Origin of the sequence: uncultured Salinibacterium sp., assembly GCF_963974405.1 — a bacterium.
GTDB lineage: Bacteria > Actinomycetota > Actinomycetes > Actinomycetales > Microbacteriaceae > Rhodoglobus.
The window spans coordinates 965,132-1,078,187 of sequence record NZ_CAXBBH010000001.1; the positions used below are offsets into that span (position 1 = coordinate 965,132).

General features: G+C 59.7%; 108 protein-coding genes and 1 tRNA gene (2 of these 109 cut by a window edge). 68 read left to right on the forward strand and 41 right to left on the reverse strand.

Going from position 1 to position 113,056, the window contains the following annotated elements; genetic code table 11:
• From AACZ26_RS04755 to AACZ26_RS04790, 8 genes are all read right to left on the reverse strand, one after another.
• Positions 1-746, reverse strand: partial view of a replication-relaxation family protein gene (locus AACZ26_RS04755; protein WP_339619531.1) — the 5' portion only. It extends 76 nt beyond the left edge of the window; the window shows 746 of its 822 coding nt (coding positions 1-746); its start codon is at positions 744-746; its stop codon lies off the left edge, out of view.
• A gap of 169 nt (positions 747-915) precedes the next feature.
• Complete coding sequence (locus AACZ26_RS04760) at positions 916-3,039, reverse strand: type IV secretory system conjugative DNA transfer family protein (protein ID WP_339619534.1); 2,124 nt, start codon at positions 3,037-3,039, stop codon at positions 916-918.
• Positions 3,032-3,238: a hypothetical protein gene (locus AACZ26_RS04765; RefSeq protein ID WP_339619536.1), complete on the reverse strand. Its 207-nt coding sequence runs from the start codon at positions 3,236-3,238 to the stop codon at positions 3,032-3,034. The genes AACZ26_RS04760 and AACZ26_RS04765 overlap by 8 nt, the downstream gene beginning before the upstream one ends.
• Before the next feature lie 159 nt (positions 3,239-3,397).
• Entirely contained in the window at positions 3,398-3,598 is a 201-nt protein-coding gene (locus AACZ26_RS04770) for a hypothetical protein (protein ID WP_339619537.1), read from the reverse strand.
• Complete coding sequence (locus AACZ26_RS04775) at positions 3,598-4,227, reverse strand: MT-A70 family methyltransferase (protein ID WP_339619539.1); 630 nt, start codon at positions 4,225-4,227, stop codon at positions 3,598-3,600. Before AACZ26_RS04775 ends, AACZ26_RS04770 begins: the two co-directional genes overlap by 1 nt.
• Positions 4,228-4,411: 184 nt before the next feature.
• Complete coding sequence (locus tag AACZ26_RS04780) at positions 4,412-4,777, reverse strand: hypothetical protein (RefSeq protein WP_339619541.1); 366 nt, start codon at positions 4,775-4,777, stop codon at positions 4,412-4,414.
• 236 nt (positions 4,778-5,013) lie between these two features.
• Positions 5,014-5,295: a hypothetical protein gene (locus tag AACZ26_RS04785; RefSeq protein ID WP_339619544.1), complete on the reverse strand. Its 282-nt coding sequence runs from the start codon at positions 5,293-5,295 to the stop codon at positions 5,014-5,016.
• A gap of 3 nt (positions 5,296-5,298) precedes the next feature.
• Positions 5,299-5,607 carry a hypothetical protein gene (locus AACZ26_RS04790; protein ID WP_339619546.1) on the reverse strand — a complete coding sequence of 103 codons (309 nt, stop codon included), beginning with the start codon at positions 5,605-5,607 and terminating at the stop codon, positions 5,299-5,301.
• A 148-nt stretch (positions 5,608-5,755) separates the two neighbouring features.
• Here AACZ26_RS04790 and AACZ26_RS04795 point away from each other — a divergent pair, with 148 nt between their 5' ends.
• Positions 5,756-6,895: a hypothetical protein gene (locus tag AACZ26_RS04795; RefSeq protein WP_339619547.1), complete on the forward strand. Its 1,140-nt coding sequence runs from the start codon at positions 5,756-5,758 to the stop codon at positions 6,893-6,895.
• A 302-nt stretch (positions 6,896-7,197) separates the two neighbouring features.
• On the forward strand, positions 7,198-7,638 hold the full coding sequence (locus tag AACZ26_RS04800) for a hypothetical protein (protein WP_339619548.1): 441 nt from the start codon (positions 7,198-7,200) through the stop codon (positions 7,636-7,638).
• 107 nt (positions 7,639-7,745) lie between these two features.
• Here the strand turns inward: AACZ26_RS04800 and AACZ26_RS04805 are convergent, their stop codons facing one another.
• Positions 7,746-7,952, reverse strand: coding sequence for a hypothetical protein (locus AACZ26_RS04805; RefSeq protein ID WP_339619550.1), 207 nt, complete (start codon positions 7,950-7,952; stop codon positions 7,746-7,748).
• 155 nt (positions 7,953-8,107) lie between these two features.
• Between AACZ26_RS04805 and AACZ26_RS04810 the strand changes: the two genes are divergently transcribed.
• The 10 genes from AACZ26_RS04810 to AACZ26_RS04855 all read left to right on the forward strand — a co-directional run bounded on the left by AACZ26_RS04810 (position 8,108) and on the right by AACZ26_RS04855 (position 21,499).
• Positions 8,108-8,425 (forward strand): hypothetical protein, encoded by a 318-nt coding sequence (locus tag AACZ26_RS04810; RefSeq protein WP_339619552.1) that lies wholly within the window; start codon positions 8,108-8,110, stop codon positions 8,423-8,425.
• Between the two features lie 169 nt (positions 8,426-8,594).
• Positions 8,595-9,125, forward strand: coding sequence for a hypothetical protein (locus tag AACZ26_RS04815; protein WP_339619554.1), 531 nt, complete (start codon positions 8,595-8,597; stop codon positions 9,123-9,125).
• Positions 9,094-9,651, forward strand: coding sequence for a DUF3846 domain-containing protein (locus tag AACZ26_RS04820; RefSeq protein WP_339619556.1), 558 nt, complete (start codon positions 9,094-9,096; stop codon positions 9,649-9,651). The genes AACZ26_RS04815 and AACZ26_RS04820 overlap by 32 nt, the downstream gene beginning before the upstream one ends.
• A 371-nt stretch (positions 9,652-10,022) precedes the next feature.
• Positions 10,023-11,591 (forward strand): type I restriction-modification system subunit M, encoded by a 1,569-nt coding sequence (locus AACZ26_RS04825; protein ID WP_339619558.1) that lies wholly within the window; start codon positions 10,023-10,025, stop codon positions 11,589-11,591.
• Complete coding sequence (locus tag AACZ26_RS04830; RefSeq protein WP_339619559.1) at positions 11,588-12,076, forward strand: hypothetical protein; 489 nt, start codon at positions 11,588-11,590, stop codon at positions 12,074-12,076. Before AACZ26_RS04825 ends, AACZ26_RS04830 begins: the two co-directional genes overlap by 4 nt.
• The gene (locus AACZ26_RS04835) at positions 12,073-13,293 is read left to right on the forward strand and encodes a restriction endonuclease subunit S (RefSeq protein WP_339619560.1); all 1,221 of its coding nucleotides are present in this window, start codon (positions 12,073-12,075) and stop codon (positions 13,291-13,293) included. Before AACZ26_RS04830 ends, AACZ26_RS04835 begins: the two co-directional genes overlap by 4 nt.
• Complete coding sequence (locus AACZ26_RS04840) at positions 13,290-16,328, forward strand: type I restriction endonuclease subunit R (protein ID WP_339619561.1); 3,039 nt, start codon at positions 13,290-13,292, stop codon at positions 16,326-16,328. Before AACZ26_RS04835 ends, AACZ26_RS04840 begins: the two co-directional genes overlap by 4 nt.
• Positions 16,325-18,280: an AAA family ATPase gene (locus AACZ26_RS04845; protein WP_339619562.1), complete on the forward strand. Its 1,956-nt coding sequence runs from the start codon at positions 16,325-16,327 to the stop codon at positions 18,278-18,280. Before AACZ26_RS04840 ends, AACZ26_RS04845 begins: the two co-directional genes overlap by 4 nt.
• Complete coding sequence (locus AACZ26_RS04850; protein WP_339619563.1) at positions 18,277-20,046, forward strand: AAA family ATPase; 1,770 nt, start codon at positions 18,277-18,279, stop codon at positions 20,044-20,046. The genes AACZ26_RS04845 and AACZ26_RS04850 overlap by 4 nt, the downstream gene beginning before the upstream one ends.
• The gene (locus tag AACZ26_RS04855) at positions 20,039-21,499 is read left to right on the forward strand and encodes a UvrD-helicase domain-containing protein (protein ID WP_339619564.1); all 1,461 of its coding nucleotides are present in this window, start codon (positions 20,039-20,041) and stop codon (positions 21,497-21,499) included. The genes AACZ26_RS04850 and AACZ26_RS04855 overlap by 8 nt, the downstream gene beginning before the upstream one ends.
• Positions 21,500-22,447: 948 nt before the next feature.
• Here the strand turns inward: AACZ26_RS04855 and AACZ26_RS04860 are convergent.
• The gene (locus AACZ26_RS04860) at positions 22,448-24,202 is read right to left on the reverse strand and encodes a biotin carboxylase N-terminal domain-containing protein (RefSeq protein WP_339619565.1); all 1,755 of its coding nucleotides are present in this window, start codon (positions 24,200-24,202) and stop codon (positions 22,448-22,450) included.
• A 78-nt stretch (positions 24,203-24,280) separates the two neighbouring features.
• Positions 24,281-24,925 (reverse strand): Maf family protein, encoded by a 645-nt coding sequence (locus tag AACZ26_RS04865; RefSeq protein WP_339619566.1) that lies wholly within the window; start codon positions 24,923-24,925, stop codon positions 24,281-24,283.
• A gap of 20 nt (positions 24,926-24,945) precedes the next feature.
• On the opposite strand from AACZ26_RS04865, the gene AACZ26_RS04870 reads away from it, so the two are divergent.
• From AACZ26_RS04870 to AACZ26_RS04885, 4 genes are all read left to right on the forward strand, one after another.
• Positions 24,946-26,178 (forward strand): TRAM domain-containing protein, encoded by a 1,233-nt coding sequence (locus AACZ26_RS04870; RefSeq protein WP_339619567.1) that lies wholly within the window; start codon positions 24,946-24,948, stop codon positions 26,176-26,178.
• An 82-nt stretch (positions 26,179-26,260) separates the two neighbouring features.
• The gene (locus AACZ26_RS04875) at positions 26,261-26,971 is read left to right on the forward strand and encodes a response regulator (RefSeq protein ID WP_339619568.1); all 711 of its coding nucleotides are present in this window, start codon (positions 26,261-26,263) and stop codon (positions 26,969-26,971) included.
• Positions 26,961-28,250 carry an ATP-binding protein gene (locus tag AACZ26_RS04880; protein WP_339619569.1) on the forward strand — a complete coding sequence of 430 codons (1,290 nt, stop codon included), beginning with the start codon at positions 26,961-26,963 and terminating at the stop codon, positions 28,248-28,250. The genes AACZ26_RS04875 and AACZ26_RS04880 overlap by 11 nt, the downstream gene beginning before the upstream one ends.
• Positions 28,247-29,296 carry a hypothetical protein gene (locus tag AACZ26_RS04885; protein ID WP_339619570.1) on the forward strand — a complete coding sequence of 350 codons (1,050 nt, stop codon included), beginning with the start codon at positions 28,247-28,249 and terminating at the stop codon, positions 29,294-29,296. Before AACZ26_RS04880 ends, AACZ26_RS04885 begins: the two co-directional genes overlap by 4 nt.
• Before the next feature lie 451 nt (positions 29,297-29,747).
• On the opposite strand, the gene AACZ26_RS04890 is transcribed toward AACZ26_RS04885, so the two are convergent.
• A complete protein-coding gene (locus AACZ26_RS04890; RefSeq protein ID WP_339619571.1) occupies positions 29,748-29,984 on the reverse strand; it encodes an acyl-CoA carboxylase epsilon subunit in 237 nt (78 codons plus the stop codon).
• Positions 29,981-31,552 (reverse strand): acyl-CoA carboxylase subunit beta, encoded by a 1,572-nt coding sequence (locus AACZ26_RS04895; protein ID WP_100389268.1) that lies wholly within the window; start codon positions 31,550-31,552, stop codon positions 29,981-29,983. The genes AACZ26_RS04890 and AACZ26_RS04895 overlap by 4 nt, the downstream gene beginning before the upstream one ends.
• Positions 31,553-31,669: 117 nt before the next feature.
• Here AACZ26_RS04895 and AACZ26_RS04900 point away from each other — a divergent pair, with 117 nt between their 5' ends.
• From AACZ26_RS04900 to AACZ26_RS04910, 3 genes are all read left to right on the forward strand, one after another.
• Positions 31,670-32,482, forward strand: a complete 813-nt coding sequence (locus AACZ26_RS04900; protein WP_339619573.1) for a biotin--[acetyl-CoA-carboxylase] ligase — start codon at positions 31,670-31,672, stop codon at positions 32,480-32,482.
• Positions 32,483-32,485: 3 nt separating this feature from the next.
• Complete coding sequence (locus AACZ26_RS04905) at positions 32,486-33,025, forward strand: PH domain-containing protein (protein WP_339619574.1); 540 nt, start codon at positions 32,486-32,488, stop codon at positions 33,023-33,025.
• An 84-nt stretch (positions 33,026-33,109) separates the two neighbouring features.
• The gene (locus AACZ26_RS04910; protein ID WP_339619576.1) at positions 33,110-34,411 is read left to right on the forward strand and encodes a UDP-glucose/GDP-mannose dehydrogenase family protein; all 1,302 of its coding nucleotides are present in this window, start codon (positions 33,110-33,112) and stop codon (positions 34,409-34,411) included.
• Here AACZ26_RS04910 and AACZ26_RS04915 read toward each other — a convergent pair.
• On the reverse strand, positions 34,310-34,927 hold the full coding sequence (locus tag AACZ26_RS04915; RefSeq protein WP_339619577.1) for a GtrA family protein: 618 nt from the start codon (positions 34,925-34,927) through the stop codon (positions 34,310-34,312). The genes AACZ26_RS04910 and AACZ26_RS04915 overlap by 102 nt on opposite strands.
• A gap of 103 nt (positions 34,928-35,030) precedes the next feature.
• Between AACZ26_RS04915 and AACZ26_RS04920 the strand changes: the two genes are divergently transcribed.
• From AACZ26_RS04920 to AACZ26_RS04930, 3 genes are read left to right on the forward strand one after another with little or no spacing between them, the layout of a single operon-like run.
• On the forward strand, positions 35,031-36,149 hold the full coding sequence (locus AACZ26_RS04920) for a 5-(carboxyamino)imidazole ribonucleotide synthase (protein ID WP_339619578.1): 1,119 nt from the start codon (positions 35,031-35,033) through the stop codon (positions 36,147-36,149).
• 8 nt (positions 36,150-36,157) lie between these two features.
• Positions 36,158-36,661 (forward strand): 5-(carboxyamino)imidazole ribonucleotide mutase, encoded by a 504-nt coding sequence (gene purE / locus AACZ26_RS04925; RefSeq protein WP_339619580.1) that lies wholly within the window; start codon positions 36,158-36,160, stop codon positions 36,659-36,661.
• Complete coding sequence (locus AACZ26_RS04930) at positions 36,658-38,016, forward strand: LCP family protein (protein WP_339619581.1); 1,359 nt, start codon at positions 36,658-36,660, stop codon at positions 38,014-38,016. Before purE ends, AACZ26_RS04930 begins: the two co-directional genes overlap by 4 nt.
• 15 nt (positions 38,017-38,031) lie before the next feature.
• On the opposite strand, the gene AACZ26_RS04935 is transcribed toward AACZ26_RS04930, so the two are convergent.
• From AACZ26_RS04935 to AACZ26_RS04955, 5 genes are read right to left on the reverse strand one after another with little or no spacing between them, the layout of a single operon-like run.
• On the reverse strand, positions 38,032-39,162 hold the full coding sequence (locus AACZ26_RS04935; RefSeq protein ID WP_339619583.1) for a glycosyltransferase family 1 protein: 1,131 nt from the start codon (positions 39,160-39,162) through the stop codon (positions 38,032-38,034).
• On the reverse strand, positions 39,159-40,013 hold the full coding sequence (gene rfbD, locus AACZ26_RS04940) for a dTDP-4-dehydrorhamnose reductase (RefSeq protein WP_339619584.1): 855 nt from the start codon (positions 40,011-40,013) through the stop codon (positions 39,159-39,161). Before rfbD ends, AACZ26_RS04935 begins: the two co-directional genes overlap by 4 nt.
• Positions 40,010-40,993, reverse strand: a complete 984-nt coding sequence (gene rfbB / locus AACZ26_RS04945) for a dTDP-glucose 4,6-dehydratase (protein WP_339619585.1) — start codon at positions 40,991-40,993, stop codon at positions 40,010-40,012. The genes rfbD and rfbB overlap by 4 nt, the downstream gene beginning before the upstream one ends.
• Complete coding sequence (locus AACZ26_RS04950) at positions 40,990-42,003, reverse strand: NAD-dependent epimerase/dehydratase family protein (RefSeq protein WP_339619586.1); 1,014 nt, start codon at positions 42,001-42,003, stop codon at positions 40,990-40,992. The genes rfbB and AACZ26_RS04950 overlap by 4 nt, the downstream gene beginning before the upstream one ends.
• A gap of 35 nt (positions 42,004-42,038) precedes the next feature.
• Positions 42,039-42,977: a glycosyltransferase family 2 protein gene (locus AACZ26_RS04955; RefSeq protein ID WP_339619587.1), complete on the reverse strand. Its 939-nt coding sequence runs from the start codon at positions 42,975-42,977 to the stop codon at positions 42,039-42,041.
• A gap of 66 nt (positions 42,978-43,043) precedes the next feature.
• Between AACZ26_RS04955 and AACZ26_RS04960 the strand changes: the two genes are divergently transcribed.
• The 8 genes from AACZ26_RS04960 to AACZ26_RS04995 all read left to right on the forward strand — a co-directional run bounded on the left by AACZ26_RS04960 (position 43,044) and on the right by AACZ26_RS04995 (position 51,232).
• Positions 43,044-44,036, forward strand: a complete 993-nt coding sequence (locus AACZ26_RS04960; protein ID WP_339619588.1) for a glycosyltransferase family 2 protein — start codon at positions 43,044-43,046, stop codon at positions 44,034-44,036.
• 52 nt (positions 44,037-44,088) lie between these two features.
• Positions 44,089-44,700: a dTDP-4-dehydrorhamnose 3,5-epimerase gene (rfbC, locus tag AACZ26_RS04965; RefSeq protein ID WP_339619590.1), complete on the forward strand. Its 612-nt coding sequence runs from the start codon at positions 44,089-44,091 to the stop codon at positions 44,698-44,700.
• On the forward strand, positions 44,700-45,569 hold the full coding sequence (gene rfbA, locus AACZ26_RS04970) for a glucose-1-phosphate thymidylyltransferase RfbA (protein ID WP_339619591.1): 870 nt from the start codon (positions 44,700-44,702) through the stop codon (positions 45,567-45,569). The genes rfbC and rfbA overlap by 1 nt, the downstream gene beginning before the upstream one ends.
• Complete coding sequence (locus tag AACZ26_RS04975; RefSeq protein ID WP_339619592.1) at positions 45,566-46,921, forward strand: glycosyltransferase; 1,356 nt, start codon at positions 45,566-45,568, stop codon at positions 46,919-46,921. Before rfbA ends, AACZ26_RS04975 begins: the two co-directional genes overlap by 4 nt.
• A gap of 98 nt (positions 46,922-47,019) precedes the next feature.
• Positions 47,020-48,489, forward strand: a complete 1,470-nt coding sequence (locus AACZ26_RS04980) for a DUF2142 domain-containing protein (protein ID WP_339619593.1) — start codon at positions 47,020-47,022, stop codon at positions 48,487-48,489.
• Positions 48,490-48,503: 14 nt separating this feature from the next.
• A complete protein-coding gene (locus tag AACZ26_RS04985; protein WP_339619594.1) occupies positions 48,504-50,090 on the forward strand; it encodes a DUF2142 domain-containing protein in 1,587 nt (528 codons plus the stop codon).
• A 109-nt stretch (positions 50,091-50,199) separates the two neighbouring features.
• Positions 50,200-50,865, forward strand: coding sequence for a glycosyltransferase family 2 protein (locus tag AACZ26_RS04990; RefSeq protein WP_339619596.1), 666 nt, complete (start codon positions 50,200-50,202; stop codon positions 50,863-50,865).
• 4 nt (positions 50,866-50,869) lie between these two features.
• The gene (locus AACZ26_RS04995; RefSeq protein ID WP_339619597.1) at positions 50,870-51,232 is read left to right on the forward strand and encodes a DUF2304 domain-containing protein; all 363 of its coding nucleotides are present in this window, start codon (positions 50,870-50,872) and stop codon (positions 51,230-51,232) included.
• Between the two features lie 113 nt (positions 51,233-51,345).
• Here the strand turns inward: AACZ26_RS04995 and AACZ26_RS05000 are convergent, their stop codons facing one another.
• On the reverse strand, positions 51,346-51,954 hold the full coding sequence (locus AACZ26_RS05000; RefSeq protein WP_339619598.1) for an acyltransferase: 609 nt from the start codon (positions 51,952-51,954) through the stop codon (positions 51,346-51,348).
• A gap of 100 nt (positions 51,955-52,054) precedes the next feature.
• On the opposite strand from AACZ26_RS05000, the gene galE reads away from it, so the two are divergent.
• Positions 52,055-53,020, forward strand: a complete 966-nt coding sequence (galE, locus tag AACZ26_RS05005; protein WP_339619599.1) for a UDP-glucose 4-epimerase GalE — start codon at positions 52,055-52,057, stop codon at positions 53,018-53,020.
• Positions 53,021-53,026: 6 nt separating this feature from the next.
• Here galE and AACZ26_RS05010 read toward each other — a convergent pair whose 3' ends face one another.
• From AACZ26_RS05010 to AACZ26_RS05020, 3 genes are read right to left on the reverse strand one after another with little or no spacing between them, the layout of a single operon-like run.
• Complete coding sequence (locus tag AACZ26_RS05010; protein WP_339619601.1) at positions 53,027-54,328, reverse strand: O-antigen ligase family protein; 1,302 nt, start codon at positions 54,326-54,328, stop codon at positions 53,027-53,029.
• Positions 54,325-55,653, reverse strand: a complete 1,329-nt coding sequence (locus tag AACZ26_RS05015; RefSeq protein WP_339619603.1) for an O-antigen ligase family protein — start codon at positions 55,651-55,653, stop codon at positions 54,325-54,327. The genes AACZ26_RS05010 and AACZ26_RS05015 overlap by 4 nt, the downstream gene beginning before the upstream one ends.
• 9 nt (positions 55,654-55,662) lie before the next feature.
• Positions 55,663-56,847 (reverse strand): acyl-CoA dehydrogenase family protein, encoded by a 1,185-nt coding sequence (locus tag AACZ26_RS05020; protein ID WP_339619604.1) that lies wholly within the window; start codon positions 56,845-56,847, stop codon positions 55,663-55,665.
• 108 nt (positions 56,848-56,955) lie between these two features.
• Between AACZ26_RS05020 and manA the strand changes: the two genes are divergently transcribed.
• From manA to AACZ26_RS05055, 7 genes are all read left to right on the forward strand, one after another.
• Positions 56,956-58,140 (forward strand): mannose-6-phosphate isomerase, class I, encoded by a 1,185-nt coding sequence (gene manA, locus AACZ26_RS05025; protein ID WP_339619606.1) that lies wholly within the window; start codon positions 56,956-56,958, stop codon positions 58,138-58,140.
• A 10-nt stretch (positions 58,141-58,150) separates the two neighbouring features.
• The gene (locus AACZ26_RS05030; protein ID WP_339619608.1) at positions 58,151-59,419 is read left to right on the forward strand and encodes an oligosaccharide flippase family protein; all 1,269 of its coding nucleotides are present in this window, start codon (positions 58,151-58,153) and stop codon (positions 59,417-59,419) included.
• Between the two features lie 118 nt (positions 59,420-59,537).
• Positions 59,538-60,524: a GDP-mannose 4,6-dehydratase gene (locus tag AACZ26_RS05035; protein WP_339619610.1), complete on the forward strand. Its 987-nt coding sequence runs from the start codon at positions 59,538-59,540 to the stop codon at positions 60,522-60,524.
• Positions 60,524-61,471, forward strand: coding sequence for a GDP-mannose 4,6-dehydratase (locus tag AACZ26_RS05040; RefSeq protein WP_339619612.1), 948 nt, complete (start codon positions 60,524-60,526; stop codon positions 61,469-61,471). The genes AACZ26_RS05035 and AACZ26_RS05040 overlap by 1 nt, the downstream gene beginning before the upstream one ends.
• Positions 61,472-61,611: 140 nt before the next feature.
• Complete coding sequence (locus AACZ26_RS05045; protein ID WP_100388469.1) at positions 61,612-61,938, forward strand: WhiB family transcriptional regulator; 327 nt, start codon at positions 61,612-61,614, stop codon at positions 61,936-61,938.
• A gap of 137 nt (positions 61,939-62,075) precedes the next feature.
• Positions 62,076-64,886 carry a glycosyltransferase family 2 protein gene (locus AACZ26_RS05050; RefSeq protein ID WP_339619614.1) on the forward strand — a complete coding sequence of 937 codons (2,811 nt, stop codon included), beginning with the start codon at positions 62,076-62,078 and terminating at the stop codon, positions 64,884-64,886.
• Positions 64,883-66,466 (forward strand): DUF5719 family protein, encoded by a 1,584-nt coding sequence (locus AACZ26_RS05055; protein ID WP_339619616.1) that lies wholly within the window; start codon positions 64,883-64,885, stop codon positions 66,464-66,466. Before AACZ26_RS05050 ends, AACZ26_RS05055 begins: the two co-directional genes overlap by 4 nt.
• Before the next feature lie 56 nt (positions 66,467-66,522).
• On the opposite strand, the gene AACZ26_RS05060 is transcribed toward AACZ26_RS05055, so the two are convergent.
• Positions 66,523-66,966, reverse strand: a complete 444-nt coding sequence (locus AACZ26_RS05060) for a metallopeptidase family protein (protein WP_339619618.1) — start codon at positions 66,964-66,966, stop codon at positions 66,523-66,525.
• Positions 66,967-67,028: 62 nt separating this feature from the next.
• On the opposite strand from AACZ26_RS05060, the gene AACZ26_RS05065 reads away from it, so the two are divergent.
• Positions 67,029-67,244: a DUF3499 family protein gene (locus AACZ26_RS05065; RefSeq protein WP_339619619.1), complete on the forward strand. Its 216-nt coding sequence runs from the start codon at positions 67,029-67,031 to the stop codon at positions 67,242-67,244.
• A complete protein-coding gene (locus tag AACZ26_RS05070; protein ID WP_339619620.1) occupies positions 67,231-68,655 on the forward strand; it encodes a phosphomannomutase/phosphoglucomutase in 1,425 nt (474 codons plus the stop codon). Before AACZ26_RS05065 ends, AACZ26_RS05070 begins: the two co-directional genes overlap by 14 nt.
• Here AACZ26_RS05070 and AACZ26_RS05075 read toward each other — a convergent pair.
• Positions 68,642-69,520 carry an RDD family protein gene (locus tag AACZ26_RS05075; protein ID WP_339619621.1) on the reverse strand — a complete coding sequence of 293 codons (879 nt, stop codon included), beginning with the start codon at positions 69,518-69,520 and terminating at the stop codon, positions 68,642-68,644. The two genes, AACZ26_RS05070 and AACZ26_RS05075, sit on opposite strands and share 14 nt — an antisense overlap.
• A gap of 16 nt (positions 69,521-69,536) precedes the next feature.
• On the opposite strand from AACZ26_RS05075, the gene AACZ26_RS05080 reads away from it, so the two are divergent.
• Positions 69,537-70,532, forward strand: a complete 996-nt coding sequence (locus AACZ26_RS05080) for a stage II sporulation protein M (protein ID WP_339620631.1) — start codon at positions 69,537-69,539, stop codon at positions 70,530-70,532.
• Between the two features lie 9 nt (positions 70,533-70,541).
• Here the strand turns inward: AACZ26_RS05080 and AACZ26_RS05085 are convergent, their stop codons facing one another.
• Genes AACZ26_RS05085 through AACZ26_RS05105 form a run of 5 tightly spaced genes read right to left on the reverse strand, consistent with a single transcriptional unit; the run spans position 70,542 to position 75,929 of the window.
• Positions 70,542-71,834, reverse strand: coding sequence for a DUF58 domain-containing protein (locus AACZ26_RS05085; protein WP_339619623.1), 1,293 nt, complete (start codon positions 71,832-71,834; stop codon positions 70,542-70,544).
• Positions 71,835-71,836: 2 nt separating this feature from the next.
• Entirely contained in the window at positions 71,837-72,793 is a 957-nt protein-coding gene (locus tag AACZ26_RS05090) for a MoxR family ATPase (RefSeq protein ID WP_339619624.1), read from the reverse strand.
• Between the two features lie 42 nt (positions 72,794-72,835).
• Positions 72,836-74,026: a DUF4350 domain-containing protein gene (locus tag AACZ26_RS05095; RefSeq protein WP_339619625.1), complete on the reverse strand. Its 1,191-nt coding sequence runs from the start codon at positions 74,024-74,026 to the stop codon at positions 72,836-72,838.
• Entirely contained in the window at positions 74,023-74,721 is a 699-nt protein-coding gene (locus tag AACZ26_RS05100) for a DUF4129 domain-containing protein (RefSeq protein ID WP_339619627.1), read from the reverse strand. The genes AACZ26_RS05095 and AACZ26_RS05100 overlap by 4 nt, the downstream gene beginning before the upstream one ends.
• Complete coding sequence (locus AACZ26_RS05105; protein WP_339619629.1) at positions 74,718-75,929, reverse strand: hypothetical protein; 1,212 nt, start codon at positions 75,927-75,929, stop codon at positions 74,718-74,720. Before AACZ26_RS05105 ends, AACZ26_RS05100 begins: the two co-directional genes overlap by 4 nt.
• A gap of 121 nt (positions 75,930-76,050) precedes the next feature.
• Here AACZ26_RS05105 and mtrA point away from each other — a divergent pair, with 121 nt between their 5' ends.
• The 6 genes from mtrA to secA all read left to right on the forward strand — a co-directional run bounded on the left by mtrA (position 76,051) and on the right by secA (position 84,571).
• On the forward strand, positions 76,051-76,731 hold the full coding sequence (mtrA, locus tag AACZ26_RS05110) for an MtrAB system response regulator MtrA (protein WP_339619630.1): 681 nt from the start codon (positions 76,051-76,053) through the stop codon (positions 76,729-76,731).
• A 5-nt stretch (positions 76,732-76,736) separates the two neighbouring features.
• Entirely contained in the window at positions 76,737-78,350 is a 1,614-nt protein-coding gene (mtrB, locus tag AACZ26_RS05115; protein ID WP_339619632.1) for an MtrAB system histidine kinase MtrB, read from the forward strand.
• Entirely contained in the window at positions 78,343-80,022 is a 1,680-nt protein-coding gene (locus tag AACZ26_RS05120; protein ID WP_339619633.1) for an LpqB family beta-propeller domain-containing protein, read from the forward strand. Before mtrB ends, AACZ26_RS05120 begins: the two co-directional genes overlap by 8 nt.
• 62 nt (positions 80,023-80,084) lie before the next feature.
• Positions 80,085-80,879 carry a phosphoribosyltransferase family protein gene (locus AACZ26_RS05125; RefSeq protein ID WP_339619634.1) on the forward strand — a complete coding sequence of 265 codons (795 nt, stop codon included), beginning with the start codon at positions 80,085-80,087 and terminating at the stop codon, positions 80,877-80,879.
• Between the two features lie 9 nt (positions 80,880-80,888).
• Positions 80,889-81,587, forward strand: coding sequence for a ribosome hibernation-promoting factor, HPF/YfiA family (gene raiA, locus AACZ26_RS05130; protein WP_339619635.1), 699 nt, complete (start codon positions 80,889-80,891; stop codon positions 81,585-81,587).
• Positions 81,588-81,748: 161 nt separating this feature from the next.
• A complete protein-coding gene (secA, locus tag AACZ26_RS05135; RefSeq protein WP_339619636.1) occupies positions 81,749-84,571 on the forward strand; it encodes a preprotein translocase subunit SecA in 2,823 nt (940 codons plus the stop codon).
• A gap of 101 nt (positions 84,572-84,672) precedes the next feature.
• On the opposite strand, the gene AACZ26_RS05140 is transcribed toward secA, so the two are convergent.
• The gene (locus tag AACZ26_RS05140; protein WP_339619638.1) at positions 84,673-85,161 is read right to left on the reverse strand and encodes an Rv3235 family protein; all 489 of its coding nucleotides are present in this window, start codon (positions 85,159-85,161) and stop codon (positions 84,673-84,675) included.
• Positions 85,162-85,311: 150 nt separating this feature from the next.
• Between AACZ26_RS05140 and AACZ26_RS05145 the strand changes: the two genes are divergently transcribed.
• Complete coding sequence (locus tag AACZ26_RS05145) at positions 85,312-85,911, forward strand: hypothetical protein (protein WP_339619640.1); 600 nt, start codon at positions 85,312-85,314, stop codon at positions 85,909-85,911.
• Positions 85,912-85,986: 75 nt separating this feature from the next.
• Here the strand turns inward: AACZ26_RS05145 and AACZ26_RS05150 are convergent, their stop codons facing one another.
• Entirely contained in the window at positions 85,987-86,268 is a 282-nt protein-coding gene (locus AACZ26_RS05150; RefSeq protein ID WP_339619642.1) for a helix-turn-helix domain-containing protein, read from the reverse strand.
• Positions 86,269-86,387: 119 nt separating this feature from the next.
• Between AACZ26_RS05150 and AACZ26_RS05155 the strand changes: the two genes are divergently transcribed.
• The 3 genes from AACZ26_RS05155 to AACZ26_RS05165 are packed head-to-tail and all read left to right on the forward strand — an operon-like array spanning position 86,388 to position 89,778.
• The gene (locus AACZ26_RS05155; RefSeq protein ID WP_339619644.1) at positions 86,388-87,035 is read left to right on the forward strand and encodes an SAF domain-containing protein; all 648 of its coding nucleotides are present in this window, start codon (positions 86,388-86,390) and stop codon (positions 87,033-87,035) included.
• A gap of 1 nt (position 87,036) precedes the next feature.
• A complete protein-coding gene (locus AACZ26_RS05160; RefSeq protein ID WP_339619646.1) occupies positions 87,037-88,269 on the forward strand; it encodes a regulator in 1,233 nt (410 codons plus the stop codon).
• A gap of 9 nt (positions 88,270-88,278) precedes the next feature.
• Positions 88,279-89,778 carry a histidine kinase N-terminal domain-containing protein gene (locus AACZ26_RS05165; protein WP_339619648.1) on the forward strand — a complete coding sequence of 500 codons (1,500 nt, stop codon included), beginning with the start codon at positions 88,279-88,281 and terminating at the stop codon, positions 89,776-89,778.
• Positions 89,779-89,855: 77 nt separating this feature from the next.
• Here AACZ26_RS05165 and AACZ26_RS05170 read toward each other — a convergent pair whose 3' ends face one another.
• Positions 89,856-90,104, reverse strand: coding sequence for a WhiB family transcriptional regulator (locus AACZ26_RS05170; protein ID WP_009772809.1), 249 nt, complete (start codon positions 90,102-90,104; stop codon positions 89,856-89,858).
• Positions 90,105-90,287: 183 nt separating this feature from the next.
• On the opposite strand from AACZ26_RS05170, the gene AACZ26_RS05175 reads away from it, so the two are divergent.
• Positions 90,288-90,707 carry a hypothetical protein gene (locus AACZ26_RS05175; protein ID WP_339619658.1) on the forward strand — a complete coding sequence of 140 codons (420 nt, stop codon included), beginning with the start codon at positions 90,288-90,290 and terminating at the stop codon, positions 90,705-90,707.
• Here the strand turns inward: AACZ26_RS05175 and bcp are convergent.
• Entirely contained in the window at positions 90,704-91,183 is a 480-nt protein-coding gene (gene bcp, locus AACZ26_RS05180) for a thioredoxin-dependent thiol peroxidase (RefSeq protein ID WP_339619660.1), read from the reverse strand. The genes AACZ26_RS05175 and bcp overlap by 4 nt on opposite strands.
• A 70-nt stretch (positions 91,184-91,253) precedes the next feature.
• Here bcp and AACZ26_RS05185 point away from each other — a divergent pair.
• Positions 91,254-91,326, forward strand: a tRNA-Lys gene (locus AACZ26_RS05185).
• 338 nt (positions 91,327-91,664) lie between these two features.
• Positions 91,665-93,044, forward strand: a complete 1,380-nt coding sequence (locus AACZ26_RS05190) for a hypothetical protein (protein ID WP_339619662.1) — start codon at positions 91,665-91,667, stop codon at positions 93,042-93,044.
• Positions 93,045-93,065: 21 nt separating this feature from the next.
• Here AACZ26_RS05190 and AACZ26_RS05195 read toward each other — a convergent pair whose 3' ends face one another.
• Complete coding sequence (locus AACZ26_RS05195; RefSeq protein WP_339619664.1) at positions 93,066-93,704, reverse strand: M23 family metallopeptidase; 639 nt, start codon at positions 93,702-93,704, stop codon at positions 93,066-93,068.
• Positions 93,705-93,996: 292 nt separating this feature from the next.
• On the opposite strand from AACZ26_RS05195, the gene AACZ26_RS05200 reads away from it, so the two are divergent.
• Positions 93,997-94,737, forward strand: a complete 741-nt coding sequence (locus tag AACZ26_RS05200) for a gamma-glutamyl-gamma-aminobutyrate hydrolase family protein (RefSeq protein ID WP_339619667.1) — start codon at positions 93,997-93,999, stop codon at positions 94,735-94,737.
• A 65-nt stretch (positions 94,738-94,802) separates the two neighbouring features.
• Here AACZ26_RS05200 and AACZ26_RS05205 read toward each other — a convergent pair whose 3' ends face one another.
• Entirely contained in the window at positions 94,803-94,994 is a 192-nt protein-coding gene (locus AACZ26_RS05205; protein ID WP_339619669.1) for a hypothetical protein, read from the reverse strand.
• A gap of 126 nt (positions 94,995-95,120) precedes the next feature.
• Between AACZ26_RS05205 and otsA the strand changes: the two genes are divergently transcribed.
• The 6 genes from otsA to ilvC are packed head-to-tail and all read left to right on the forward strand — an operon-like array spanning position 95,121 to position 102,544.
• Positions 95,121-96,629 carry an alpha,alpha-trehalose-phosphate synthase (UDP-forming) gene (gene otsA, locus AACZ26_RS05210; RefSeq protein ID WP_339619670.1) on the forward strand — a complete coding sequence of 503 codons (1,509 nt, stop codon included), beginning with the start codon at positions 95,121-95,123 and terminating at the stop codon, positions 96,627-96,629.
• 2 nt (positions 96,630-96,631) lie between these two features.
• Positions 96,632-97,438, forward strand: a complete 807-nt coding sequence (gene otsB / locus AACZ26_RS05215) for a trehalose-phosphatase (RefSeq protein ID WP_339619672.1) — start codon at positions 96,632-96,634, stop codon at positions 97,436-97,438.
• 17 nt (positions 97,439-97,455) lie between these two features.
• Complete coding sequence (gene ilvD / locus AACZ26_RS05220) at positions 97,456-99,159, forward strand: dihydroxy-acid dehydratase (protein WP_339619674.1); 1,704 nt, start codon at positions 97,456-97,458, stop codon at positions 99,157-99,159.
• Between the two features lie 34 nt (positions 99,160-99,193).
• Positions 99,194-100,978 (forward strand): acetolactate synthase large subunit, encoded by a 1,785-nt coding sequence (locus tag AACZ26_RS05225; RefSeq protein ID WP_339619676.1) that lies wholly within the window; start codon positions 99,194-99,196, stop codon positions 100,976-100,978.
• Between the two features lie 4 nt (positions 100,979-100,982).
• Positions 100,983-101,489: an acetolactate synthase small subunit gene (gene ilvN, locus AACZ26_RS05230; protein WP_339619678.1), complete on the forward strand. Its 507-nt coding sequence runs from the start codon at positions 100,983-100,985 to the stop codon at positions 101,487-101,489.
• A 29-nt stretch (positions 101,490-101,518) separates the two neighbouring features.
• Positions 101,519-102,544 (forward strand): ketol-acid reductoisomerase, encoded by a 1,026-nt coding sequence (gene ilvC, locus AACZ26_RS05235; protein ID WP_339619679.1) that lies wholly within the window; start codon positions 101,519-101,521, stop codon positions 102,542-102,544.
• 71 nt (positions 102,545-102,615) lie between these two features.
• On the opposite strand, the gene AACZ26_RS05240 is transcribed toward ilvC, so the two are convergent.
• On the reverse strand, positions 102,616-103,380 hold the full coding sequence (locus tag AACZ26_RS05240; RefSeq protein WP_339619680.1) for a DUF1353 domain-containing protein: 765 nt from the start codon (positions 103,378-103,380) through the stop codon (positions 102,616-102,618).
• A 46-nt stretch (positions 103,381-103,426) separates the two neighbouring features.
• Between AACZ26_RS05240 and AACZ26_RS05245 the strand changes: the two genes are divergently transcribed.
• Positions 103,427-104,149 carry a Pr6Pr family membrane protein gene (locus AACZ26_RS05245; RefSeq protein ID WP_339619681.1) on the forward strand — a complete coding sequence of 241 codons (723 nt, stop codon included), beginning with the start codon at positions 103,427-103,429 and terminating at the stop codon, positions 104,147-104,149.
• Positions 104,150-104,164: 15 nt separating this feature from the next.
• Here AACZ26_RS05245 and AACZ26_RS05250 read toward each other — a convergent pair whose 3' ends face one another.
• From AACZ26_RS05250 to AACZ26_RS05260, 3 genes are all read right to left on the reverse strand, one after another.
• A complete protein-coding gene (locus tag AACZ26_RS05250; RefSeq protein WP_339619683.1) occupies positions 104,165-104,953 on the reverse strand; it encodes a HesA/MoeB/ThiF family protein in 789 nt (262 codons plus the stop codon).
• 127 nt (positions 104,954-105,080) lie between these two features.
• The gene (locus tag AACZ26_RS05255) at positions 105,081-105,599 is read right to left on the reverse strand and encodes an META domain-containing protein (protein ID WP_339619684.1); all 519 of its coding nucleotides are present in this window, start codon (positions 105,597-105,599) and stop codon (positions 105,081-105,083) included.
• Positions 105,600-105,661: 62 nt separating this feature from the next.
• On the reverse strand, positions 105,662-106,081 hold the full coding sequence (locus AACZ26_RS05260; protein ID WP_339619685.1) for a DoxX family membrane protein: 420 nt from the start codon (positions 106,079-106,081) through the stop codon (positions 105,662-105,664).
• Between the two features lie 105 nt (positions 106,082-106,186).
• Here AACZ26_RS05260 and serA point away from each other — a divergent pair, with 105 nt between their 5' ends.
• Positions 106,187-107,779 carry a phosphoglycerate dehydrogenase gene (gene serA / locus AACZ26_RS05265; protein ID WP_339619687.1) on the forward strand — a complete coding sequence of 531 codons (1,593 nt, stop codon included), beginning with the start codon at positions 106,187-106,189 and terminating at the stop codon, positions 107,777-107,779.
• Positions 107,780-107,870: 91 nt separating this feature from the next.
• Here serA and AACZ26_RS05270 read toward each other — a convergent pair whose 3' ends face one another.
• The gene (locus tag AACZ26_RS05270; RefSeq protein WP_339619689.1) at positions 107,871-108,128 is read right to left on the reverse strand and encodes a DUF6458 family protein; all 258 of its coding nucleotides are present in this window, start codon (positions 108,126-108,128) and stop codon (positions 107,871-107,873) included.
• A gap of 133 nt (positions 108,129-108,261) precedes the next feature.
• Here AACZ26_RS05270 and AACZ26_RS05275 point away from each other — a divergent pair, with 133 nt between their 5' ends.
• The 5 genes in view from AACZ26_RS05275 to AACZ26_RS05295 are tightly spaced (at most 45 nt apart) and all read left to right on the forward strand, a layout consistent with a single transcriptional unit that may run on beyond the window.
• Entirely contained in the window at positions 108,262-109,308 is a 1,047-nt protein-coding gene (locus tag AACZ26_RS05275; RefSeq protein WP_339619690.1) for a 3-isopropylmalate dehydrogenase, read from the forward strand.
• Positions 109,309-109,347: 39 nt separating this feature from the next.
• Entirely contained in the window at positions 109,348-110,454 is a 1,107-nt protein-coding gene (locus tag AACZ26_RS05280; RefSeq protein WP_339619691.1) for a branched-chain amino acid aminotransferase, read from the forward strand.
• Positions 110,451-111,221, forward strand: a complete 771-nt coding sequence (locus tag AACZ26_RS05285; protein ID WP_339619693.1) for a fumarylacetoacetate hydrolase family protein — start codon at positions 110,451-110,453, stop codon at positions 111,219-111,221. Before AACZ26_RS05280 ends, AACZ26_RS05285 begins: the two co-directional genes overlap by 4 nt.
• A 45-nt stretch (positions 111,222-111,266) precedes the next feature.
• Entirely contained in the window at positions 111,267-112,766 is a 1,500-nt protein-coding gene (gene gltX, locus AACZ26_RS05290; protein WP_339619695.1) for a glutamate--tRNA ligase, read from the forward strand.
• Positions 112,763-113,056 carry the 5' portion of an NAD(P)/FAD-dependent oxidoreductase gene (locus AACZ26_RS05295; protein WP_339619696.1) on the forward strand. Its footprint extends 648 nt past the window's final position, so only the first 294 of its 942 coding nucleotides appear in the window; it begins with the start codon at positions 112,763-112,765; the stop codon falls past the right edge of the window. The genes gltX and AACZ26_RS05295 overlap by 4 nt, the downstream gene beginning before the upstream one ends.

Consider the following 113,056-nt stretch of genomic DNA (forward strand, 5'->3'; position numbering starts at 1 on the left):
GTATCGAGTTGCTTCTCGGCGGTGATCGCCTCGCGGATGCGTTTGGCGCGAATGGCATCAGGCACGATCCAGACCACCGCCGGGAACAGGCCGCGGCCACTTTGTTCATTCCCGGTGGCCCTGTAGCGCTGGTACGTGTGGCACTTGCGAAGCACGGCTGGCAGGTGTTCGGTGTCCCGGTCAACTTCGACGAACGAGTGCGTTTCGGTTTCTGCATCGGCGCTGACGACTAGCAGGTCTGGTTTGAGGATCATGGTTGCGGTGCTGCCGCTGGTGAATTGTCGCCAACAGGCGGGTTCAAGCTCGAGCTCCAACAGCTCGAAGCGTCCGGCGTTTGCTTGTTCGATCAGGGCAACAGCGGTGTCGGCAATTTCGAGCATGTGGGTCATAAAGGTGCGGCCCGGTTCGATATAGCGGCGGCGTTTGGGTTCGCCGCGTCGGGCACGCAGGAACCTGTCGCCGGCCGCACCGAGCTGCCAGACCGTGAGCGCCGAGCCGTGCGTGATTCCACCGATGCGCCTGGCCAGCCGGGCGATGACACCCAGGTTTTCCAGCCGACCGAGGACGCGGGTCGTGCCACGAGTCGCGCTGCTGCTGGTGGTGTGAGGGCCAAGTGGTACTGCGGGGAAGTGGAGTCGTTGGAGTTGTCGGGTGGTCAGCAGACGGAAGCGCTCGAGGTCTTCCAGGATGCGGATGTCGCGTTCGGTGAGGTGCTGCTCGAGCTGCACGATGCTTCGGCTGGTCATGGTTGCCTCCTGCCGGTGGTGTGGGTGAAGTCCCTTGCAATGCAGGGAGAGTCCCAGCCGCGAAGCGAGCAGAACAGGCGGAACAGGGGCGGCACCGGCGGTGGCTGTGGGTGGTGAGACGAATAGCGACGGGACGCGCGACCGGACACTTGTCGCCTGAGTCGAAGGCTCATGTTCGCCTCGCCTTCTGATGCGTCGACGCAGACGCCGCGATTTTCTTCTCTGCCACGGGTGCCGCCTCGGGTGGGTCGGCCCCGTATCGACGTCGGCTCGCTTCACGTATCTCGCGGCCGTGACTGGTCTCGATTAGCGGTGGTAGTGCGAGGGCTGAACACCAGGGCATGGGGGTGCCGCCTGCGACCAGGCGGGTGTAGATGTGGTGTTGGTCGAGGGCTTGAAAGTCGTCGGCGGTCAGCAGCGGAGCTTGCCTAGCCATGTCGCGGGCGTCATCGGGGTCGAGGCCGAAACAGATCTTTGTGCGGGCGTTGACGTCAAGCGCGGTGCGCATCTTGCTCGGTAGTTGGTCGCGGTACTGGTGTGCCAGATGCCAGGCAACTCCGTAAGAACGAGAGGTGGCTAAGACGTCATCGATCGGCGTGGGCAGGTGCAGATAGTTCTGTACCTCGTCGATGAAGACCATGCCGGGTCGTTTCATCGGACTCTTTTCCTGTGCCCGCTCTAGCGTGGCCATCCACAGTTCGGCGACTACCAGACTGCCCAGCAACCTGGAGGCGCCGGTGCCGAGGAGGGCGTCGTTGAGTGGGACGAGGACGACCATGCGATCCCGGAAGATGTCCCGGAGTCGGAAGCGTGGCTTGGACTGACCGAGCACAGCGACGAGGGGTTTTCGCATCACGATTTTGCGGAGCTTGTTTAGTGGTGAGGCGATGACGGCGGCTCGCTGGGCTGGGCGCATCGCTTCGAACTCTTCCCAAAAGGCTGCCAGGGTGATGTCGTCTTGCACGGCGGCGACGATGGGTCTGCGGAAGGCGTCGTCGGTGAATAGCCGAGGTAGATCGATCAGGGTGTACGGCTCGGCTCGTTTCTGGCCGGCACGAGCCAGCGAGAGGAGTGCGCCCTGGATCAGGTACTCGGTGCGCGGCCCCCAACTGTCGTTGAACACAGCGGCCAGGGCGGCGAGTATTCCATCGACGACGATGTCGGGGTCACGGTCGCCAACATCGAGTGGGTTGAAGCCGACCGGTGCTTCGGTATCGGTCGCGTCGAGCACCACGATGCGCTCAGCAGTCTCTTTAGGCGCGGTGGCCAGGATGCGTTCGATGAGCTGGGACTTCGGCTCGATCACGCAGCAGGCTCTGCCCGCTTTGATATCGGAAAGAATCAGGTGCTCCAGCAGCGTCGATTTACCTGACCCTGTCGGACCAAGCACGACAGCGTGCTGCAGGCGACTAATGGGGTCGATGCCGACCGGACGTTTGGGCCCTGGCGCGGTGCCGGTGGCGAACACCGACTCGGTGCGCGAGACGACTTCTGGCACTTGCAGCAAGCGGGGATGAGCACCTGGGATGCCCGGGTAGTCCCGGTCGCCGAGCGGCCAGCCCAGCAGCGGGAGCAGTTCGCTGGCCGAGAGCCGCAAGCCCCGCCCCACGGATGCTGTCGCCCAGCGGAAGGGTGTGTCGCGGTTGAGCGTGAAGTGCACGCCGGGACTTTCCAGTAACTGCAATGCCCCGAACACTTCCCAGGTCAGCGCAGAGTGGCGTTTCTTTGTTTTCGCAGTGACGGCGATACGCAGCGTCGTGGCCAGCGTCGGGACGGACATCCGCTGGGACAGCTGGGTCTTCGTCGTTCCCGATGCGGGGCGGACACCATCGAGTAGTCGTGAACCGAACGGCTGAAGAGGATCTGGAGCGTTCGGCGGAAGTGAGCGCGGTGCATGACTGCGACCGACGATTATCTGCAACGCCACCTGCTCGTCTCCTCGCCGGGCAGCGAGAGCTTGGTAGATAGCTGCGGATATCTCTTCGGCTTCAACGTTGGCTAAAGGCAGGCTGGTGGGGTGGGCGACGACCCGGCTGACAGCGGCCACGTCCGGCCGGGTCGTGGCCTCAAAACCCACCCCGGGGAGACTGCCCGAAAGTAGCCGTTTCAACCGCTGGACGGCGGTTGGTGCGCACCCAAGTAAATGGGTGACACCGGCGCTCGTGGCATGCACTTCCAGAATGAGTGGGCGCGGCACGTCACCGCTCATCATGCGTTCCAGCAGTTGCCGGAGGGTGTTCGGGGTAAGTGGGCGCGGCAAATGCAAACGGGTGAAGACGAGGGACTCAGACATGGTCACCTCCCGCACCACCGGGCCTTGCCTCTGGGGCTTGTTGCTGGGCTTCGGCTTCCAACCGGGCCTGCTCGAGGCCAGCAGTGGTGATGATCTTGGCGATCTGCTCAGGGCGCAGATCATGGTTGAGTTCCGAGAACACCCAAACGTGTCGATCTTGCTTCTTTCGATAGCGGCGACGACTTCGTCGGTTAGTCATGGTTGACCTCCTTTCTGATTACTCCTTTCGCATTGCGGACGCAGACAGATTCAGGGTGCTTCCCATTAGGGGGACGAATGTTTATGGACGAGTCGATTCGTTTTGTCAATACCCGTTGTGTATTCCGCAACGACTTGCCAGAGGCGAATGTGCTCATGCTCACCACTGCCGATCTCGACGCCAGCGGATGAACCAGACGACCGCCCAGATGAACGCGGCGACACCAGCTGTTAGCAGCAGCCAACCCCAAAGCTGGGCGAGCAGCTCCAGCGCTAGCCACAGCGCGAGGATGCCGCCCAGGATGAATAGGCAGGTGCGGAAGAAGCGCTGCGCGAGAGTCCTCGGGGTGTCGTCGGCCATTAGGCATGGTCCTGTCCTTCGCCACCGGCCAGAGTGTGAGCACAGTAGTCCGATGGAACCGGGTAGCCGGGGATGATGAGGTCGGAGTCGATCTCGTTGCCCCACACCGACCAGTCCGCATGGGAGTTCGGGCGCTGACGAGCAAACAGCTCCAAGTAAGGTCCATCGAGGACGCGCTCGATCAGGGGGATCATCTCTTCGGGCTTATGCGAGTGACCCTGGCGCGGGAAAAGTAGCGTCGAGCGTTGACCATGGAACTTGAACGGTGCCTTGCCACGCACGCCGTGAAGCAAGATCTCGTGGCTGCCACGGAAGTAGTTGCCGAGCCCCATGTAGTACTTGTCCCAGACAGCGTTCGTTTTATAGGTGAAGCCCCACGCCCGCATGACCTCCAGGGCCCCGGGTAAAGCTGCGTTGGTTGTCCAGAGCAGCAGTGTCGAATCTGGGGCCATCAGGTCAGGGATCGGCATCGCCTTGATGCGGTCGAGGGTCATCAGGTCGTAGTGCTGCAGTGCCCCGCGGGCTCCCTTCTGCTGGATGTCCCAGGGCGGATCGGCATAACAGACCTTGAATTGCTTTAGCACGAGGCCGTCGTCCTCCGGTACTGAGGTTGTTGTTTGATTGGTCATGTCGATGTACTCCTTTCTCCTACTCGCACTCGACGAGCAGACGGACGATTGGTTATGCGCCATCCGGCGCGGGCTGTCAATCGTCTGGTCGGGGTGGTTGCAGATTCCACAACGACAATCGGGTCGTCGCTGCGGGGTGGTCGTGCCCGCTGTCGTTGCTGACGACGGGCACGACCTGACCTCACTAGTCGCAGATGACCAGTTCGACTCCAAGAGCCTTCAGGACGTCGCTGTACAACATGAGCGTCGAGGGTTCACGGATAAACGACTCGCGCAGCAGGTAAATCCGCGCGGTTGGCCATCGCTTGGTGCAGTCGAGCAGCTCGAATAACAAACGCTGCGGTTCCGGGTCGAATGAGACTTCGCGAGTGAAGACAGCTTCAAGGAGGACTCCGTCTTGTTCGGCTTGCCGCCTGAGCAGTTCTTCTTGCTCGCGAAGGCTCTGCTCGCCCAGCCACGGCGGCGCGTGTAGCTCGTCCTTGCTGATCACCCAAAGGAGGCCGACGGCGTCCGCCTCCTTCCCCTGGGTTGATGTTGTTGTGTTCGTCATATCTCCTCCTTCCATGAGGTCTGGCAACCTTGCGGCTGCCTATTCAGTTATTGATTCCTCGCGCAATGCGAGGCCTGTGACCGCTCGGGTCGCGGTGGTTGGTTATGAACCAGGCCCGGGCGGAAGTCAATGTTCTAGTCGTGCTTGTAGACGCGATTACAACGACGGCGCGGGGGGTGTTGGCTCCTCGCACGCTGGGGACGGACTCAAGAGCAGTCATGAGCCGCCCCACCGTCTCAACGGGAACTTGCCCCTGTTCTTGGTACCTGTCCGGACGCCAGATACGACTCGCGGATCAGCGCCTTGCGAGCTTCGTGAGCGTTACCACCGAGCTCATCGGCCAGCCGCAGGATCGTCTGGCGCAGTTCTGCTTGAGTGCGATCCAACTCAGCTTCAATCCGGGCGATCCGTCGTGCTTTCCGGTTCTGGAACCAGTCCACGAGCCACCACGCTCCTTCCCATATCCAGCCGATGACCAGCGCTCCAAGGAGGAACGGCAGGGCAACCAGCGCCAGCATCGGTCACCACCTGGCGATGGCTTGTGAAGCACCCATCGCGTAGGCATCGACGATGTGCTTGTACCGGGCCTCGCCGAGCGGTGCGACCTGGATCAGATGCTGCTCCAGCGCCGTCAGCGCGCCGACGTTCTGCAGCGCTGTGTTGGTTAGCAGTGCCCGGCCTTGCTCGCGCACATCAGCGACCAGGGCTTGGGCCTGCATTCGCTCGATCTCGCGCCCGGTCTGCCGCTGCATGCCGCCGGACATCTCTGACAAGGCTTGCGGGGTGAACGAACCGCCCGTCGTGGCGAGTTCTTTGGTGGTTCCGAACATGGTGTCCTCCGTTGATTCCAGTGGCGGAATATCCGCCTGAAATCAGCCTTCTAGCTGGAGGGTTCACTGGATAGCCAGTCTCTGTCCGGGATGCGGTGTCGAACCGGAGCAAACAACGGACGGGTTCGGGCTTGCGTATTCTGGGCATATGACCCAGGAAGGAACCGAGCTACCCGACGCAGACCACTCCTCATCGTCGCGCCCTGCTAGTAGCGCGGTTCTGGGTGAACTCGAAGTGCTGCGCGAAGGCGTTGGGGTCTCACCTGAGCGCATTCGTCGGCGAGCACCAGAAATACAACAGTTGGCGGTTGTAGGAGACCAGCTGGAGTATCAGCAGCTCCACCCGAGTGATCGGCATATTGCCGCGTACATGGCCATCGGCTGTGTGATCGAACATGGGATTGGCAACTACCAACACCAGCAGATCCTGATTCTGACGCTTCGTTACGACATGAGTATGCTTGCGCTGCGCCGCGACCCTGAGGCGTGGAACGAGGTAAGGCGGGCAACCACCGTCAGCCAGCGGGACGCCCTCACGCAGGCACTCCTCTTCTATAAAAAGAGCGCCTACTTTGAAATGCGCAAGGAAGCTTATGCCGAGTTGGCCAACCAACTGGCTATGCGCACTCACACGCCATGTCGGGCTAACGGAACAGACCGGGTGGCTATCGAGATACTTCGGCTGACCCAGCGGCAGATCCTGGGTTACTTCACCGTCGAGGGTCGAGCCGTCTTTCGCGAACTCTTGGCTGACGAAGCTCTTATGCAGCTCAACTTCAGATGGTGGCCGCCGTCCGGTTTCGTTGGTTCTAGCGAATCTGTGTTCAACCAAGCTATTAGTCAGGCGATCCGAGACGAGTATCCAGCAGCAGTGCAGGAGTTCGTTCTGTTGAAACGTGCCAGTACCTCAGACCCGCGACCCGATGAAGAGTTCTGTCTGAGTGGCGATGCCCTCGAATCACTGCTTCATCCGGTGAATAGCTTCAATATCTGGCAGCTCTTTCCTGAAGCTGGCGAACAGTCGCGTTCTTCAGCTGACCCGGCAATCGCAATCGAGAGGTTATCGAACTCGCTTGATGTCCTGGCCTGGATACTTTCAACTGACGGCGATTCAGGGCCTATTGATAATCTGGCTGTCCTGGAGACACCAAACTTTGGCCGGCAGAGCGATAAGCCGCTGTACATTGATGACCGTCCTATACAGCGGAGTGAGCGAGACATCTTTGCTGACGATGAAGAAATGGACGAAGGTGATATTGATCCTGACGGCGATCGAACCGAGCAGTAGTTCGCGATCGGTACGCGTCCATTCAACCCGCTGGCAAGCGGCATGAGCGCTATATGTGGGGCAGTCGTGACTGTTCACGCCACTAAAACTGTTGACAAAAGCGCAACTAAATGAGATAATCTCGGGCAGTTGAGCTTGCTGGACAGTTTCGCGCTCAACCAAATAGCTCGCCTGCGATTCAGGCTTGAGCATCCTACATAGCTACTCCGCCCGGATGCGGGAGCAGCGACATCGACCAACGCGGTCATGTCGAGGCTCCTGCATCCGCAGGGAACGGAGCTCTAACTCGTTTAGGAGAAGTTATGTACAAAGCAGTGGAAACAGCGACGACGCGGCTGAACCCATGGAACATGTGGCCCAGCGAACCACCACCGCTCGAAATCGAAATAGCCGATGCGACATACCGCACCCACCCAACGGGCGGTGGCCTTGTCGCAATCACGGCCCACGTTGGGCCGAGTGTCTATGTGGACAGGTGCGCCATGATCAAGGGCCGTGCAGTCGTAGTCGGCAGCGTGCGGCTCTTTGGTAAGGCGGTGATCGAAGAAGATGCAGTAGTCACTGACTTCTGCACCCTCCGCGACAAGAGCAGCATCGGCGGTCGGGCGATCGTTCGTGGCGGCGTCCAGCTTGCAGACAATGCACGTGTCGACGGGTTGGCCCACATCAGCGGTGGAGTGCTTTTGCAGCACTTTGCACGTATCAGCCAGGGAATCTTCAGCGGCAGCATGACCGTCGCTTGAAGCGTCCCAACACTCGAGCCCGCCTCGAGCGACATGAGAAGAGCCCGCCTGGGCAACTACTCGTCGCTCGGCGGGCTCTTCTCAATGAGATGGTGATCTGGTTTCAACTACTCAATTTTGCGGATGCGGTGGTTGTAGCTGTCAGCAACGTAGACCATGCCGGAGGAGTCAACGGCGACGCCGTTTGGCAGAAAGAATTGCGCGGTAGCACCAGTGCCGTCGGCGAAGCCTCGATTTGAAGCTCTTGATTCTGGTGTGTGGATATAAGCCAGTTGCATAACTGCCCATGACTTTGAAGCATGAGCACGATTCATTCAAGGGACTATCGCCGTAGTTTTTACAACGCTTACGACTGGAATATTGACGCCATTCGCAGGTCTGCCATAATCACTCGTCCACCTCGTCGGTCTGCGGCGCAGAGGAACTCACTCGGAGTTCGTCAGCCGCTTCCGATGAGGAGGTTGTTCATATGAGTGAGCAAACGCCGGCCCCCGTGGCCGGGACAAGTATTCAGATGCGAACCCTGGCGGTGCGCATCAGCGACGACCTGAGGGCACAGTTGGACGTCATCGCCCAGCTGAACGACCGCAGTGTCACCGAAGAGATCCGGATCGCTCTGGAGGCCTGGGTCGTGACCAGCAAGTCCGATCCGAAAGTCCTTGCCAGGGCTGAGACGGTACGTGCCGAGATTGACCGCGAAGCCAAGACCAAGCAGAGCGCGATCGAAGCCATCTTTGGCGGTGAAACGGGGAGCAAGTCTTCCCGGAGCAAGCCAGCATCCGCCTGACTCAGGCAATCCCCGCAGGCGCAATCCGCGGGGAAGGTGGCCGGTTGGGATCAGGGCTCTTTGCCTTGTCCCGATCGGCCACCCCAACACACCTCGTTGCTGCTTCGCGGCTTCGTAAGAGAACTCAGTCCGAGTTCTCGGCCGCGACAACAGTAAGGAGGTGGGAGCGATGGTCAGAACTATCGTGATCCCGCGTCATAGTGAAAGTGCCGTGCAGGTTCGAGATCTCGTCGACATCGACGAGTTCGAGCGAGTCACTGGCGGATGGGTTAAGCCGTTCGAGCTGGAGCGACTCAGCAGCACGATCTGGGCCAACCAGGCCGCAACGCTGGGGCGGGGTGGCTTCAACGCTCGGGCCACGGCGCTCAGCTGGCACTATGCCACTCCGGGTCGACCCTTGCGGTTCGTGCTCGGAGACGTAGTGCTGGCCGGCCCCGTGGACGATCCGGTTGTCGGGATGGACGTCCCATCGCGAGTGTTTCAAACGCTGGTAGATCCGCATCACTTCATGATCCAGATCAGCCGGAAGGATGAAGAGGACTGGCAGAACACCTTCGCCTGCTTCGACAACGTTTTCGACGCAGCGATCTGGTGCATGATCATCGGACTCACCGGCCCCAGCGGGTGGGATGTTCGGGTCAATCCGGAAGATCCCAACGGCGATCACTGTGACCACAGCCCATTCGAACCGGTGGCCTGACATGGTCGCCGGAATCCTGATCCCCAGCGACACGAACGCCCCGTTGGAGCTGCGACAGTTCGACGGACTCGTTGACTACCAGGCTGCTGTGGGCGGATGGGTCGAGGCGGTGACTATCCCTTCGCTCGCCGTCACGATCTATGTGAACGAGGAGGGAGTGCTGAAGCATCTGCCTTTCAACGCACGGGCAACGTTCCTGTGGGGCCACCACGTCCCCGAGGCACGCCTGAACGCCATGGTTGTCGGCGATGCAGTGATCGTTGGCCTTCCAAACGAGGCTGGCGAAGACACCGACGTACCGGAGCGGGTTCGCGGGCTGCTTCTGACCCAGACGACGTTCCGGGTGGCCGTTCGCAAGAAAGGTAGCCAGAAGTGGCTCGGCAACCAGTTGAAGTTCCCCGATTACTGGGGAGCGATCACCTGGACGATGCTGCTGCGGGACAACTGGACTCGGCTCAAGGAGCTCCACGTCCTCCCTGCCAGCGAAGTCGAAGAGCCGCCCGGTCACCCGGGCGGCGATAACTAGCAAGGCGGCGACCGCCCGGATTGCAGAACGAACGAGTTCTCGTCTGGGGCGGTCGCCGCCTATTCAACTGAAAGAGTGTCATGACTGCCGGGCCGCCATGTGAGTGCTCCGCACAGCGGCTCAGGGTTCACGAAAAGCGCTGGTCATGGTATAAATAGAGTAGTATTCAGCTTCTGGTTCGAGGTATCTCCTGGAAGCGAATCACCCGAAGTGGGACAGGCCAGCGTCTGCGGTCGCCGATAGCCTGAGAGAACGCTTTGTGGATAACTAACGAACCCACTTCATGTGGAGGAGAACGCACCCGATATGACTTGCTCAACCACGAATGGATTACTTGTTACACGCGTGCCGTCGATGGCGGTGAAGTGGTGATGGCTCCGACAACCAAAGAGGCTCAGCGCGCCGAGCTGCACAAGACGATCTGGCGGATCGCAAATGACCTGCGCGGCAGTGTCGATGGCTGGGATTTCAAGAGCTACGTGCTCGGCATGCTCTTCTATCGGTTCGTTTCCGAGAATCTCGCTGTCTACATCAATACCGGTGAGCGCAAGGCCGGTGACCCTGACTTTGACTACGCCACCTTGGCTGACTCCGAGGCAGAGTTCGGCCGCAAGGAGACTGTCTCGGAGAAGGGCTTCTACATTCTTCCTTCCGAGCTGTTCGCCAATGTTCGGAAGCATGCCGCGCAGAACGAGAGCCTGAACGAGACTCTTGAGCGCGTCTTCCATAACATCGAGGGTTCGGCCGTTGGCAGTGACAGCGAAGACGACCTGAAGGGCCTCTTCGACGACCTCGAGGTCAACAGTTCCAAGCTCGGTAACACTGTCGCCAAGCGCAACGAGAAGCTCGTCAAGCTGCTTGATGCCATCGGTGACCTGCCGCTGGGCAACTTCGAAGACAATTCAATCGACTTATTCGGCGACGCTTACGAGTACTTGATGCAGATGTATGCCTCGAGCGCTGGTAAGTCGGGTGGCGAGTACTACACCCCGCAGGAGGTCTCCGAGCTGCTGGCCCGCATAACGGTGGTGGGTAAGACCGAGGTGAACAAAGTCTACGACCCGGCCGTCGGCTCTGGCTCTCTGCTGCTGAAGTTTGAAAAGGTGCTCGGCAAGGGCAAGGTGCGACAGGGCTTCTACGGTCAGGAGATAAATCTGACCACGTACAACCTCGCCCGCATCAACATGTTCCTGCACGACGTCAACTACGAGAAGTTCAACATCGCCCACGGCGACACGCTGACCGACCCGCAGCACTGGGATGATGAGCCGTTTGAGGCGATCGTGTCCAACCCGCCCTACTCAATCAAGTGGGATGGCGACGCTAATCCGCTGCTAATCAACGACCCGCGTTTCTCCCCGGCCGGTGTGCTGGCACCGAAGTCGAAGGCCGACCTCGCCTTCACTATGCACATCTTGAACTGGCTCGCAGTGAACGGAACCGCAGCGATTGTCTCGTTCCCTGGTGTGCTCTACCGCGGCGGCGCGGAAGCGAAGATCCGCAAATACCTGGTGGATAACAACTATGTGGATGCCATTATCCAACTCCCGCCAGATCTCTTCTTCGGCACCACCATCGCAACGTGCATCATGGTGCTCAAGAAGTCGAAGAGCGATAATGCGGTGCTGTTCATCGATGGCTCGGCCGAGTTCACTCGTTCCGGCAATAAGAACAAGCTCTCCGAGACCTACCAGCAGAAGATCCTCGACGCATTCACTGCACGTGGTGATGCGGACCACTTCGCGAAACTCGTGTCCAACGAAGACCTCGCGGCCAACGGCTACAACATCGCGGTGTCGTCGTACGTTGTTGCCGAGGACACCCGCGTGGCCGTCGACATCACCGAGCTGAACGCCGACATCGCACGCATCGTCGCCCGTCAGCAGGAGCTGCGAATCTCGATCGACGAGATCGTGACAGATCTGGAAGGCACGGCGTGAGCCTCGCACCTGATGATGTCTTAGGTCGAGTTCGTTCGGCATACCGAACGCTCCTTGCGCGTGACCGTTATCTTTTCGAGATTGACGTTAACGAACGCAGCCTCACGCACAAGCTCGCTGAATATCTGCAACAGCATTTCCCTGAATGGAACGTTGACTGCGAATATAACCGTTGGGCCGACAACCCCAATGGGAACATCCAGAAACAACTTGATGGACTTGAAACACAAGTGCTATCAACTGACGCAAATGGGACGACTGTTTACCCGGATATTATTGTCCACCTGCGCGGGACGTCTGAGAATCTTGTTGTCATCGAGGCTAAGAAAGGTCGAGGTGACCTGGAGCGGGACCGGCGGAAGTTAGCTCTTTACAGAAATCAACTTGGCTACACGCATGCTGTCGCGGTGATCTTCCCTGCGAACGGGGACTCCGCAACGGCTGATCCTGAAGACGACGTAGCTCTGTGGGAGAGCGACCTATGAGCCGGATGGACGAGTTAATCATGGAGCTTGCTCCTGAGGGTGTTCGTCACTTCGCACTCTACGAGATTGCGGAATACTCCTCGACTAGAGTCGATGCGGCCAACCTCGATGGAACCTCATTTGTGGGCGTCGACAATCTCGTTGCAGATAAGGGCGGTCGAGTCGATGCGAGCTACCTTCCGAATACCGCGCGCCTTACGGCATATCAGCCCGGCGACATCCTGCTGGGCAATATCCGCCCCTATCTCAAGAAGGTCTGGCGCGCGACGAATGCGGGCGGCTGCAGCGGGGATGTGCTCGCTGTTCGCCTACGTTCGGCGTTCGTGAAAGACGTTGATTCCGAATTCTTGTATTATCTGCTTTCCTCGGATGGCTTCTTTACATACAACATGCAGCACGCCAAAGGGGCAAAGATGCCCCGTGGTAGCAAGACCGCCATTATGGGATTTCGAATCCCCGTCCCACCTCTCGAGGTGCAGCGGGAGATCGTGAGAATCTTGGATCAGTTCACTCAGCTGGAGGCGGAGCTGGAGGCGGAGCTGGAGGCGGAGCTGGAGGCTCGACGCCGCCAGTATGAGTACTACCGGCATCTGCAGATGACCTTTGATTCGTCTATTCCGCGCGTCCCTCTCGGGAGCGTCGTTGAGGTGCGTAGTGGATGGGGATTCCCGAACGCTCACCAAGGACAAACCGAGGGCGAGTATCCGTTTTATAAAGTCAGCGACATGAACTTGGTCGGTAATGAGACTGTAATGACTCGTGCCAATCACTACGTCGACGCTGAAGTGGCAAAGAAGCTCGGTGTGCGCCCTGCGCCGGAGGGCACAGTCATCTTTCCCAAGATTGGTGCGGCCGTCGCTACCAACAAGAAGCGGGTGCTTTCCTTCCCGTCCGCATACGACAACAATGTCATGGGCCTCATCCCAACTGAACGAGTGACCTCAAGGTTTCTCTATCACTGGATGCAAACCTTTGATCTAAGCCGCTTGGCAAACGACTCCGGCGCAGTGCCGTCTATCCGAAAGTCCGAAGCGGAGCAGGTACTCATTCCGCTTCCCGCGCTACACGTGCAGCAAAGCATCTCGGACCTACTCGATAAGTTCGACGCGCTGGTAAACGATCTCAGCGTCGGCCTTCCTGCCGAACTCGCCGCTCGTCGCACACAGTACGAGTATTACCGCGACAAGCTCCTGACGTTCGAGGAGGCAGCCGCATGAGTGACCTTCCGCGCAAGTACGACCCGATCGCGCTTAGTAGCGAGAGCACGGTTGTTGCCGAGTACATTCCTGATGCTTCGGCTGCCTCGTCGTACCAGTCGGAAGCTGATCTTGAGCGTGAGCTGGTCCGCCTGCTGCAGTCGCAGGCGTACGAATATCTTCCCGTCACATCTGAGACGCAGCTGGTCGCGAACCTGCGCGCTCAGATCGAGGCATTGAACCACATCACATTCTCAGATATCGAGTGGGAGCAGTTCTTTACCGAGCGGATCGCCGGGACGAACGATGGCATCGTCGAGAAGACGGTGCGCATCCAGGAGGATCACGTCCAACTGCTGAAGCGGGACGATGGCTCGACGAAGAACATCCTGCTGATCGATAAGCAGAATATTCACAACAATCGCCTGCAGGTGATCAACCAGTACGAGATCGGTCAAAGGGACGGCGGCTCCGCACGCTCGAACCGATACGACGTGACCGTCCTGGTCAATGGCCTGCCGATGGTGCACATCGAACTCAAACGTCGCGGTGTCGACATTCGCGAAGCCTTTAACCAGATCGACCGCTACCAGCGGGACAGCTTCTGGGCAGGCTCTGGGCTGTTCGAGTACGTGCAGCTGTTTGTGATCAGCAATGGCACGCTGACGAAGTACTACTCCAACACCACTCGTCGGCAGCATCTGAGCGAGGCCGCCGGTTCGAAGCGTGTGCGCAAGACCTCGAACTCGTTCGAGTTCACGTCGTGGTGGGCGGATGCGCAAAACAAGCCGATCACTGATCTGGGCGCGTTCGCGAAGACATTCTTCGCTAAGCATTCGCTGTTGAACATTCTGACTAAGTACTGCGTACTGACCGCAGACAAGATGCTGCTGGTGATGCGTCCGTACCAGATCGTGGGGACCGAGCGGATCCTGCAGAAGATCGACATCTCCACCAACTACAAGCAGCTAGGCACCATCGCTGCGGGCGGGTATGTGTGGCACACCACCGGCTCCGGCAAGACGCTCACGAGCTTCAAAGCAGCGCAGCTTGCGTCAAAGCTTCCGTCCGTAGACAAGGTGCTGTTCGTTGTGGACCGTAAGGACCTCGACTACCAGACGATGCGCGAGTACGACCGGTTCGAAAAGGGTGCCGCAAACTCAAACACTTCTACGGCAGTGCTGAAGAAGCAGCTCGAAGACCCTGGCGCACGAATCATCATCACCACGATTCAGAAGCTCTCGACCTTCATCGGCGGGAACAAGGGTCACTCGATCTACGACGGTCATGTCGTGATCATCTTTGACGAATGTCACCGTTCGCAGTTCGGCGACATGCACACCGCAATTACAAAGGCGTTCAAGCGGTACAACCTGTTCGGGTTCACCGGCACGCCGATCTTCGCGGCGAACTCTGGCAGCGGCGGGAATCCGCAGCTCAAGACCACCGAGCAGGCGTTCGGTGAGAAGCTGCACACGTACACGATCGTGGATGCGATCAGCGACAAGAACGTGCTTCCCTTCCGCATCGACTACGTCAACACCGTCAAGGTGGGCAACGTCGTCGACAAACCGGTCTCCTCGATCGACACGGAGAAGGCGCTGCTCGCCCCGGAGCGCATCAGCCAGATCGTGTCGTACACCCTGGAGCACTTCGACCAGAAGACCAAACGTGCCGAGCACTACACCCTTGGCGACAAACGCGTGCGTGGCTTCAATGCTCTGTTCGCGACCGCCTCGATCGAGGCTGCGCGGGTCTATTACAACCACTTCCAACTGCTGCAGGAGCAGCTTCCTTCTGACCGCAAACTGAAGGTGGGGCTGATCTACTCCTACGGCGCGAACGACGCCGTCGAAGACGGAGCGCTCGACGAGGAAGGCTTCGACACGGGAGCGCTGAGCATGGACGCTCGCTCGTTCCTTGAAGATGCGATCCAGGATTACAACGGGATGTTCGGCACTAGTTACGACACCAGCGCCGACAAGTTCCAGAACTATTACAAAGACTTATCGCTGCGTCTGAAGAACCGCGACATCGACCTGGTGATCGTCGTCAACATGTTCCTCACCGGGTTCGATGCGACCACGATGAACACCCTCTTCGTCGACAAGAACCTGCGGGCTCATGGACTGATTCAGGCCTACTCACGCACTAACCGCATCCTGAACTCGGTGAAGACGTACGGCAACATTGTGAGCTTCCGAAACCTTGAGGAAGCCACCAACGACGCCATTGCGCTGTTCGGCAATAAGAACGCGCAAGGCGTTGTCCTGCTGAAGCCGTATGGCGAGTACTACGGTGACTACGCCGAGAAGGTTACAGAGCTGCTTGCAGCATTTCCACTTGGCGAGCCTATCGTCGGGGAGTCTGCGCAGAAGGAATTCATTGGGCTGCTGGGCGCGATCCTGCGCCTGCAGAACATCCTCACCTCGTTCGACGACTTTGCCGGCAATGAGATTCTTACCGACCGCCAAGCCCAGGACTACCGAAGTGTCTATCTCGACCTGTACGCCGAGTTCCGTAAGGGTGCAGATGGCGACAAGGAACAGATCAACGACGACATCGTCTTCGAGATCGAGCTGATCAAGCAGGTCGAGATCAATGTCGACTACATCCTCGTGCTCGTGCAGAAGTACCGCGACGAACGAGGCGACGGCGACGACAAAGAGATCCGCGCCGAGATCACCCGCGCCGTCGACGCCAGCCCGACCCTGCGTAATAAGAAGGACCTCATTGAGGCCTTCGTTGACACTCTCTCTGTCGACGGCGAGCTCGACCAAGAGTGGCGCGCATTCATAGCAGCCAAGCGTGAAGCCGAACTTGACGCGATCATCCAGGATGAAAACCTTCGCCCTGACGAGACCCGCGTTTTTGTTGAGACCGCCTTCCGCGACGGCGCGATCCGCACCACAGGTACAGCGATCACCAAGGTTCTGCCGCCTGCATCTCGCTTCGCTGCTGACGGGGGCCACGGCGAGAAGAAGCAGCGCGTGCTTGAGAAGCTCGGGACGTTCTTCGAACGATTCTTCGGGCTGGGAAGCGGAGACCAATCGTGAGGCTCGTAAAAGCCGAGGTTTACGGTTTCGGCCGGCTTACCGAGGCCAAGGTCAACCTCGACAATAAAGTAATCGCGGTAGTCGGACCGAACGAGGCTGGTAAGACCACGCTGCTCAAGGCCCTTGCTTACATCGACAACGGTAAGTCGCTCTCAGTGACCGAGCGATCCCGGAGTACAACGCCCATTAATGACAGCGACGTTGTTGTTAGTACTTACTATCTCCTTGACGATGTAGACCGAGCCGAGGTGGAGGAGTTTGATCTGCAGGAGCCACCGAAGGCACTTCGACTCTCACGTAGCGCCGCCGGTGCCAGCGTTGTCAAAACAGTGACCCCGCGCCCGCGAAAGGCCGTAGCTCCACTCGTTACATCCCTGAAGGCACTCAAGAAAACCCTGACTAAGGCAAACCTCAACGCGCTCGCATCGCTAGCTTCTGAAGAAGGGGACGCATCCGAACCCGAGGAACGGCGAATCAGCTTTGCCACCCGGGTGGCAGAAGCAATCCGTTCCGTCGATGTAGATCTCTCCGTCGACGAAACGCCTAGCGTGGCGGAGGCGCTCGATCCCGCGACTTGGATTGCAGAGTTCGAGGAGTTTGGACTCGCTGGGCCGCTCCGCGAGGCGCTCGAATCAGTACAGCAATGGCTCGATCGAGCTGACCCTGCTCACGATGTTGAAGAGCGACTCTATGAAATCGCACCGGACATCCTCATGTTCTCAGACGAGGATCGTTCGCTCGCCTCGACCTATACGCTCACCCAGGATATGGTCAACACGCCGCCCGCCGCGCTGCGGAACCTAGCGGCGATGGCGGAACTTTCCCTGGATCTACTATGGGAGAAGATAAATAACGGAGACGAAGGCGCTCGCGAGACCCTCATTGAGAAGGCGAATCAGGCGCTCCATCGTAAGTTCATGGACGCCTGGAAGCAGTCGACGCTGACTGCGCAACTCAAGATCGAGGGCGCTGTGCTCGCCATCCGCATCAAGCAGGACGGCGTGACAATCACGCAGTTCCACGAGCGAAGCGCCGGCCTCCAGATGTTTGTGGCGCTTGTCGCATTCCTCGCGGTGAAGGGCACAAATGTGCCTCCGGTACTTCTGATTGATGAGGCAGAGACCCACCTGCACATCGATGCTCAAGCCGATCTCGTCAACACATTTATGACGCAGCAGCAGGCGGCAAAGATCATTTATACGACGCACTCTCCTGCCTGCTTGCCTCCGGACCTCGGGTCAAATATTCGCGCAGTATTACCGGACAAGGTGAACGCTCAGCGGAGTGTGATCGAGGGTAGTTTCTGGCGTGGTGCTGCCGGTTATTCACCACTGATGCTGGCAATGGGCGCTGGTGCCGCTGCATTCTCTCCTGCGCGACGTGTGGTTTTGGCTGAAGGCGCAGCTGAGATGCTCCTGCTCCCATCTCTGATTAAGTTCGCGATCGAGGCGGATGATCTCGACTACCAGGTGGCGCCTGGACTGTCTGAGGTTCCAGCATCCATGTATCCGGACCTTGACCTCGAAGCTGCCCGGGTCGCCTTCTTGGTTGATGGGGATAAGGGAGGCCAGGATATTCAAGCCGCACTGACGGCGGCTGGGGTTCCGAAGTCTCGCGTGCTAGGGCTCGGTGCCTTGACGCTCGAGAATCTGCTTGATCCCCTCGCTTACCGCGAAGTCGTAGCGAAGCTCATCAACGATGCCAACCCAACAGTTACCATCAACATCGATGACGTGCCCGTCCTGACCGACCCAGATACCACGCTGTGGCCGAACGTTCTGCAGCGGTGGGCTGACGATCATGGCTACAGCTTGCCCGGCAAGCGTGTGATCGCCAGCCGTCTCGTAGAAGAGGGTCTGGCGAAGCCGAGCCACGAGGGCGCGAAGGTTCTCCGTCGTCTCCACAAGTCACTCTCAGAAATTCTGAAGGCAAGTTTGGCGGCCGGATCGTGAGAATCAGGCGACTTCAGATCAAGAATTTTCGGGGTATCAAGTCATTGGATTGGACGCTCCCTGCGGAGCAGCAGCTCGTTGTCTTGGTGGGACCAGGTGACAGCGGCAAGTCCACGATTCTTGATGCGATTCACTATTTACTGGGTGACAGGTGGAGCATTCCGGTATCCGACACAGATTTCTATGGGGTTGACCTCGCTGTGCCGATCACGATCACGGCTGTGCTCGTTGACATTCCGGATGCACTTCGAAAGGAGAACACCTTCGGACTCTGGCTCAGCGGTCTGGACGTAGACGGGGTTTTACATCAGGACCCAGAGGATGACCACACCCCAGCGCTGATTGCATGCCTGACGATCGATGAGTCACTCGAGCCTAGATGGACCGTCGAGCGCGTTGATGGTCAGTCTCAGATGCTCACGTCGTCGCAACGCGGCCACTTTTCGACGTTCAAGGTTGATGACCGAACCGACACGCAGTTGCGCTGGAGTCGCACATCAGCGCTTGGGCGCATGTCTGCTCGAGATGGTGGTGAAAGGGAGGCACTGTCGGCCGCATCCCGCGCTGCGCAGAAGGCATTGGCTGGGCATGAAAGTTCGTCGCTCACCGAGCTCGCGGAGAAGGTGCAAGAGAGAGCTAACAAGATCGGCGGCGGTAGCTTCACCGATATTAAGCCAGGGCTGGACACCTCACGCTCAGCAATGGGCGCTGGGCTCGCCCTCTACGAAAATGTAGTGCCGCTGACAAGCTTCGGCCTTGGCAGTCGTCGCCTCGCAAGTCTTGCCATTCAGCAACTCGCTGCAGGGAGCCGCGCGGTAGCAGTAGTTGATGAGATCGAGGACGGACTTGAGCCGCACCGGGCAGTCCGTCTTCTGAATTACCTCTTGGCAGACGATGACTACTCGCAAGTTATAGTCACGACTCACTCACCGGTCGTCGTAGAGCAGGCCCAGACTGAGAACCTGGCGACAGTGCAGTCTCATGATGGAGTCGTAACGATTACGTCGCTTGCTGGTGCCTCTGAGGAGTTGCAGCGTGTGCGACGCTCGCGCCCCTCGTCACTGTTGGCGCGACGGGTCATAGTTGCGGAGGGCAAGACGGAGCACGGATTTCTGTTGGCTTGCCTTGAGGAGTGGGACACGGAACGTATCAATGACGGTCGGTCGACATCTGCCGGCGAAGGTGTCGCGGTACAGGACGGCCAAGGTGGTTCCGAGGTTCCGCTTCGTGCGGCGGCGCTCTCCGCTCTGGGCTACGCAGTGGCGGGCTTCATGGACAATGACGATCGCAGCGTAGACGCGGCCGTTGTTGCCGCAGAATCCGCAGAGGTCACGATCGTTCGGTGGGACAACGGGCACAACATCGAGTCCCAGATATGCGCCGACCTTGAGTCACCCGGGCTCACCAAGTTCGTCGAACTCGGCGTCGAACGGCGGGCTGCTGAAAGCACGGTGCTCGACGACCTCACCTCAGTGGACTCAGCCAACCCAGTCTCGTCGCTTGATGTGCAGACCTGGATCGATGCGGGGACGACGCTCGATCAGGCACGAGATCGGATTGCCCGAGCCGCCGATAAGAGGAAGTGGTTCAAAGAGGTTGACGATGGGCGAGCACTTGGTGCGTGGATCATGCAGCACCAGAGGCAGCCTGCACTTGCCGAGGTCATGAATCGGCTCAACGACATATACGCCTTTGTCTATCCACAAACTGTGCCCGTGGAGGCCGAGGGGGCCGACGCGCAAGGCGACACGTCAGCCAATGGATGACGCCCTTAAGACCCGCGCTGCCAGTTTGCTCGCAGCCGCACCTGCATCGGTTGAGATGCCCGCGGGTGCAGGCAAAACCCATCTGCTCGCGGCGGCGGTAGCGACGGCGGCTGAAGCTTCGAAGCGGTCTCTGGTACTCACGCACACCAACGCTGGGGTTGACGCGATTCGGAGGCGATTGCGTGCATTTGGAGTCCCTTCCGGCATGGTGAGAGTAGAGACAATAACGAGCTGGGCGTTTTCTCTTGTCGGTGCGTATCCGAACTTGGCTGGTATTGCCGTGACCGAATCTCCAGACTGGTCGCTTTCAGACCAGTACGTCGAGGGTGCGACCCGTGTTGCCCAGACAATAGCCATTGCCGACGTTCACGCTACGAGCTTCGACTACATGTTCGTGGACGAGTATCAAGACTGCACTCTCATCCACCATGACTTCATTACTGCACTGGCAAGCGCTGTGCCGAAGACGATCACGCTCGGGGATCGACTACAAGCCATCTTTGGGTTCGCGGGACCACTGGCCGAATGGGACGCACATGTACTGCCGGGGTTTCCGGCGTTCGAGATGGAGTTTGTGCCGCAACGATGGAAGAATCACAACGAAGATCTCGGAGCCTGGCTGCTGCAGATCAGGCCGTTCTTAGCCGACGGGGAGTACTTCGACTTCTCTCAGCACAGTGTGCCGGGTCTGACTTTCATCAACGACACCAGCCCCACCAGCATCGCTGCGGTTGCCCACGGCTTTAGGGACTACGGTGAGTCAGTCGTTTTGCTGGACAAGTGGCCGAGATCGGTAGCAGGGCATGCGAGTCGGCTCGGTGGCAGCTACTCCGTCATGGAGGACATCAGTGGCAACTTCATGAAGCAACAGCTCGCGGGAGACGCTCAGCGAGGCATCCTCGGACTACCTGCAGAGGGCGATCCGTTGCTCGCCCTGTGGCTGGCACGGTTTGCAAAGGAGTGCATCATCGGACTGGCAGGTTTGGATTCGACTGTCCTGGGTCGTCTTGGGCGCAACGAGAGCGTGACTGGCCTTAGCAGAGACGGCATCCAATCTGTTCTCGACTCACTTGAACAACTTCGCGCGGCTCCGACATACGCAGGTCTCGCGGTTTCCGCACAAGCAATCCGTGGGACGGCAACGCTCAAGGTCTATCGATGGGAAGCATGGACGGACAGCCTCCAAGCAATTGCGATGACTGCAGAGAACCTCGAACCAGCGGCGGATAACCTGACTCGCGTTCGCGAGCGGTTGCGACGGCAGGGCAGGAGAAGCCATACGCGCATTGCGTCAAGAACGTTGCTGGTCAAGGGACTTGAATACGACCATGTTGTCATCGCAGATCTCGGCAACCTTCGTGACCCGAGGAACCTATACGTGGCTCTATCGCGGGCGCGGAAATCAGTCACTATTGTCGGACCGGCGTCGCGTATATTGCTCCAGAACGATTAACGCGTCGACACTCGCCGGCACGGACTGAACGAAAACTAGCGGCAGCCATCGATACTGTCTCGGGGAGACGAATCGGACCTGGGTGTTGTGGTAGGTACCTAGCCCCAGCACCCTGCGGACGTGAAGGGGGAGCAATACTCGCTATCGTGACGTTCAGCGTAGTCGTTCATGTTTGCCGTCGGCTTGCCGCAGTTTGGGCACGGCCAGTGAGGGCCGTCGCAGGATCGACTGTTGTGACCTTCAAACCCGCACTTGCTACACGCCATGGAATGAATCGTAGTTCGTTGCATGGCCTGGTTTCTGTAATGATTCGCGCGTCGGGCGCTTCGCGCCGAAGCTGCGGGCGCTCGTGAGGCCTGCGCCGCTCAGGGTCGGCAGTAGCGCCGCGTGAGCAAACCATTGACTTTTTCGCAATATTGTTCATAATCAATACGGTGTTGCCACTCATGGCAGACGACCGTGTGGATCTCGAAGAGTGACTCCAGCTCGTTTCAAATGAGTCGCGATGGTTTGAGCATTAAACCCAAGCTGCTCACCGACCTTCGCGAGAGATAACCCGGATTCGTAGAGTCGGGCAGCCAAAGCAACCTGCGCCTTCGTAATCGCGTGCACCCTTGGTGCAACTGCGTGACGATCGAGCGCAGCGCGAACAGTGGTGCGATGTACCTTAAACTCTGTCGCCAACTCCTTCATCGTTCTTCCGGATCGGTATCCATCCAAGATGGATTGCTGGATTTCAGCCGGTAGCTCTTTCGGTGGACGGGGATTGGATCGTGGAGTCGGTTTTCGTTCAATACGTTCCGCTCTGGCTTTCTCGAGCAGAATATGAAGTTGACGCGACGTCACCTTTATATGCGAGTAGGCACCCAGAACGCCCACCAACAGCAAAGGCCGCTCATTCCGTCACAAGACGAAATGAGCGGCCTTTCGTGCTGAGGAGCGAGGCTCCTAGTCAGCGATGTTCATCAGCAAGTGGCCAGATGACACCGTCAGCCCGACTGTGGCATTTACTGAAGCCACTACGCCGTCTTTGTGGGCGACGAGCGGTTGCTCCATCTTCATGGCCTCAAGCACGAGAATGAGGTCGCCCTTGACGACCTTGTCGCCCTCGGCAACAGCAACCTTCACGATGGTGGCCTGCATCGGCGCCTTCACAGAGTCACCAGTGATGGTGTTGACGCTCGACGCTGCTCGACGCTTCGGTGCTGCGGAGAGCACCGCACCGGTGTTTGAGCTCGGTACGAGCTTCGATGGCAAGTTCACTTCGACGCGCTTTCCCGCAACTTCGACCACGACGTTGTGACGTGCAGCGGCGGGAGTCGACTCAGCGAGTGACCCCGACCACGGCTCGATATCGTTCTCAAACTCGGTCTCGATCCAACGCGTGTACACGGTGAAGGGGTTGCTCGTGAAGGCAGGATCGCGAACGATCTTGCGGTGGAACGGGAGCACAGTGGGCAGGCCAGCAACTTCGAACTCGTCGAGCGCGCGGCGTGAACGCTCAAGAGCATCCTCGCGGCTCGAGCCGGTGACGATGAGCTTGGCGAGCAGAGAGTCGAAGGCGCCACTGATTTCGTCACCCGTTGTGACACCGCTATCAACGCGGATGCCCGGACCGCCGGGCATGCGCAGCACGTGGACGGGGCCGGGGGAGGGCATGAAGTTGAGGCCAGCGTCTTCACCGTTGATGCGGAATTCGAAGGAGTGACCGCGTGGAGTGGGGTCGTCGTAGTCGAGCACTCCGCCTTCGGCGATACGGAACTGCTCGCGAACGAGGTCGATACCGGTCACTTCTTCAGACACGGGGTGTTCGACCTGGAGGCGAGTGTTCACTTCGAGGAAGGAGATCGTGCCGTCTTTGGCTACTAAGAACTCACATGTACCGGCGCCGAGGTATCCCACTTCACGCAGAATGGCCTTCGATGACTCGTACAGCGCCTTGTTCTGCTCGTCACTGAGGAACGGGGCGGGAGCTTCTTCTACAAGCTTCTGGTGACGACGCTGCAGCGAGCAGTCGCGGGTAGAGATCACGACAACGTTGCCGTGAGCATCCGCTAGACACTGGGTCTCGACGTGGCGTGGCTGGTCGAGGTACTTCTCAACGAAGCACTCGCCGCGGCCGAATGCGGCAACGGCTTCACGTGTGGCGGAATCGAAAAGCTCGGGAATTTCTTCGCGAGTGCGCGCAACCTTCAGGCCGCGACCGCCACCGCCGAATGCTGCCTTGATTGCGACAGGCAGGCCGTGAAGATCGACGAAGTCGAGTACCTCAGCTGCTCCCGATACGGGATTAAGGGTTCCGGGGGCGAGAGGCGCGCCCACCTTCTCGGCGATGTGACGCGCCGAAACTTTGTCGCCCAGCTTCTCGATAGCCTCCGGCGATGGACCGATCCAAATGATGCCCGCCTCGATTACTGCACGAGCGAAGTCGGCGTTCTCTGCGAGAAAACCGTAGCCCGGGTGAATGGCGTCAGCGCCGGAGCGGCGAGCGATCGACAAAATCTTGTCAATCACGAGATACGTCTCGGCGCTCGTTGAACCCTCAAGGGCGTACGCCTCATCGGCGAGTTTCACATGCCGAGCATCCCGATCTTGGTCGGCGTAGACCGCCACAGAACCGATGCCACTGTCTTTAGCCGCGCGGATAACGCGAACGGCGATCTCTCCGCGGTTGGCGATGAGTACCTTCGTAATACGAGCCATAGTGACCTAGCTTATGGGGATGAGGGCCGAAGCCTTGAGGCGAAGCGCACAAAAATCTGCAACAAGCACTGTGGATGCCTACAGAGATGGGCGTTCGATATTCCAGAGTTCAGTCCACTCGGCACCGAGTTCGCGCATCAGCTGACGCACAAGAGCCACAGAAAGCCCCACTACGGCGTGCGGATCACCTTCGATTCGCTCGATGAACGCCGCGCCCAAGCTATCGATCGTGAACGCGCCAGCAACCTTGAGAGGTTCGCCGGTGGCGACATACGCATCGATTTCAGCATCCGTGATGTTGGAAGCAAAAGTGACGTGTGCACTCGACACCGCCCCGACTGCGCCGCGGACTTCACCACCGCGATGGTCGATGAGCCAGTGACCGGAGTGCAATACCCCTGTGCGACCGCGCTGCGCGATCCAACGCTGCCGAGCAATTTCTGGCTCGTGAGGTTTTCCGTACAGTTCGCCATCGAGTTCGAACGCTGAGTCTCCGCCCAGAATGAAACCATCAATCGGCTCGCCAGCAACGAGCGAATCGACAACGGCTTCGGCCTTAGCGCGGGCCAACAAATCGACGAGCCCCGGTCCATCCAATGGTCCAGGGGCAGCTGCAGCTGCAGCTTCTTCGTCGACGCCCGAGGCCAAAAGCACTGGATCAACCCCGGCTGCGCGCAGTGTTGCGAGGCGCGCGGGAGAGGTAGACGCAAGATAAAGACGCACAAGGCTCCTATGCTCAAGGGATGGGTGAATTGCTTGGCCAGATGATCGAAGTAGACGTTACCAATATTGCGCACGGGGGTGTCAGTGTGGCGCGGCACGACGGCCGTGTCGTTTTTGTCTCCGATGCGATTCCGGGAGAACGCGTGCTCGCGCGCATTACCGACGACAAAAAGAAGTCGTTTTGGCGTGCCGAGACAGTAAAGGTTGTAACGCCGAGCGAACACCGTCAAGACCACGTGTGGTCGGCGGCGAGCGTTGATCGTGACCCCGACAACCGGGCGGGAGGAGCCGAATTCGGCCACATCGAACTCGGCCACCAGCGGGAACTCAAAGCGCAGATCCTCAGCGAAGCTCTCGAGCGAATGGCCAAGGTCACGCTCGCGCCGCGCGTTGAGGCGGTACCCGGTGACGATGAACGCAAAGGACTCGGATGGCGCACTCGCGTCAGCCTCCATGTTGACGAACACGGCAACGTCGGTCCGTTCGCGGCACGCTCCCATCGAGTGATTCCTGTCGCCGATCTACCGCTCGCCACCCCCGAGCTCTCGGCCGGAGCCCCGCTCGATGAGAACTTCGACGGCTTCGACCGTGTCGATATTCTCAACCCGAGTAGTGGCGGCGTTCGCCTCATCATGGGCAAGCAGAAGCCACAAGTCATTACCGAAACGGTGGGTCAGCGCGAGTTCACACTGCTCGATTCCGGCTTCTGGCAGGTTCACCATGGTGCTGCCGAAGTGCTCACCGCTGCGGTGCAAGACGCAATCGACCCCGAATTGTTTGACGCTGCGGCATCCAATTTGGATCTCTATGGCGGCGTTGGACTATTTGCGGCGGCCGTGGGCGACAAGTTTGGACCCTCGACCAAGATCACCTCGGTCGAGGCGGAATCGGCCGCCACAGACCACGCTGCGAACAACCTGTCTGAGTGGCTCGGAGCTCACGCTGAAACGGGTCGCGTCGACCGGTGGCTTCGCCAGCATGTGAAAGAAGCAAGCGCGACCGAACGCGCGCGACTCGACAAGGCGACGATCATTCTCGACCCGCCACGTTCAGGGGCCGGGCGTGAAGTCGTCGACTTGGTTTCCCGGGCACACCCGGCTCAGGTTGTTTATGTCGCCTGTGACCCGGTTGCTTTCGCTAGAGACGTCGCGTTCTTCGCTGAGCGAGGCTACGAGCTCACGAAGGTTCGCGCATTCGATCTCTTTCCTCATACTCACCACGTCGAAGCGGTTGGACTGTTCACACGCGGTTGAGTACGTGTGTTGGTCTACTAATCCGGCATGATCGCGCTCTATCGCGGCTACGATAGGGCACAGATACTCAGGAGGACGCCACATGGCCCAGACCGAACCATCCGGGACAGAAACGCCCCAAGCGAACGCCCAACGCGACATAAGCGTTGCGGTCGTTGATGACCACGAATCGGTTCGATTGGGTTTGAAAGCTGCCTTCATCGACGAAGGCTACAACTTTGTGCTCGCGGCAGCCACGGTCAAAGAGCTCGTTGAGGGGCTCAACGGGCGTGAAATTGACGTCGTGGTTCTCGACCTCTCGCTCGGAGACGGCTCGACCGTCACCGACAACGTCAAAAACGTTCAAGCCACTGGATCAGCCGTTCTCGTGCACAGCATCGCAGACCGAGTGGCTAGCGTTCGTGAGGCGCTCGCCGCGGGGGCTGCCGGTGTGATTCCTAAGTCATCGGCGACCAAGACTGTGCTTGCTGCTGCCGCAACCGTTGCTCGAGGCGAAGTGCTCAACAACCTTGAGTGGGCTACGGCGATTGATGCGGACCGTGACTTCTCAAAGGCCCAACTCGGCCGTCGCGAACGCGAGATTCTTCACCTCTATGCTTCGGGATTGCCGCTCAAGCTGGCGGCCCAGCAGCTGGGTATCGGCTATTCGACTGCGCGTGAGTACCTCGACCGTATTCGAGTGAAGTACGTCGAAGTTGGTCGCCCCGCGCCGACCAAGGTTGACCTTCTCCGCCGCGCAGTCGAAGACGGCATCCTTCCCGGCTTGGATTCTGAAGGTGGCGATGGCCACTAGCGTCACGATGGCGCGGCCGGCGCCCACGGCAAAGCAGCCGCGAAACCCGATCAGCCGCAAACAGGTTGAGCGGGTTATATCGCGATCAGTCGCGGTGATTGGACTCGTCTTTGGAGCCCAAACAGTTCCGTGGTTGCTCGGGCAATTGTACGAATCTCAGCCGTGGTGGCTCATCACTGTAGTTCCCGTGTTGTTTGGGCTACTCATTGTCGTGGTAATTGCTTCGTTTGCGAACCGTGCAGTGCGTGCCCTGCATGGGACGTTTGCAGTGGCCTACTTCTTGGCTCTCGTGAGCTGGCCATTCACTGTTATTCCTGGCATCGAAGTATTCAGCGGAATCCACTGGCTGAACTATCTCATTACGGTAGCGACGGCGATGGCAGCGATTGCTTTCAACCGGGTCCTAGCGACGATCTATCTCTTCGCCGCACCTCTGGTATATCTGATCGTGCGCAGCCTGCCGGTGGGTGGTGATGCGCCACTGCAGCTTGCTTTTCTCGAGGCTTTCTACGCACTCATTTTGGGCAGTGCGATCATGATCATTGTGACGATGCTGAGGCAAGCCGCTACGAACGTCGACAAGGCACAAGCAACCGCATTGCAGCGCTACGGAAATGCGGTTCGTCAGCACGCCACTGAGGTGGAACGCGTGCAAGTTGACTCGATCGTGCACGATAGCGTTCTCACGACCTTCATCTCGGCGGCGCGCGCCTATTCGCCAGACGCGCAACGCCTCGCTGCTGTGATGGCAGGTAATGCAATTGGTCACCTGCGTGAAGCGGCAGCTACGTCACCTGATGACATCTCCACAATCCAAGCCACCGACCTTGCCCAGCGTGTGGTGACATCGGCGGAGTTGCTTACCTCCAACTTTTCATGTGCCGTGCGGAGTGTCGGGGCGCGTTCTTTGCCCGTGGCGGCGGCGGAGGCGGTGCACTCCGCTGCGGTGCAGGCCATGATGAACAGCCTCCAACATGCAGGTGGCCTAGACGTTGAGCGCAGCGTCGAGGTTCGAGGTCTCGAGGGCAATGGAATCGAAGTCCTCATCACTGACACGGGAAGCGGATTCGATCTCGATCACGTTCCGCAAGAACGGCTCGGCGTACGCGTGTCAATCGTAGAACGCGTCGCGAATGCGGGAGGTCGAACGGCCATTGCATCGGTGCCCGGGGTTGGCACTCAGATTTGTATTCAGTGGCCCCACGGCAATGTGAGCGATGAGATGTCTACCGCGGCTGACTTGTCAGCGGCAGAAGACGATCCGGAGGGTGAGCTGTGAATATCGGAGTGCCCCGCTACTTGATCGTCGGCATGGCAGCGCTGTTCTCGGCGTACCACATCGTGTTGGCTAACTACACGATCGATATCCCTGAACGCCCAGGGCCCATCTACTTGGCGATGGCTCTCTACGGCGTCGCGACCATCGTGAGCTTGCTCCCGTGGGGTCCTGTGCGGATGCCGGTGTGGATGGCAACCTTCAACTTCGCTACTGTCGTTGCAATATCGCTGCTCGTCGCGAACGAACTCGACTTCACTCGTGAGGGTGGCACAGGCTACGCCACGTGGTATGTCGCCGCCAGCGGAACTTTACTCACGATCACCTCGACCCGAGGTCGTCACACTTTCGCTTGGCTGGGCATTGGCTTTCTCGTCGCACACACCTTCAGCCTGGGCCCCGTAGGTCCCGCAGGATTGTTCAGCCTCGGAATCGTCGGCAGCGCATCCTGGGTTGCTGTCTCGCACGTGCTCAGCAGCGGGCTCGCAAAAGCATCCAAAGATGCGCAGCGCTTTGTTCTGGCAGAGCAAGAGGCGACTGATTGGCAGGCGGCTCAAGACGCTCACGTGCACGAGCGACAGTTCAGGCTCGAACAGACCGGCTCGATGGCGCTTGTCATGCTTGAGCGCATTCGAGAAACCGGCGGCGACCTTTCCGACGCCGAGCGTCGCGATTGTCTCAACCTCGAAGGAGCAATTCGTGACGAGATTCGCGGACGAAAGCTTCTCAATGATGCTGTGCGTGATCAAGTGATGATTGCCCGCCGTCGAGGGGCCACGGTCACGCTGCTTGACGAGGGCGGCATTGACGATCTCTCTGATGAGGATCTCGATCGTGTACTCAACAGACTTGCGCAGGCGATCCAGTCGACAAGCGCAGATAAGGTGATCGCGCGCACCGTTCCTGAAGGCTCGGATGTTGCAATCACCGTAGTTGGACTGCACAGCGCCGGCGACGGCGAATCAAGCGCTCTCGGTCAAGACTCACTCGAGGAAGATGTTGTCGACATCTGGCTTGAGATTCCCCGCGTTGGCGCAATCGGTTCTTAAAGGACTGCTGGTTTCCCGCGTCACATCATTGTTGTGCCGTGCTCGCCTCGATTGCGGCGCGTCCGTGTGCGCGCACGCACAGGCTGCGGGTTAAAGGCGGAAGGGCCGGAGTGGCTATAAGAAGCACTTCTCCGACCCTTCGCTAGAACCCGGATCAGGACGATAACCCGAATATCGTCCTGATCCGCCCCCAAAGAATTGGCCCGCTTACCCTAGTCGGCCAATCTTTGGCGGTGTAACTCCTATGGAGATTCACCTAGCAGTTAATATTCTGCACCACGCAAACAACTAACAAAGTCGGTGCTTTGGGGGACTACCGGGGGACAATATGCGATGTTCTGTATGAAATTGCCTGCATTCCTGCGGTTTTAGGCGAAATCCTTCCGCTGCAATTGGGGTACGACTGCGGCGGGGGCACAGGGTGCCGCACGCTGGAATGCACTCCCTCTTCTTAGCGCCGAGCGCTCGCGTTCCACGCTCCGGGCCCCGGATTCAGTGGCTCTCGGAGGGGGCGCTGGCTCCGTGCCCACGCCGAGGCGGGAGGCACGTCATCCGCGCCGGCAAGCTCCGCTGACTCCAGTAAGGCCGCCCGTACGACGGCAGTGACCGCCGCCACTTCTTCCGGCGTGATGTTCTGCGAGAGGATGCGAATCTCCGCCGGTTCCTCGTGAGAGTCCGCGCCGGTCACAGCGGAATGTTTCCGTGCTTCTTCGGAGGCATGCTCGCGCGCTTGGTACGCAGCGCACGCAGCGCCTTCACTACCTGCACGCGAGTGGCGGCTGGCTCAATAACCCCGTCGAGTTCCCCGCGCTCGGCAGCGAGGAACGGGCTGGCAACGTTGTAGGTGTATTCGTTAGCCAAGCGCGTCCGTACTGCCGCGACGTCTTCACCGGCTGCCTCGGCCGCCTTGATTTCGCCGCGGTACAAGATGTTGACGGCTCCTTGGCCGCCCATGACAGCGATCTCAGCGGTCGGCCATGCGTAGTTGAGGTCTGCGCCCAACTGCTTGGAGCCCATCACGATGTAGGCGCCGCCATAGGCCTTGCGAGTGATGACGGTAACGAGAGGCACAGTCGCCTCGGCGTAGGCGTACAGCAACTTGGCGCCACGACGAATAACACCTGTCCACTCCTGGTCGGTTCCGGGCAGGTAGCCGGGAACATCAACGAGCGTCAGGATCGGGATGCTAAACGAGTCGCAGAATCGCACGAAACGAGCTGCTTTCTCGCCCGCTTCGATGTTCAGGGTTCCCGCCATCGCCTGAGGCTGGTTGGCGATGATGCCCACCGAGCGACCCTCAACGCGACCAAAGCCGACGACAATGTTGGGGGCGAAGAGCGGTTGGGTTTCGAGGAAGTCGCCGTTGTCAACAATATGCTCGATGATCGTCTTCACGTCATAGGGCTGATTCGGGCTGTCGGGGATGATCGTGTTGAGCTTGCGATCCTCATCAGTAATTTCTAGCTCAACTTCGCTCTCGTAGATGGGAGCATCCGAGAGGTTGTTGTCTGGCAGGAAGCCGACGAGCGTGCGCGCGTAGTCGAGGGCATCCTCTTCATCGCTTGCAAGATAGTGGGCGACGCCCGAAACCTTGTTGTGCGTGAGCGCGCCGCCAAGCTCTTCCATGCCGACGTCTTCGCCGGTAACGGTCTTAATGACATCCGGTCCCGTGACGAACATTTGGCTTGTCTTGTCGACCATGATCACGAAATCGGTCAGCGCGGGGGAGTACACGGCGCCGCCGGCAGCCGGGCCCATGATGATGGAGATTTGCGGGATGACGCCCGAAGCTTGAGTGTTGCGACGGAAAATTTCGCCATATTTGCCGAGAGCAACTACGCCCTCCTGAATACGTGCTCCGCCGGAGTCGAGCATTCCGATGATCGGAACACCGGTCTTCATCGCGTGATCCATGACCTTGATGATCTTCTCGCCGGCGACTTCACCGAGTGAGCCACCGAAGATCGTGAAGTCTTGCGCGTACACGGCAACTTGGCGACCGTGGATTGTTCCTACGCCGGTCACAACCGCATCGCCATACGGGCGCTTCTTTTCCATACCGAAAGCGTGGGTGCGGTGACGAACGAACTCATCGAGCTCGACGAACGAGCCATGATCAAGCAATTGCTCAATGCGTTCGCGGGCCGTCATCTTGCCCTTGGCGTGCTGCTTCTCGATCGCTGCGTCACCACTGGCGGTCACGGCTTCGTGATAGCGGTTCTTGAGGTCGGCGATCCGGCCGGCGGTCGTGAACATGTCTGGAGTCGTATTGTCTTCGGTCACTGTGTCACTTTACCCACCCAACCTCTGCTTGTGGGGTTGGCGGAACCCACAAGTTTGAGCGCGGTTTCATTGAGGAAACACTAGAAGCGCATGGCAGCCGTCCGTGCGGCCCTCTACGCTGAAGCGATGCACTTGCCATTGAGTACTGCCGTTCTTCCCCTGCTTGAGCACCTCGAGGAGATCGGCTCGACGAACCAAGAACTTCTTGCGCGAGCGGCGAGCGGCAAAGCGTCCCATCTGTCTGCGCTCGTCACGACCAATCAAACGGCTGGGAGGGGGCGCCTCGGGCGCGAATGGCTGGCCCCACCGGGCAAAACCCTCGCGGTGTCTGTCTACGTTTCGCCACTGCATTCATCGATCGAGGCCCTGTCATGGATGCCTCTCATCGGTGGTCTTGCGATGGCACGGGCAGTGCGCTCGCTTGTGAACGATCGCGCCGTCACCCTCAAGTGGCCCAATGACGTGCAGATCGAAGGTATGAAGGTGTCGGGCCTGCTCTCCGAATTGGTGCCGGGGGGCACGGGAGTGATCGTCGGCGCAGGGCTCAATCTCACGATTGCGCGTGATGAGCTGCCGACATCCGTTTCTACCTCCCTTCTCTTGGAGGGGGCCGAGCCCACCCTGGATGAGGCCCTGAGTTGCTATCTCACCGAGCTTGTCGACCTCATCGATCAATTTGTGGCTGGCGGACTCGATGCCGTACGTAGCGGAATCGCGGATGCCGTGCGCGCGGAGTGCGGAACTGTCGGTCGCCGCGTGCGAGTCGAGCTGCCGGGCGGTAGTCGAATCTTCGGCACAGCTGAAACCGTCGATGATCAGGGGCAGCTTGTTGTCAAAGACGATACGAACGGACTGTTGCAGCACGTCGCGGCGGGCGACGTCACTCACCTGCGGTATGAATGACCTATGCCCCATGAGATGAGCGTTCAGCGCGAAGCCATTGTTGCTCGCGTGCGCTCGCACGCGAGGGCGTTGGTCTTTCCCGGCATCGTCTTTATTGCGACTGCGGGGGCGCTCGGCTATTTCTTTGGCAGTTTTCCGCAGACCTGGCAAAACGTGGCGCTGCTGACGGCAGGGTTGCTGCTGATTTTTGTTGCCTGGTTTCTGCCGTTCTTCGCGTGGTTGGCCAGAAATTACACGATCACGACGCGCAGAGTGGTGCTGTCGAGTGGTGTCTTCGTGCGGGTTCGCCAAGAACTTCTCCACAGCCGCGGCTACGACGTCACGGTTCGGCAGTCGTGGATTCAGCGGATGTTCGGCAGCGGCGATTTGCTCATTAACGCGGGCCACGATCATCCGGTCGTTCTTCGGGACATCCCCTCCGTGACGCTCACTCAAGCGGCGCTGCACGACCTTATGGAGAACAACCAAAACGTCGTCTCGATGCGTCGCCAGCGCGAAGAATCGCATCCTTCTGACGAGACCACCGTGTGGGGAACGCGCTAAAAGAGTGCGCTGAAGTCGCGCTAACTGAACCATCTACGTCGGCACGACATTTATTGTCAACCCGCATCAGATAGGGTGCGCAGCGTGAAGATTTCAGTTATTGGATGCGGCTACCTCGGCGCGGTCCACGCATCGTCTCTCGCGAAGCTGGGTCACGAGGTCGTAGGTATCGACATTGATCAGGTGAAGGTCGATTCGTTGGCTTCGGCTCACGCGCCGTTTTATGAACCGGGGTTGCCGGAACTTCTCGCCGAGACCTTGGCCGCTGGCACGCTCGAATTTACGACAGATATGAGTCGTGCGCAGGGTGCAACAGTGCACTTCATCGCCGTCGGGACACCGCAGCAGGAAGATTCCAATGCTGCAGATTTGCGCTTCGTCGAAGCGGCTCTTGACGCGATCGTGCCTTACCTCACGCCCGGCGATGTCGTGGTCGGTAAGTCCACGGTTCCTGTAGGCACCGCCGAGCGACTGGCAGTGCAGATCGAAGCGGTGGGCGCGCAACTAGCGTGGAACCCCGAATTCTTGCGCGAAGGCTACGCGGTTAAAGACACCATCAGCCCTGATCGACTTGTTTACGGTGTGCGTTCGGGAGACGAGCACTCGGTAGCCCTCCTCGACGAGGTTTACGCCTCAGTTTTGGCTCAAGGTATCCCGCGAGTCATCACTGACTTTGCGACAGCGGAGCTCGTCAAGGTAGCCGCTAATGCTTTCTTGGCGACCAAGATTTCGTTCATCAATGCCATGGCTGAGGTCGCTGAAGTCACCGGTGCCGACGTGACCCAGTTGGCTGATGCCATTGGTTACGATCAACGAATCGGTCGTCGTTTTCTCAATGCCGGTCTCGGTTTCGGCGGTGGCTGCCTGCCGAAAGATATCCGCGGATTTATGGCCCGCGCCTCCGAATTGGGTGCGGGCGATGCCCTCAATTTTCTGGGCGAGGTTGATGCGATCAACCTTCGTCGTCGCGAGCGCATGGTTGATCTGTGCCGTGAAGTGTTGGGCGGCACGATCGAGGGTGCGCGGGTCGCTGTTCTTGGCCTGGCGTTCAAGCCCGACTCCGACGACGTTCGCGATTCTCCGGCACTGGACGTTGCGGCACGGTTGGCAGAACTGGGTGCCGACGTACGGGCGACGGATCCTCAAGCAATTGAGACTTCGCGTCGATTGCGGCCGGGGCTGAACTATGTCGACAGCGCACGGGAGGCAGCGAAAGATGCCGATGTCGTGCTCGTGCTCACAGAATGGCGTGAGTATCGCGCCATTGATCCGAGCGAACTCGATTCAGTCGTTTCGGTGCGCGCGATCCTCGACGGTCGTAACTGTCTGGACCCGGTGCAGTGGCGTGAGGCCGGTTGGACGTATCGCGCGCTCGGTCGTCCCTAGCGCTGCTTCTGCCGCGGCATCCATAGCGACCTGGGCGACGTGGGTTGCGGCGAGAGCGGATTGTGTTGCCGAGTGCTCGGCCGCGAGAACGCTGCGACTCGGGCTGAAAACCCACCAACGGTAGAGCGCGAAACGGAAGATAGCGCCGAGGCCGAGGCCGACGACGTTGGTCGCGATGTTGTCGGCGAGCAGCGACGTGAAGCCGAAAACATAGTGGGAGACCCAGAGGCAGAAGAGGCCGATTCCCATGCCAGCGACGCTCACGATCGCAAATTCGACACCCTCACGCGTGGCACCCGTGCGGCCCGCTGTTGCGAACGTCCATCGACGATTGCCGACCCAGTTCGCACCGATTGCGAGTGTCGTGGAGATCACCTTGGCGACCACTGGGCCCTCGTGGAGCATGTCAGGTGAGAGAATTGTGAGACGCAACAGATTGAATACTGCGACATCGATCACGAGCCCACCGAGCCCCACTACGCCGAAACGTAGAAACTGGCCGAGCAGCTTTCGCATGTGATCTCTCCAGTAGACAAGAATGGGGCAGGGCGGTTGGAAGTCTAACCCGCCAACCTAAGCCCGAAACTGGGCATCATCTTAGATAGTGCAGGAGTCACGGATGCGACCGATCGTCGGCGTTATTGGCGGAGGCCAGCTGGCCAGAATGATGATCCCACGCGCGGTTGAACTTGGATTCGACTTGCGGGTTCTCGCCGAGACCGAGGGAATGTCTGCATCGCTGGCGGCGACTAAGGTCGGCGACTACACGGATACCGCCACTGTGCTCGAATTCGCTCGCGACGTCGACGTCATCACCTTTGACCATGAGCACGTGCCTCAAGACGTTCTCGCTGCGCTCGTTGATGCAGGTGTTTCCGTGCATCCGGGTCCCGCTCCGCTCGCGGTCGCTCAGGACAAGATCCTGATGCGTCAGGAGCTGACGCGGCTTGGTCTACCGGTTCCCGTGTGGGCTAGCGTGTCGAACGCTGCCGAGCTTGAGACCTTTCTCGCTGACAACGGTGGTCGCGTTATCGTCAAGACGCCGCGAGGGGGATACGACGGCAAGGGCGTTCGTATTGTGACTACGGCAGCAGAGGTTGTCGACTGGTTCGAAGCGGGCAGCCCGCTGCTGGCCGAAGAGCTTGTGTCGTTTACGCGGGAACTTGCGCAGCTCGCTGCCCGGCGCCCGAGTGGTGAGATAGCGCTCTGGCCTCTCGTCGAGTCGATTCAGCAGGATGGTGTCTGCGCAGAAATCATCGCACCAGCCCCGGGCACGCCTGCGCCGCTCGTGCAGGCGGCCGCGAGCATCGCCAGTACTGTCGCCGAGAAACTCGGTGTTACCGGCGTGTTGGCTGTGGAACTCTTTGAAACACCCGACGGCGCGCTTCTCATCAACGAGCTCGCCATGCGCCCGCACAACAGCGGACACTGGACGATGGATGGCGCGGTCACGAGCCAATTCGAACAACACTTGCGTGCCGTGCTCGACTTGCCCCTCGGCGTGACTGCTGCGCGCTCGCCGTGGACGGTCATGATTAATGTTCTTGGCGGCCCCACTTCTGGAACTATCGCGGAGCGTTACCCCGTAGCCTTGGCCAACCAACCTTCAGCGAAGTTCCACGAATACGGCAAAGCGCCTCGCCCCGGACGCAAGGTTGGCCACGTGAACGTCAGTGGAGATGACCTCGATGACGTCATGTACCGGGCGCGTGCCGCAGCAGCAATTCTGAAGGATTGAGACCTAGCATGGGATCCGTGACTCAACCGCAAGTAGCTGTAGTAATGGGATCAGACTCCGACTGGAAGGTCATGGTCGACGCTTCGGCGGCGCTCAAAGACTTCGGAATTGAGCACGAAGTCAGTGTGGTCTCTGCCCACCGCAGTGCGGAGAAAATGATCTCGTTCGGCAAGGAGGCTGCAGGCCGCGGCATCCGTGTGATCATCGCGGGTGCGGGTGGCGCAGCTCATTTGCCTGGCATGCTGGCGTCGGTCACCACTCTGCCCGTAATTGGCGTTCCTGTTCCGCTCGCACGCCTTGACGGCATGGACTCACTGCTCTCGATCGTGCAGATGCCTGCAGGCATTCCCGTCGCGACAGTATCCATCGGGGGAGCGCGAAACGCCGGCATTCTCGCGGCGCGAATCCTTGGTTCGGGTAATGAAGAACTCACTGGGAAGCTTGCCGATTATGCGGCAGGGCTCGAAGCAATGGTCGAAGAAAAAAACACTGCATTGAACGCGAGCCTGTGAGCGCGACAAGTTCCCTTCGTCAGCCCGCCGATCGTTCGGCGGCCACGATGACGAGGCGCGCATGGTGGCTTCTCGGCCTCAATATTCTCCTTCCAGGATCCGCTCAGCTGTTGGCAGGAAACCGCAAACTGGGTCGCTTCGGAGTCGTGGCGAGCTTCATTCTTGCGCTTGTAGTGGTGCTTGCCCTTGTGCTCTCCGCCCTCGCTCCTGCGGTGCTGCTCACAGTCGGCAGCAGCACCATTGGTCTCTGGGCGATTGCGCTAGGTTTGGCATTTTATGCCGTTCTGTGGGTCGTCCTCACCCTCAATGCGTGGAGCATCTCCGGACTCGCGAAAGCCACGCCCCGGGGCAGATCAGTCATTGCCGCGTTTAGCGCGATCGTGCTCGTTGTCGTTGCAGGCACTGCTGGATACGGTGCTTATGTTGCGACGACCGCCAACACCTTCTTGAGCGATGTTTTCATCGCAGCCCCCACGAAAGAGCCCATCGATGGGCGTTACAACATTCTTCTTCTTGGAGGCGATGCGGGCGCTGACCGTGACGGGCTTCGTCCAGACAGCATCACGCTCGCAAGCATCGATGCCGAAACGGGAGAGGCCGTTCTGATTGGCCTGCCGCGCAACATGGAGCTCACGCCCTTCGTTGCCGGTTCCCCGCTCGCCGATAAATACCCCGACGGCTACGGGGCTTATGGGTGCGACGTCGATGTGTGCCTCCTCAACTCCATCTACACCGAGGTCGAGCTCAATACGCCTGAACTGTATCCGGATGCCGCAGCGAACGGCAGTTCACCGGGAATCGAAGCCATGCGCGACGCCGTTGAGGGCATCACTGGGCTGGGAATCCAGTACTACGCTCTGATCGATATGCAAGGCTTTAGCGACTTGATCGACTCGCTCGGTGGCGTCACGATAAACGTCGCGGAGGCGGTGCCGATTCACGCGGATGCCGAGTTTACGATCGTCGCTGAATGGATTCCCGCTGGTGTGCAAGTGATGGATGGCTATCACGCACTCTGGTACGCGCGTTCACGCCACGACACGACCGACTACGACCGTATGGCGCGTCAACGCCAGCTTCAGCAGGCGGTAGTCGAGCAGTTCACGCCCGCGAACGTTCTCACGAAATTCCAAGCCATTGCGTCGGCGAGCTCTAAGGTTGTGACGACTGATATTCCTCAGGGCAGCTTGGGCTACTTCGTCAATTTGGCGTCGAAAACAAGAAATCTGCCGATCGGATCACTTGAGCTCGTCCCGGCCAACGATATTGATCCGGAGTACCCCGACTTTGATTACGTTCGCGAGCTTGTCGCCGACGTTACAGCGCCGAGCGTTCCAGCTGAGGGCAGCGAATAGCGGACGTTAGGGCTCTTAGAGGTCAGCGTGCAGCTGCCAGACCTTCTCTGCCGACATCCGCCAACTAAAGGCACGGGCACGGTCTTGCCCCGCATAGAAAAGGCGTTCCGCTAACAAGGCGTCATTCAATACGCGCGTAATTCCCTCAGCAAGTGCTTGGGAATACCCCTCTGCGGGTTCCCGCTCGATAACGACGCCCGCGTCGGCGGCGAGTTCGAGCAATGCTGGGGCATCGGAGTGAACAACGGGGATGCCAAACGAGAGAGCCTCAAGCACGGGCATCCCGAAACCAACATCGAGGTTGGGATAGACAAATGCGGAGGCGTGGTCGAACACAACCGAGAGGTCATCGTTGCTGATCGTTCCGAGGCAGCGCACGCGCTCTCGACTGATTTTCTCAGCGTCAAGGAATTCCGCGATAGTCTGGTCGTCAGGTTCGGGCCCGACGAGCAAGAGCACGACGTCATCATCGAGTTCGCGCAGTGCGAGGATGAGATGGTCGATTCCGCGATGCGGGTCAAGGCCCCCGATGGCGAGCAAGAATCGCTGCGGCAGGTCGAGTTCGTTCGCGCGCTCATCAATGTTCTCGGGGATGCGCAAGCTTGCGCTCGCCGCACCGCTAATGACTCGAATGCGATCACCAAAGTTCGCAATGTCGTCGAGCTGTTGAGCGACCGTATGGCTAGGAACAACGATGGCATCTGCGTATTTTTCAGCGCGCTTCAGCATTGCGCGCGCCCAGCTTGCTTGGCGGCTGCCGAGTGATTCCGGGCGAGTCCACGCGACGATATCGTGCACAGTCACGACGATCTGTTCGCCGCGATTGAGGCGGTCATGACGCCGCAGAGGAGCCAGCAGACTCGTGGCGTGCAACATGCCCTGACCGGGCACCTTTGTGAAGCCATGGTGCCACGAAGCACGTAATTCTCTGCGGCTTAGTGCGCTCTTATGCAGCTTGGCGAGGTTCGGCAAGCGATCAGCAATCAAGGCGTACTCAGCGTCGGTGGAGGCCGACACGAAAGCCTCGACGAAGCAATTGGCTGGGGCAACATTGATCAGCTCACGCGTCAACTCTTCGGAGTACCGAGCAACACTGCCCGGTGTCGGCGAAAGCATCTCATCGATAATGACGCGCAGAGTGGTCATTCGGCTGTCAACGCTCCTGATTCAAAGGCGGCCTGAAGGGCCTGCTTCCACTCACGCATCGGCTCGATCCCGGCATCTCGCCACGCACGGTGGCCGAGAACAGAAAAACTCGGTCGTGGTGCGGGCCGCTGGAAAGCTGAACTGTCGGTCGGCTTGACCCTATCAGGATCGAGGCCGGCCACGACGAAGACGGCTTGGGCAAGATCGAACCACGAGGCCTCTCCAGAGTTGGTTCCGTGGAAGATTCCGGCAGGAGTGCCTGCTTCGACAAGGGTGACGAGTTGCGCGGCGAGGTCACCAGTCCAGGTTGGCTGTCCGCGCTGATCATTCACGACGTCGAGCGTCTCGCGACCAGCAGCGAGCGTGAGCATTGTGCGCGGAAAGTTGCTGCCATTTTTGCCGTAAAGCCATGCAGTGCGCACGATAGCTGTGCGACCAGGGTTGTGCTCCAGGGCGAGAAGCTCGCCAGCAGCCTTTGTGCGCCCGTATGCAGATACCGGATGACGGGGCGCGTCCTCGGCGTAAGGCTCCGTGGCTGTGCCATCGAAAACGTAATCGGTCGAGAGCTGCACAAGTCGCGACCCGTGCTGTGCGGCGGCGAGAGCGAGATTGTGGGGGCCGACGGCATTGACGAGGTGCGCGTTTTCTTCGTCAGTTTCGGCGTCATCCACTCGAGTGTAGGCAGAGGCGTTGATGATCACATCAAAGCCGCTGAGCAATTCCACCGCTGCTGTGCGGTCGGTTATATCGAGCTCAGCGCGCGTGAAGCCTGTTGCATCGTGGCTACCGAGCGCATGCATGAGGTCGGTGCCGAGCATTCCGCCCGAGCCGACTACAGCAATACGGGTCACAGGGCGGCCTTGTCTTTGAGCGGCTCCCACCACTGGCGGTTATCGCGGTACCACTGCACGACGTCCGCGAGCCCTGATTCGAAGGGGACTTGAGGTTCGTAGCCGAGCTCCGACTGGATCTTGGAGATGTCAACGCTGTAGCGCAGGTCATGGCCAAGGCGATCGTCAACGCGGTCGACTGACGACCAGTCCCTCCCCGTGTGATCGAGAAGCAACTGGGTAAGTTCTTTGTTTGTCAGTTCGGTGCCGCCACCGATGTTGTAGATCTCGCCAGCGCGACCACCGGTGACGACGAGAGCGATGCCGCGGCAGTGATCATCAACGTGTAGCCAGTCGCGCACGTTGTTGCCTTCTCCGTAGAGCGGAACATGCTTGCCATCAATGAGGTTGGTCACAAACAGCGGAATGAGCTTTTCGGGGAAGTGATACGGGCCGTAGTTGTTCGAGCAGCGAGTGATCGACAGGTTCATTCCGTGGGTGCGGAAGTAGCTGCGAGCGAGCAGGTCGCTGCCGGCCTTGGACGCCGAGTAGGGCGAATTGGGCTCAAGTGGGCGTTGCTCATCCCACGAGCCTTCGTCGATCGAGCCGTACACCTCGTCGGTGGAGACATGAACGAAACGAGGAGTCTTGGCGCGCAAAGCCGCATCGAGCAAGCGCTGCGTGCCGAGCACGTTGGTCTCAACGAAAGCGCTCGCATCACGCACCGAGCGGTCGACGTGCGACTCCGCAGCAAAATGAACGATCGCGTCGATGTCACCGAGCAAGCTGTCGAGAAGCTCAGAGTCGCGGATGTCGCCCTCAACAAAGCTGTAGCGGGGCGAATCGGCGACAGGAGCGAGGTTCTCGAGGTTGCCCGAATACGTCAAGGCATCAAGCACCACAACGTCGGCGCCAGCGAGGCCCGGGTAGGTATCTTCGATCGTGCGACGCACAAAGTTGGAGCCAATAAAGCCGGCACCGCCGGTCACGAGAATCTTCATGAGGGGTTCCTGTCTGTAGTGGGCGTCGAAGCAGCGGTTGAAGCCGATGCACCAGTGGCGGGAAACTCTGATGCGAGGGTTCGCTTGAGTGCTTCCTGCAGGCTGAAGGTGGCAGTGTAGCCAGACTCTCGAAGCCGATCAGTGTTCACTGTCGTGTCGGCCGCAAACTTGCGAATACGAACCGCACTGATGGGGAAAGTGCGTCGAGTGATCTTAGCCGCCGCATCAAATACGTAGCCCGCAATTATCCCCAACGGCAGGGGAAGTCGAATGCCACTCGCTGCGTGCACGTTCATTTCGTCGCGCAGAATCGCGATGAGTTCTTTCGTCGACAGATCGGGCTTGTCTGCAAAATTGCGAATTTCAATACCGGTCGGAGCCTCAAGCCGGCTCGCGATGTACCCGACGATATTCCCGACGTAGGCCATCGACTTTCTGTTCTCACCCTTGCCGACCATGACAAAGCGGCCTGAGGAGACTTGCTTGGCTAGGTTGTAGACGTTGCCGCGGTTGCCCTCACCGAATACGACGGAGGGGCGCACGATTGCCAACGAGCGAGCGGCATCCGCATTCGCCCAGGCGCTGAAGATGCCTTCGGCGGCGAGCTTGGTGCGGCCGTATTCGTTGAAGGGTTCTGGAACTGAATCTTCGGCCGCGTTGTTCTTGTCGAGTCCGTATATTGCGACGGTGCTCGTGAAGACGATGCGCTGGATGCCGTTGGCTTCTGCCGCGGCGACAACAGCGTGAGCTCCTCCCACATTGACCTCGGTGTAGAGGCTCAAGGGCGAAACGTCGTCGCGGTGTTCGGCGGCGAGATTGATGATCGCATCGTGACCCACGCTCGCTGCGGCGAGTTCATCCGCGGACCGCACATCGCCCGTGACCGACTGGTCGGGAAAAGATGCGGAGAGCCGACGGTCAAAGTTGGTGAACTCATGACCTTGCTCATGCAGAGTGTGCAGAAGACGAGTGCCAATAAAGCCACTACCGCCCACGACGAGAATTTTCATAGAGGTGCCTTCTCCAGTTGTGACAGGTTGATTGTTCACCACACACCAGTGCTGATCAACAGCGCAATTATCCACTGATCTCTTGGGCGTCGCCTGAGTTGTTGTGCGCGGCGAGCCAGCGCACAGCGCGAACGCAGGTTTGTGTTCTCAACGAGGTGGAGCATCCGCTCAAGTTCAGGGCGGTGACGGTCGTCAGCAACACTAAGCGCAACGCGAGTAAGGAGGCGAGCTTGGCCGCGGTGCCACTGCTCCCGAACGAGAGCTAACCGCGAGAAAGCGGAGCGCGCGCCGACGTTGGCGCCCATGACATTCGAGTCGTGCTGACGGTAGTCGACAGTGGGAACGGAATCGATGTGCCAGGTCCAGCCGTGGGCGCGGGCCAAGACGTACAGCAGCCAGTCGTGATACTGCGGCGGCGCCTCTGAGCGTGGAGCGTCGAGGTAGTCGCGGGCCAGTGCCACTAAGCGGCGCGACATCAAGAACGTGGAACCGGGGCCGGGGCTCTCGAGCAAGTAATCGAACCGGCGCTGCGGAAAGTCCTTTTTAACGAGGCTGCGCTCCCCGTCGCTCGTGAACGATGTGACATTCGAAGAGACCCCATCTGCCGCAAGCTGAGTGCTCAGTCGCACATGCGAGGCTAGCTTGGTAGGAACCCAGATGTCGTCCTGATCAGAGAATGCGTAGTACTCGCGGTCGGCAGGGGCGAGCTGAATCAGTCGGTAAAAGTTTGCGGCGGCGCTGCCAGACGCTCCGTCACTGGCAATAACAGTGAGCCGGGGCTCATTGGCTGCTTGTTCGCTTAGCCATTCCGCGGTGCCATCGGTCGAAGCATCATCGCGAGCGAACACTTCAACTTCGACACCCTCTTGAGCGAGCACGCTTTCGAGCTGTTCCGGAAGCCAACGCCGACCATTGTGGGTCGCCAGCAGCACCGCGACACGGGGGAGCGACCCAGAGGTGTGATCAATAGGCATAACTCCCCAATGATAGTTGGCTTGGTGATGCGCACCACTTCATGTCGGGGCGCTTAGGCTGGAACCATGAGCGAGACTGCAGCCACCCCCTATTTCTCGGTGGCTTTGTGCACTCATAACGGGGCCTCATATATCGAAGAGCAACTGCTCAGCATTCTTGATCAAGAGCCGGCCCCGACCCAGCTCGTGGTGTCTGATGACGCCTCGAGCGACGACACGATTGCCCGAGTTCGTGCCGTTGTGGCTCGCTATCCCGAGGTGCAGCTCACCGTCTTCGAAAACTCTCCGACCCTCGGCGTCACGAAGAACTTTGAGCAGGCTATCCGCGCGTGCACGGGTGACCTCATTGCCTTGAGCGATCAGGATGACGTGTGGCATGCGGGGCGGCTTGCTCTATTCGCGGCACAATTCGCTGCGCATCCGGCTGTCTCGCTCCTGCATTCTGATGCCCGGCTCGTCGATGGTGCCGGAGTGCCGCTTGGTCATACCCTTTCGGAAGCGCTGGGCGTCAGCACGAGCGAAGTCGCCAGCATCCATGCCGGGGATGCTTTCTCGGTGATGCTCCGCCGCAACCTCGTGACGGGTGCTTGTACGGTCTTTCGTCGAAGCCTTGTTGAATTTGCGGCGCCGTTTCCACCGTCGTGGGTTCACGACGAATGGCTCGGCATTATTGCTGCAGCCGTGGCTTCTACGGACTTTGTTGAGCAGCCAACGATCGATTACCGGCAGCACGGTTCCAACCAGATCGGTGCCACAAAACTCTCCCTCCGCGGAAAGTTTGGGCGCATGATGGAACCGCGTCGTGACCGCAATGCTCGACTAGAAACCAACATGACGGTGCTTGTTGACCGTCTGCAGCGGCTCGGTGGGCGGGTTGACGCTGGCAAGCTGAGCCGAGCACGGGCCAAACTGGAACACGAACGCATGAGAAATTCGCTTCCTGAGGGGCGTTTGAGCCGCATCCCCTCCGTCGCTCGCGCTTTCGCCGCGGGCCGATATGGTCACTATTCACGGGGTCCCCTTGACGCGGTACGCGACATTGTTCAGCCAGTCGGTTGACTCTCGGAGCAGCTGAACTGCCTGCCAAGACTCGCCGGGTAAGATTCCGGGTGTGCAGATACGTGAACTCTCGGTGCCAGATTCCTACGAAATCACCCCAAAACAATTCGCTGACGACCGCGGCGTGTTCTTGGAGTGGTACCGCTTCGACAAGCTCGAAGAGGTAGTGGGGCACCCGCTTGACCTTCGCCAGGCCAACACGTCGGTCTCGCAGCGTGGCGTTGTGCGAGGCATCCACTATGCGGATGTTCCTCCCGGGCAAGGCAAGTACGTCACGGTCACCCACGGTGCCGGTATCGATTTCGTCGTCGACATTCGGGAGGGGTCGCCCACTTATGGTCAGTGGGACTCCGTCATTCTCGACACTGTCGACCGCCGTGCGGTTTACGTTGCTGAGGGGCTCGGCCATGCCTTCATCGCGCTCACTGACGACGCGACCCTCACGTATTTGGTGAGCGACGTATATAAGCCGGGAGCCGAACACGACATCAACGTGCTCGACCCTGAAATCGGTTTGGTGTTCCCGCCCGAACTCGGCGACCTCGTGCTCTCGCCCAAAGACAAAATCGCCCCCACTCTTGCTGAGCGCCTCGCTGATGGCTCACTTCCCTCGTACGCAGCCGTCAAGGAGTATTACGAGGCGAACCGAAAGGAACGCAACTAATGCGCGGAATTATTTTGGCCGGTGGCAGCGGTACGCGCCTGTGGCCCATTACTAAGGGCATTTCCAAGCAGCTCATGCCCATCTATGACAAGCCCATGGTGTACTACCCCTTGTCGACTCTCATGAGTGCGGGCATCCGCGAGATTCTCATCATCACGACTCCGGATGATCAACCGCAGTTTCAGCGACTGCTTGGTGACGGCAGCGAACTGGGAATCGAGCTCACGTATGCCGTGCAGCCTTCGCCAGATGGACTCGCACAGGCGTTCATTATCGGCGAGGAGTTCATCGGTGATGAAAAGGTCGCTCTCGTTCTCGGTGACAACATCTTTCACGGCGTGGGTCTCGGATCAAACCTGCGCAAGCACAATGACGTCGATGGATCACTCATTTTCGCGTACCACGTGCGCAACCCCCACGCCTACGGCGTTGTCGAGTTTGATGAGAACTTCATTGCGCAGTCGATCGAAGAGAAGCCGGTCGAGCCGAAGAGCAATTACGCGGTGCCTGGCCTCTACTTCTACGACAACTCGGTGATTGAGATCGCAAAGTCAATCACGCCGAGCGCCCGCGGGGAACTTGAAATCTCGACCATCAATGAGCACTACCTCAACCGGGGTCAGTTGCAGGTCAACGTGCTCGATCGTGGTACCGCGTGGCTCGACACCGGCACATTTGAATCGATGGTTCAAGCCACCGAATTCGTGCGCGTGATTGAAGACCGCCAGGGTTACAAGATTGGCTGCATCGAGGAGATCGCCTGGCGCGCGGGCTGGATTTCGGACGACCAACTCGCTGCCCTCGCCGCCCCTCTCGTCAAGAGCGGCTACGGCGTCTATCTCGAAGGACTGTTGGCGGCAGCGAAGTGACTCGTGTACTGATCATTACGGGTGACCCGATCGGTCCCCGGATGGCAGGGCCCGCGATTCGTTCGTGGAATATGGCTCTCGCGCTCGCCGAAGCGGGCAATGAGGTCACGCTCATGACGACGACAAAGCTGCAGCCGGTTGATGCCCCCTTCGAACTCACTCTCGTGACGCCGGGGGAGAACGACGCCTTTGCGAAACTCGAACAGTGGTGCGACGTTGTGGTCTTCCAAGGCCACGCCATGCGCCAGTTCGAAGTGCTGCGCACGACAGACAAGATCACCGTCGTCGACATTTACGACCCCATGCATCTCGAAATGCTTGAGCAGGGCCGTGAACTTGCGCGTGCCACGTGGGAGCTTCGCGTCACGACCGCGATAGAGGTGCTCAACGAACAGCTCGCGCTCGGTGACTTCTTTATGTGTGCCTCGGAACGGCAGCGACTGTTCTACTTTGGCCAGATGGCGGCGCTCGGGCGCCTCAGCCCCGCCACCTACGAGAACGATCCCCACCTTGAGGGCCTTCTGAGCGTTGTGCCATTTGGTCTCGAAGGCACGCCTCCCGCGCATGAGCGCGACACCCTCAAGGGTGTTCTGCCGGGCATCAACGCCGACGACAAGCTCATGATCTGGGGCGGTGGCGTCTACAGCTGGTTTGACCCCAAGACTCTGATCCGGGCCGTTGCGAAACTTGCTGAAACGCGCGACACGGCCAAGCTCTACTTTCTCGGCACCCGGCATCCGGGAGTCGACCAGATGGGGATCGTGCGCGAGTCGCATGACCTTGCTGCCGAGTTGGGTGCACTCAATTCCTCGGTGTTCTTTAACGAGGAGTGGGTCGACTACGCCGATCGCCAAAACTATTTGACCGAGGCGGATGCCGGCGTCAGCACCCATATGTCTCATATCGAGACCACGTTCTCGTTCCGCACTCGCATCCTCGACTATCTCTGGGCGGGGCTGCCCATGGTTGTTACTGAGGGCGATAGCTTCGCCGATCTCATCGAGGCTGAGGGACTGGGGCTCACCGTGCCTGCCCAAGACGCGGATGCTCTCGCAGCAGCCCTCGACCGTGTTCTCTACGACGAAGCGTTCATTGCCGAGTGCAAGCAGAACGTCGCTCGGGTTCGTGAGGACTTCTACTGGAAGCGCACGCTCGCGCCTTTGGTGAATTTTGTTGCCAACCCGCAGCACGCCGCCGACCACGCAGAAACGCGTCGTCGTGGGGTGGCACTGGGCGGTAAAGTTCGCAAGCCTTACGGCCTGCGTCACGACCTGCGCATGGCGTGGCACCACTTGCGCCATACGGGTGTCAAAGCCACGGCAGCAAAGATCGTCGCGAGAGTTCGGAGCTAAATTTTGCTCACAGCATTCTCCCGACTTCTGGGCGTTAGCTTTGTCGGATGTTGACTGGTGTGCGCTCCGTGCTCTCACGCTCAGACCGGCGATTCAGGATGATCGTGGCACCCGTTTTGGTGTTCGCCGCACTGGCGGCCTGGGCTTTGTCCTCACCCGTCGGGGCGAGTCCTGACGACGACTTTCATCTGACCAGCATTTGGTGCGCGACAGGCAACTCTGACTACTGTGCCCCTTCTGGCGATGATGGAACCCGTCTGGTCCCTCCCGCTGTGGCGAACCCCGCTTGTTTCGCCTATGACGCCGAGAAGAGTGCTGGCTGCCAAAACAGCATCGACTTCACCGAGGGAGCAACGACGGAGACCGCCCGCGGCAACTTCGCTGGCGGATATCCGGTGGTCTACTACGGCACCATGAGTCTCTTTGTGGGGCAGGATGTTCACGCTTCAGTCGTGATCATGCGTCTCGTCAACGTTGCGCTCTTCGTCGCGCTCGGCGTCGCTTTGTACCTCCTGCTTCCCGAGAGACGTCGCCAAATATTGGTCTGGCAATGGGCGCTCACGACTGTTCCGCTGGGACTTTTTGCCCTCGCATCCACGAATCCGAGTTCGTGGGCAATCATGGGTGTGGGCTACGGCTGGCTCGCGCTTCTCGGATTTTACGAAGCGCGCGGGCGAAAGCGCATCGGCCTCGGTGCTGTCTTCCTTCTCACGGCCGTGATGGCGTCCGGTTCTCGAAGTGACGCCTCTGTTCTGTTTGTTATAGCTGTGCTGGCTGCCGCCTTGCTTGCCGCTGAGAGAAATAGACGTTTTTGGGTATCGTCTCTTTTGCCGATTGCCGGTTTTATCATTTGTGGTCTGTTGTTCCGGGCGTCGCGTTCGGCTGATGTTGTGACAAGCGCTGTGAATGAACCGCTCGGTCTGGGCGTCATCGTTCCCCGAATCGCCTTCAACCTCACCGAAGTCCCGTCGATCTGGACGGGAATATTTGGTCAGTCTTGGGGACTCGGTTGGTTGGACACGTCGATGCCCGCGATTGTCTGGGGCAGTTGTCTGGCGGCGCTCATCGGTGCAGGTTTCGTTGCGGCTCGTTCTTCCTCCAAGCGCAAGACCGTGGTCGTCGCTCTCGGTGCCCTGGCTTTGGCAGCGATTCCTGTCACTCTTCTCGTGCTTGCAGGAAAAGATGTAGGAGATGACTACCAGCCGCGATACCTCCTGCCGCTGATTGTTGTGTTCGTAGGAGCTGTTTTCTTTGCGCCTCGGTCGCAGAGCATTGTTTTGTCGAGGGCTCAAACCTGCTTGATTGTTGTGGCGCTGTCCGGCGCCCATCTCGTCGCGCTCTACCTGAACACGCGTCGATATCTCACGGGGATTGATGCGCTGACCCCCAATCTTGATGCTGGGCGAGAGTGGTGGTGGAATACTGCACTTACACCGAATGTGGTGTGGATCGTGGGATCGTTGTGCTTCTCTGCCGCGTTGTCAGCGCTTTTGCTTTCGCATCGCGCGACTCCCGTAGATGAAAAACAAGACCTCTCGCGTGAGCGCGACAGCGTTAGCGCCCTCTGAGATAGCCTGTACGAATGGTACCCGGCCGCTCTGAACCCGTTGTCGCGTCTGCACGCACCCAATTCTTTCGTCGTTTCCGAATTCTCTACTTGGTGCCAGTGTTAGCGTTGCTTGCGCTTTCGGCGTGGGCTTTCGCTTCACCGATGGGTGCTGCTCCTGATGACGACTTTCATCTCGTGAGCATTTGGTGTTCCACTGGCGACGAGGCGTACTGCCAAGACGGCAGCGCTGATTACTCACGTTTCGTTCCCGAAGCGGTGCTCAACTCCCCTTGCTACGCGTTCTATAGCAATGAGAGTGCGGCGTGTCAGAACAACCTCGATTTTGAGAATGACACTTTGGTCGAGACTATGCGCGGCAACTTTGTCGGAGCATACCCTCCGCTCTATTACTCGGTGATGAGCGTCTTTGTTGGTGATGACGCGCATGCTTCGGTTATGGGAATGCGACTTGTCAATGTGTTGCTCTTTGTGGTCATCACCACTGCGTTATACGTGCTGCTACCAATTAGTCGACGTCCAGCTCTCGTGTGGGGGTGGCTCGTTACGACGATGCCCCTAGGCGTTTTTTTGATCGCATCTAACAATCCCAGCGGATGGGCCGTCGTCGGCGTTGGGTCTGCGTGGCTGGCACTTCTCAGCTATTACGAGGCTAGAACCCGTGCCGTGCGGTGGGCATCCGCAGCTCTCGTGGTGATCGCTGTGCTGATGGCAGCAGGTTCTCGCGGTGATTCGGCGATGTACGTAGTGGGGGCGCTTGGCGTCACAGGTATTTTGGCGTTTGAGAATACTCGTCGATTTTGGCTGCTCTCGATTTTGCCTCTACTCATGTTTGTCGTTTCTGCTGCTTTTTTCTTGGCAGCGCGTCAGACATCGGCAGGAATCAATGGTTTCGGTGGGGAAGAAGCTGGGCCGGCAGCGGGGCAAGCCGCCACGGCTGCCGACAGCCTGTCTGGATTTGGGTTGATGGCCTATAACCTTCTCAATGTTCCTTCGCTGTGGACTGGAGCCTTCGGAGGCTGGGATCTCGGATGGCTCGATACTCCCATTCCTGCGTTGGTGACCTTCCTCGGCATAGCGGCGTTCGTGGGAGTTGGTTTCAGCGGGCTGGCAGTGCTTAACAAGCGAAAAGCGTTCGTGATTGCCGCTGTGGCGCTCGTGCTCTGGATATTGCCCACCTACGTGCTCACGCAAGGCGGTGACAAAGTTGGAGAACAAGTTCAGCCGCGCTACATATTGCCGCTTGTAGTCCTCTTGGGCGGGCTATTGGTCCTGCAAGAAGGGCATAGACGATTTGCTCTTGGCAGAGTGCAGACTCTCGCTCTGGTTGCGGCTCTGAGCATGGCTAACCTCGTTGCGCTCCATATGAATATGCGCAGGTACATAACAGGCAATGATGCGCCCGGATGGAACCTCAATGCCGGCGCCGAGTGGTTTTGGGTCGGAGTTCCGTCCCCCATGGTGGTGTGGGCCGTAGGCTCTGTGTCATTCGCGCTCATGGTGACGATCCTTGCGCGCGAAATGTACCGAACTTCGGATCCTGGCTTCCGGGATCAGTCTGGTGACCGCGTGGTGCATTCGGTAGCGAGGGCGACCCGTTAGTAAATTCCGAATCAAGGTTCTTGAGGGTTAAGAGCTTTTCACCAGACATTTAGCTGCTTACGTGTGAAATCGTCGATGGCACGAATTGCGTTGTGACAAACTGGTCATCATGGGTCGAACTTGGGTCGTTGTGCCGATGTATAACGAAGGCAGTATGGTCGGATCGGTAATCGAAGACCTCAAGCGTTCATTTACACACATTGTGTGTGTCGATGATGGCTCGACCGATGACTCAGTGAGCGCTGCCAGCGCCGCTGGCGCGACGGTCGTCGTTCACCCGATCAATCTTGGACAGGGTGCCAGTCTGCAGACGGGCTTCGAATTTGCACTTTCGGACCCTGAAATGACCGAAGTCGTGACGTTTGACGCAGATGGTCAGCACCAAGTCTCGGATGCGGTAGATATGGTCGCAAAGCTGCGTGCGGATAACCTCGATGTGGTTATCGGATCTCGATTCCTTGATGAGCGCACTTCAATGGGTGGCGCCAAGCGGCTGGTTCTGCGCACAGCAGCTGCGTACACTCGAGCGACTACGGGGATGGCCCTCACTGATGCTCACAATGGTCTCAGGGCAATCGGCAGGAGCCTAGTCTCCCAAATACATTTGAAGCAGAATCGTATGGCGCACGCTTCTGAACTGGTCGATCAGATCAGTGCTTCTCAAGCGGAATGGTCAGAGTTTCCGACACACATCGTGTACACCGAATACTCTAAGAGGAAGGGCCAGTCCCTCCTTAACGCCGTGAATATCCTTGTAGAAATAGTGTTTAGGTGACTCGATGACGATCGTTTTTCAGGTACTTGCCGCGTTAGTAATCCTCATTGCGGGATACTTCATGCTGCGCGGAGGAGGCGCTCGCCATCAAGCGATGCAGCGACTCTTGCTTCTGCTATTCATGGTCGCGGCGGCATCATCGGTATTCTTGCCGCAACTCTGGACCTACGCGGCCAACTTGGTCGGGGTCGGCCGCGGCACCGACTTGTTGCTATACATCATGGTCCTGGTTTTCTTGGGTTTCGTGGCAACTTCATACCGTCGTTCTCGACGAACCGAGAACGACGTTACAGAGCTGGCGAGACGAGTCGCGTTGTTGGCAGTGCGAAGCCCTCAGGGCGAATCCGAAAATTCTGGTGGCGAGTAGCGCGCTCGTATCGATTGATTGGCTGCGGGCCGTTAGTTGGTTCGGGTTGGCTTTGTGGCTCCGCGTGAGCCTTTTGCAGACCTTCGATACCCGCAATTCATTCGCAGACGAAATTACGCGTCGAGCATGATGAGCTGGTCTGAGCCTGTCTGTCGATACATCGCACCTGTAACAGGACATGTCCAGTCGTCCCCTGAAACGTGCGTGAGAGGGTGCCCGGCGGTTCCTACCCACCCGACCCGTTTTGCGGGGCTACCAACCACGAGCGCAAATTCGGGAACATCTTTCACGACTACGGAGCCCGCACCTACTAACGCCCAGCGCCCAATTACTAGCGGGGCTATGCAGGTTGAATTCGCGCCAATCGAAGCCCCTTCTCGGATATCCACGCCCACCGGCTCCCAGTCGTCTGCCGACTTTGACGTGCCGTCAGCGTTGATCGCGCGAGGGAAATGGTCATTCGTGAGAACTACCGCTGGCCCGATGAACACTCCCTGGGCGAGCCGTGCAGGCTCGTACACAAGTGCGTAGTTTTGAATTTTGCAGTTAGCGCCTACTTCGACTCCGGTGCCCACATATGCGCCCCGTCCTACTACGCAATTTTCTCCGAGCCGCGCTTTCTCGCGCACTTGGGCGTAGTGCCAAACTTTTGACCCCGTAGAGATGACGGCGCTGTCGGCTACATCTGCTGTGTCATGCACATATACGCGAGAATCACTCATGGAAACCCCAAAAATAGCGGCGAAGAATGGAATGAGTTCAGCTTAGTCGCTCAGATTGATTGATTCTGTTTGGCGCGAGCATCGCTCGTAGACTGGTGTAATGAGAGTTTTGGTCACCGGGGGAGCCGGGTACATAGGGGCGCACACAGCGCAACTTCTAGTGGCGCGGGGCGAATACGTGCTGGTGGTGGACGACTTGGTGACGGGGTCCCGGGATCGAATCCCGGAAATTCCTGTCGTCACGCTGAATATCGCGAGCGCGTCTGCGAATGATCTAGAGGCGCTAATGGTGCAGCATCGTATCGATGCTGTAATCCATTTCGCAGGCCAGAAGCAAGTGGCTGAGTCGGTTCAGAAACCAGCATGGTACTACGAGCAAAATGTCGGAAGTGTAGCTCAACTATTGCTGGCGATGGAAGCCGCTGGCGTTCATAAAATCGTCTTTTCTTCGTCCGCAGCGGTGTACGGCGAAGCGTCCGGCGCCATCGCTGAAGACGCGCCAACTTTGCCCATCAATCCGTATGGAGCGACGAAGCTCGCAGGGGAGCAGCTGATCACCGCGGCGTCACGGGCGTGGCCCCTCCGCGCGGCAAGCTTGCGGTACTTTAACGTGGGTGGTGCGGGAGACCCGCGTCTGGGCGACACTCAAGCGCTCAACCTCATCCCGATTTGCTTCGATCAGATAGCCGCCGGGATCTCTCCGACGATCTTTGGCGACGACTACGACACTTCCGATGGAACGTGCATCCGCGACTATGTCCACGTCAGCGATGTGGCGGAGGCCCACTTGGCTGTTCTGGATGCTCTTCCCGCCGAGCCGAACAATACTGTGCTCAACGTAGGTACGGGTGTCGGCACAAGCGTGCGCGCGATGGTGCAATCTATCCTGGATGTGTCAGGGAGTCGGCTTCCTCTCGCGGTGGGCGGGCGTCGTACCGGGGATCCGGCTGCAGTGGTCGGAGTGGTCGATAGAATTCATGACCTCACAGGGTGGACCGCGCGGTATAGCGTTGATGACATCGTGCGGTCGGCTTGGGAGTCACGTCAGTACTTAGAAGCGCGCTAGCAGGACTTAGAGTGCGGACGGCGCTTTAGCGTCGAGCGCGTTGCGCCAGCTGAGCTCGCGAGCTGCTTTTACGCAACACACGACAAAAGTGAGCCACCCAAACTCGATCAGGAGTGAACTTTCCGCGGTCGCACTCACGATAAGCGCAAGTAACACGAGGGCTGGCCACGCGAAGACTATGCTTCGCCGACGTGAAGCAAGCAGCCACGAACGCATAAAGGCGAGCCCAAGGAGCCCCAAGAAAATCAGGAATCCGACGAGGCCAAGCTGGAACCACACATCAAGGTACGCGTTATGTGCTGAGTCGGGCACACGTCCACCGAAGTTTCCGAAGGCGGTGAATGGTGCGAGTTCGGCGTCCCAGGGACCGATCCAGCCCCAACCCTCAAGACGATGCACCTCTCCGAGGTCCCACAGTTGTCGCCACACTTTAAGGCGGTAGGCAAGATCTCCGCTGGCGTCGAACCACGCAACGATTGCCACTCGGGAGAGCCAGCTGATCACGGCAGCGGTCGCGACAAACCCGATGAGCACAAACTGCCAATAACGGCGGCGCCCCGACGGGACGCGACGCAGAGCATAAAGTGCGCCACTCGCCGCGAGAATGACGAGAGCTGTTCCAAAGGCCAGTGGAGATTGTGAGAGAAGCAGTACCACGCTGCCAAGCACTATGGATCCGATTGACAAACCGCGTTCGACCGATCGAGTGCGCAGTTCTGTTGCAAAAGTGATCAGAGCGATGACTGCGATGATGCCGAGCTGGTTGCGGGCCCCAAAGATCCCTTGAATCGGATCAGTCGTTCCTAGGTTGCCGGCGATCGAGAGCGCGCGCAGAGACGTATCGAAGATCAGCCCGGTAAGGATCTCAAGGCCGATGGAGAGCACGAGAACAAACCTCATGACATCGCCAAAGGCTCGAACGATTTGGATCGTGTCGCGAACGAGCGCGATATAGATTCCGAGCACCGTGAATACGAGCAGGGAGGTCGCTGCCGCAAATGACTCAAGTCTGTACTGGCTCCAGAAAAGAGACACCCAAGTCCACAGAGTGAACACCATCAGTGAGATGGGCACGAGCGCACGCCAACCAATATTGCCCCACTGTGCAGCGAGGGAGCCAGCGACCAGAAGGAGAAGACTCGAGAGGATCGCTAACAGTCCGGCTTCGCCAATGGTTTGGCGCAATGCAAACGCACACAGCGCCACGGCGATCGTGGCCGAGCTGAGGGCGGAGGAGAAACGAGGAGAGCCGAGAATCGCGGCGCCTACCTCTATCGCGACACGGTAACGCGGGGGAGGCTGGATCATGAAGCGCTCACCGTCCAATCGGGCCTCTTGGTTTTAACGGCGATGATCACCAGCAGAGCAAGCGCGTACTCGCCAAGGAGCCTGCTTTCGGGGATGCTCTGCACCACGAGCGCTACCATCACCAAGATCGGTAGCAGTGTGAGTGGCGAGTATGGCTCGCTCGTGTGTGGCGCTCGCTGGGGCCGGTCGATGGCCGCGAGCCACGCCCTGAGCAGTGTGGAGACAACCAGCGCTCCAAATATGAACACCCCGACAAGCCCGAGCTGCAGCCAGACATCAAGCCACGTGTCGTGAGCCTGGAGTTGCACGACCCCGTTGCGGATAACGCGATCCTTGAACGGTTCGACCCACGGCATCCAGAAGCTGATCCAGCCCCAACCGAGAACGGGGCGTTGCTCGGCGAGACCGATGACGATCTGCCAAATTTCGGCACGACCCGTAAGGTCGCCGCTTTTTCCGAGAAGCCCAAAGATGGTGTCTCTGAGCGCGAAGGCGACACCCCCAGCGGCGGCGGCTGCGGCGACAACACCGACCGCCGTGAGGCGGCGTGCCCAATCGGTGCGGCGGCTTCGGATGAGCAGCAGGCCCGCCGCGGTGACGGCTACCGCTGCGAGCGCGACAGTCACGGTTGCAGAGCGTGTGAAGAAAAGTGTGAGGGCGGCCAGTGCAATCCAGGTGATTGACCACCGTTTTCCCGCAGCACCCGTCGCCCATTGGATCGAGAACACGATGACTCCGAGAAGGGCAAGGAAACCAAGATGGTTTGCATTGCCCACAATGCCCTGAATCCGTCCGTCATCAAAGGTCTCGAAGAGCTCGTTGCGTGACCAATAGAGCATCTGCGGAACCTTGTCGTAACCAGGAACAGCGACTTCTGGTTGTGCTGTCCAAGGCAAGATCGGGCCGCGCACGAGGGTGGCCACGACGAACTCAAACAGGAGTGATGCCACGATCAAGATGCGCAGCACTCGAGCTAGCCCGTTGAGCAGCTCAGCCCAGCTGAAACTCACGGCCATCGCAAGCGCGCCAAGCACGGTCATCCACGTTGTAGCAAGTCCGAGTGCGCTCGCTGCGGGATACTGCGACCACACGAGAGACCCCGTCGCGAGCGCCATGAACACGATGAAGGGATAGGGGAGGCCGCCGATAGTCCAGCGCTGCCGAGACTGAACCAAGATGACGACAGAAATCGCGAAGATTCCGACCGCGACAATGCCCCAAGCAACCCAGCCAACCGAAAATCGCCAAGCATCCCCGCCGAAGAGGATTAGTAGCGACAGAACGAGAAACCAGGTTCGCGCCCGTGGGTGCTCAATCAGTCGCATTACGCAAGATTAGACGAATGCGGCCTTGCCCGTGATGGCACGGCCCACGATCAGGGTGTTCATTTCGCGAGTTCCTTCATAGGAATAGATCGCTTCGGCGTCGGCAAAGTGACGCATGACACCGTAATCGAGAACGATACCGTTGCCTCCCATGAGTTCACGGCACCAAGCGACGGTCTCGCGCATCCGGCTAGTCGTGTACTCCTTGGCAAGTGCCGCGTGCTCGTCTTTTTGCACACCCTCGTCAAGCATTTCAGAGACGCGCGTCACCATCCCGATGGAAGCTGTGATGTTTCCGAGGCTCTTCGCGAGGTGCTCCTGAACGAGCTGGTGGCTGCTGATCGGCTTGCCGAACTGGATGCGGTCGTTGGCATACTGAACGGCGGCTTCGTAAGCACCGATGGAGTTTCCTACCGCTGCCCACGCTACTTCTGCGCGAGTGAGTCGCAACACGGCGGCCGTCTCGCGGAACGATTGAGACTTCTGAAGACGGTTGGCTTCGGGAACAACAACGTTCTCAAGCACAATGTCAGCGTTCTGCACGATGCGCAGAGCCATCTTGTTCTCGATACGAGTGGCGGAGTAGCCGGGCGTGCTCGTGGGCACGATAAATCCCTTGACCTGGTTGTCTTCTTCGTCGCGAGCCCAAATGATGGTGACGTCGCTAATGGACCCGTTGCCGATCCAGCGCTTGGCCCCGTTGATGATCCAGTTGTCGCCATCGCGCTTGGCGACGGTCTGGAGGCCTTGAGCGGTGTCGGAGCCCGAGAGCGGCTCGGTGAGTCCGAAGGCGCCGAGAAGTTCGCCGGACGCAAACTTGGGCAGCCACTCATCGCGCTGCTCTTGTGAGCCAGCAACACCGATCGAGCCCATGACGAGACCGTTCTGCATTCCCACGAGAGTTGCCGCGCTCGCATCCACGCGGGCGAGCTCGAGTGCTACCCAACCGCGGAACACGGCCGAGTTCGGGAATTGCTGGGTTTCGGCCCAGGGGAGTCCGAAGAGCCCGAGATCGGCGAGGCCCTTCACGACGACGTCGCGATCAAAGAACTCTGCTTTGGCCCACAGGTCGTTGGCAATCGGGCGCACCTCTTTATCAAGGAACGCGCGAAGCTTCACGATCGTTTCTTTTTCTTGATCGGTGAGTGCATTCTCGTAGCCGTAGAAGTCGCTGCTGAGGGTCTCAAATGACATAGTCGTCGCTCCATTGCTTGTCGAAATCACTGCGAGCCTAAAGGCTGAGTACGCGTCGCTTCTACACGATTGGTACTTTGGTCTAACGCTGAGAGAAGAGTTGACTGAATGTTTGTAGGCATCACTAATACCCCGCGCGACTACGCGTGGGGTTCCGCTGGCGAAATTTCGACACTATTGGGCACTATGCCGACAGGGAAGCCCGAAGCGGAACTCTGGTTGGGTGCTCACCCCGGCAGCCCGAGCGTCATTCTTGATCCCACGCTCACGGGCTCTGCCGGCGACCTTCATGAGTGGATTCAACGCGATGGCGAGCAGGTTCTTGGCGCGGGGAGTGAGCGGCTTCCCTTCCTTCTGAAGGTTCTTGCGGCCGGAGCGCCCCTGTCGCTTCAAGCGCACCCCACTCCCGAGCAAGCCATCGAGGGGTTCGCTCGCGAAAACGCTGCGGGTATCCCGCTGACGGCCAGTCACCGCAACTACAAAGATGCCTCCGCCAAGCCAGAACTCATTCTCGCGGTCAGCGACACCTTCGAGGCGCTGTGCGGTTTTCGGTCAATGACCGAGACCCGAGCATCCATCGAACGACTGGCGGAGCTGGATGCCGCAAGTAGCACTCCTGCGCCGGCGCTGTTTGCGCAGTGGTTGGCTTTCGCTCGCGCTGATTCCGATCTGCGGTCGATGTTCGAGTGGCTCATTTCTGCCGCGGAGCCGGTGCCGGAGCTTGTGGAACGCGTCACGGCGCTCGCCGAGGCTGATCAGGCCAGCGACGAATTCGCGCTTGTTCGCACGCTAGCGGGCTATTACCGGGGTGATCCCGGAGTGCTCATTGCGCTCATGCTGAACCATGTGACGCTCACGACGGGCGAGACTTTGTTCCTGCCTGCCGGTAACATCCATGCCTACCTGCGGGGGCTTGGTATTGAGCTCATGGCGTCGTCTGACAATGTATTGCGCGGCGGGTTGACTCCTAAGCATGTGGATGTCGCAGAGCTGTTGAGCGTTCTCGATTTCTCGGCAAGCCCAGTTCCCTACCTGAATGCCGAGCCCGTGAGTGACGGCGCGCGTGTGTTCCGGCCTCCCGTGCGCGACTTTCAACTCCTTGAGGTTCACGAAGCTGCGACCGTTGAACTGCACAGCGCCGCGATCGTGTTGTGCACGGTTGGAGAGTTCGTTGTCTCTAGCGGGGAGCGCGCGCTAACGCTGTCACGGGGGGAATCGATCTTCGTCACGGGCGATGAGCACGGGCTGAGCATCCGGGGTGCCGGTCAGTTGTTTGTCGCGGCAACGCAATAGTGTTGCTCTCATGACCGCACGGGGAGGCTTCGCTAAACGCATTCTCGGCTTCGCGGGTTTGCCGTTTCTCTCGCTCATCACTCCATTTTTGTTCTTGCCGATTTTGGCGAGAGTAGCGGGAGCCGACGCGTGGTTGGCGATCGCGGTAGGACAGTCAAGCGGTGGTTTTTTCGCGCTTATCGTTGCGCTGGGTTTCAATACGGTTGGGCCGCCGCTGATTGCACTAGCTGAGCCCAGCATCCGGCCCCGATTGCTCGTGACGAGTCTGCACGCCCGAGCCCTCGTGTGGTTGCCGAGTGCAGTAATTGCGGCAGTGATTGCCGCGGTTGTTTCGCCGGACGACTATCGGATTGATGCTGCGGTCATGGCGATCGCAATGACCTTAACGGGTCTCTCAAGTGCGTGGTTCATGATCGGCTTGGGGCGGGCGAGTTTGATCGCAATCTATGAAATCTCTCCCCGTATAGTCGCGACAGTTATTGCTGCGGTGGTCGTGTTGAACGCCGGTGACGTGATCTGGTACCCCGTGTTGCTTGTGCTTGCGTCGCTCGTGAGCGTTGGGCTTTTCGCCTTGCGCACAGCAGGCGCCGCCGAGTTCACTCGTCGTGACTCGCACGCCGTTCGTGAGGTGTTCCGCGCAAATCGTTCGGCCGTCACGACCGAGGTTGCTGGTGGTGCCTACAACTCTCTCGCCGTAACTTTTGTTGGGGCCACTGCCGCGAGTGCGCAAGCGGCCGCGTATGTCTCTGGTGACAAGCTTTACCGCATCGGGCAGTATTCGGTCTCGGCGCTCGGCAATGCGCTGCAGGGCTGGGTAGTTGAGGCCGGTGATGTCGAGTTTGGTGCGCGCATCCGTAAATCGTTGCTCGTGCACGCCACTTTGGGGCTCGCAGGACTTGCTGCTTTTGCGACTATTGGCCCGTGGCTTTCTGAAGTGCTCTTCGGCGCCGAAGTCGCGATCAATGAGGCAACGGCTCTCGGGCTCGGCGTGGCAACGCTGGGCATCGCACTCGGTACTTCGCTTGGCCGCATCACGCTCGTTGGCATGGGGGCTCGGCGGCAGTTCATGCTGAGCGTGCTGCTCGCCGCAGCCGTCGGCGTTCCCTCAATATTGGTGCTCAGCGCGACGTTCGGTGCAGCGGGCGGGGCATGGGGACTAGCGATCGGCGAGACCGTCTCGGTCTGCGCTCAGGCGTTATTCGTGTGGAGGTTGCGTACAAAGGCTGGCGGCTTTTTCGTCGCGACGACGCGATCGGATGGCGCGCCAACTGGGCCGTAGCCTCATGCTGCGGTTCGCCGCTCAGCGCGTCTCCTCAAGTTCCAGTACCGTTACTGTGGCCGATGTCTCGGCGTGGAGTCCGGAGCCGTTCGGCCGCGAGCAAGAAAGAAACACAACTATGAAGCGCGCATTCATTACAGGGATCACTGGCCAAGACGGTTTGTACCTTGCTGAGCTCTTGCTCTCGAAGGGCTACAAAGTTTTCGGTCTCATGCGTGGCCAGAACAACCCCAAGCGTGAATTGCTTGAGCGGGTGATTCCTGATGTCGAGATTCTGACCGGCGACCTCACCGACCTCTCGAGCTTGATGCGAGCAATGAGCGTCGCGAAGCCCGATGAGTTCTACAACCTTGGTGCGATTTCGTTCGTTGCCTACTCCTGGGAGAACGCGCACCTCACGAGTGAAGTTACCGGAATGGGCGTGCTCAACGCGCTCGAAGCGGTGCGGCTCCACACTGCAGCCACCGGTCAGCAAGTGCGCTTCTATCAGGCATCGAGCTCGGAAATGTTCGGCAAAGTGCAGACGGTTCCTCAAAACGAAGACACCCTGCTGTGGCCGCGGTCGCCCTACGGCGTTGCCAAGGTATATGGCCACTACATGACGATCAACTACCGAGAGTCTTACGGCATGCACGCGTCGTCTGGGGTGCTCTTCAACCATGAGTCACCTCGTCGCGGGCCCGAATTTGTCACTCGTAAAGTGACGCGCGCGGTAGCTCGTATTTCGCTCGGCCTGCAAGACACCCTCACTTTGGGCAACATTGATGCTCAGCGAGATTGGGGTTTCGCGGGAGACTACGTTGAAGCTATGTGGCTGATGCTTCAGCAGGATGAGCCTGACGACTACGTCATTTCCACGGGGGAGACTCAGAGCATCCGAGTACTTCTTGATCATGCTTTCGCCGCGGTCGGCATCGACGACTGGACTCCGTACGTCGATTTCGACGAACAGTTCATGCGTCCCGCCGAAGTCGACCTCCTCGTGGGCGACGCCTCGAAGGCGAAAGAGAAGCTGGGCTGGCAGCCGCGGGTCAAGTTTCCGGAACTCGTGTCGATGATGGTTGAAGCAGACCTGCGTGAGCAGAAAGAGATTGCCGGCCTCTGATGACGCGAGCGCTGATTACCGGAGTCACTGGTCAAGACGGTTCGTATCTTGCCGAGCTCTTGCTCGCGCAGGGCTATGAGGTGCACGGCGTAACCCGAGATGCTGGTGAAGTCGTGACGCCTGGCGTCGTCGTGCACGAGCGCGATCTGAGCGTCGATAGTGCGATTGGCGACCTCATCACCGAGCTCCAACCTCGAGAGATTTACAATCTCGCCGCGCTCAGTTCGGTGTATCAATCGTGGCAAAATCCGGCTCTCACTGCTCGGCTGAATGGCGTCGTTGTGGCAGAGATGCTGGCAGCGGTCAAGAAGATTCATGATCACGGTCAGATCGACATCCGTTTCGTTCAAGCATCTAGTGCCGAAATTTTCGGAGCACCATCCGTCTCACCCCAAGACGAGAGCACCCCAGTGCGCCCCACAAGCCCCTACGGTGCCGCTAAGGCGTATGCGCACGGTCTCGTCGGCGCGTATCGCACAGCGGGCGTCTCTGCCTCCTCGGTGATCTTGTACAACCACGAATCGCCGCGTCGCCCGGAAACTTTCGTGACCCGCAAGATAACCGCTGCTGCGGCACGGATTTCCCTCGGCTTGCAAGACACTCTCGAGCTCGGCAATCTCGATGCTCGACGCGATTGGGGGTGGGCACCCGACTACGCTGACGCGCTCGTCCGCGCGGCGCAGCATCCCGAGGCTGATGATTTTGTCATTGCAACGGGAGTTTCGCATTCGGTTCGTGACTTTGTCGCTGCTGCCTTTGAGCGGGCGGGAGTTGCCGATTGGGAGCGCCGAGTAACCGTCGCTGACTCGCTTCTGCGCACCGGAGATGCTGCACTGCAACGGGGCGATGCGAGCAAGGCGCAGCAGATCCTCGGTTGGACTCCAACGGTGAAGTTTGATGAAATCGTGACGGCGATGGTCGATCATGATCTCGCTTTGCTGAGTTGATTCAAGTCACGGCGCGCCATAACCCTTAAGTCCTAGTCGAGGCAATTATGATCTGCGACTTGACTCTCGGGAACTACACCGGTGTAATTATGTGACGCTATTCGATGCAACGCATTGAAAGCGGAGGGGAGAAGAACCACATGGGCAACAGCGGTTACCGCGCGGGAGTTCCCGACGACTGGTTTGTTGACCCCGTACGACTCGGGGTTCCCGGAGTTCGTCAACCCCTCGCCGACGAAGACGACAACGCGCTCTCATGGCAAACAGACTCGCTGTGCGCGCAAACCGATCCCGAGGCCTTCTTTCCTGAAAAGGGCGGATCTACTCGCGATGCAAAGAAAATCTGCTCGTCGTGTGAAGTTCGAAGCCAGTGCCTCGAATACGCTCTCGAGAACGATGAGCGTTTCGGCATTTGGGGCGGGCTCTCTGAACGCGAACGTCGCAAACTTCGCAAGCGCGCAGGCTAGGCGACCTTCTCCTTTCAGCGAGGATTCTTTCGTTCGGGAGTCGGAGGGATTGACCCCGTATTGGGGTAGTTCTCAGACTCGCCGTTCTGCAGCGAGTCGAGGGCAGAAGATCGCTTACGAGCCATAGTCTAAAACAAATGCAGCCGAGAGTTACCGCAGTACTAGTCGCCCGCAACGGTGCGAAGTATTTGCCACGCACACTTGCCGCCATTGCGGCCCAGACTCGGCGACCCGATTCGGTGATCGTTGTTGACGCGGACTCGAGCGATGACTCGCTTGCCATCATGGCGGAGTCCGGTCCGGCCCAGATTGCCGATGCTCGCGGGCAGCGAACGTTCGGCGGTGCTCTTTCTTCGGCGATTCAGACAGTCGCGCCACAAGCGTCAGAGAGCGAATGGCTGTGGCTCCTCACGCACGATAGCGCGCCAGATCCGAACGCCTTGAGCGCTCTGCTCGGCGCAGTCGAGATCGCGCCGTCGGTCGCGGTCGCAGGACCCAAACTTGTCCGCTGGGACAACCCATCCGTCATCTCCCGTTTTGGGGAAACTCTTACGCCGCTTGGCAGATCGGTCGGGCTCGTCACGAACGAACTCGATCAGGCTCAGCACGATGTGCAGAGCGACACTCTCGGGGTCGCTGGAGCTGGCATGTTAGTTCGCCGCCAGGTGTGGGCAGACCTCGGTGGTTTCGATCCGAAACTCACCTCGGTTGATGCCGCGCTCGATTTCTGCGTGCGAGTCCGTTTGGCGGGCCACCGTGTTGTTGCCGTTGCTGATGCTCGGGTAGCGAGCGCGGGCGGGCCGGAACTGTTTGGTAAGCGTTCAGTATCCGCCGCCGCTCACAATCGGGTGCAACGGTTCGCGCAATTGCATCGTCGACTTGTCTACGCTCCCGGTTTTGCGGTTCCGCTGCACTGGCTGACGCTGTTGCCCTTGGCCATTCTTCGTTCGCTCGGTCATCTTGTTGCGAAACGCCCGACAGCCGTCGCTGGCGAGTTCGCTGCGGCCTTTGCGGCGATTTTCGATGGGGGAGTGGTTGCTGCTCGTCGCAACCTCCGACGAAATAAACGTGTCGGCTTTGCCGCGGTCGACCCTCTACGGATGCCATGGGCCGAGTTGCGCGAAAGGCGCGCACACGAACGCCACGGTGACTCACCTGACGCCGCGTTCGAAGTAGCGAGACCCAAGTTCTTCAACAATGGAGGAGCTTGGACGGTTTTGCTGGCGGGCATCCTCGGCATGCTCACGTTCTCGCGGTTTGTGGATGCGCGTGCCTTGAGCGGAGGTGGGCTGCTTCCACTTTCCGCCACCGTTCCTGAGTTGTGGGCCCATGTGGGTTACGGCTGGAACGACCTTGCCCAGCAGGTTGTCGCCGCGGATCCTTTTGCTGCCGTGCTCGCCGTGCTTGGATCGCTAACGTTCTGGAACCCGTCTTTCAGTATTGTGCTTGTGTACTTGGTGGCGTTGCCGCTCGCAGCTCTCGCCGCGTGGTTGTGTGCAGCATCCATTTCGGAGCGAACCTGGGCGCCGACACTCGCCGCCGCGGCCTGGACGCTCGCGCCTAGTTTCTTAGTGTCGCTGGGGGAAGGCCAACTCGGCGCGGTACTCGCCCACATCTTGCTTCCGTGGCTCGTTCTGACCGTATTGCGCGCGGCACACAACTGGGCAATGTCCGCACTGGCCGCCCTCCTCTTTGCGGCGATCACCGCTGCAGCGCCGAGTCTGATTCCCGCGCTCGTTGTCGCCTTAGTCGCCTGGATCGTGGTGCGCCCCAAGGCCGCTCACCGTCTGGTGTGGATCGTGATTCCTGCCGCCGCGCTGTTTGCACCGCTTGTCATTCAGCAGTGGGCGCGTGGCAATTTTTGGGCCATCTTTGCTGATCCCGGAGTCCCGGTCGCACGGGTCGCGTCGACTGGCTGGCAGCTAGCGATCGGCAGCGTCGTACCCGGTTCCAACGGCTGGAGTTCGCTGCTCGCGACGCTCGGCCTCAACGACCGCTACGGCCCCCTCCTCGTGGCCCTGATGCTTGCGCCCTTCGCTGCTCTGGCCCTCATGAGCCTCTTTGTGCCCGGTACCCGTCGAGCAGTGCCCTCGCTTGCGCTCGCGTTGCTGGGTTTTGTGACTGCGGTGGCTGCCACGCACATCGCGGTGAGCGCATCCGGCGAGTCCGAAGTCGTTCTCTGGGCGGGGCCCGGCCTCAGCCTGTACTGGCTTGGACTGTGCGGCGCGATCACGGTGGCGCTCGATAGCCTCGACCGCCACGCCACCCTGCCAGCCGTTGTTGCGCTTGTGGGAGTTCTCGCACTCGCTGCAGCTCCACTGTGGTCGCTCGGGTCGGGCATGAGTTCGGTCGCGGCCAGCAACGGCCGACTCTTGCCAGCGTTCGTCGCGGCAGAGTCGACTCAGAGCGAAGGGCTCGGCACGCTTCAATTAACCGTGACATCGGATTCGACGATCGCGGTCGACCTCCATCGCGGGCGTGGCTCTGGACTCGATGAGCAATCGACGCTCGCCGCCACAAGCACCGAACTTTCTGAGGCCAAGCTCCTCAATGCCACCCTCGCGGGCAATATCGCGTCACGTAGCGGATACGAGATTGCTCGGGAACTGAATGACTTGCACATCGCGTTTGTGGTGCTCACTCCATCGACGAATGAGGAAGCGGCCGACACCCGCCAACGTATTATCGAGGCCCTTGACGGGAACAGCATTCTCAACCCCATTGGCGATACAGCTCAGGGTTACTTGTGGCACTACCCTGACCTCCGTGAGAGCGAGCAACCGACAGGCCCGAACAACACTTCGACCGGGTGGGGACAGATCGTGCTCGCCGGTCAAGGAGTCATTCTGGGGCTCACGCTCTTGCTTGCGATTCCGACTACTCGCCGTCGCCGTCTGAAAGCGGCCAAGGCTGAGAGCGCCGTGACTGTGATTGAGGCGAACGAATGACTGACAACGAATTCACCCCTGACGAATCATCCGCACTGCCTGATGAACCAACCGGTGCCGAGTTCGAAGACGATAACCTACTGACGAAGGCTCCCGAGCCTGAATCCAGCACGCGCCGCCCCCTGTCTGCTCAAGCGGCTGCTGCTGTCGGAGCCCGCGTCGTCGTGGGCGTTGTCGGTATCGGTGTCGCTGCCGCAGCAGTACTCGGCTCAACGTTCCTTGATCTTCCTTCGACGACGGCAACGCCTGCCAGCGAACTCGTTGTTCCGGTACCCACCGCTCAGCAGCTCACGTGCCCTGGTCCGCTACTGCGGCTCTCCGATGACTCGGGCGCTGGGGCATCCACCGTATTCACTCTGGGACAGGCTGTTACCCGCTTCTCATCGACCGCGGGGGCCGTCGAACAGTCCCGCATTGTGGCGTCGGATGCTCAGCCAGGCGAGTCTGTCGCCGAACCGCTCGTGCTGAGTGATGCTCCCGACGCGCAATCGGCAGACTCGATTGAGCGGCTCAGCGGAGCACAGTCGCAGTCGGTCGATCGAGGAGACTACGTCGGCTTCGCTGCCGCCGGATGCCGAGCTGTCGGTGGCGATAGCTGGCTCGTGGGTGGGGCGACCACGACGGGGCGCACAACTCTCATCTCGCTGACGAACCCCACAGAAGTTGCCTCGACGGTCGACCTTGAAATTTTTGATGAACGTGGCGCTGTGTCAGCGGCAGGTACCACGGGAATTGTTGTGCCGCCCAATGGGCAGCGAGTACTTTCGCTGGCAGGATTTGCCCCGGGCATTTCGTCTCCCGTCGTGCACGTGACGAGCAGTGGAGGCCAGATCACGGCGGAACTGCAGCAGTCAATCGTGCGCGGCCTCGATCCAGGGGGAGTCGAAATTATCGGAGCTACGCAGCCTCCCGCTCGCACGGTTGTGCTTCCTGGCATGGTGGTTACGAGTCTCGAAGCGATTCAGGCACTGCGTGGTACCGCAACGCAGACCGATGACGTCATGACGGCCATCCGCATCTTCGTGCCGGGTGAAGAACCGACAAGCATTTCTGCCACCCTCACCCCCGACGATGCCGACAAGGACCCCATCAGGTTCACTCTCGACGTCAGTGCTGGAGTCGTGACCGACATCCCGATTGAAAAACTTGCTACCGGCGCCTATACGGTGCAGATCGACGCCGACGAGCCCATTGTTGCTGCCGCTCGCACGACCTCGGCCGTTATCAACTCGACTGGCGGGATTGCGACAACCGATTTTGCGTGGTTCACCGCGAGCCCTGCTCTCACAGAAGACACCCAGTTGACGATCGCATCGGGACTGGATGCCGTACTCAACGTCGTCAACCCCAGTGACGAGAACGTTGTCGTGAGTCTCAGCGCGGCCAATGAGACGGAAGAGGAATACACGATCGAAGCTGGAGCCACGCTGCGGTTGTCGGTGCCCAACGGTGAGACCTTTACTTTGGCTCACAGCGATCGACTGTTCGTCAGTGTCACGCAGGCGGCCAACGGTTTCGTTTCGGCTTACTCGGTTGACCCGCAGGCGCCAGGCTCCTCACCGCTTAAGGTCTTCCCTTAAGCGAGGTTAACCGCGCTGGGGAGTGCGATTAGTGCTGCGCCGGCTGGTGCTGCGCTTTAGAAGTTGCGGAACCGATCGGGCGCCAATTCCCACGGGTCTTTGCCGATGTATTCAGCGACCGCTCGAAAGACGCAGCTCTCGATGAGCATCCTTTTGTGGAGTTCATCATCACGGTGCAGCCGGGCCATCCGCTCGATCGGCAAGCGGTACAGAATGATGCGGTTCTCGGAGGGCACGACGCTCCAGCGCTCCACTTTTGAGCCTTCAGGGCTGCTGCCGGGAATAAGGCCGATCTCGAAGCGCGCATCCGCGAGTTCAGCTGGCCACATTTCTTTCAAAAACTGGGCGGCAGAGGCGACGGTCATTTCGAAGTTGCCGTTACGGCTGCTGAGCAGTGGGAGGTGGGGACCGGTCACGGCACTGCGGATGCCGCGCCCGTGTCTATCGCGCCAGTTTCCTCGCACAGAGCGTGTCGACTCACGTTTCGATGATCTCACCACGGCCTCATTCTACGGCCGTCAGTTGCTCAACTGTGGGCGCACAGTCGTAGGCTAGGCTCACAATGAATCAGCGCCCGTGCAGCAAGGTCGCCTGCAACTCCGAAGCAGAGGCCACTCTCACCTATGTCTATGCGGACTCGATGGCCGTGTTGGGGCCGCTGAGCTACAGCGCAGAACCGCACACGTACGATTTGTGTGCAGGTCACGCGCAACGACTCTCCGTGCCTCAAGGCTGGCAAGTCGTTCGCCATGTAGTTTTGGGGCATGAGCAAAGCTAACCCCATCGATCTCACCCCATTTATCAAGGCCTATGACGTTCGTGGCCTTGTGGGAACTCAGCTCACCGAAGAAGTTGTCGAAGCGCTCGGTGCCGCCTTCGTCGACGAAGTGGATGCCGCAGGGCACGAGATTATCGTCGGTCACGACATGCGCGACTCCTCGCCCCGATTCGCAGCAGCTTTCTCGGCTGGTGCTCGCGCTCGTGGTGGCAACGTTGTTCTCATTGGACTCTGCTCGACCGATGAGACGTATTTCGCATCCGGCTCCTTGCATGCGCCGGCGGCGATGTTCACGGCCAGCCACAATCCGGCAACCTATAACGGCATCAAGTTCAGTCGTGCGGGAGCCCAGGGCATCAGCTTTGCGACAGGACTCAAGGCGATCAGGGATCGCGCCCAGACATACCTGGCCGAGGGAATTGTGGCGCTTGACGCCGTCGGTTCGCAGCGCGAGGTCGACGTGCTCGGCGACTACGCCGGTTACTTGCGCGAGCTTGTTGATTTGAAGTCGATTCGACCGATCCGCGTTGTGGTGGATGCGGGAAACGGTATGGGGGGCATGACCGTTCCCGCTGTGCTCTCGACCGCCGCTGGTCTTCCCGAACTGCCCATCGAGATCATTCCGATGTATTTCGAACTCGACGGTACCTTCCCCAATCACGAAGCGAATCCGTTGGATCCGGCCAACATCGTCGATCTTCAGAAAGCGGTGCTTGAACACGGTGCCGATCTAGGGCTTGCCTTTGATGGTGATGCCGATCGCTGCTTTGTCGTAGATGAGCGGGGCAACCCGATGAGTCCGAGCGCTGTTGCCGCCGTCGTTGCTCTCCGTGAGATTCAGCGTGTGCGGGCCTCGCAGCCTGAGGGCGATATCTTCGTGATCCATAACCTCATTACGTCCCGCATCGTGGCGGAGACGATTGAAGCTGCGGGGGCTATTCCCGTGCGCACCAACGTTGGTCACTCACTCATCAAAGATCAGATGGCTGCAACTGGCGCTATTTTTGGTGGCGAGCATTCCGCGCACTATTACTTCCGCGATTTTTGGGGCGCCGATAACGGGATGCTCGCCGCGATGCATTTGCTTGCCGAGTTCGGTTCGCAACCGGAGCCCCTCTCGGTGCTCTCGGCTCGCTATTCGCCCTATGCTGCCAGTGGCGAAATCAATTCGGTGGTGGACGACGTCCCTGCGGCTACCGCTCGTATTCGTGCGGCGTTTGAGGGGGAGGCCGAGTTCGACGAGCTCGATGGCCTTACGGTTACCGGCACGACGGCGGAAGGCGAGCCGTTCTGGTGGTTTAACGTGCGTCCGTCGAACACAGAGCCGCTCTTGCGTCTCAACGCGGAAGCTGAGTCGCAATCGACGCTCGACGCTGTGCGCGATCGTGCGCTGGCAATTATTCGGGCCTAGCGCCTAACTCGCGATTGCTGGGGAAACCGCGCGGAACGCTCGTCAGGGCGGGCTCAAGGGCATCGAGGCGTGCCTTCTCGCTTGCCAACGCCGTACTTTCGCGTTCTCGGCGCACAGCGCTCACCGCAGAGAGCAGGATTTCGGGTTCCACGTGCGGTAGTGGAGAGACGTAAGCTGAGGCTTCGTGGGCAAGAGTCGTCGCATGCTGGTGGCGGGTCACCGGGGTGTAGCCGGGCGCTGCCACGAGAAAGTGTGAGATGCGGCGAGCCAGAGCATCCGGCATTTTGGCAACATCGGCGGTGCGCGCCCACTCGGTGAGCTGACCCGGAAGTTGCACAACGGGGTTCGCCACGGCACTAACGCGCTCGTATTGGCTATACGTGCCTGCCACCAAGTCTCCTAGGCGCTGGGCACGAGTATTGAGTAGGGCGACAATCGCGGCCAACCCTCCCGCGGTCATGAAGACCTCGATGACGCCAAGCAGCGCACGGATGAAGGCGTGGCGAAAGCCGATCGCTCCACCATCGTTGCGAACAATGCGGGCTCCGATCGCAAGTTTGCCCAGTGACTTGCCGCGACTGAGCGTTTCTACCGCGGTAGGAATGACGACAAGACAGATGACGGTTGCCGAGACGGTGAGTGCGGTGCCGATGGCCTGATCGAGCCCCGCGGCGTCGGCGAAGGCAAATGCACCGATGAGTAGCCCGATCAGCGCTGCGCCGTAGACGAGAAAGTCGATGATCGAGCCTGCCGCGCGAAGCACAAAACTCGCCGATCGGAGCTCTAAAGCAACGGCTTCTCCCGTGATTAGTTCATCGGGTTCGTCCCCATACGCGAAGGTGTTGGTCGTTTGTGGGCTCGGCATGACATCATTTAAGCAGATGGATCTCGACTCTTACTCAGCCGCACACCGCGAAGACTGGGATCGCCTTGCCCAATTGAGCTCGCAACGCCGACTTTCTGGGGCAGATTCCGATGAATTGATCGACCTCTACCAATCGGGAGCCACTCAGCTTTCGGCGATGAAGACGAGCATGGGCCAATCTGCTCAGGCTGATCGTCTCTCTCTCACACTCAGTCGAGCGCGACTTCGCTTCACCGGTGCCGCCGCGAACCTCTTTAGCCAGTTGCCCCAGTTCTTTATCGCCCAGCTTCCAGCTGCGCTCTACCGGGTGCGGTGGATGTCGCTCGTTCTCACCGCGGCGACCTTTCTCGTTGGTTTCCTGTTTGCTTGGTGGGCAATCTCTAACCCGCAGCTTCTCGCCAATTTCGGCACACCCGCGGAGCGAGAGGCCCTCGCGCAAGACGATTTCGTCGGCTACTACTCCGAATACTCCGGCGGCTCGTTCACCGGCTTTGTCTGGACCAACAACGCGTGGATTGCGGCTCAAGAGATCGCCTTCGGCATCGTGGGTGTGTACGTTCCCTACTTGCTGTTCAACACCGCGCAACAATTGGGTTTCACCGCGGCAATCATGAACGAATTCGATCGTCTCGACGTCTTCTTCCTATACATCGCCCCGCACGGCCAGCTGGAGCTCTACGCGATCTTCGTGGCCGGCGCTGCCGGAATGATGATTTTCTGGTCGTGGGTTGCGCCAGGCGCGCGAACTCGCGCTCAAGCCCTCGCGCACAGCGGTAGAGCGCTTTTCACCATTGTGATCGGCATCATTCTCGCGCTTCTCGTTTCTGGCATCATCGAGGGCTATGTCACCCGTCAAGATTGGCCGTGGCCGATCAAAATCGGCATCGGCACCGTCGCGTTGGGAGGCTTCTTGGCCTACCAGTGGATTTTGGGTGGGCGCAGCGCTCGTGCAGGCAACACCGGCGACCTCAGCGAGTTTGAGGCCGGAGCAACCCACATCGTCGCGAACTAGCAGTGGCGGTTACAGCTCTCCTGCTGCTTTGAGCGCGATGTAGTGATCGGCGAGCGCCAAGGGGAGGTCACTCGGGCGCCTCGAGACGACGGAGGCTCCGAGCTGGTTGATCGCATTGGCTACGCGCGACTGATCAAGGAGGGCGCGTTCAGCGGCGCCGGCAAGGTACACGGTGTCTCGGGAAGAACGGTCAAGCGTGGCATCCACAATTGACGGGTCGGTGACAGAGGCTACGACCACGGTGTGCTTCGCCGTAAGCTGCGGCAGCATTGCGAGGAGACCGTGGGTGGCCCCGGGCGACTCGGCGGTCGTTGCAAGCACGACAAGGGCGCGTTGAGTGGTCGCCTGACGCACCAAGTTTGGCACGGCGTTCCAGTCCATCTCAATGAGCTCTGGCTGCACGGGAGCCATACTGTTCACCATCTTGGAGAGCAGATCGGGGCCGGTGGCGCCTTGTACGCGGGCACGAACCCGGCGGTCGTAGATCATGAAGTCGACGTGGTCGCCAGCGCTCGACGCGAGCGCTGCTAGGAGAAGGGCGGATTCGAAGGCGGTGTCGATTCGAGGTTCATCGTCAATACGTGCGGCAGAGGTACGGCCGCTATCAACAACGATGACCACGCGGCGGTCGCGCTCTGGTCGCCACGTGCGAACAACAAGTTCAGATCGGCGTGCGGTCGCGCGCCAGTCAATTGAACGGACGTCGTCGCCACGCACGTAGTCCCGAAGGCTGTCGAACTCGGTGCCTTGCCCGCGGATCATCACGCTAGTCGCGCCATCGAGCTCACGGAGTCGTGCGAGACGTGAAGGGAGGTGTTTGCGGGAGTTGAATGGCGGGAGCACAGTAAAACTGCCAGGGACGCTGACAGTAGTCTGGCGTGCGATTAGCCGCAGGGGACCGTAGGAACGGAGAGTGACGTGGACCGCTTCGCGGGTGCCGCGGCGCAGCGGAGTGAGCACCGTGGTGAGTTCACGGCGCTCACCTGAAGGCACGGTCAGGGCGACTCGGTTTTTATGGGCGCCTGCGGATGGCTGCCACCCATCGCGCACGATTGCGTGCAGTCGACGGCGGGTGGGGTTCGTCACGCGCAGGGCCGAGCTGGTTGTTTCGCCCAGCCGGACGCGGTCGGGTGATGTCCGCTCGAAGCGCAGCGAGCGCGCAGACACGGCCATAATCAGATCCAGAGTGCCGAGCAGGATTACTAGTAACAACCAGTACACAAGCACGATGGGTTTGCCCGTGACGACGATCGGCACAATGCCGAGCGCCAAGAGCGCAACGAACCATCCAGAAATCGCCATTATTAGATCGGGACCTGCACTTGCTGCACGATCGATCGCAGAATAACGTCAGCCGATACCCCTTCGAGCTCGGCCTCGGGCCGAAGCTGAATGCGGTGACGAAGCACAGGCAAAACCATGCTCTGGATGTGGTCGGGAGTGATGGCCTCAGCGCCCGTGAGCCAGGCCCAAGCTTTTGCTGCTCCGACGAGTGCGATCGCGCCGCGGGGGCTGACCCCGAGCTTCACTGAGGGACTTTGACGAGTGGCCCGCGCGAGGTCCACGGCGTAGGCGACGACATCAGGGCTCGCTCCGACCTTGGCAACTGCAGCTTGCGCGGCGGCAAGCATCGAGGCATTGAGCACGGGGGTGACGCCTGCGGCGGCGAGATCGCGCGGGTTGAATCCTGCGGCGTGGCGCGTGAGCACCTCGATTTCAGTGTCTCGTTCGGGAAGGTCAAGAACGAGCTTGAGGAGGAACCGGTCGAGTTGGGCTTCAGGAAGCGTGTATGTTCCTTCGTACTCGATGGGGTTCATCGTTGCCGCGACCATGAAGGGGACAGGCAGCTTGAGCGACTTACCGTCAACGGAAACTTGGCGCTCTTCCATAGCTTCGAGAAGCGACGATTGAGTCTTCGGTGGTGTGCGGTTGATCTCATCCGCCAACAAGATGTTGGTGAAGACGGGCCCCTCACGAAATTCGAATTCGCCTGACTTCGAGTCATAGACGAGCGATCCGGTCACATCACCCGGCATCAGGTCGGGGGTGAATTGCACGCGCTTCGTGTCGAGTTGAAGCGCCCGGCTAAGGGTGCGGACCAAGAGGGTCTTCGCGACTCCCGGAACTCCCTCAAGCAGCACGTGTCCGCCCGTGAGTAGCGCGATAGTGAGGCCCGTGACGGCAGCATCCTGACCCACCACAGCCTTGCCTACTTCTGTGCGCAGCTCGGAAAATGCGTGCCGCAGTTGCTCGTCAGTCATATCTCGATTCTTCTCTATCTCTGGATGGGTGGGGCTCAGTGGTTAAGCGAGGCGGATGATCGTGCGCACTCGGTCTTCGAGCGCGAGAAGTTCATCCGAGAGGGCTATAAGTTCATGGTCGGAGGCGGGCTCAGCGTCAATCAGCAGCCGCCGGAGCTGTGCAAGAGGCTGCTCGACAAGCGGCGATACCCGGTTGATCACGTCATCTACCGACGCCGCCGTCGGCATCCCGCACAGAGCGGCGAGTCGTCGCAGGGTGCCGATGCGCAGCGAATCCAGCGTGTGAAGTCGGGCTGCCGACTTCGCATACAGCCGAGCACGGCCCTGCATTGTCTCGCTCGAGCGCACCGTCACGGGAAGTTTCTCGATGACGAGGGGGCCGAATCGGCGACCACGCCAGAGTGCTCCAGCGAGGAGCGTGAGAGCGAACAGCCACGTTCCTGGCAATACCCAGCCAGGGGCGAGTTCGTCGGGAGTGGCGGTTCCGCCGCCATCGGCGATGTCGAGAAAGCTCGGCGTGTACCAGACGAGAGTGTCATGTTCGCCGAGCAGGCGCAGCGCAAACGCAGCGTTGTCTGAGGCAGTGACGCCTCCATTGGTGAGGGCATCAGTGGCGCCGAGGATTCTCAGTTCGGTGTCACCACGATCGAGACTGATCAGTCCGTAGCCGTCATCGTCATTTCCGTAACACGCCGTGATTGTTGAACTCGGCTCGATGACCCGGTAGCTGCTGGGGCCGGCGGTGATCTCGGGAGCAGTGGATGACGTGAGGGCTGAGCATCCGGCGGCAACCGGGGTAGAACTCGTGCCCGCTTGCGCAACCTCTGGCGCGATCTCAAGGAGCTCGTTGAGGATCGGTTCGGCGACAATGACGGTGCTGGCGAGCCCTGCGGCATCGGCCACTTGGTCTTCGGTGAGGTACCCCTCAAAGTTGGAGAAGAAGAGCGTGCTCTCGTTGCCGGAGCCAAGGGCTGCGCGAGCTTCTTCGAGAGTAGTGGTGACGATGACGTCGACGCCCTGATCGCGCAGCACTTCTGCGACTGCTTGAGATCCAGCTTCGTAGGGGCTCGTCGGGTCAAGTGGCGGGCCCTCGACAGCATTGCCGGCTAGGTTGAGGCTGACGACTCCAACAACGATGACTACGACCGCTGCGGCAATCCAAAAGAGAGCCTTTCGGCTCGTCGTCCGCAGTCGGGGCGTAAGCACGGTTGTTTCGGTGCTGACCTCGCTCATAGCGTCGCCTCAGCGAGGTCGGGCTTGGCTGCGCGAACTTGTGACTCTAACGTTCGCAGTTGTTCATATTGCTCGCGAGTGGCGGGTTGGCGCATGTAGCGCACACGGTCGAAAGTGTCGGCGCTGGTCGCCAGTTCTGTTGCTCGTTCGGGGAACACCCGGGAAGCGCGCGTGGCGAAGCCGTGGCCTGTGGTGCCGGGGGTCATGCTGACGAGTGTGCGTTCCGAAAGCCCCCGGGCAATCGAACGGAACATGTCGGCAATCGCGGCGGCAAAGTCGCCCTGGTTCGCAGCCTGTTCTGCCGCCTCACGTAATTGGGCTGCAGTGCGGTGGTCGGCTTCTCCGAACAGGATGTCGTGGTGGCGACTCTTGCGGTTGAGTCGTGGTACGCCGTAGACGATGATCGCCGCAATAATTGCTACCGCGATGAGGGCTACGAGAACGATCAGAACTGCCGTGGGAATTCCGGTTCCCTCGCCAATCGTGAGGCTCGCCAGCCAATCGCTAAATGCTTTGGATGCGCGGTCGAACAGAGTCGGTTTTGCGGCCTGGTACGGCGCTTTTGAGAGTTCCTCGATGAGCCAGTCTGTTGCCTCTCCCGAGTCAGGTTCAACAGGTACATCGCTCAAGACCGCGCGGGCAGCGCTCGGAGGGAGCACTGCCAACACGGAGGCGGTGAGCAGAGTCAGGGTCATGAAGCAGGTTTCGCGCGGCTCGGGGAGCTGTCGAGTGTGAGATAGGGGTCTGGAACTGACAAGTCGCCAGCGTTGCGAGCTTCGACGAATCGAGCCAACTCAAGATCGAAACCTTCTTTACGCATGCGCATATCGATGTAGAGCAACGCGGGTGCGGCTGCTTGGATGACAATCGTGACCGCGCTGATGACGACTGACACCACAATCGTCACGATGTAGAGCACGATGAACCCCACAATCCCCGCTTCTTCATTGCCGGTCGGATTGAGCAGGCCAACGCCGAGCCCCCCGATCACGCTCAACGGGGCAGTGACAACGCTCGAAACGATGTTCACGATGACCATAATGAGCAGCAAAATCCCTAGAGTTCGCCAGAAATTTCCTCTCACCAATGACCACGAACGGCGGATCGCGAGCATGAGAGGCAAGCGCTCGATCATGAGGGCACTCGGCACAAACGCAAAGAAGGTTCCAAGCCACGCCGCTAAGAACCCAGCAATGAGGAATCCGCCCAGCATGGTGAGCACTCCGAAAACAATTCCCGCGGTGTCGCCGAAGGTGAAAAGCAGCACAGAAACTCCCGCTACAACAGCGATACCGATAAAGACTGCCACCATTACGAGAGCCGACCAGCCGATGAGAGCGCCAATGCGCCCCTTTGCTGCGTTCCACAGCCCGCGAAGACGCAGCCGCTCACCGACGGTGCCTCGAGCCACCTCGAGGGAGACGATCCCCTGAAGAATTGCTCCGCCAACAAGGGAGAGGGCCACGGCGAAGAAAGCAGAAAGGATGAGGCCGGCGGTAGCGCCCGCCTCGATCGTGGCGGCATCCGATTCACTCGCGCTCAAGGTGCGTTCAACGCCAGCGAAGGTGACGATACCGACGAGAACGAGCGAGCCGACGGTCACGAGGCTCATGATCAGCAGCGACAGTCCGAAGGTGGGGCGGGGGTTGCGGCGCAAAACGAGCAGCGATGCGCTGAGAATTGTGCCGAGCCCGAGAGGCTGAAGCGGAATTAGGCCCGGTTTGGGTGGTGGGGTCCAGCCGGGCGCAGCGGTGCCGTAGCGCGGTGGAGTTCCGGGAGTTCCCGGCGCCACTGCCGGTGCTGAACCGGCAGTGTACGCCGAAGATGGGGCAGGCGGAGCAAGCGGTTTGGTGCCATCGGCACTGCTGCTGTCGGGGGACTGCCAGGGGCTGCTATCGCTCACGTCTCATCCTCGATTATGGAACTGTGCCAAATTCAATCTCCCTCATGTTTTCACACTCGACTACTCTTATGCGAAAGCTTCTCACTCTGTTAGCCCGAGAGCTAGAAAGTATCGAGGACACGTGAACCCGCGAATTCTTGTAGTCGATGACGACACTGCTTTGGCAGAAATGATCGGAATCGTTCTACGCACTGAAGGTTACGAACCATTTTTCTGCCAAGACGGCGCCCTAGCGTACGACGCATTTAAGTCGGCATCGCCTGATTTGGTGTTGCTTGACCTCATGCTGCCCGGCATGGATGGCATCGAAATTTGTGCCCGCATTCGTGAAGAGTCTGGTGTACCGATCATCATGCTCACGGCGAAGAGTGACACCGCCGACGTGGTGAAGGGTCTTGAGAGCGGGGCCGACGACTACGTTGTCAAGCCCTTCAACCCCAAGGAGCTCGTCGCTCGAGTGCGCACGCGCTTACGACCGGCAAGCGATGCCGCCACTGGCACCCTCACTGTTGGCGACCTTGAGTTGGATGTCACGGGGCATGAGGTTCGCCGTGGTGACACCAAAATCAACTTGACCCCGCTCGAATTCGAGCTCTTGTTGGCGCTCGCAATGAAGCCTGAACAGGTATTCACTCGCGAGATGCTCTTGGAGCAAGTGTGGGGCTACCACTACAAAGCTGACACTCGACTCGTGAACGTTCATGTTCAGCGCTTGCGCGCGAAGGTCGAAGAAGATCCCGACAATCCGAAAATTGTGATGACGGTGCGCGGAGTTGGTTATCGCGCTGGCGCCAGCGCGTAGCTTTTATGCGCGATTTTGATTGGCGCAGCTGGGTGCAGCGAGGCGCTGCACTGTGGCGCTCGTCACTTCAACTGCGCACTGTGGCGATTACGGTGCTGCTGTCTTCGATAGTGGTGACGGTAATCGCGGGCTACATGTCCCTGAGCGTGGGGGCCAATCTGTTCGATGCGAGCCGTGATCAGCTCACGCGTTCTTCGGCTAATGCGACTCTTGCTGGCCAGCAAGTGTTCGATGCCGCTGATGAGGGGCTTGGTCTCGAAGACCTCGATGTCATGATGGGCGAGGCCGCTCGCGTCATTGAGAGCGTGGCCTCGAGCACGGGCGGCACTCGCTATGCAATCTTGCGCACACCGGGTCAAGACGGCCCCCGGGTTCCTTCTGATGTTCAAACGCAGGGACTTGGCTCCGCCTCGCTAATCTCTCAAGAGCTCCGCAGCGTGGTGGCTGAATCGACTGAGCAGCGAACCTACTGGCAGTCTGTGGCGTTGGATCAGACCGCCGACGGTTCAGTTCACCCTGGGCTCGTGGTGGGCTCGACACTCGACATTCGTGGCACTCAATATGAGCTGTATCTCGTTTACGACATCCAAGACACTCAAGAAACTCTTGTTCTTGTGCAACAAACGTTGGGGCTCGGCGGCGTTGCGCTTCTCGCGCTGATTGGTGTTGTTACTTTCGTCGTTGTTCGACTCGTCGTTGGCCCAGTGCGCTTAGCGGCCGAAACGAGTCAGCGACTTGCAGCGGGCGAGCTCGAGGTCCGCATCCCGGTGCAGGGCGACGACGTAATCGCGACCTTAGCCCGATCATTCAATGGAATGGCGACGAGCATGCAACAGCAGATTATGAGGCTGGCGGCGCTCTCCCAAGTGCAACAACGCTTTGTGTCGGATGTCTCCCACGAGCTTCGTACTCCGCTCACCACTATCCGGCTTGCCGGTGACGTTCTCTATGATCAGCGCGACACGTTCCCGCCAGCGACAGCACGTACAGCGGAGTTATTGCACACTCAGGTGGAGCGGTTCGAATTGTTGCTCGCCGATCTGCTCGAAATGAGTCGCTACGACGCTGGTGCCGTTGATATGGAGACCGAGCCTACGAACCTCGTACGACTCGTCGAAGAGGCTATCGAGAGTCTCACTTCTCTCGCGGCAAGCAAGGGCTCCGAACTGCGCCTTGTGGCTCCTGGTGGCTATTTTGAAGCGGATGTCGACCCTCGCCGCATCCGTCGAATCCTGCAGAACCTTGTCAGCAATGCGATCGACCACGGCGACGGATTACCGATTGTCGTGTGGGTGGACAGCGATCAGGATGCGGTCGCCATTGCTGTGCGCGACTACGGCGTCGGTATGAGCCAGGCCGCTCTTGAACGTGTCTTTGACCGCTTTTGGCGTGCGGACCCTTCGCGTCAACGCACGACCGGGGGTACGGGGCTTGGCCTCGCGATTGCCCTCGAGGATGCTGCTCTTCATGGTGGCTGGCTCGAAGTGTGGTCGGATGGAGACAACGGATCGTGCTTCAGACTCACCATTCCTCGCGAGCGCGGTGCTGAATTGCGGTCGTCGCCTCTCGAACTTCCACCGCATGACGAGATCCCTAGTGTGGAGGATGCTCATGGCTAAGGTCAGCAGACTCGCTCTCCTCTCGATTGTGGCCGCGGTGTCAGTGCTGCTCACCGGCTGCGTTGGCGTGCCGACATCGAGTGAAGTCGAAACCGGTCCGCTCATTGACGAGCAAGACGGTGCCCAGTACGAAATTGTGGCCTCGGGGCCGGTCGCTGGGTCCACTCAAGAGCAGATTCTTACCGACTTTATGAACGCTGTTCGTTCGCCTGCCCGCGATTACTCGGTTGCCCGCGAGTTCCTGACTGGCACGATGAGTGAATCGTGGGATCCTGCGGCAAGTGCCACCGTGCGTGAACGCGACAAGCTGCCGTCCATCGCACCTGCTCCCAGTGAGAACGCTCTGAGCTATTCATTTTCAGCTCAAGCTGTAGTCGATGAGCGCGGGGTGTACTCCGAACTGCGCTCGCCGGTTGCACAGACTCTCTCGTTCGAGTTCGAGCGCGTCAATGGTGAGTGGCGGATATCGTCAGCACCACCCGGAATCGTGCTTTCGCTCCGCGGATTTGAAGTGAGCTTTGAAGAGCAAGTGCTCTACTACTTCGATCCCAGCTTTGCCTTTCTTATTCCGGATACGCGATGGTTTGCGGTGAGACAGTCGTCGCAGTCGCGCGCGATTCAAGCGCTCTTGGCGGGTGACTCGGCGTGGCTTCAGCAGGGTGTCATGCTGACAGCGTTCCCGCCTTCAACCACTTTGGGTGCGACAAGCAGCTTGACCTCGGGCCGTGCGGTTGTTGACCTCAGTTCCGAGGCGCTCACTGCGAATTCTGTGGCGCGAGATCGAATGCGACAGCAACTCGCGGCAACGCTCCACACGCCCATCGTTGTACTTACGGTCGAGGGGCGTGAGTTGCAAGATGCTTCGACTGGTCAGAATCCCGCTGTGATCGAGCCTGGTTCGGCTGGGCCTCTAGTCGTAGGCACGGGGGACGGGTTTGGGTTCAGCACGAGCGACGGTTTAAGCGAAATAACGGAACTGAGCGATGTCGTTACGGATGCGGGGGCTACGACTGCTTCGCTTTCGGCTGACCGACTCTCCGTTGCCTATCGGGCCTCCGACGGTGCCGCTTATTTTGCTTCGGTCGGCGTAGCGCCGCGGTTGATCGATTCGCGTGCTGGCCTTGTGGCTCCCTCTCTTGATCCTTTCCGGTTCGTCTGGTCAGCGGAGCGGGCGAATGCAACATCACTGACTACTTTTGAGGTGGACGGCACGGAGCATCCTCTGCAGGCGGCGCTCCCAGCGAATTCCCGGATTGTCTCGCTGGATGTCTCACGCGACGGTGCCCGATTGCTCGTGTATCTCTCCACCCCGTCTGGCTCGCAGCTTCTCGTGTATGGGATTGTTCGCCAGCAGGGCAATGTACCTGTGCAACTCGTCGATCCGATGTCGTTGCCGGTCAGGTCGGGATCAGCGATCGACGCCGCGTGGGTGAGTTCCAGCAGCGTGGCGACGCTGTCGGGCGCTGACGACTCCGTCGAAGTGACTGCCTATAACCTTGGCGGTCCTTCGCAAGACCTCGGTAACGTTGACGGAGCTACCCAAATCGTGACTATGGGGACTAACACTGATGGGCTGCGGGTGCTCGCTGATGGCGAAGTGTGGCGTCCTCAAGGCAGTCAGGCCTGGGTTCGAATCGGGCTTGACGCCTCCTTCATGGCCGTGCAGCAATAGCAGTTATCCACTAGCCGCCCGAGGGCAGCCATCGACCGCCCGGGCAGCGGCACGCTCGAAGGATGACATCTCCACAGCACCCCTACGACCCCCGTGCCCGCCCCTGGTGGCGTCGAGTGCTCCTCGACGCGCTTCGCGACGCCTGGGCGCTCCTCATGCCTGTGGAGTGCGCAGGATGCGAACGCTACGACCGAGCGTTGTGTTCCGACTGTGCGAGCAGTCTTGTCGCGCATCCCAGCATCCATTCGACGCCGCAGCACATTCCCGTGCACTGCTCGCTCCGCTACGAGGGGCGAGTGCGCCGAGTTCTTCTTGCCTTCAAGAATCATCACCGCACCGATCTGTCTCGGCCACTCTCGGCAGCGTTTATGCCCGCGCTGTGGCGAGCGGTCGAGGAGTCAACCCCGAGCGGGCAGGCATCAGGCGAGATTGAGATCGTGGCAGTGCCAAGCAGTCGTCGCGCATTCCGCACACGGGGCTATCACCCGATGTTGCTCGTGTTGCGGGCTGCGGGGGTTCGCCACGCCCGGGCATTGCGCGTCGTCCAAGAAACTCGAAGTCAGAAATTGCTCAACGCCGAAGAGCGTGCCGTGAATGTTCACGGAGCGTTCATGGCGACGCGTTCTCTCGCTGGCATCCGCGTAATCATTGTGGACGACGTGCTCACCACCGGTGCAACGATCGACGAGGCCGCGAGGGCAGTTGTGGTCGCCGGTGGCACCGTAGTTGCCGCGGTAACCATTGGGTTCACTCCAAGAACGCTTGCGGTTCGTGACATTGCCAGCGGCGAGGGCTACGGTATGGAAAAGGGCGCGAAATGGAAGCTGCCTCACGGGGCAGCCGCGCATGATGGCTAGGAGGTCGCCGTGGAAATCACCGTCAACGGACGAAATGTAGGAGTCACGGATCGTTTCCGTGAGTACGCGATCGAAAAGTCCGAGAAGGTCTCTCACTTGGCCGAGAAGGCAATCGCCTTCGAGATCAAAGTAAGCCGACACCACGAAACCAAGGGTTCCAGTGGGGACGACCGCGTTGAGTTGACGTTGATTGGACCAGGTCCGCTTGTTCGAGCGGAATCGGCTGGTTCAGACAAGTATGTTGCTTTCGATTTGGCCATGGCGAAGCTCATCGAGCGAATTCGCCAGTCGAAGGATCGCAAGAAGGTGCATCGCGGCAATCACCGTCCCACCTCGCTTCGCGAAGCGAGCGCTGGTGGCTTCGCGGTGGTTGACATCACTCCTGCTAGTCCCGACGTGATCGAGAAGGTCGCGACGGGAGCGGTGCCTGTGCAAGACGAGGCGCCGGAGCCCGGCGACGACGATTACTCGCCCGTTGTCATTCGTCGAAAGGTATTCCCCTCGAGTCACATGACTGTTGAGGAGGCGCTTGATCACATGGAATTGGTCGGCCACGACTTCTTCCTGTTTGTCGATAGTCAGACTGATCGGCCGAGCGTCGTGTACCGCCGCAAGGGCTGGGATTACGGCGTGATTGGTCTCGAAGAAGAGGCCGAAGATGCTGTTCAGGGCGGCCGCGCGCGTAAGCGTAAGTTCGCCAACGGCTAAGCACACCAAGTTTTTGGCTTGGAGTTGATACGATTACGAACCGGTAACGCGGCTGTGAGCTGATTGCACGCACCGCGTTACCGCGACGTAAGCGTCTAAAAGACTGCGCTTCGTCGAGCAGTGCCAGCGTCGGACCCGTCCGACAAGAATGGGAGTATTCGGTGGCAAATGTTTTGGAACGCGCTCTTCGCGTAGGTGAGGGTCGACTTCTTCGGCGCTTGAAAGGCTATGCGCAGGCGGTCAACCATCTTGAGGACGACTTCAAGAGTCTCACTGATGATGAGTTGAAGAACGAGACTGTAGAACTGCGTGAACGCTATGTGGCGGGAGAGTCTCTCGACGACCTCCTGCCCGAGGCATTTGCTGCTGTGCGCGAAGCAGCTAGCCGTACTCTCGGGATGCGTCACTTTGATGTGCAGCTCATGGGCGGCGCTGCTCTTCACTTGGGCAACATTGCTGAGATGAAAACCGGTGAAGGCAAGACTCTCGTCGCGACTCTTGCTGCCTATCTGAACGCTATTGCAGCTCAAGGCGTGCACGTCATTACGGTCAACGACTACTTGGCGAGTTACCAATCTGAACTTATGGGTCGCGTTTTCCGCGCCCTCGGCATGACTACCGGATGTATCGTCTCGGGTCAGACGCCGGTGGAACGTCGCGAACAGTACGCAGCCGACATCACGTACGGAACCAACAATGAGTTTGGGTTCGACTACCTCCGCGACAACATGGCGTGGCAGGCGAGCGACATGGTGCAGCGCGGCCACTACTTTGCCGTTGTTGACGAGGTCGACTCGATTCTCATCGACGAGGCCCGTACGCCACTAATCATTTCTGGCCCTTCTTCAGGCGAGGCGAACCGTTGGTTTACCGAGTTTGCGAACCTCGCTAAGAAGCTCGACCCGGAGACTGATTTCGAGGTCGACGAGAAGAAGCGCACCGTCGGTGTCCTCGAGCCTGGCATCGAGAAGGTCGAGGATTACCTCGGTATCGACAACCTTTACGAGTCGGCCAACACTCCCTTGATCTCCTTCCTCAATAACTCAATCAAGGCTCGCGCGTTGTTCAAGAAAGATAAGGACTACGTCGTGATGAACGGCGAAGTGCTTATCGTCGATGAGCACACCGGCCGCATCCTTCAGGGTCGTCGTTATAACGAAGGTATTCACCAGGCGATCGAGGCCAAAGAAGGCGTTGCGGTCAAGGCCGAGAATCAAACGTTGGCCACGGTTACGCTGCAGAACTACTTCCGTCTGTACAACAAGTTGTCGGGAATGACCGGTACCGCTGAGACTGAGGCGGCTGAGTTCATGTCCACCTACAAGCTCGGCGTTGTTGCTATTCCGACTAACCGCCCGATGCAGCGCATCGACCAGTCCGACCTCATTTACAAGAATGAACAGTCGAAGTTTGAGCAGGTTGTCGCCGACATCGCCAAGCGCCACGAACTCGGCCAGCCTGTTTTGGTGGGAACGACAAGCGTAGAGAAAAGCGAATTGCTCTCTCGCATGTTGGCCAAGAAGGGTGTCAAGCACGAAGTGCTGAACGCTAAGAACCACGCTCGCGAAGCAGCGATTGTTGCTCAAGCGGGCCGGCTCGGCGCTGTAACCGTAGCGACCAACATGGCCGGACGTGGAACCGACGTGATGCTCGGCGGAAACGCGGAGTTCTTGGCAGTCGCCGAAATGAACGGTCGTGGGCTGAACCCCTCCGAAACGCCAGATGAGTATGAAGCCGCTTGGGACGACGTTTTCGCCTCGGTCAAGGCAGGCGTCGAGACCGAAGCCAAAAAGGTCATCGACGTCGGTGGGCTCTACGTGCTGGGAACCGAGCGCCACGAATCGCGTCGAATCGACAACCAGTTGCGTGGTCGTTCAGGGCGTCAGGGCGACCCCGGCGAAAGCCGCTTCTACCTGTCGCTTCAGGACGACCTCATGCGACTGTTCAACAGCGGTGCTGCGGAAGCCCTCATGGGCCGGTCGTCGGTTCCTGATGATCTCGCGATCGAGTCGAAGGTCGTCAGCCGCGCCATCCGCAGCGCTCAGGCGCAGGTCGAGTCTCGAAATGCGGAGATCCGCAAGAACGTGCTCAAGTACGACGATGTTCTCAACCGTCAGCGTGAGGCTATCTACAGCGACCGTCGCCACATTCTTGAGGGCGATGACCTCAAGGATCGCGTGCAGCGGTTCCTCAATGACGTCGTTACCGAGGTCGTGGACGTTCACACGGCAGAGGGGCACTCAGAAGAGTGGGACTTCGAAGGACTGTGGGCCGAGCTGAAGACGATGTATCCCGTAGGAATCACCGTCGATGAGGTTCTCACCGAGGCTGGTTCGCGGGGCAAGATGACGAGCGCGTTCATCGCCAAAGAGATCCATTCGGATGCCGTGATCGCGTATGAGCGTCGCGAGCAGAAGCTGGGCGAGGCGGCCATGCGAGAGCTCGAGCGTCGTGTTGTGCTGAGCGTTATCGACCGCCGCTGGCGCGACCATCTCTACGAGATGGACTACCTGAAGGACGGAATTGGCTTGCGAGCCATGGCTCAACGCGATCCGCTCATTGAGTATCAGCGAGAAGGTTTCGCACTGTTCCAGACGATGATGGGCCAGATCCGCGAGGAGACGGTCGGTTTCCTCTTCAACCTCGATGTCGAGGTAAATGGCGGCGGCGAATCTACGACGGTGCAGGCTCGTGGGCTTGAAGGGGCGAATGCCCCCTCGGCTCAGCTCAGCTATTCGGCACCGAGCGCGGATGCTTCTGGTGAGGTCGAAGTTCGTAACGAGCGTGGTCAAGTCGAGCGGGCAGCTACGGCTCAGGCTCAACAGCGTCAGGCACGCCAAGTGGCGCCTCAGCAGGCGCAGCAGGCACCGGCTCAATCTCAGCCAGCCGAGCGTGGTGCTTTCGGCCAGCGTTCCGAGAACGCCACTCCCGAGGCACCGTTGAATCGTTCGCAGCGCCGCGCCCAGGACAAGCGCAAGAAATAGCGAGATCGCGAGCTAGCGCCCCGCGCGAGCAACGGAAGAACGGATGCCCCGCTCGATTGTCGAGTGGGGCATCCGTTTTTTTCGGCTGTAGGGGTGTGAGGCTACAGCACGTTGATGGCCGTGGCACGCCAGCGCTTGTCAAGGCCTTCCAGGCGCACGGCAACAGCGCGTGTGCGTGCGCGTCCACGAACGATGACGACCGCTTCGACCGCGCCGTCTCGCGGTTCGCAGAGCCGGATGGAGCCCATCGTAAAGCTGGGGCGAGTGACCGGTTGGCCTTTCGCTCGACGGGCACGCGCGGAGAGTACGACCCGTTTGAGCAAGTGGCGATACACGTCATCGGTGACCCAGCGTGACATCTGTTCGAGATCACGAGCGCCAGCCAGCACCTCAATCACGCAACGTGTGAGATTCTCGACGAGAGGCGCGGGGTCGGGCAGCTCCGCGCGGGGAGTGGGCTGATGGCCAAAGAACTCGTCGGGAACAAACCGCGGTCGAATAACTTTCGACGGCAGTGTGCCAGTGCGGGGGCGCAGCTGTTGGGGTAATTTCAGACTCGCTAAGGAGGTGCGAAGAGGCTCGGTACTCATGATCTCCCGGGTAAAAGGTCAAGACGGCGACGTTTACCCCCATAAGGGGGTAGACCACACTTAATCAGTAACGAGACCAATTGTCTATGACTAATTTTCAATTGTGGATAACATTTCGGAATGTGGTGCCGGCGTCAGTACCGTCTAGCCATGCGCTGGGACAAACTCTTTGACGACCTCGAAAGCCAGCTCGAGCGCGAAATAACAGCAGACGATCTGGAGCTGGATGCGGAGGAAGAGCGCTTGCGCTTAGGTCGGCTGAGTATCCGCGATCGCATCGTCGCGCTCCACGCCCGCAGCACGGCAGCCGCACCACTCACTCTCGCAGTGGTCTTGATTACGGGCAGCCGCGTAACCGTGCGACCCGTCATTATCGGCAGAGATTGGATGTCGGCTGACATCGTCGACGAAAGCGGTCGCCCAGCGCAGTGCATCATTCCCTTCGCAGCGCTTGCAGGGATATCGCTCGGGGCCAGCCACATCGCTCCCAGCCTTGCCACTACTGCCGAGAATGGGCATCCGACTCTCTCGCAGCGACTCAGCGTGAGTTACGTTCTGCGTGACCTCTGCCGGCGGCGTCGAGCGGTCTCGTTGCTGCTGATGGCGGGGGAGGTCTACGGCACGATAGATCGGGTCGGCCGTGATCATGTGGATATCGCCGTGCATGAGCGTGGGGCCGTGCGCCGTGAGACGGCGGTCTCTGAGTATCGCTTGGTGCCGTTTTCGAGCCTGGCGCTTGTGCGGCTGTGAAGGGTGAGGTGATTGAAATACCCAGCATTGGGTGCTGAGGTGCCAGGCGCAACCCGAGCGCGGTTGTCTTCGGCGCTAGCGGCTGCGTTGCTCGCCGAAGTTGACTTCGGTGACCGTAGCGATGTCTGACTGATTCCAGAGACTCATACGACGAGTCTCTTCGTAGAGGGCCTCAATGTAGGACTCGAGAACGGAATTCTCGATGCGCCACTGACCCTTGCTTCCCACCTTGATCGCGGGCAGTTCGCCCGAGCGCACGAGTTCAAGAACCTCGTGCGGAGACACGCTGAGCACTTCGGCAGTATCGGCCAGGGTGAGAAATCTCCCAAGGCCCTCTGCTGGGTTGATCGCGTTCATGCATCGATTATGCGCGTCTCAAGCTGGGAATGGGGTTGATGTGGATAACTATCACGCCAGTTCTCAGCAGTGACGAACGATGGTGCCATGATCACGATTCGACCTGTGGAACACGCACTATGAGCCGCCGTTCCGGCCGCACCCAGTCTCACGCTCGTGCGCGAGCGTTTGCCCTTGACCCGCGACTGGCCATTGGAATCGTGCTTGTGGTGGCATCCGTCGTCGGCGTGGTGTCGATCGTTGCTGCGGCCGATGACTCGACTGAGGTCTACGCGGCAGCGTCAACGCTGACCCCCGGTGATCGAGTGCTGAGCTCCGACCTTGTGGTTCGCAATGTGAAGCTCAACGAGGCGACTGACCGCTACATCGCGCGGGGCGAGTTGCCGCCGGAAGGGTTTATCGCGACCCGGCCCATAGAGGCGGGGGAGTTGGTTCCGACCTCCTCGCTCGGTAGTCACGACGGTCTTTCCCTCACCTCGGTTGTTGTGTCGCCTCACGGAGGGCTCTCGGGCACCGTCACCCCGGGCGCATCCGTAGATGTGTGGGCAAGCGCCGAAACTGAAAGTGGCGAATATGGTGCTCCGGGAGTGATCATTTCTGGCGCGATTGTTGTCCGGCTCCTCGAAGATGACTCATTGGTGACGTCTGCGCAAGGGAGCGCAATCGAACTGCTCGTTCCGCGCTCACGGGTCGCTCGCGTGCTTGAAGCTATGGCTAACGGAGACGTTCTTTCCGTTATCCCCGCGAATTTGCCGGCGAAGGGCTGAGATGACGAACTTCGCTCTCGCAATGCCCGTCACTCTCGAAGATCAGTTTGCATTCGATGCAGCGCAGCACGGCCACGAGATCGTGCTGCGCACAGTGAGCGCACCCGAGCTGGCATCTCGCGTAGCGGGCGCACATGCCGACATTGCACTCGTGGCTGCCGAAGCCCGTTACTTGACCGACCGCCTCATCGCCTCGTGTGATCACGCGGGGGTGCGACTGATTGCCGTCGCTAGTAGCGAGCGTGAGCAGCGCTACGCGAGCGATCTCGGCCTCTTCGATATCGTTGAGGCCTCCGTGGGGTGGGCGGGGGTGGATGCTGTGCTCTCCCAGTCCCCGTGGAGCGCCAATGCTCCCGAGCGCGAGCATTCTTCGGTAGGTCAAGTGATCGCCGTCTGGGGACCCGGCGGAGCACCGGGACGAACATCCATCGCGATCTCCGTCGCTGCCGAACTGGCTGCTTTGGGCTACAGCGTGGCGCTCGCCGATGTTGATACCCACGGGGCTTCCGTTGCTCCCGCTTTGGGCATGCTCGATGAAGCGCCCGGCTTTGCTGCTGCCTGCAGGCTTGCGGGCACCGAGACACTCAGTACCGACGAACTCGACCGCATCGGTCAGCGCTACGAATCTCCCGTGGGAGCATTCTGGGTGCTCACGGGAATTGGGCGTCCGAGTCGCTGGCCGGAGCTCTCTTCTGAGCGAGTGGGAACAACAATTGCCCAGTGCCGCCAGTGGGTTGATTACACGATTCTCGACACGAGTTCGAGTCTTGAAAACGACGAAGAGATCACGAGCGACCTCTTTGCGCCGAGAAGAAATGCCGCGGCGGTAACAGCGGTGCGAGCTGCGGATCATGTGATCGCCGTCGGAGCGGCAGACCCGGTTGGTTTATCAAGATTTCTGCGCGCCCACGTCGACCTGCTTGAGACCGTGACGACGCGCAGCGTGAGCGTAGTCATGAACAAGATTCGAGTGACAGCGAGCGGCATGAACCCACACGGTCAGATCACTCAAACGCTGTCGAGATTCGGAGGCATTGAGCATCCGATTCTCGTCCCTCACGATCTCTCGGGATTCGATGGCGCTGTGTTGAGCGGCAAGACTCTCGCCGATGCCGCACCACGCTCTCCGGCGCGCTTGGCAATCCGTGACCTGGTCACGTCGCGGCTTGTCCCAGAGGAACACGATTCACCGCCACAGCGCTCGTTGTTCAGCAGGATGTTAGCGCGCAGGTAACCTGTAGGAGTGTCGACACTCAGTGATCTAGTCCAAGAACAAGGCCGCTCTAGTGAGGCGGACATCGAATGGCTGCACATGCTTGTCGGCGACTGGCAGTTGCTCGCCGACCTTGCCTTTGCAGACATCGTGCTGTGGGTGCCCAGCGACGATGACCAGTTTGTTGCGGTCGCGCACGCTCGCCCCAGCAGCTCCGCGACGCTCTTCTATCGCGACTTCGTAGGCCAGAAGATCAAACCTGAGTGGCATGCTCAAGTTACTGAAGCCTACGAGACGTCGCGCATCGTCGATACGGCGGCTCCCGCCTGGTACGAGGAGACTCCAACCAGGGTGAGAGCAGTTCCCGTGATGCGTCGACTCAACGCGACAGGCAACGCCACGACCGAAACGCCGATCGCGGTGATTACTCGGCACACGAATCTGGGCGATGCTCGCACACCTTCGCGCCAAGAACTCACCTTCAATGGGTGCGCAAACGACCTGTTCGCGATGATCGCTGCAGGAGATTTCCCCGACATGGGAGCTCCGGCCGCCCCGCGCAGGGGAGCGCCCCGAGCATCCGACGGTCTCATTCGCTTGGATGTTGATGGGCTCGTCACGTTCGCGAGCCCGAACGCGCTCTCGGCGTTCAACCGAATCGGTTTTTCTGGCGAGCTTGAGGCCGAGTCGCTGGCCGATGTGACTACCACGTTGATTGCGGGGCAGCCAGAAGTGGATGAGTCCCTTCCTCTTGTTGTCACTGGTCGCGCACCGTGGCGCACAGATATTGAAGCTCGTGGTGTGACGGTCTCTTTGCGCACCATCCCCATCCGGGATCGTGGCGAACGAGTCGGCGCGATCGTGCTGTGTCGCGATGTCACCGAGGTGCGGCATCAGGAGCGTGAACTGATCACGAAAGATGCCACGATTCGCGAGATCCATCACCGGGTCAAAAATAACCTCCAGACGGTAGCGTCACTGCTGCGAATTCAGGCTCGCCGTACTCACAGCGAGGTAGCGCGTGAAGCGCTCGGTCAGGCGATGCGTCGAGTCGCGGCTATCGCCGTCGTGCACGACACCCTCTCTGAGGGCCTCAATCAGAATGTTGACTTCGATGTGGTTTTCCATCGCGTATTGAAGCTGATTGCAGAAGTCGCTTCGAGTCACAACACGACCGTTCACCCGACATCCGTGGGCAGTTTCGGCGCATTGCCCAGTGAGTATGCAACCCCGTTGGCTCTAGCGTTGACCGAGCTTGTGACGAACGCTGTTGAGCATGGTCTCGCAGGTCGGGCAGATGGCACTGTCGAGATCGACGCGCGCCGCACTGCAGACAAGCTGACGGTTCAAGTGCGCGATAACGGTGTCGGTCTCGGCGAAGGCAAAGTCGGAGAGGGGCTAGGCACGCAGATCGTGCGCACGTTGATTCAAGGTGAGCTGAGCGGCACGATCGACTGGCACACGCTTGTGGGCAGCGGAACCGAAGTGACGATCGATATTCCGCTCACGTGGTTGACGCGTACCAAGTAACCCCTGAACGATCGCGGTCTACCGATCCGACTGTCACAGGGCTCGCGGCGAGAGCCCGGCCTGCGGTAGCGCGGTGCTTAAGAAGCGCGGCGTGCGCGTGCTGCGCGACGCTTGAGTGCGCGGCGCTCGTCTTCGCTGAGTCCACCCCAGACGCCTGAGTCCTGGTTGGTCTCAAGAGCGTACTGAAGGCACATCTCGGTGACCGAGCAACGGCCACAAACGGCTTTTGCTTTCTCGATCTGGTCAACTGCTGGACCGGTGTTTCCTACGGGAAAGAAAAGCTCCGGGTCAGCCGTGAGGCATGCAGCGTTATCGCGCCAGTCCATTTGTTGCTCCTTGCAGTGTGTTGCGATGCTCGACTGCGCAAAAAATTACGCCCTGATCGGCGTCGAGCTTGAGTAATTGTGTGGGTCTCGCTCGCAACACTGGGAGCCAGAAATCAACCTCAACTAGAATCGCATATCGGCAAAGCCAAAGCAATGGTTTTTCAGCGATTTAACGGGGAGCGAATGGTAGACGAACTTGTCTCAGAAGAAAAACCGGGACGTCATCATCCGTATCTGATCGCGCTAGCCGTGGTGCTTTTCCTTGAAAGTGCCGTTCTTTTTGCTGCCCTTGCCTACCTCGTTTTCGAGCTGGGGGCGGAGACGCCGCAGTCGTATCCGAGTGCGATCGCCCTGACGGTGTTGACTGCGCTCGCCGCTGTCTGGGTCACCGTGATTGGCGTCAACACCCTCCGGGGGCAGGCGTGGATTCGGGGTGCATCAGTCGTCTGGCAGGTGCTTCAGATCTCCGTTGCCATTGGAAGTTTTCAGGGCATCTTTGCGCGCCCCGACGTGGGGTGGTTGCTGCTGACTCCGGCCATCGTGGTGCTTGTGCTTTTGTTCACGAAGCCGGTTCTTGAGGCAACCACCCGACGCGATGGTTAGTCGAGTCCCAACTTCTTGCGCAACGAAGCGACGTGACCGGTCGCTTTCACTGCGTAGAGGGGAAGAGTAATCGCGCCCTGCTCGTCGATGACGAAAGTGGAGCGGATCACTCCCACAACTTGCTTGCCATAAAGGTTCTTCTCGCCCCACGCGCCATACGCCTGGTGGACCTTATGATCAGGGTCGCTGAGCAGAGGGAAAGTGAGAGCTTCTTGCTCGCGAAACGCCGTGAGCTTCTCGGGGGTATCGCGAGAAACGCCAAGCACGACATAGCCCTCAGACTGCAGCGAGCCGAGCTGATCGCGAAAGTCACAGGCCTGCTTCGTGCATCCGGGAGTCATTGCAGCGGGGTAAAAATACAGAATCACTTTCTTGCCCGAAAAGTCGCTCAGGGACACCATTTTGCCGTCCTGATCCGGCAGTGTGAAGCCCGGTGCTGGGGTGCCGGCGGAAAGTCGAGAAGATTCAGTGGTCATTGTGCTCCTTAGTCGCTTTAACTCATGGTAACGTTGTTCCTCGGTTGCCCGAGAGGGAAAACCGCGCCACGCACCTCTAGCTCAATTGGCAGAGCAACTGACTCTTAATCAGTGGGTTCCCGGTTCAAGTCCGGGGGGGTGCACGTTCAGAAAAACCCCCACGATCGTTGAGATCGTGGGGGTTCTTTGTTTAAGCACCCGGTCGTCTGCCCTCGCTGCGTTGCAGATATCCCGTTTCGTCAAAAAAATCTATTGTCCTCCTAATGGGGGACATGGTACTTGGTGGCATCGCCAGATCGGCCCGCTCCGGTCACTACCCGATGGCGCAGAAGAAGGTGATGCCCGAATCACTCCCCAGCGGCGCTGTTCACCCCCGTGAACGCGCTCGCACTCCCTCTCGTGAGCCAACGGTGGCCCCGACTCTGCAGTTGCGTGCGGAAGCGTCGATATACGCATACCCCCATGCAGAAAGCTGCCCTCAATGTTCCTCAAGAAACTGCTGGCAACCGTTGCCACTGTCACCCTCACAGCAGGTGCTCTCCTAGGCGTTTCAGCCCCCGCCTTTGCCGACGAAAGCACTCCCGCCTCCGATCCAGCGGTGACCAACTCCGACACCGCCGTCCCAGACCCCGACGACGGCTCGCACGAGTCGATATCTACTCCGGCACCCGAACAGCCTGAGCCCGTCACCTCGGAGCCTGCTGCACCCGCTGGAGCGCAGGCGGAGGATTCCGAACGCTCCGCCGAACGCTCAACTCAACCTGAAGAACACGCTCTCTCTCCCGAAGGCGACAAAGTTTGGGTGTGCCAGTTCGTCTCAAGCGATAGCGCTCCCTTGGGATTCCACCTAGCGCCTGGAGACCAACCAGTCCAGATGAGCGGTGGTGAGCTCGGGGACGGCGTCAACGACAGCGGCACGTTCGTTGCAGGACAGCCGTCGTTCATCGTCGCAAGCGACGACGCGAGCCTGTGCTCTCGCACTGAAGTGATCGTCGACGAAGAAGTGAGGTGCCCCACCTATCAATATGGCGGAATCGTGAACATTGCGACGGCGACCAAGCTCTTCTATGGCTCTACCCAAGTCGGCTTCACTCAATCGCACAGCACGCGCAAGCTCACCGCAGAGGAACTTCGGGCGTGCGACCCGCCGCCCGAGGAGGAGCCGCTTGTCGCCACAGCGCAGGCTGATTTCGCGGCGGCCACGTGCGATGCTCCTGAGCGTTTGATTCTCGGACCGATCGTCAACGCGACGTGGGGTGAGATCACCGACCCCGAGGGCCCGAACGACTACAGCGTGACGGCGACTGCCAATGCCGGCGCATACTTTTCGGTCGTGGGCCCTGCCTTGAGGGCGGCAGTTGGCGTGACCACGCTGACCTTTAGCGGAGTGCTCAATCCGCAACACGACCCGCTAGATCCTCGGTGCGATCTTGCAACGTTGGGGCTCGTTATGCCGGCAGTGTCGTTCTCGCAGGCCAGTTGTGGCTCGGTGGGAATCTACAGCTTGGGAGTCGCGCCTGGATACGATCCTTCGCCTGTGTCATTCACTGTAAATGGTGTCTCTGGGGTGCGTTCGGGAATCTACCCGGTAGCCGCATCCGCTTCGGTGTCTGTTTCTGCTCAGGCGGTCGCGCCGAATGGGCTCGAGTTCGACTGGGTCGATCCGCCGGAGTTCTCCTTCGTGGTTTCCGGCAATGACGACTGCACGATAGGTGGCGTTGTTACTGCACAGCTACCAACGCTGGCGTACACGGGCAGCGGCGGCATTTCGGTGGCGTGGTGGCTGTTGCCCACGAGCCTTATTGTGCTGGGTGCTGCCGCCTGTTTCGTGCGACGTCGGATGGATGCTGGCGCTCAGTAGCCAGATGCCGACGATGCAGGGTTACGGCAACCACGGCATGGGATCGACGCGCGTGTCGAAAACGTAAACCTCAAAGTGGAGGTGAGGGAAGGTCGAGTAGCCGGTGTTGCCGACGGAGCCTAAGAAGGTTCCTGCGGCAACCCACTGGCCAGCGGTGACTGCTTGCGAACCCTCGATCATGTGGCCGTAGAGAGTTTTGATTCCATTGCCGTGATCGATAATCACGTGGCGACCCCAGCCCCCACCGCTGGAGACGCTTTCGACGGTGCCGGGTGAAGCCGCGATGATCGCGGAACCCTCTGGCGCCATGATGTCGATACCGCCGTGGAACTCGTTGCCATCGCGATAGCCGAAACCATCGTTGACAGGGCCATTGGCCGGGAAAAGCTCGAGAGTGCCCGTAATTCCTGATGCCGTCACGACAACCTGCTGCTGCACTTTTTCGACGCCAAAGCTGTCGCGCACAACGGGCGTCGACTTTCCCGTTGCTGGCGAGGCGAACGTTTGAATCTCATCGGTCGGTGAAGTTGCCGTTGTCGAGGTTGGCGCTTGAGCGAGGGTCGCAGCGTCCGCAACGAATACCTCGTTCTCAACTGTGGGAAAAACTGCTGCGGGCACCGTGCCGCCAATGAGGATCGCCCCGACGGCGAGCATAGTCATAGATCTTTTCAACAGCGTTCCTAGGGTTGGGTTAGCGAGAAGGGCGGCTGAGTTAGGGAGAAGCACCATCTGGTGGTGGCTGTGCGGTCACGGGTTTGAGTGGCGCATAAGCCGGATGGGTGCCAACTGCAGCACACTGGCCGAAACCGCTTCGATGCGGTTAGACAGGCGAGTAAGCAACCAAAAATAATGGACAAACCTGAGAACGGTACTCAGGAAGCAACAATCTGCTGCCATCGGCCTATATCCTTTGGTAACAAACGTTCTATTTCTTCGATGGGGAGGGGTCCATATGGGCACCAGTTCGCGTCCAATAATCGGGCTCACGTCGTACCTTGAACAGGCTCAAACTGGCGTCTGGGATCTGCCCGCGTCATTCTTGCCCAAGATCTACTTCGAAGCGGTGACGGATGCCGGCGGGATAGCGGTACTGCTGCCACCCCAGCCCGTCGACGCCGAGATCGCAAGCTCGCTCATCCGCGGCCTCGATGGCTTAATCCTGACCGGCGGCAAGGACGTCGACCCGGCCCGCTACGGTCAAGAGGCACACCCGACCACGGATGTGCCCCGCAAGGATCGCGACGCCTTCGAAGACGCGTTGCTCCGTGCGGCTATCGACGCGAACCTGCCGTTTCTGGGGATCTGTCGAGGCGCTCAAGTGTTGAATGTCGCGCTCGGCGGCACGATCATCCAGCACCTTCCCGATGTGATCGGGTCGACCCGCTATGGTGCGGGCGGCGGAACCTTTCTCGTGAATGACGTCGCAGTGGAACCCGAGAGTGAACTGTCGTCGCTGCTCGGCGGCGACACCAGCCTTGCCGTGAAGTCGTACCATCATCAGGCAATTGGCGAGCTCGCCGAGGGTCTCGTCGTCTCCGGACGAGGAGATGACGGCGTCATTCAGGCAGTTGAACTGCCTGGCGTGGACTTTGGCGTTGCCGTGCAGTGGCATCCGGAAGAGGACGCTAAAGAAGATGCACGCCTGTTCCGCGGCGTGGTCGAAGCGGCGGCCCGCTATCGCGCGAAACGTTAATCGCTAGAACCCTCGCGCCCGAGCGAGTAGCTCGACGCAGTGGCGACGCTCAGTGCGAAGCAGCGTTAGCTGTCGAGCTCGTAGGAGTCGCTGGCTTCTTTAGCGATCGTACCGATAGCGATGGCGACGGTGAGGCCCCAGCTGATCCACATGAGAATGAGACGCCAGTCTCGCGGCCCCTGCTTGGTGGTCTGAAAAATGCTCCAGCCTCCAGCGACCGCGCTGAGGAGACTGCCGTTGAACAAGTACTTGCGCATTTTTCCTCCGAGGTTGGGTTGCTTAACGCTAGCGCGAAATGGATGTCTTGGTTCTGTCACCGGAAAGAAACGGTTGAGAAACGCAATCCCCAGCCTCAGCCGAGGGCCCGCTGGTAACTTAGCTACATGACGGAATCACAGAAGAGTTCTTCTCCCGCTGAATACGACTTCGTGGTGGTTTCCAACCGGCTTCCCGTGGATTGCACGGTTGAAGACGACGGATCTCTCTCGTGGAAGCGTTCTCCAGGTGGTCTCGTTACTGCCCTTGAGCCCATCATGCAGAAGGCAGATGGAGCCTGGGTGGGGTGGGCTGGTCGCCCTGATCTTGAGGTCGAACCTTTTCATCACGACGGCATCCAAATCATCCCGGTACCTCTCAGCACTCAAGATATTGAGGAGTACTACGAGGGTTTCAGCAACGACACTCTGTGGCCGCTTTACCATGACGTTATCGCCCCACCGGCCTATCACCGGGAATGGTGGGATGACTATGTTGCCGTGAACCAGCGGTTTGCGGATGCTGCGGCAGCGAACAGCGCCGAGGGTGCTGTCGTGTGGGTGCAGGACTACCAATTACAGCTCGTGCCCCGCATGCTGCGAGAAAAGCGTCCCGACTTGACGATCGGTTTCTTCAACCACATTCCCTTTCCGCCATATGGAATCTTTGCTCAGTTGCCGTGGCGCACGCAGATCATTGAGGGCATGCTCGGGGCCGATGTGGTTGGCTTTCAGCGCCCGTCAGATGCCTCAAACTTTTCGTCCGCGGTGCGCCGGCTCACGAACCACCCCACCAAAAACCCGGCTATCGAAGTCACGATCGAGGGGCAGCCGACGCGACGCGTTGTTGCGAAGTCGTTCCCGATTTCGATTGACGCGCGAAGCTTTGAAGAGCTCGCCCGGGATCCCGCGATTCAGCAGCGTGCTCGCGACATTCGCAAGGGATTGGGAAACCCGAAAACAGTGATGTTCGGGGTTGATCGCCTTGACTATACGAAGGGCATCCGTCACCGGTTGAAGGCGTATGGCGAGTTGTTGCGTGACGGTTCTATCGAGGTTGGAGATGTTGCTCTCATTCAGGTTGCGAGCCCGAGTCGTGAGCGTGTCGAGGCCTATATGCACTTGCGCGATGAGATTGAACTGACGGTTGGTCGCATCAACGGCGAGTTCAGCACTCTCAGCCACGCGCCGATCAATTACCTGCATCAGGGGTTCCCGCGCGAGGAGATGGTCGCGCTGTACCTTGCGGCTGACGTCTTGCTCGTCACGGCGCTGCGCGATGGAATGAACCTTGTAGCCAAGGAATATGTGGCTGCTCGCTTCGACAACGACGGTGTGCTCATTTTGAGCGAGTTTGCCGGGGCGTCAGAGGAGCTTCGCAAGGCACTGCTTATTAACCCTCACGACATTGACGGCTTGAAGGGGGCGATGATGCGCGCCATCACTATGCCGAAGGCTGATCGTGCGGTTCGGATGCGCTCAATGCGCAAGCGAGTACTTGAGCACGACGTCGAGCGGTGGTCGAACGCCTTCTTGAAAAATTTGGCTGCAACGCGCTCCGATCGTCACCGCAGGATTGCGCCGCTGGAAATGGCCGAAGAAGTCGAGTGGACAATTGAGCGAAAGCGAGTCAGGTAGTCGTGCAGTTTTCTTCAGCATCAGACCTTCGAGAAGCGATTGACGAGTTGGTCGCGGTGCCTACACTCCTGATCGCGCTCGATTTTGACGGAACTCTGGCTCCCGAAGTCGACGACCCCGATGACGCCCGTTCGCTTCCTCAGGCACACGCGCAACTTCTGCGTATTCTTGAGATTCCCGACACTCGACTCGCTCTCATCTCTGGGCGTGCCATCGAAAACTTGGAATACGTATCTCAGCTACCTCGTTCGGTGCTTTTCGGCGGCTCACACGGCCTCGAGTTCCGTTTTGATGAGGGTGCTGCCGAGGCTCCTCTCGATGAGGACGAAGCGGCAGCGCTAAAAACGTTGAACACAATTACGCACGAGGTTGCGGATACCGCCGAGGGCGCCTGGGTTGAGTTGAAGCCCGCAGGTCAAGCGATTCACACTCGACTGTGCTCGGCAGAAGATGGCGAGCGAGTGCAGCGTGAAGCGCTCGCGCGGGTTGCTCAGGAACTGCCTACCGTTACGGTGCGCAAAGGTAAGAACAACGTGGAGTTCGCTATCCACGATGCCACCAAAGCTGACGCGATTCACCGGCTGCGCGATTACGTAGGTGCTGACGCGGTGTTCTTTGCCGGTGACGATGTGACCGACGAAGATGCGATCGCCGTGCTGGGGTCACACGACCTTGGCGTTCGCGTTGGTGAGGCGCCATCAGTCGCACGATTGCGGGTGCCGGGTACTGCCGACATCGCCGAACTTTTGGTGCTTTTGGCTGATCGTCGAGAAGCCGTGATATCCGCGCGCAAAACTGACGGTGCGTAACGCCCTAAACTCGAAGCATGTCTGAGAGTGAGTCGATTGATATCAAGCCACGTTCCCGCACGGTAACTGAGGGAATTGAAGCCACAACGTCGCGCGGAATGCTGCGCGCCGTTGGTATGGGAGATGCCGACTGGGAGAAGCCCCAGATTGGTATCGCGAGCTCGTGGAACGAGATCACCCCGTGCAACCTGTCGCTCGATCGACTCGCGCAGGCGGCGAAAGAGGGCGTTCATGCCGGTGGGGGATACCCGCTGCAGTTCGGCACGATCAGTGTTTCCGACGGTATTTCGATGGGCCACGAGGGCATGCACTTCTCGCTCGTCAGTCGCGAGGTCATCGCTGACTCTGTCGAGGTCGTCATGGAGGCCGAGCGCCTTGACGGTTCCGTCACACTGGCTGGTTGCGACAAGTCGCTTCCCGGAATGCTCATGGCCGCGGCCCGACTCAACCTCTCGTCGGTGTTCCTCTACGCCGGTTCGATTGCTCCGGGCTGGGTCAAGCTCAGTGACGGCACCGAAAAAGACATCACGATCATCGACTCGTTCGAGGCCGTTGGTGCGGTCAAGGCTGGCCGGATGACCGAAGCTGATGCCAAGCGCATCGAGTGTGCCTTCGCTCCTGGCGAGGGCGCCTGTGGCGGCATGTACACGGCCAACACGATGGCGAGTGTTGCGGAAGCCTTGGGCATGAGCCTTCCCGGCTCGGCGAGCCCCGCATCCGCTGATCGTCGTCGCGACTACTTTGCGCACCGTTCGGGCGAAGCCGTCGTTAACCTGCTTCGCAAGGGCATCACTTCGCGCGACATTATGACGAAGAAGGCCTTCGAGAACGCGATCACTGTCGCGATGGCTCTTGGCGGTTCGACCAACGTCGTGTTGCACATCCTCGCGATTGCGAGTGAGGCCGAGGTCGAATTGACTCTTGATGACTTCAACCGCATCGGCGACAAGGTTCCGCACCTTGCCGACTTGAAGCCCTTCGGCAAGTACGTCATGAATGACGTTGATCGTCACGGCGGCCTTCCCGTGCTCATGAAGGCACTCATGGAAGAGGGCCTCATTCACGGCGACGCTCTCACCGTGACGGGCAAGACGGTTGCCGAGAACCTCGCTGAGATGGATATTGACCCGCTCGATGGCGAAGTTTTGCGCACATTCGATAACCCCATCCACCCGACCGGTGGTCTGACTATCCTCAAGGGTTCTTTGGCTCCCGAGGGTGCTGTAGTGAAGACGGCGGGCTTCGATCTTGCCGAGTTCGAGGGCCCTGCTCGCGTGTTCGAACGCGAGCGCGAAGCTCTGGATGCTCTCACCGCTGGCACTATCGAAGCTGGTTCGGTTCTCGTCATCCGCTATGAAGGGCCCAAGGGTGGGCCGGGTATGCGCGAGATGCTCGCGATCACGGCGGCCATTAAGGGCGCTGGACTCGGAAAAGATGTACTACTCTTGACGGACGGACGATTCTCAGGCGGCACAACCGGGCTGTGCATCGGCCACATAGCTCCCGAAGCAGTAGACGCAGGTCCTATTGCCTTCGTGCGCGATGGTGATCTGATACGGGTCAATATCGCAGCTCGCTCGCTCGACTTACTTGTCGATTCCGCTGAGCTCGAAGCCCGCCGAAAAGGCTGGGCCCCCCTTCCTCCGCGTTACACGCGAGGCGTTCTTGCCAAGTATTCGAAGCTTGTGCAGTCCGCCGCTCGCGGCGCGGTCACCAGTTAGCGCCAGCTCACCATTCGACTTAAAGGATTCACACATGTCCTCTGAACCCGCACCGCGGCCGAAGAGCACCACACCGGAGATTTTGACCGGTTCGGGTGCCATTCTGCGCAGTCTGGAGAAGTTGGGCGTGAAAGACGTCTTCGGCTTGCCCGGCGGCGCAATCATGCCTTTTTACGACGAACTCATGGCATCCACTGCTATTCGTCACATTTTGGTTCGCCACGAGCAGGGTGCTGGTCACGCTGCTGAGGGCTATGCCTCGTCATCCGGAAAGCTCGGCGTCTGCATCGCAACGTCGGGTCCGGGAGCCACGAACCTCGTGACGGCGATCGCGGATGCCCACATGGACTCCGTGCCGTTGCTCGCGATCACCGGTCAGGTGTTTTCAACCTCGATGGGAACCGACGCGTTCCAAGAGGTCGACATCTCGGGAATCACGATGCCGATCACGAAGCATTCGTTCCTCGTCTCGAAGCCGGAAGACATCCCGGCGACCCTCGCCGCGGCGTACCACATTGCGACAACGGGCCGCCCTGGTCCGGTGCTCGTTGACGTTACAAAGGACTGCCAGCAGGCATCCGCCCCGTTCATTTGGCCGCCCAAGGTTGACCTGCCCGGGTACCGTCCGGTCATGAAGGCGCACGGCAAGCAGGTTTTGGCGGCAGCACAAATGCTGGCCGAGGCTGAGCGCCCCGTGTTCTATGTGGGTGGTGGCGTTGTTCGCTCTGGCGCTTCTGCTGAGCTGCTTGAACTCGCAACCCTCGTGGGCGCGCCGATCGTGACAACGCTGATGGCTCGCGGTGCGTTCCCCGATTCCAACGATTTGAACCTCGGGATGCCGGGAATGCACGGCTCTGTGCCTGCCGTTCTCGCCATCCAAGAGTCCGATCTCCTCATCTCGCTCGGTGCTCGTTTTGACGACCGCGTTACGGGCAAGCCAACAGAGTTTGCGCCTCTTGCGAAGGTTGTTCACGTCGACATCGACCCCGCTGAGATCGGCAAGATCCGTGCGGCTGAAGTGCCGATCGTGGGTGATGCGAAAGATGTCATCATCGACCTGACGGCAGCGTTTACCGATGTGAGCACGACGACGAAGCCTGATTACTCCGAGTGGTGGGAGCGCCTCAATTCGCTGCGCAACCAGTTCCCGCTTGGCTTCACGGAGCCGGACGACGGACTGCTGTCTCCGCAATACGTGATCCAGCGCATCGGTGAAATCACCGGGCCAGAGGGTATCTTCGCGGCCGGCGTTGGCCAGCACCAGATGTGGTCTGCCCAGTTCATCAAGCACGAGCGCCCCAACTCGTGGCTCAACTCGGGTGGTGCGGGAACGATGGGTTACGGCGTGCCCGCGGCGATGGGTGCCAAGGTGGCGAACCCCGACCGTCCTGTGTGGGCGATCGACGGTGACGGATGCTTCCAGATGACGAATCAGGAACTCGCCACCTGCACGATCAACAAGATCCCCATCAAGGTCGCGATCATCAACAACTCGAGCCTCGGCATGGTTCGCCAGTGGCAGACGCTGTTCTATGACGGACGCCACTCGTTCACCGACCTCAACACGGGTCACGACACCGTCATGATTCCTGACTTCGTGAAGCTGGCTGACGCCTACGGATGCCTCGCCATCCGTGTCACGAAGAAAGAGGAGATCGACCCGGCTATCAAGCTCGCGCTCGAAACCAACGATCGCCCCGTCGTCATTGACTTCGTCGTAAGCCGAGACTCGATGGTGTGGCCGATGGTGCCGCAGGGTGTCGGTAACTCAAGCGTGCAGTATGCCCGCGACCATGCCCCCGAGTGGGAAGAGGAGTAAAGCGATGAGTCACGTACTTTCTCTACTCGTAGAAGATAAGCCGGGTCTGCTGACTCGTGTAGCCGGGCTGTTCGCTCGTCGCGGGTTCAACATCCAGTCGCTGGCTGTGGGATCAAGCGAAATTGAGGGCCTCTCGCGCATCACCGTTGTGGTGGATGTCGAGGAGCTTCCCCTTGAGCAGGTCACGAAACAGCTCAACAAGCTCATCAACGTGATCAAGATCGTGGAACTCGACCCTAGCCAGTCGGTTACTCGCGAACACTTGCTCATTAAGGTTCGCGTCGACAACACGACGCGGTCACAAATTCTCGAAGCGGTAAACCTGTTCCGAGCTCGCGTGGTTGATGTCGCATCCGATGCGCTCATCATCGAAACCACCGGAGACTCGGGCAAGATTCAAGCATTCCTGCGAGTGCTCGAACCCTACGGGATCAAAGAAATTGCTCAGAGTGGATTGCTGGCTATGGGCCGTGGTTCCAAGAGCATTACCGACCGAGTTTTCAAGAACTAACAGAACAACAACTAAGGAGAATCACAACTGTGACTGAGATCTTTTACGACAAAGACGCTGACCTCGCGCTCATCCAGGGCAAGAAGGTTGCCGTTATCGGCTATGGCTCACAGGGCCACGCGCACGCACTGAACCTGCGCGACTCCGGTGTTGAGGTCAAGATTGGCCTCAAGGAGGGCTCGAAGAGCACCGCCAAGGCAACCGACGCTGGCTTCGAGGTGCTCTCGAGCGCCGAGGCAGCCAAGTGGGCTGACGTTGTTGTGATCCTTGCTCCCGACCAGCACCAGCGTGGCCTCTACGCCGCCGACATCAAGGACAACCTTGAAGCCGGAAACGTTTTGGTCTTCGGCCACGGCTTCAACATCCGTTTCGGTTACATCGACGCTCCTGCAGACGTCGACGTCATCCTCGTAGCTCCCAAGGGACCGGGTCACACCGTTCGCCGCGAGTACGAAGCTGGCCGTGGCGTTCCCGTCATCGTTGCTGTTGAGAACGACGCCAGCGGTTCCGCTTGGGACCTCGCATGGTCGTACTCCAAGGCAATCGGTGGACTTCGCGCCGGCGGAATCAAGACCACGTTCACCGAAGAGACTGAGACCGACCTGTTCGGTGAGCAGGCTGTTCTCTGTGGTGGAACTTCGCAGCTCGTTCAGTACGGCTTCGAAACCCTCATCGAGGCTGGCTACCAGCCGCAGATCGCCTACTTCGAGGTACTTCACGAGCTCAAGCTCATCGTTGACCTCATGTGGGAGGGTGGCATCGCCAAGCAGCGTTGGAGCGTTTCTGACACCGCTGAGTACGGCGACTACGTATCAGGACCCCGCGTCATCGACGAGTCGGTCAAGGAGAACATGAAGGCTGTTCTCGCAGACATCCAGTCGGGTGCCTTCGCAGACCGCTTCATCAAGGACCAGGATGCTGGCGGAGTTGAGTTCCTCGCCCTGCGTGAAAAGGGCCAGAACCACCCCATCGAAGCAACCGGCAAGGAGCTTCGCGCTCTCTTCGCGTGGAAGCAGCAAGACTCCGACTACACCGACGGTTCAGCAGCGCGCTAACTTTCGCTAGTCACGCCGACGGCCGTTCCGCTTTGCGGGGCGGCCGTTGGTCGTTAGCGGGCGGAAAAGAGCTAGAGCGGCGGCAGTGTCGTGCCGTGGTCGGGCCAGCGCAGAGTCGGCTCGGCTTTGGGGATAGGTCCCGGGGTTCCCGTCGCGACCCAGATCACGAAGGCCAAGAGTTGCTCGAGCCGTGAGCCGATGAAGGCGGCGGCGACGAGGGGAGCGTAGAGCGCGCCGAGATACGTCGACGCGATTACAAGGTTTGCGTTCGTGCCCCAGAGCACCGCGAGTGCGGCCGGCGCTGCGGCCAGCAGTAACCAGAGCGGATGCACGATGACCCCGAGTACCACCGCGGCAACGAGTGCAACGATGCCGAGCGCGAGTTGGGCGATGATGAGCCAACCGAGAACACCGCCGTGGCGCGCATACCGTTCGATACCAACCGCCGCCCACATGACCCGAGCACGCAACTGATGAACTCCGCTATCGACGAGAGCCACCCGGAACGTTTCGTCCGCGACGCGGCGAAGCGCGAGCCGGTCTTCCACGGGGGCGAGCCTAGCCTGCTGCGTGAGGTGGTCGTGCAGGATCGCCGCCAGAGTTTGCTTGCCGTAGCTGGCGATGAGCCCCCAGAGAAAGGGCGGGACCGAAGCGAAGTCGGTGCCATTGCCCCCAGTGGGTGGAAGCTCAAGGTCGTGTGCCGGCACTTCGATGACAGTCCCGGCAGGGCGAGGATCACGCCAACAGAAGGATTCCGCGACTTGAAAATCGCGGCCCAGCCGGTAGATCAACGGCAAGCTGCGTAACTCATTTCCGTAGCGATCCGTGAATGGCATGGTGGACTCCTCTGTCTATTCAAGGTCTGCAGACTATTCTGTCGGAGTGACAACGAACGCGCAGCGCACCCCCTCTCGATCTCGTGACTTTGCGTTTGTCGCGGGGCGGCCCCCGAAGGCAGCTCGGACGGTTGGGATCCTTCGGCTACTCGCTTCCGCGCTCGTGGTGGCGAGTATCGCAACTCAGGTCGTTGACGAGTCGATTCACAATGACTTCGTGGCGCAGGAATACTTCAGCTATTTCACGATCCAGTCGAGCCTGATTAATGCCGTGATTCTTGCGCTGAGCGGGCTGGCGGCCGTGCGCCCGCGGCACGAGGGTTCTCTGCTGGGTGTGCTGCGAGCATCCGTCGTCTCGTATGCGGTCGTGACCGCTGTCGTCTACAACGTGCTGCTTCGCGGGCTACCTGATGAAGGGTATGTGGGCATTCAGTGGCCCAACGAGGTGCTTCATGTGTGGGTGCCGCTGTTCTTGCTGCTCGATTGGCTGTTCTCGCCGTCGCGACCAGTGCTGCGGATGCGCGACGTGCGCATTGTCGTCATCTACCCGCTCGCGTGGTTGGCATTCACGTTCGTGCGCGGGCTGCTCGACGGATGGTTTCCGTACCCCTTCTTAGAGCCTTCTGGGCCCAACGGGTGGGGTGGAGTGCTCGTTTACGTGCTCGGCATTGCTGCGTTCATCGTGGGCATCGCGCTTGCGTTGATCGCCATCAGCCGAGCGAAGTGGGCGAACACTGATCTGTGGTGGCACAGTCGCGCTAACCGCTAGCGCGGCAACTGTGGGTTAGCCCGTCGGCCACTCATCCGCGGGAGAGTAGGCGAAGAGGTGGCGGTAGTTAGCGAGCGCGGTGATCGGCTGAGCGTCGGCAGCTCGTTCATACGCCTGCTGCGAGAATTCACCGGTTAGGGCGTCATAGTTGGTGGCTCGATTGAGCAGTGTCGTGCCGATCTGCGCTGCAATCTTGATTGCTTCGCTCGTCACAATCGACGCCACAACACTCACTGCGCCGGGAAATATGCCGCAGACGACATTGGTGTCAATCGTCGCTGTTTCAGGCGGCAGCGGGTGAAGATCCCGAAAGCCAGCGCCGCGTGCAGGCCACGAGACACCGGCTTGAGCCCCAAATTCGCAGGCGATACCCCACACAAGAGGTATTCCGGTGATCTCGGCAGCATCTGCCGCGAGGTAGTGCGTTGCGTAGTTATCGCTGCCATCAACGATGAGGTCGTATCCGGCAAATAACTCGAGAGCGTTCTCGGGGGTCAACTTTGAGTCAATCGCGACAATGGTTGTCGCGGGACTGAGATCAGCGACACGTTCGACCACCGAAACAACCTTCTTGTGGCCGACATCCAAAAGGCGGTGGATGTGTTGCCGGTGCAGATTGCTGAGTTCAACACGATCATCGTCGATGACACCAACGGTACCGACGCCGGCAGCAGCAAGCGACGGAATAACCGTGCTGCCGACGCCACCCGCGCCGATGACGAGCACGCGCGAGCGCGCCAAGTTCTTTTGCGCCGTCTCGCCGAAGTTGGTTAGTGCGAGCTGGCGGCTAAACCGCTGATCCATAGGTTGATTCTTCCACCGCGAGGGTGGCGAACCGCTGAGAAAAGGCCTCGGGCAATCTGTTTAGCCGCGAACTGGGGGTTCTGGGAGCGTGCACTCAGCTCTGTTCGGGGTGAGCACCCTCACTGCTTTATCCCTGTGGGAGCGACGACGACGGCAAGAAGTTGAGCGTGACGCCGTCGCCCTGAACGACGAGGCTACCGCCGGTGGGGATGGCGGTCGTCGCGCCAGAGAGCGCCGCGAAGTAGCGTGACTCGAACTCCATGAGGGTGTTTTCGCAGGCCATTTTGGTTGATGTCACGGTGTCGATCGACAGATCGTCTGGGTCGCCGGTCAGTGTCGCGCTGTACCCGTTGCACGTCGATTGACCCCGAATCTCGCTTCCCATAATCGTGAGCGTGACGGTGGCGGAATCATCGAGGGTGAGCGGGCCAGCCGCGTCAGAGCCATCCGCAAAGAGCCAGGTGCCGTCGATTCCTTCGATCGGCATGTCATCGCCCGATGGTCCTTCTACGCCCATGCCGGGGCCGCTATCGATCGGCGGCTCGTCGGAGCCGTCCTGATTTGCCGGCCCCGCGCAAGCAGCGAGGGCGAGCAGTCCCACCGCCAGCAGCGGGGTGAACTTCGTGAACAGCGATTTCTTGGTCATTGTTTCCTCCTACCTAGGTAGACGAAGAGGACAGCATTTTCGTTGGGCGGTGCCGAAAATTTTTAGATCGCCGCGAGAACGATCAACGCGATCAACACCAGTTGACCGAAATAGCGTGGCCAAAATGGCAGCGCGGCCTTACCGAAGCGATCCGGATGCTCGGCCGCATACGCATTGGCGGGGAACACCGCAATCAGAAAGACGATAAGTGCGATTCCGGCAATAAATCGCACGGGTTCCCACAGTAATCCGATTCCGCCGGCGACTTCGCAGAGTCCGGTGATGGTCACGAGAACGGCGGGGGAGGGCATCCATTTCTGACGCAAAACCGGTGGGATCATGGCCCGCATCGTGCGGGCAGGAGCGGCTACAAAATGGCTGACTCCCATGGCGACGAACGCGAGTGCGAGGGCAATACGTAACGCCCACTGGGCTATCTCGACGGCATCCATCATGGCTCTATCGTCGCACTGAGTTGTCACATGGCAACGGCGGCTTCCCGTCGCCGCTAAAGTTGCTGTAGTTGTCTACTCCAGCAGCCTTCGTTGTGTCAGCGCGAAGTCCCCGCGAATTGAAGGATCAGATCTGTGGCTAAGCCGATCGTTGTGATCGCCGAAGAACTTTCCCCCGCAACAGTCGACGCTCTCGGGCCCGACTTTGAGATTCGAAACGTTGACGGCACTGACCGTGACGCGTTGAAGTCTGCGCTCGCGGATGCGCAGGCCGTTCTCATCCGCTCCGCGACCCACATGGATGCCGATGCTCTTGCTGCCGCGCCTGGCTTGAAGGTCATTGCTCGCGCCGGTGTTGGCCTCGACAACGTGGACATCAAGGCGGCGACCGCTGCCGGTGTCATGGTTGTGAATGCTCCTACTTCCAACATCATCTCGGCTGCAGAGCTGACCGTTGGGCACATTTTGAGCCTCGCGCGTCACATCCCTGCCGCGTCGAGCGCTCTCGCGCAGGGGCAGTGGAAGCGCTCGCAGTACTCGGGTACCGAACTTTTTGAGAAGACGATCGGCATCATCGGCCTCGGCCGTATCGGTGGTCTCATCACTGAGCGGATGCAGTCGTTCGGCACGAGCATCATCGCCTACGACCCCTATGTCACGGCTGCTCGCGCGCAGCAGATGGGCGTCACTCTGGTGTCGCTCGACGAGCTTCTCGAGCGTTCGGACTTCATCACGATCCACATGCCCAAGACTCCCGAGACGACGGGCATGATCTCGACAGAGCAGTTTGCTCGCATGAAGTCGAGTGCCTACATCGTGAACGTCGCCCGTGGTGGCCTCATCGATGAAGATGCGCTGTACACGGCGCTCAAGTCGCGTCGCATCGCCGGTGCTGGTCTTGACGTGTTTGTGAGCGAGCCGCCCACCGGCTCACCGCTGCTCTCGCTCGAGAATGTCATTGTCACGCCTCACCTCGGCGCTTCGACCGCTGAAGCTCAAGAGAAGGCTGGCGTTTCGGTAGCCAAGTCGGTTCGACTTGCCCTCGGTGGCGAGCTCGTGCCCGACGCCGTGAACGTTGCGGGTGGCGTTATCGACCAGAGCGTGCGCCCCGGCATCCCGCTCATGGAAAAGCTTGGTCAGGTCTTCTCTGGGCTCTCTGACAGCCCCCTCACGAGTGTTGATATTGAGGTTCGCGGTGAGATCGTTGAACACGATGTCAACGTGCTCAAGCTTGCCGCACTCAAGGGCATCTTCACGAACGTTGTGTCGGAGACGGTGAGTTACGTCAACGCTCCGGTGCTCGCTGACCAGCGCGGCCTCACGGTGCGTTTGATTACGGATGCCGTGAGCCCCGAATACCGCAACCTGCTGACCATTCGTGGTTCGCTTGCTGACGGATCGCAGGTTTCTGTTTCGGGAACCCTGGTCGGACACAAGCAGCTCGAGAAGATCGTGGAGATCAACGGCTACGACATCGAGGTTCCGCTCGCAGATCACCTCATCGTCATGATGTACGAAGACCGCACCGGAATTGTTGCTGTCTTTGGTAAGGAATTCGGCGACGCCAACATCAACATTGCGGGTATGCAGATTTCGCGCGAGAGCGAGGGCGGCAACGCGCTTTCGGTTCTCACCGTTGACTCGCAAGCATCCGCTGATGTTCTCGCGACTGTGGCTGAGCGCATTGACGCTCGTTACGTGCACGCGATCGATATCGTCGACGCTTAACGCTGAATCGCCGCTGGTGGCGGCGTAATCACCACAAAAGGCGCGGCCCGAGTGATCGGGACGCGCCTTTTGTGCGTGTTGAGAGTTGTTGTTAGATGGTGTCGTCAGGGGTCGTGCTGGTGCGACGCTCCGTGACGGAGCCGTTCGCTCCGTCGGTGCCGTTGTGCACGGTCGTGACGGAGGTGCGCTTGCGCATCATCAGCACGAGGCCGATAACGAACACGACGAACCCGGCACCCATCAGGATGTAACCGATGAGGTCAAGGTTGACTCCGTCGATTTGGAAATCGAGCGCGAACGTAAGAATCGCGCCGATTACGAACAATACAATTCCGGTTCCAATACTCATGCGGACAATTTTAGCGTGTGTAATTCAGCCCGCAACCAGCTAACGTTCAGGAAAGTCATATTTAGCCAGCGGGAGGCTGTGTGACGCCCACACTCTGACGCGCGCTCCAGCCCCGCAGCGGTACTGTATTTACATGCCTTCTCAGATCAAGCTTGCAGTCATTCCCGGTGATGGTATTGGGCCCGAAGTTGTGGCCGAGGCCCTCAAAGTTCTGAAGGCAACCGGGGTGGATGTTTCCACCACCGAGTTCCCCTTTGGAGCCAGCCACTACCTCGAGTCGGGCACAATTCTCGAAGACTCCGACATCGCAGAGCTCGCGAAGCACGACGCGATCCTGCTCGGTGCTGTCGGGGGAGACCCGCGCGATCCTCGCCTCAAGGGCGGCATCATCGAGCGAGGTCTGCTGCTCAAGCTGCGGTTCGCGCTCGATCACCACGTCAATCTGCGTCCCACCACGATCTTCCCCGGTGTCACGTCGCCGCTGGCCGAGCCCGGCATTGTCGACTTTGTTGTTGTGCGCGAAGGTACCGAGGGTCCCTACGTGGGCAATGGTGGCAGCATCCGCACCGGCACTCCTCACGAGATCGCGACCGAGGTGTCACTGAACACGGCCTACGGAGTTGAGCGCGTTGTGCGCTTCGCTTTCGAGCACGCGATGGCACGCCCGCGCAAGAAGCTCACGCTTGTGCACAAGACCAACGTGCTCACGTACGCGGGTGGCCTGTGGCAGTCAACGGTCGACCGCGTTTCTGCCGAATACCCGGATGTTGCGGTCGATTACCTGCACGTGGATGCGGCGACTATCTTCCTCGTGACAAAACCGAGTACATTTGACGTCATCGTTACCGACAACCTTTTCGGTGACATCCTGACAGACCTCGCAGCAGCCATCAGCGGCGGCATTGGTTTGGCCGCCTCCGGCAATCTGAACCCGAGCGGGCAATTCCCCTCCATGTTCGAGCCGGTTCATGGCTCAGCGCCCGACATTGCGGGCAAACAACTCGCTGATCCTACGGCGGCAATCCTGTCGATTGCATTGCTGCTCTCACAGTCCGGTCACACGGATGCCGCGGCTAAGGTCACGGCGGCCGTGGAAGCCGATCTCAGCACTCGCGGCACCGCCGCACGCTCGACGTCTGAGATTGGCAGTGCAATTGCCGACGCTGTAGCGCAGAATTAACCCACCGCCATTGTGGCTGTACGTCATTAAGGACATTTGATGAAGAATCTGCTGGCTGATCGCCCCCTCACCTTCATGGTGAAGAAGAACCAAGAACCCCGCTCGGTCGAAGAGCGTGACGCGATTCTGGCTAACCCTGGTTTCGGTGTGAACTTCACCGACCACATGGTCGACATTTGTTGGTCAGAGATGGGCGGCTGGCACCGACCGCGCGTGCAGCCGTATGGTCCGATTCAGCTCGACCCGGCGGCATCCGTTCTGCACTATGCGCAGGAGATCTTCGAGGGCCTCAAGGCCTTCCGTCACCAAGACGGATCGATCTGGTCCTTCCGTCCCGAGGCGAACGGTGCACGGTTGCAGCGTTCCGCTCGTCGCATGGCGTTGCCCGAACTTCCGGTTCCGGCGTTCATCGATTCGCTCAAGCAGCTCATCGCGGTTGACGGCGACTGGGTGCCGAGCGCTCCCGAGACGAGCCTCTACTTGCGCCCCTTCATGTTCGCAAAAGAGGCATTCCTCGGAGTGCGCGCAGCGAAGAAGGTCAACTATTACGTGATCGCAAGCCCCGCTGGCGCCTACTTCACCGGTGGCGTTGCTCCCGTTTCGATCTGGATCTCCACGAACTTCACGCGTGCAGGCAAGGGCGGAACGGGTGCAGCCAAGACCGGCGGCAACTACGCCTCATCGCTTATCGCGCAGCAAGAAGCGGCAGAGCAGGGGTGCGCCCAGGTTCTGTTCTTGGATGCCGAAGAGGGCAAGTACATCGAAGAGCTTGGCGGCATGAACGTGGTTCTCGTCAAGAAAGACGGAACGCTCATCACTCCGCAGTCCGAGTCGATCCTTGAGGGCATCACTCGCGACTCTGTTTTGCAGCTCGCTGAAGACCGCGGCCACAAGGTCGAGCGTCGCCGGGTCACCCTGGAAGAGTGGCGTGAGGGCGTTGAGTCGGGCGAGATCACTGAGATGTTCGCGTGCGGTACCGCCGCGGTCATCACGCCCATCGCCATGCTCAAGGGTGACGGTGTGGAATTTGGGTCGGCGGATGCTCCCGCCGGCGAACTGACGATGTCGCTGCGCGAAGAGCTCACCGACATCCAATATGGCCGTCGCGAAGACAAGCACGGCTGGATGATGAGGCTCGACGCATGAAGGTAGCTCGTTTCAGCGCTGGCGCAGGCGCCCGCTACGGAATCATCGACGGCGACGAGATTGTCGTTCTGACCGGTGACCCGATGTTCAACGGCTTTGAGACCACTGACGAGCGCTTGCCGCTCTCGGACATCAAGTTGCTGGCCCCGGTCATCCCGCGTTCGAAGGTCGTGGCGTTCGGTCGCAACTATGCCGAGCACGCTAAGGAACTCGGCAACGAGGTTCCGGATGCTCCCATGATGTTCATTAAGCCGAATACGTCTGTCGTGGGCCCCGGCGATGCCATCATGCTGCCGACGCAGTCTGAAGAAGTGGCGTTCGAGGGTGAGCTTGCCGTGATCATCGGCAGCATCGCTAAGAACGTGGCCGAGGCCGACTTTGAGAGCGTCGTCTTTGGCTACACGATCGCCAACGATGTCACCGCTCGCGACCTTCAGAAGAAGGATGGCCAGTGGTCACGCGCCAAGGGCTTCGACACGTTCTGCCCGCTCGGGCCCGTGATCGAGACTGAATTCGTGGTGGGTTCGCAGAGCATCCGCACCACGGTGAACGGTGACCTCAAGCAAGACGGCACCGTTGACCAGATGATCCACTCAGTGGCAGCGCAAGTGGCGTACGCCTCGGCCGCGTTCACGTTGCTGCCCGGCGACATCATCCTCACGGGTACGCCGGCTGGCGTTGGCCCGATCGTGAACGGCGACACCGTCGACATCACGATCGAGGGTATCGGCACGCTGAGCAACCCGGTTCGTTCTATCGCCAAGTAGGCGTTGCCGCAGAACCGCCTGCAGAGGGCGGTTCTGCGGCTTAGAATGGTGGCAATGTCTGCGCCATTTTCTACTGCAACCGCTTCCGACGTTCGCGTTCGGTTTTGTCCGTCACCTACGGGTACGCCCCACGTCGGGCTGATTCGTACTGCCCTGTTCAACTGGGCTTACGCACGCCACATGGGTGGCAAGTTGGTGTTCCGTATTGAAGATACGGATGCCGCTCGCGACAGCGAAGAGAGCTACTTGCAGCTTCTCGACGCGATGCGTTGGTTGGGCCTCGACTGGGACGAGGGTGTGGAGACCGGCGGCCCGCACGAGCCTTACCGCCAGTCGCAGCGCTCTGACATCTATCTTGAGGTCATCGAGAAGCTGAAGGCTTCCGGTCACCTGTACGAATCTTTTGCGACCGGTGAAGAGATCGAGGCCCGCAATGTGGCCAACGGTCGCGACCCCAAGCAGGGCTACGACAACTTCGAGCGCGACCTCACCGCTGAGCAGATCGCCGCATTCAAAGAAGAGGGCCGTAAGCCGGCTTTGCGTTTGCGCGTACCCGACTCCGACTTGAGCTTCGACGACCTGGTTCGTGGCGACATCACGTTCCCCGCCGGTTCGTTCTCTGACTTCGTTGTGGTGCGCCCAAACGGTGCTCCGCTGTACACGTTCGTGAACCCGGTGGATGACGCGCTCATGGGCATCACGCACGTGCTGCGCGGTGAAGACCTGCTCTCGAGCACTCCGCGCCAGATCGCCCTCTACACCGCTCTTATCGAGATCGGCCTAACGGATGCGATCCCGCGCTTCGGCCACCTTCCTTACGTGATGGGTGAGGGCAACAAGAAGCTTTCCAAGCGCGACCCCGAGTCGAACCTGTTCCACCACCGCGACCGCGGGTTCATCCCCGAGGGCCTCATCAACTACCTCTCGCTGTTGGGCTGGTCGCTTGCGCCTGACCGCGACGTGTTCTCGATCGAAGAAATGATTGCCGCGTTCGACGTGGTGAACGTGAACCCGAACCCGGCCCGTTTCGACGTGAAGAAGGCGGAGTCGCTGAATGGCGACCACATCCGTCTGCTCTCGGCGGAGGAGTTCGCTGGTCGTCTCGTGCCCTACCTCGTTGCTGCTGACGTCATTTCGGCGGAGCCGACCGAGGCTGAGCTCGAGACGCTGGCCGCTGCCGCACCCCTCGTACAGGAGCGCATGCAGCTGCTGGGCGACGCTCCCGCACTGTTGCAGTTCTTGTTCACTCCGGATGCCGACCTCGTTGTTGAGGCCGACGCGATGCCGAAGGCTGAAGGCCCCGAGGTTCTGGATGCCGCTATCGCCGTGCTGACCGATCTCGACTCGTGGACGCACGATGCCATTGAGGCAGCGTTGCGCGCCGAGCTCATCGAGGTGAAAGAGATGAAGCCGCGACTGGCTTTCGGACCCTTGCGTAGTGCGATCGCTGGGCGCCGCATCAGCCCGCCGCTCTTCGAGTCGATGGAACTATTGGGCAAGAACTCGTCGCTGGTCCGACTGAAGGCGTTGCGCGCCCAACTATGAGTGAGCAGTTCGACTGGGATGTTGTCATTGTCGGCGGCGGACCGGCCGGACTGAGTGCTGCGCTGAATCTGGCGCGAGCGCGTCGACGCACTCTCGTGCTCGACAGCAATCGCCCCCGCAATTCGGCAACGTTCCACTCTCACGGCTTTTTGAGCCGCGATGGTATTTCTCCTCTCGAGCTTCGCAAGATGGGCCGAGAAGAGCTTGAGCAGTATCCGAACGTCTCGTTTGAGCGCACGATTGTGGAGGGCATCCAGCTGCTGAATGCTGCTGCTGAAATGGATACCGCT

Excerpts from the sequence above, each read along its gene's own strand:
- AACZ26_RS04760 (WP_339619534.1), bottom strand. The coding sequence starts at position 3,039 with ATGTCTGAGTCCCTCGTCTTCACCCGTTTGCATTTGCCGCGCCCACTT.
- AACZ26_RS04765 (WP_339619536.1), bottom strand. The coding sequence starts at position 3,238 with ATGACTAACCGACGAAGTCGTCGCCGCTATCGAAAGAAGCAAGATCGA.
- AACZ26_RS04770 (WP_339619537.1), bottom strand. The coding sequence starts at position 3,598 with ATGGCCGACGACACCCCGAGGACTCTCGCGCAGCGCTTCTTCCGCACC.
- AACZ26_RS04775 (WP_339619539.1), bottom strand. The coding sequence starts at position 4,227 with ATGACCAATCAAACAACAACCTCAGTACCGGAGGACGACGGCCTCGTG.
- AACZ26_RS04780 (WP_339619541.1), bottom strand. The coding sequence starts at position 4,777 with ATGACGAACACAACAACATCAACCCAGGGGAAGGAGGCGGACGCCGTC.
- AACZ26_RS04785 (WP_339619544.1), bottom strand. The coding sequence starts at position 5,295 with ATGCTGGCGCTGGTTGCCCTGCCGTTCCTCCTTGGAGCGCTGGTCATC.
- AACZ26_RS04790 (WP_339619546.1), bottom strand. The coding sequence starts at position 5,607 with ATGTTCGGAACCACCAAAGAACTCGCCACGACGGGCGGTTCGTTCACC.
- AACZ26_RS04795 (WP_339619547.1), top strand. The coding sequence starts at position 5,756 with ATGACCCAGGAAGGAACCGAGCTACCCGACGCAGACCACTCCTCATCG.
- AACZ26_RS04800 (WP_339619548.1), top strand. The coding sequence starts at position 7,198 with ATGTACAAAGCAGTGGAAACAGCGACGACGCGGCTGAACCCATGGAAC.
- AACZ26_RS04805 (WP_339619550.1), bottom strand. The coding sequence starts at position 7,952 with ATGAATCGTGCTCATGCTTCAAAGTCATGGGCAGTTATGCAACTGGCT.
- AACZ26_RS04810 (WP_339619552.1), top strand. The coding sequence starts at position 8,108 with ATGAGTGAGCAAACGCCGGCCCCCGTGGCCGGGACAAGTATTCAGATG.
- AACZ26_RS04815 (WP_339619554.1), top strand. The coding sequence starts at position 8,595 with ATGGTCAGAACTATCGTGATCCCGCGTCATAGTGAAAGTGCCGTGCAG.
- AACZ26_RS04825 (WP_339619558.1), top strand. The coding sequence starts at position 10,023 with ATGGCTCCGACAACCAAAGAGGCTCAGCGCGCCGAGCTGCACAAGACG.
- AACZ26_RS04835 (WP_339619560.1), top strand. The coding sequence starts at position 12,073 with ATGAGCCGGATGGACGAGTTAATCATGGAGCTTGCTCCTGAGGGTGTT.
- AACZ26_RS04840 (WP_339619561.1), top strand. The coding sequence starts at position 13,290 with ATGAGTGACCTTCCGCGCAAGTACGACCCGATCGCGCTTAGTAGCGAG.
- AACZ26_RS04855 (WP_339619564.1), top strand. The coding sequence starts at position 20,039 with ATGGATGACGCCCTTAAGACCCGCGCTGCCAGTTTGCTCGCAGCCGCA.
- AACZ26_RS04860 (WP_339619565.1), bottom strand. The coding sequence starts at position 24,202 with ATGGCTCGTATTACGAAGGTACTCATCGCCAACCGCGGAGAGATCGCC.
- AACZ26_RS04870 (WP_339619567.1), top strand. The coding sequence starts at position 24,946 with ATGGGTGAATTGCTTGGCCAGATGATCGAAGTAGACGTTACCAATATT.
- AACZ26_RS04875 (WP_339619568.1), top strand. The coding sequence starts at position 26,261 with ATGGCCCAGACCGAACCATCCGGGACAGAAACGCCCCAAGCGAACGCC.
- AACZ26_RS04880 (WP_339619569.1), top strand. The coding sequence starts at position 26,961 with ATGGCCACTAGCGTCACGATGGCGCGGCCGGCGCCCACGGCAAAGCAG.
- AACZ26_RS04895 (WP_100389268.1), bottom strand. The coding sequence starts at position 31,552 with ATGTTCACGACCGCCGGCCGGATCGCCGACCTCAAGAACCGCTATCAC.
- AACZ26_RS04900 (WP_339619573.1), top strand. The coding sequence starts at position 31,670 with ATGGCAGCCGTCCGTGCGGCCCTCTACGCTGAAGCGATGCACTTGCCA.
- AACZ26_RS04905 (WP_339619574.1), top strand. The coding sequence starts at position 32,486 with ATGCCCCATGAGATGAGCGTTCAGCGCGAAGCCATTGTTGCTCGCGTG.
- AACZ26_RS04915 (WP_339619577.1), bottom strand. The coding sequence starts at position 34,927 with ATGCGAAAGCTGCTCGGCCAGTTTCTACGTTTCGGCGTAGTGGGGCTC.
- AACZ26_RS04920 (WP_339619578.1), top strand. The coding sequence starts at position 35,031 with ATGCGACCGATCGTCGGCGTTATTGGCGGAGGCCAGCTGGCCAGAATG.
- purE (WP_339619580.1), top strand. The coding sequence starts at position 36,158 with ATGGGATCCGTGACTCAACCGCAAGTAGCTGTAGTAATGGGATCAGAC.
- AACZ26_RS04935 (WP_339619583.1), bottom strand. The coding sequence starts at position 39,162 with ATGACCACTCTGCGCGTCATTATCGATGAGATGCTTTCGCCGACACCG.
- rfbB (WP_339619585.1), bottom strand. The coding sequence starts at position 40,993 with ATGAAGATTCTCGTGACCGGCGGTGCCGGCTTTATTGGCTCCAACTTT.
- AACZ26_RS04950 (WP_339619586.1), bottom strand. The coding sequence starts at position 42,003 with ATGAAAATTCTCGTCGTGGGCGGTAGTGGCTTTATTGGCACTCGTCTT.
- AACZ26_RS04955 (WP_339619587.1), bottom strand. The coding sequence starts at position 42,977 with ATGCCTATTGATCACACCTCTGGGTCGCTCCCCCGTGTCGCGGTGCTG.
- AACZ26_RS04960 (WP_339619588.1), top strand. The coding sequence starts at position 43,044 with ATGAGCGAGACTGCAGCCACCCCCTATTTCTCGGTGGCTTTGTGCACT.
- rfbA (WP_339619591.1), top strand. The coding sequence starts at position 44,700 with ATGCGCGGAATTATTTTGGCCGGTGGCAGCGGTACGCGCCTGTGGCCC.
- AACZ26_RS04980 (WP_339619593.1), top strand. The coding sequence starts at position 47,020 with ATGATCGTGGCACCCGTTTTGGTGTTCGCCGCACTGGCGGCCTGGGCT.
- AACZ26_RS04985 (WP_339619594.1), top strand. The coding sequence starts at position 48,504 with ATGGTACCCGGCCGCTCTGAACCCGTTGTCGCGTCTGCACGCACCCAA.
- AACZ26_RS04990 (WP_339619596.1), top strand. The coding sequence starts at position 50,200 with ATGGGTCGAACTTGGGTCGTTGTGCCGATGTATAACGAAGGCAGTATG.
- AACZ26_RS04995 (WP_339619597.1), top strand. The coding sequence starts at position 50,870 with ATGACGATCGTTTTTCAGGTACTTGCCGCGTTAGTAATCCTCATTGCG.
- AACZ26_RS05000 (WP_339619598.1), bottom strand. The coding sequence starts at position 51,954 with ATGAGTGATTCTCGCGTATATGTGCATGACACAGCAGATGTAGCCGAC.
- galE (WP_339619599.1), top strand. The coding sequence starts at position 52,055 with ATGAGAGTTTTGGTCACCGGGGGAGCCGGGTACATAGGGGCGCACACA.
- AACZ26_RS05010 (WP_339619601.1), bottom strand. The coding sequence starts at position 54,328 with ATGATCCAGCCTCCCCCGCGTTACCGTGTCGCGATAGAGGTAGGCGCC.
- AACZ26_RS05015 (WP_339619603.1), bottom strand. The coding sequence starts at position 55,653 with ATGCGACTGATTGAGCACCCACGGGCGCGAACCTGGTTTCTCGTTCTG.
- AACZ26_RS05020 (WP_339619604.1), bottom strand. The coding sequence starts at position 56,847 with ATGTCATTTGAGACCCTCAGCAGCGACTTCTACGGCTACGAGAATGCA.
- manA (WP_339619606.1), top strand. The coding sequence starts at position 56,956 with ATGTTTGTAGGCATCACTAATACCCCGCGCGACTACGCGTGGGGTTCC.
- AACZ26_RS05030 (WP_339619608.1), top strand. The coding sequence starts at position 58,151 with ATGACCGCACGGGGAGGCTTCGCTAAACGCATTCTCGGCTTCGCGGGT.
- AACZ26_RS05035 (WP_339619610.1), top strand. The coding sequence starts at position 59,538 with ATGAAGCGCGCATTCATTACAGGGATCACTGGCCAAGACGGTTTGTAC.
- AACZ26_RS05040 (WP_339619612.1), top strand. The coding sequence starts at position 60,524 with ATGACGCGAGCGCTGATTACCGGAGTCACTGGTCAAGACGGTTCGTAT.
- AACZ26_RS05045 (WP_100388469.1), top strand. The coding sequence starts at position 61,612 with ATGGGCAACAGCGGTTACCGCGCGGGAGTTCCCGACGACTGGTTTGTT.
- AACZ26_RS05050 (WP_339619614.1), top strand. The coding sequence starts at position 62,076 with ATGCAGCCGAGAGTTACCGCAGTACTAGTCGCCCGCAACGGTGCGAAG.
- AACZ26_RS05055 (WP_339619616.1), top strand. The coding sequence starts at position 64,883 with ATGACTGACAACGAATTCACCCCTGACGAATCATCCGCACTGCCTGAT.
- AACZ26_RS05065 (WP_339619619.1), top strand. The coding sequence starts at position 67,029 with ATGAATCAGCGCCCGTGCAGCAAGGTCGCCTGCAACTCCGAAGCAGAG.
- AACZ26_RS05070 (WP_339619620.1), top strand. The coding sequence starts at position 67,231 with ATGAGCAAAGCTAACCCCATCGATCTCACCCCATTTATCAAGGCCTAT.
- AACZ26_RS05075 (WP_339619621.1), bottom strand. The coding sequence starts at position 69,520 with ATGCCGAGCCCACAAACGACCAACACCTTCGCGTATGGGGACGAACCC.
- AACZ26_RS05080 (WP_339620631.1), top strand. The coding sequence starts at position 69,537 with ATGGATCTCGACTCTTACTCAGCCGCACACCGCGAAGACTGGGATCGC.
- AACZ26_RS05085 (WP_339619623.1), bottom strand. The coding sequence starts at position 71,834 with ATGGCGATTTCTGGATGGTTCGTTGCGCTCTTGGCGCTCGGCATTGTG.
- AACZ26_RS05090 (WP_339619624.1), bottom strand. The coding sequence starts at position 72,793 with ATGACTGACGAGCAACTGCGGCACGCATTTTCCGAGCTGCGCACAGAA.
- AACZ26_RS05095 (WP_339619625.1), bottom strand. The coding sequence starts at position 74,026 with ATGAGCGAGGTCAGCACCGAAACAACCGTGCTTACGCCCCGACTGCGG.
- AACZ26_RS05100 (WP_339619627.1), bottom strand. The coding sequence starts at position 74,721 with ATGACCCTGACTCTGCTCACCGCCTCCGTGTTGGCAGTGCTCCCTCCG.
- mtrB (WP_339619632.1), top strand. The coding sequence starts at position 76,737 with ATGCGCGATTTTGATTGGCGCAGCTGGGTGCAGCGAGGCGCTGCACTG.
- AACZ26_RS05120 (WP_339619633.1), top strand. The coding sequence starts at position 78,343 with ATGGCTAAGGTCAGCAGACTCGCTCTCCTCTCGATTGTGGCCGCGGTG.
- AACZ26_RS05125 (WP_339619634.1), top strand. The coding sequence starts at position 80,085 with ATGACATCTCCACAGCACCCCTACGACCCCCGTGCCCGCCCCTGGTGG.
- AACZ26_RS05140 (WP_339619638.1), bottom strand. The coding sequence starts at position 85,161 with ATGAGTACCGAGCCTCTTCGCACCTCCTTAGCGAGTCTGAAATTACCC.
- AACZ26_RS05145 (WP_339619640.1), top strand. The coding sequence starts at position 85,312 with ATGCGCTGGGACAAACTCTTTGACGACCTCGAAAGCCAGCTCGAGCGC.
- AACZ26_RS05150 (WP_339619642.1), bottom strand. The coding sequence starts at position 86,268 with ATGAACGCGATCAACCCAGCAGAGGGCCTTGGGAGATTTCTCACCCTG.
- AACZ26_RS05155 (WP_339619644.1), top strand. The coding sequence starts at position 86,388 with ATGAGCCGCCGTTCCGGCCGCACCCAGTCTCACGCTCGTGCGCGAGCG.
- AACZ26_RS05160 (WP_339619646.1), top strand. The coding sequence starts at position 87,037 with ATGACGAACTTCGCTCTCGCAATGCCCGTCACTCTCGAAGATCAGTTT.
- AACZ26_RS05170 (WP_009772809.1), bottom strand. The coding sequence starts at position 90,104 with ATGGACTGGCGCGATAACGCTGCATGCCTCACGGCTGACCCGGAGCTT.
- AACZ26_RS05175 (WP_339619658.1), top strand. The coding sequence starts at position 90,288 with ATGGTAGACGAACTTGTCTCAGAAGAAAAACCGGGACGTCATCATCCG.
- bcp (WP_339619660.1), bottom strand. The coding sequence starts at position 91,183 with ATGACCACTGAATCTTCTCGACTTTCCGCCGGCACCCCAGCACCGGGC.
- AACZ26_RS05190 (WP_339619662.1), top strand. The coding sequence starts at position 91,665 with ATGTTCCTCAAGAAACTGCTGGCAACCGTTGCCACTGTCACCCTCACA.
- AACZ26_RS05195 (WP_339619664.1), bottom strand. The coding sequence starts at position 93,704 with ATGACTATGCTCGCCGTCGGGGCGATCCTCATTGGCGGCACGGTGCCC.
- AACZ26_RS05200 (WP_339619667.1), top strand. The coding sequence starts at position 93,997 with ATGGGCACCAGTTCGCGTCCAATAATCGGGCTCACGTCGTACCTTGAA.
- AACZ26_RS05205 (WP_339619669.1), bottom strand. The coding sequence starts at position 94,994 with ATGCGCAAGTACTTGTTCAACGGCAGTCTCCTCAGCGCGGTCGCTGGA.
- otsA (WP_339619670.1), top strand. The coding sequence starts at position 95,121 with ATGACGGAATCACAGAAGAGTTCTTCTCCCGCTGAATACGACTTCGTG.
- ilvD (WP_339619674.1), top strand. The coding sequence starts at position 97,456 with ATGTCTGAGAGTGAGTCGATTGATATCAAGCCACGTTCCCGCACGGTA.
- AACZ26_RS05225 (WP_339619676.1), top strand. The coding sequence starts at position 99,194 with ATGTCCTCTGAACCCGCACCGCGGCCGAAGAGCACCACACCGGAGATT.
- ilvN (WP_339619678.1), top strand. The coding sequence starts at position 100,983 with ATGAGTCACGTACTTTCTCTACTCGTAGAAGATAAGCCGGGTCTGCTG.
- AACZ26_RS05240 (WP_339619680.1), bottom strand. The coding sequence starts at position 103,380 with ATGCCATTCACGGATCGCTACGGAAATGAGTTACGCAGCTTGCCGTTG.
- AACZ26_RS05250 (WP_339619683.1), bottom strand. The coding sequence starts at position 104,953 with ATGGATCAGCGGTTTAGCCGCCAGCTCGCACTAACCAACTTCGGCGAG.
- AACZ26_RS05255 (WP_339619684.1), bottom strand. The coding sequence starts at position 105,599 with ATGACCAAGAAATCGCTGTTCACGAAGTTCACCCCGCTGCTGGCGGTG.
- AACZ26_RS05270 (WP_339619689.1), bottom strand. The coding sequence starts at position 108,128 with ATGAGTATTGGAACCGGAATTGTATTGTTCGTAATCGGCGCGATTCTT.
- AACZ26_RS05275 (WP_339619690.1), top strand. The coding sequence starts at position 108,262 with ATGCCTTCTCAGATCAAGCTTGCAGTCATTCCCGGTGATGGTATTGGG.
- AACZ26_RS05280 (WP_339619691.1), top strand. The coding sequence starts at position 109,348 with ATGAAGAATCTGCTGGCTGATCGCCCCCTCACCTTCATGGTGAAGAAG.
- AACZ26_RS05285 (WP_339619693.1), top strand. The coding sequence starts at position 110,451 with ATGAAGGTAGCTCGTTTCAGCGCTGGCGCAGGCGCCCGCTACGGAATC.
- gltX (WP_339619695.1), top strand. The coding sequence starts at position 111,267 with ATGGTGGCAATGTCTGCGCCATTTTCTACTGCAACCGCTTCCGACGTT.